We start from the raw sequence: 112,446 nt of genomic DNA, 5'->3' as shown, positions 1-112,446 counted from the left end.
GCGCAACCGCCAGAAAGCTATCGTAACGACCATTCGAAGATGGTGGTGCAGTTGGCCCAGCCCGCTTGCGTGCGCTACCGCCGGCGAACGGGAGTTTAACGATGGGCTATCGAGTCGAAGCCGACCGGGATCTGTGCCAAGGACACGCGATGTGCGAGCTGGAGGCACCCGAGTATTTCCGGGTGCCCAAGCGCGGCCAGGTCGAAATCCTCGACCCAGAGCCGCCCGAGGAAGCCCGCGGCGTGATCAAGCATGCCGTGTGGGCCTGTCCCACCCAGGCACTGTCCATCCGAGAAACGGGAGAGTAACCGTGGCCGGCTATCCTCGCGACGAACTCGAAGATGTGGTTCACCGCTGGTTACAGGCCAACCGTACGGCGGAGCGGCGCGGCGACTGGACGTTGCTGGCCGACTTCTACACCGACGACGCCACCTACGGCTGGAACGTCGGTCCCAACGAGGACGTGATGTGCGTCGGCATCGACGAGATCCGCGACATTGCGCTGGGCCAGGAAATGGACGGCCTGCAGGGCTGGCGCTACCCCTATCAACGGGTCGTCATCGACGAGAAACAGGGCGAGGTGGTTGGGTTCTGGAAACAGGTTGCCACCGACGCCAATGGCGCCGAGCAGGAGGTGTACGGCATTGGCGGCAGCTGGTTCCGGTATGCCGGCGGCGGGAAATGGAACTGGCAACGCGATTTCTTCGACTTCGGTCATGTTTCCGCGCTCTACCTGGAATTGATCAAGGCCGGCAAGCTATCGCCAGGCATGCAGAAGCGCATCGAACGCGCCGTGTCGGGCAACAAAGTGCCGGGCTATTACCCGCTCGGCAAGACGCCGGTGCCACTGTGGTAAACGCCCTAGCGCCGTTGACCTACACTCAGCCAGTCGGCGTTCCGGCCGAGGCTAGGGACCACTCGTAGCCGAAGTTCAACGATGAAAGCAGGTTTGCGGTGAAGACCAAGGGCGCACTGATCTGGGAGTTCAACCAGCCATGGTCCGTCGAAGAGATCGAAATCGGCGACCCGCGCAAGGACGAAGTCAAGATCCAGATGGAAGCGGCTGGGATGTGCCGCTCCGACCATCACCTGGTGACGGGCGACATCCCGATGGCGGGCTTTCCCGTTCTGGGCGGACACGAGGGCGCGGGCATCGTCACCGAGGTCGGCCCGGGAGTCGACGACTTCGCCCCGGGCGATCACGTGGTGTTGGCATTCATCCCGTCCTGCGGCAAGTGTCCGTCCTGCCAGGCTGGAATGCGGAATCTGTGCGACCTGGGGGCGGGGCTGCTCGCCGGGGAATCTGTGACGGACGGCTCCTTCCGGATTCAGGCTCGCGGCCAGAACGTCTACCCGATGACCCTGCTCGGAACGTTTTCACCGTACATGGTGGTGCACCGCAGCTCGGTGGTGAAGATCGACCCGTCGGTGCCCTTCGAAGTCGCCTGCCTGGTTGGTTGCGGCGTCACCACCGGCTATGGTTCGGCGGTCCGCACGGCCGACGTCCGGCCGGGCGACGACGTGGCCATCGTCGGCTTGGGTGGGGTCGGCATGGCGGCGTTGCAGGGCGCGGTCAGCGCGGGCGCCCGCTACGTCTTCGCGGTGGAGCCGGTGGAATGGAAACGTGATCAGGCTCTGAAATTCGGTGCCACCCACGTCTACCCGGACATCAACGCCGCGCTGATGGGCATTGCCGAGGTCACCTACGGCCTGATGGCGCAGAAGGTGATCATCACCGTCGGCAAGCTCGATGGCGCCGACGTCGACAGCTATCTGACCATCACGGCCAAGGGCGGCACCTGCGTGCTGACGGCCATCGGCAGCCTGGTCGACACCCAGGTGACGCTGAACCTCGCGATGTTGACCCTGCTGCAAAAGAACATCCAGGGCACCATCTTCGGCGGCGGCAACCCGCACTACGACATTCCGAAGCTGTTGTCGATGTATAAGGCCGGCAAACTCAACCTCGACGACATGGTGACCACTGCGTACAAGCTGGAGCAGATCAACGACGGATACCAGGACATGCTGAACGGCAAGAACATTCGCGGCGTGATCCGGTACACGGACGACGACCGCTAGCCGGAGATAGCCATGACCCAAACGACCCAATCCCCGGCCCTGATCGCGTCGCAGTCGTCGTGGCGGTGCGTCCAAGCCCACGACCGGGAGGGCTGGCTGGCGCTGATGGCCGACGACGTCGTCATCGAGGATCCGATCGGCAAGTCCGTCACCAATCCCGATGGCAGCGGCATCAAAGGTAAGGAGGCCGTCGGCGCCTTCTTCGACACACACATTGCGGCCAATCGGTTGACGGTCACCTGCGAGGAGACGTTCCCGTCCAGCTCACCGGACGAGATCGCCCACATTCTGGTGTTGCACAGCGAGTTTGACGGCGGCTTTACCAGTGAGGTCCGCGGCGTGTTCACCTACCGGGTGAATAAGGCCGGTTTGATCACCAACATGCGTGGGTACTGGAACCTCGACATGATGACCTTCGGTAACCAGGAATGAAACCTGGGGGGGCCGTTGCGACGTCATATGCTCAACGGGTGTCGATCTTCACCAAGATCATCAACCGTGAACTGCCCGGCCGTTTCGTCTACGAGGACGACGACGTCGTGGCGTTCTTGACGATTGAGCCGATGACGCAAGGCCACACCTTGGTGGTGCCACGCGCCGAAATCGACCACTGGCAAAACGTGGATCCCGCGTTATTTGGCCGCGTCATGTCGGTGAGCCAGCTGATCGGCAAGGCCGTGTGCCGGGCGTTTTCAACCCAACGCGCCGGGATGATCATTGCCGGGCTGGAAGTGCCCCACCTACACATCCACGTGTTTCCCACCCGCAGCCTCAGTGATTTCGGCTTTGCCAACGTCGACCGCAACCCCTCACCGGGATCGCTGGACGAAGCGCAGGCCAAGATCAGGGCGGCCCTGGCACAACTGGCGTGAGGCTCAGCTGGTCCACGTCACTGACGCGCGGCAGCGAGACACGAAAGCAGCAACCCTCCCCGAGCGCGGTCGTCACGGTGACCGCTCCGCCATGGGCCGCCACCAAAGAGTCGACGATCGACAACCCCAGTCCGGTCCCGCCGCTGGCGCGCGCCCGCGACGAGTCGGCGCGATAGAACCGCTCGAACACCCGCAGCGCATCCTCCTGACTCATGCCCGGACCGTCATCGGCGACCTCGAGGATGGCGTCGTCGCCCTCGGTGCCGACTCGCACGGTGACGTCGGCGCTTTCCGGGGTGTGCTGTATGGCATTTGCAACGAGATTGCGCAGCACCTGCCGAAGCCGCGATTCGTCGCCGAGGACCTCCGGGGTGCCGGGGCCGTCAAGGACCTCCAGGGTGATCCTGCGTTTGGGGTCCATCGCCCGCGCGTCGTGCGCGGCATCACTGGCCAGCGCCAGCAGGTCCACCCGGCACAGTTCCAACGGCCGGTGCGCATCTAGCCGGGCAAGCAGCAGCAAATCGTCCACCAGCAGCCCCATCCGGCTCGCTTCGCTCTCAATCCGCGACAGCAGCATGCCCACGTCGCGGGCGGCTCCTTGTCGGTACAGCTCCGCGAAGCCGCGGATAGTGGTCAACGGGGTACGCAGTTCATGGCTGGCGTCGGTGATGAACTGTCGCATCCGGTCCTCTGAATCCCGGGCCTTTTCGGCGGAAGATTCCGCGGACGCCACCGCCCGCTGAATTTGTGCCAGCATTCCGTTGAGCGCCAACGAAAGCCGGCCGACCTCAGTTCGCGGATGCCACTGCGGGACCCGGCGATCCAGCTGCCCCGCGCCGATCGCCGCGGCCGTCTGCTCGAATTCTGCCAGCGGCCGCAGGCTGCGGCGAACCACAGCGTAGCCCGCCACCCCGAGGACAACCAGCACCGCACTGCCTATGCCGACCTGCAACAGCACCAGTGACCGCACGGTGCTCCGGACGTCGGCCAGATCAATGGCGACGGTGGTCAAGTAGCCATCCGACGCGCGCACCGAGACCGCGCGCCATAAAGTCTTGGATCCGCCGATCGATGGCAGCGTCGTCGGGTGCCGGCCGACATCATTGTTGGCGGGCACCGCCGGTATGGCAGTGTTGTCGTTGAGTGCCGTATAGCTCTGGCCGTCGGGGCTGATCACCCGAACGTAGAACCTCGACGGCGGCCGATCGGGGTTATGACCAGGGTAGGGGTCCGGCGCCAAGGGCAGCGTGATCTGCGCCCAGATTTGGGCTTCCTCGAGCAACACCCGATCGATCCGGCTGGTCAGCCGGTGCTGCAACATCGAGGTGACCGCGATCCCCGAGGCCACAAGTCCAGTGGCCACCAGGATCAGCGTGGCTGCGACCAGGCGTACCCGTAGGGGCAGCCTTCCTCGAAGGTGTCTGGCCATTGCCGCGTTCTCCTCGGGCTGCCGATCCGATTAATTACCAAGACTCATCGAGGCTCCCGCAGTACGTAGCCCACCCCGCGCAGCGTGTGCAGCAGCCGCTTCTCCCCAGTGTCGATCTTGCGGCGCAGATACGACACGTAGGACTCGACGACGTTGACATCACCACCGAAGTCGTAGCGCCAAACGTGGTCGAGAATCTTAGGCTTGCTCAGCACGGTGCCCGCGTTGATCACGAAATAGCGCAGCAGGGTGAATTCGGTGGGCGACAGCGACACCGGTTGGCCCGCCTTCCACACTTCGTGGGTCTCCTCGTCGAGCTCGATATCGGCGAACGTCAGTCGAACATTACGTGGTTCCTTGTTGCCCTTGCCCGCGCGTCGCAGGATGACCCGCAGCCTGGCCACGACCTCCTCCAAACTGAAGGGCTTTGTCACATAGTCGTCACCACCCAGGGTCAGACCCGCGATCTTGTCCTGTAGCGAGTCACGGGCCGTCAGGAACAACGCCGGGGCATCGATGCCGTCGGCGCGCAGCCGGCGCAGCACCCCAAAGCCGTCCATCCCGGGCATCATCACATCGAGGATCACCGCGTCCGGCCGGGTTTCCCGGGCCCGATCCAGCGCCTGTGCCCCGTTGGTCGCGGTGTAGACTTCAAAGCCCTGGAACTTGAGGCTCACCGACAGCAGTTCAACGATGTTGGCCTCATCATCGACCACGAGGACACGAGCCTCCGGTGTGGTGTTTTCGCCTGGGGTTCCCGCCGTCACGAGATCAACCCCTTTCCGCATTGGTTGAACGTTACCTTCACAGTCATTGTGTAATTCCTGAAAGCTCGTTGCCAGTAGTCTGCTAACAGTCTGCCAGGAATCGCCAAATCAGCTTGGACCGTTGCCGCTCAATCCACGGCGCGCCGTGAATACACTCGCAGAATGAACCTCGGCCAAACCCTCGTGGGTATTGCGACCTGGCCCGCACGAGCGGGGCTCGCCGCCGCCGACACCGGTTTGAACATGGCCGGCGCGGCGGTTGACATGGCCAAACAAGCGTTGGGTGATGCCGGCGGCGCAAGCGGGTCGACCTCAATGGCCAACATGCTGGGAATCGATGACACGATTGCCCGCGCCAACCGGCTGGCCAGGCTATTGGACGACGATATGCCGCTGGGACGCGCCATCGCGCCCAACGGGCCGATGGACCGGATGCTGCGGCCCGGCGGGGTGGTCGACCTGCTGACCCAGCCCGGCGGCTTACTCGACCGCCTGACCGCTGAAGGCGGCGCCATGCAGCGCGCGCTGCAACCGGGCGGACTGGCCGACCAGCTGCTCGCCGAGGACGGACTTATCGAGCGGGTGCTCTCCGAAGACGGGCTGGCCGACCGGCTGCTGGCCGAAGGCGGACTGATCGACAAGACAACGGCCAAGGACGGACCGCTCGAACAGCTCGCCGACGTCGCCGACACGTTGGCGCGGCTGACACCCGGGATGGAGGCGCTCGAGCCGGCCATCGCGACGCTGCAAGACGCTGTGATCGCACTTACCATGGTGGTCAACCCGCTGAGCAGCATCGCCGAGCGCATTCCACTGCCCGGGCGCCGTCCCGCGCGCCGCTCGTCGTCGCGGTCGGTGCGTTCGCAACGCGTCGTCGACAGCGAGTGAGCGGCTAGACTCACAGCGATTTCATCGGCCTCCTTAGCTCAGTGGTAGAGCACTCGCCTTGTAAGCGAGCGGTCGTCAGTTCAATCCTGACAGGGGGCTCAAGCGTTCGTGTAGTACCTCGGCTGATGCTTGACGTTTTGGGTTCGGGTGATGCCTGACGATGTTTCGGCTGATGCTTGACAGTTGGTTCGGCTGATCCTTGACACTCCTTCGATGAAGGAGTTGAGTGTGGCAGAACAGCGGTATCAAGCCGTGTTGGCGGTGATCAGCGACGGGTTGTCGATCTCGCAGGTTGCCGAGAAAGTTGGGGTGTCGCGGCAGACGCTGCATACCTGGTTGGCCCGCTATAAGGCCGAGGGCCTCGATGGCTTAAGGATCGGTACCGGAACAGCCTTATAAGCGAGCGGTCGTCCGTTCAATCCTGACCGGGGGCTCCACGAAGGCGCAGCTCAGGGCGCAATCTCGCGCTTCCGATGCGATCAAGATCGCCCGTTTTAGTTTTGACAACTCCCGACGGGACTCTGCACAAATGCGAACTCGCAGGTGGCAGACCACGGCAAGCGGCATGAAACACCGAGGCTGGCGGGGAAAGGCCGGCGGCCAGTGCACGCGGCGCAATTCCGATAGAAGTCCCAATCCCTTCGCGTTGTGTAGTTAGGCTCGAGGCGTCCTGGTTTGTCAATGGTGTGAGGGGGCCGTGATGGTCGGTTTCGCGTGGTTGCCTCCGGAGACCAATTCGCTACGGATGTATCTGGGTGCGGGGTCACGGCCACTATTGGCGGCGGCGGGGGCCTGGGACGGGTTGGCCGAGGAGTTGCACGCGGCGGCGTCGTCGTTCGGGTCGGTGACGTCGGAGTTGGCCGGCGGCGCTTGGCAGGGACCGGCGTCGGCCGCGATGGCGAATGCCGCGGGGCCGTATGCGAGCTGGTTGACCGCGGCTGGAGCCCAGGCCGAGCTGGCAGCGCGGCAGGCTCGGGCGGCGGCGGGTGCATTTGAGGAGGCGCTGGCCGGCGTGGTGCATCCGGCGGTGGTGCAGGCCAATCGTGTTCGGACGTGGTTGTTGGCGGTGTCGAATGTGTTCGGGCAAAACGCGCCGGCCATAGCGGCCATGGAATCCACCTACGAGCAGATGTGGGCACAAGACGTGGCGGTGATGGCCGGCTACCATGCCGCATCCTCGGCGGCAGCGGCACAGCTGGCGTCGTGGCAGCCGGCGTTGCAAACATCAATTTGGGTGTCGGCAATATCGGCAACCTCAATGTCGGCAATGGTAATACCGGCGATTACAACCTGGGTAATGGAAACCTCGGTAACGCCAACTTTGGCGGCGGAAACGGAAGCGCCTTCCACGGCCAGATTTCCAGCTTCAACGTGGGTAGCGGCAACATCGGCAACTTCAACCTGGGTAGCGGAAACGGAAACGTTGGCATCGGACCGTCCAGCTTTAACGTGGGTAGCGGCAACATCGGTAATGCGAACGTCGGGGGTGGCAACTCTGGCGACAACAACTTCGGCTTCGGGAACTTTGGCAATGCCAACATTGGTATCGGAAATGCAGGTCCAAACATGAGTTCCCCCGCCGTGCCCACCCCCGGCAATGGGAATGTCGGGATTGGCAACGGTGGCAATGGAAACTTCGGCGGTGGTAACACGGGCAACGCAAATATCGGTCTGGGAAACGTAGGCGACGGCAACGTTGGCTTCGGGAACAGCGGCAGCTACAACTTCGGCTTCGGGAACACCGGCAACAATAATATCGGCATTGGGTTAACCGGCAGCAATCAGATCGGCTTTGGCGGACTGAATTCCGGTAGCGGTAATATAGGATTTGGTAACTCGGGCACCGGGAACATCGGCTTCTTCAACTCGGGCAGCGGCAACTTCGGCGTGGGCAACTCGGGCGTCACCAACACGGGCGTAGCCAACTCAGGCAACATCAACACCGGCTTCGGAAACTCCGGCTTTATCAACACCGGCTTCGGGAACGCGTTAAGCGTCAACACTGGCTTTGGCAACTCAGGTCAGGCCAATACCGGCATAGGGAACGCGGGCGATTTCAACACCGGCAACTTCAACGGCGGCATCATTAACACCGGTAGCTTCAACTCGGGTGCATTCAACTCAGGCAGCTTCAACGGAGGAGACGCTAATTCTGGTTTCTTGAACTCTGGCCTGACGAACACCGGCTTCGCAAATTCTGGCAATATCAACACGGGCGGCTTTAACGCGGGCAACCTGAACACCGGTTTCGGCAATACTACCGATGGGCTGGGCGAAAACTCGGGATTCGGAAACGCCGGCAGTGGAAATTCGGGTTTCAATAATTCTGGTAAGGGAAACTCCGGCGCCCAAAACGTTGGTAATTTACAAATCTCGGGCTTCGCCAACTCGGGCCAATCGGTAACGGGTTACAACAATTCGGTTAGTGTAACATCGGGTTTCGGGAACAAGGGAACCGGCCTGTTCAGTGGATTCATGTCGGGCTTTGGCAATACGGGTTTTCTACAGTCGGGCTTCGGTAATCTTGAAGCCAATCCCGACAACAACAGCGCCACATCGGGTTTCGGGAACTCTGGAAAGCAGGATTCTGGTGGCTTTAATTCGATCGATTTCGTGTCGGGCTTTTTCCACCGCTAGCTAACACTAGCCCGGTATCGTCCCGGCGACCGGGTCCGGCGTACGCCGTACCCGGAGGCAATCCGATCTGGATGTCCCATGCACGGCCGAGCAGGTTCCGCACGATCGGGGAAGCCTGCGGGCCGGCATCGTCGGGTCAATGCTGGCAGCGGCCTCCGGGCCATGTGGGGACCTATTGGTCGCTCGCGGTCATGGGATCAGGCTGGGCAGACCGATCGGCAGGCCGCTTAGATAGGGGTGGCCCGTAGCGTCGATCACGTCGTCAGCCACCGCATGTGGGAACTGGACCACAGCCGCGCCGACCTCATCGGCACCGTCTCGCACCGCGTTGATGACCGCCGCCGGATCGCCGGTGAACAGGGACTCCCAAATGTCGTAGGCCGCATATTGCGGCGCCGTGATCAGCTCGCGCACGTCGACGAATAACGCGGTCGGCAGCGACGCCGGCCCGACGGGTATCCCGTCCCAGCTGACCAGCGTCCAGCCGCCCTCGGGATTGCCCTGTACCACGACGGCGCCGGTGTTGGGCACCGGGTGGGTGAGCAGCAGTAGCGGATGGGGATTGTCGACGTTCATCATCGTCCCGACCCCGATGGTGAATGCGCTGGAGTAAGCGACCGACGTGATGTTGCCGTCTGCGGCCACGACCGGATTGGCCAAGGAAGCGTCGTAGATCGTTTGAACCGCACCGGTAAAGGCTCGGTTGAAGACGATCCCGTTGACGTCGGTGGAGCCCGGGGCCAGCATCGGCACGATGGGAAATCCGAGCGTCCAGGCGATCGGGCCGACGAGATACAGCAGGCCCGCGGGGCTGATCTGCGGCAGGTCCTCGAAGATGCCGGCATGGATCTCGTTGAGCCCGGGCAATACCTGCGGGGCCATCCCCAGCAAGTTCGCCAACGGCGCGGCGGTCTGCTGCGTTCTGATCAACTGCGAGTCGAAGATCCCGGCATAGGGGCCCTTGGCCGCGAGCGCGTTGGCGATGGCCTGCGCCTGTTGCTGGCCCAGCGCGGTGAGTCCGGGTCCGGGCACCGCCGTGTCGATCAACATTGCGGCGTTGCCCGGCGTCTGGCCGTGCCGCACGAAGTCGATGACGATCGACTGCCTGTTGCCGCCACCACCGATCGTGGCCATGCCGCCGGTACCGATGAACCACCCGCCACGACCGATAGCCCCATCGACCCCGCCAGCCCCGCCGGCTCCGCCCAGGCCGCCGTTGCCGAACAACAGCGCCTGGCCCCCGGCGCCGCCGTTACCGCCGACACCGCCCGCGCCACCCATGCCGCCGTTGCCCATCAACCAGCCGCCGGTGCCGCCCATGCCGCCCACTCCGCCGGCAAAGCCGGCGCCACCGGTACCCCCGTTGCCGATTAACCCGGCACTCCCACCGTTACCGCCGGTATAGCCGGCCCCACCGTCACCGAATAGCAAACCGCCGGGGCCACCGTTGGGAGCTGCCGCCGTCCCGGTGACGCCGTTGCCGATCAGATCGCGGCCGAGCAGCACGTTTGTCGGCGCATTGACAATCGGGGCGAGCGCCTCGCCGACCGGGCTGTTGATCCATTGCTGGCCGGTCGCGTGAATCGGACCATAGACGAACGCTTGGAACCCGTCGGAAACGGACGCGGGCGCCGAGCCCAGCGCCCCCCGGAGCGACGTCGCGATGGTCACCTCGGTAACCGCATACGATGTCGCTGCCGCGCTCAATCGGTGCACAAACTGCTCGTGATACGCCGCTGCCTGCGCCGCCGCCGCCTGATACTCCCGGGCATGCGCGCCGAACAGCGCCGCGAGTGCCGCCGATACCTCGTCGGCGGCCGCCGCCGCCACAGCGGTCGTCGGATTGGCTGCGGCCAGATTGCCCGCATTCACTGCCGAACCGATCTGCGCTAGATCCGCCGCGGCCGCCGCCAACGCGTCCCGCGCCACGATCACAAATGACATCGCTTACCCCCGGGTGTTGTCGCGTACTAGCCATGATGGAGCGCAGCGCCGGAACAGATGCGGGTATCGGCCAAAATGCAACGAGCATCCAAGCGTCTCCCGCTAGGACGCTGTCGGCTCGGTCGCCTTGCGAGCCATCCGCCACAGTTACTAGGATATCCAAGTATCGGGATTCCCCGCCGCCACCGGCTTGCACAGGACAACCATGACCACACAGATTTCACATTTCATCGACGGACAACGCACCGCCGGCCAGTCCACGCGCTCGGCCGACGTCTTCGACCCCAACACCGGCCAGATCCAGGCGAAGGTACCGATGGCCGGCAAGTCAGACATCGACGCGGCCGTGGCCTCCGCGGTCGAGGCCCAAAAGGGCTGGGCCGCATGGAATCCCCAGCGCCGTGCCCGGGTGTTGATGCGGTTTATCGAACTGGTCAACGACACCATCGACGAGTTGGCCGAGCTGTTGTCGCGTGAGCACGGCAAAACGCTGGCCGACGCCCGCGGCGACGTCCAGCGCGGCATCGAGGTAATCGAGTTCTGCCTGGGCATTCCCCACCTGCTCAAGGGCGAGTACACCGAGGGTGCCGGCCCCGGCATCGACGTCTATTCGCTGCGGCAGCCCCTGGGTGTGGTCGCGGGGATCACCCCGTTCAACTTCCCGGCGATGATTCCGCTGTGGAAGGCCGGCCCGGCCCTAGCGTGCGGCAACGCCTTCGTGCTCAAGCCAAGTGAGCGCGACCCGTCGGTTCCGGTGAGGCTGGCCGAGCTGTTCATCGAGGCGGGCCTGCCGGCGGGCGTGTTCCAGGTGGTGCACGGCGACAAGGAGGCCGTCGACGCCATCCTGCACCACCCCGACATCAAGGCCGTCGGCTTCGTCGGCAGCTCGGATATCGCTCAGTACATCTACGCTGGTGCCGCCGCCACCGGCAAGCGGGCGCAGTGTTTCGGCGGTGCCAAGAACCACATGATCGTGATGCCCGACGCGGACCTGGATCAGGCCGTGGACGCACTGATCGGCGCCGGATACGGCAGCGCCGGCGAACGCTGCATGGCGATCAGCGTCGCCGTGCCGGTGGGCGATCAGACCGCGGAGCGGTTGCGCGCCAGGCTGATCGAGCGGATCAATAACTTGCGGGTGGGACACAGCCTGGACCCCAAGGCGGACTACGGCCCGCTGGTCACCGGGGCGGCGCTGGCGCGGGTGCGCGACTACATCGGCCAGGGTGTGGCCGCCGGTGCCGAGCTGGTCGTTGACGGCCGCGACCGCGCCAGCGACGACCTGACCTTTGGGCTGCCTGAAGGCGATGCGAACCTGGAGGGCGGCTTCTTCATCGGGCCGACCCTGTTCGACCATGTCGCTGCCCACATGTCGATCTACACCGACGAAATCTTCGGGCCGGTGTTGTGCATGGTTCGCGCCCGCGACTACGAAGAGGCGTTGCGGCTGCCGTCGGAGCACGAATACGGCAACGGGGTGGCGATCTTCACCCGCGACGGCGACGCGGCCCGCGACTTCGTCTCCCGGGTGCAGGTGGGCATGGTCGGCGTCAACGTGCCGATCCCGGTGCCGGTGGCCTACCACACTTTCGGCGGCTGGAAGCGCTCCGGCTTCGGCGACCTCAACCAGCACGGCCCGGCGGCAATCCAGTTCTACACCAAGGTCAAGACCGTCACGTCGCGATGGCCGTCAGGCATCAAGGACGGTGCCGAATTCGTCATCCCCACAATGAGTTAGCGTGTCATGTTTGTCCTTAACGACGACGAACGGGTGATCGTCGAGACGGCGGCCGCCTTCGCCGGCAAACGCCTGGCTCCGCACGCCCTGGAATGGGATGCCGCCAAACACTTTCCGGTGGACGTGTTGCGGGAAGCGGCCGAACTCGGCATGGCCGCGATCTATTGCCGCGACGACGTCGGCGGCAGTGGGCTGCGCCGGCTCGACGGCGTGCGCATCTTCGAGCAGTTGGCGATCGCCGACCCGGTGACCGCCGCGTTTTTGTCCATCCACAACATGTGCGCGTGGATGATTGACAGCTTCGGCACCGACGAGCAACGCAAGGACTGGATTCCGCGACTGGCCACCATGGGCGTCATCGCCAGCTACTGCCTGACCGAACCGGGCGCCGGATCCGATGCCGGCGCACTGAGCACCCGCGCCGTCAGGCACGGCTCAGGAAAAGGCGGCGACTACGTGCTCGATGGCGTCAAACAATTCATTTCCGGGGCCGCAGCATCGGACGTGTATGTGGTGATGGCGCGCACGGGCGCCGAGGGTCCGCGCGGCGTGTCGGCGTTCATCGTCGAAAAGGGCACACCGGGGCTGAGTTTCGGCGCGCCCGAAGCGAAGATGGGTTGGCATGCCCAACCCACCGCGCAGGTGGTGCTGGACGGGGTGCGGGTACCCGCCGAGGCCATGCTGGGCGGCGCCGACGGCGAAGGCGCCGGCTTCGGTATCGCGATGAGCGGCCTCAACGGCGGCCGGCTCAATATCGCAGCATGCTCGCTGGGTGGCGCGCAGGCCGCCTTTGACAAAGCGGGCGCCTACGTTCGCGACCGACAGGCCTTCGGCGGATCGCTGCTCGACGAGCCCACCGTGCGGTTTACCCTGGCCGACATGGCTACCGGGCTGCAGACGTCGCGAATGTTGTTGTGGCGGGCCGCAAGTGCGCTCGATGACGACGACGCCGACAAGGTCGAGCTGTGTGCGATGGCCAAGCGCTACGTCACCGACACCTGCTTTGAGGTCGCCGACCAGGCCCTGCAGCTGCACGGCGGCTATGGCTATCTGCGCGAGTATGGTCTGGAGAAGATCGTCCGCGACCTGCGGGTGCATCGCATCCTGGAAGGGACCAACGAGATCATGCGGCTGGTCATCGGTCGGGCCGAGGCCGCGCGGTTCCGCGCCACCGTTTAGAGAGGCTCAGATGACGACCATCGCCTTCCTAGGTTTGGGCAACATGGGTGCGCCGATGTCGGCGAATCTGGTTGGTGCGGGCCACGTCGTGCGTGGATTCGACCCGGCACCCACGGCGGCGTCCGGCGCCGCCGCGCACGGTGTCGCGGTGTTTCGTAGCGCGCCCGAAGCGGTGGCCGAGGCCGACGTGGTCATCACCATGCTGCCCACCGGCGAGGTGGTCCGGCGCTGCTACACCGACGTGCTGGCCGCCGCGCGTCCGGCAACGCTGTTCATCGACAGCTCCACGATCTCGGTCACCGATGCCCGTGAGGTGCACGCGCTGGCCGAATCGCACGGCATGCTCCAACTGGATGCGCCGGTCTCCGGCGGGGTGAAGGGCGCCGCCGCCGCGACGCTGGCATTCATGGTCGGCGGCGACGAGTCCACGCTACGGCGGGCACGCCCGGTACTAGAGCCCATGGCGGGCAAGATCATTCACTGCGGCGCCGCCGGTGCCGGACAGGCCGCCAAGGTGTGCAACAACATGGTGCTGGCGGTGCAGCAGATCGCGATCGCCGAGGCGTTCGTGCTGGCCGAGAAGCTCGGGCTGTCCGCACAATCGTTGTTCGACGTCATCACCGGCGCGACCGGCAATTGCTGGGCGGTGCACACCAATTGCCCGGTGCCGGGCCCGGTGCCCACCTCACCGGCCAACAACGACTTCAAGCCCGGGTTTTCGACCGCGTTGATGAACAAGGACCTGGGCCTGGCGATGGATGCGGTGGCCGCCACCGGTGCGACGGCCCCGCTGGGCAGCCACGCCGCCGACATCTACGCCAAATTCGCCGCCGACCACGCCGACCTGGACTTCAGCGCGGTGATCCACACGTTGCGCGCGCGAGCAGACGCATAAGCGCCCATTTCGACACGAAATTGGGCGCTTATGCGTCTGCTCGCCCTCAGAGGTCGCCGGCACACCCATCAGCCCTCGGCGGCGTCTTTCGGGTCCGACAGCCCCGGCAGGTAGGGGGCAAGGCCTTGCGTGTACCAGCCCAGCGGCTGGTTGCGCCACTGCGTTGGAATGTCCGGCAGCGTGAAGTCGTTCTCGTAGGCCGAGCATCCGACACTGCGGCCGATATCCAATGCCAGATCGGCCAACTTGCTCAGCTCGACCCCGGTGCCCATCGGCATGATGTGGATGACGCAGTCGCCCACTATGGCCCGCACTTGCCCTAGATAGTTTAGTCCCACACCTTCGGCTGGTAGGGCGGAAACGGCACCGGATCCGGAGGCGGCTCCTGAGGTTTGGGGCCGAATCCGATAGCCCGGTAGCCTGGTGTACCAGACGAACGACCAGGCGCACGTGGAGTCGAAAGAACAACCGTGTGGTGCGCAAACACGCGTTCCACTGGCGCTACGACAGCACCGAGGAACTGGAGTTGCTCAACCAGCTGTGGCAGCTGGTGTCGCTGCGTCTGAACTTTTTCACCCCGACGAAGAAGGCCCTTGGCTTTCGGCCGTAGCTGCTCGAATTGACGCGAGGACGGTGAATCGTCTGGCGCAGCGGTTTGTCCGGTCGCCGACTGTACTTGAGGACCGCTCGCTAGAGCGGCGGGCGAATGTGGCGCACCGAGGCAAACCGGGCGAAATCCCTGTCCAGGCTCACCACGGCGCAGTGATGCCCCACTGCTATGGCCGCGAGTACCGCGTCAGGTATCAAGTCGCCCGATGCGTCGGCCTCGTCGCAGAGTTTTCGCAGCAGCACCAGGTGTCTGGGACCGGGGTTCGTCGGAAGGTGATGGGGCTGGGCGGTGACGGCTTCGACGAATGCGAATGCCTCTGCTCGCGGTGACGGAATCTCGAAGATGCGTCGATTCGTTGCCAGCCGGAGGAACGACGCCCATACCAGGTTCGGCACTGTGAAGGGGTCGTCAGCCGCGAGCAGTCGATCGAACCAGGGGCGGACGGTTCGGTGATTCGGGTGGTCACCGCGGTGTGCAGCCAGCAGCACGTTGGCGTCGAGAAGGAACATTGCCGTTCTGCGCCTATTGGGGGTTACTTCCGGGAGTTCAGTTCCAGGCCCTCGTCGAGCACTTCGGACAACGCTCTATTCGAGGTCAGGTCGATGCCTCGCCGCGGACCGGTGCCGCCGTCGAAAACCGGGACGGTCGGGCGGGCGCCGCCGACGTGGGCGGCGGCGAACTCCCGCCGAAGGGCGTCCTCGATCACAGCGCCCAGCGATTGACCACGCTCGCGGGCCCGGCGTTTGGCGGCAGCGAGTATTTCATCGGAGATTGACACCGTGGTGCGCATGATGCACACGGTAACGCATCAACAGCATCGTCTGCGGTCGAGCGGCCGAAGCGATGCTGTCAACGCCGCGCGCGGTCGCAGGCCCGCCGGCTACATCAAGCCGTTCAGCCCGTTCTCACCGAGCAGCAGCCCGCCGGCGCCGCCGGCGCCGCTGGGGCCGGGTGCACCCCCGGATTTCCCGGCGTTACCGCTGTTACCGCCGTTGCCGCCGTTGCCGCCGTTGCCGATCAGCACGGCGCTGCCGCCGACGCCGCCCTTGCCGCCGATGTGGAAAGCACCGGACAAACCGGTGGCGCCGCCGGCGCCGCCGTCACCTCCGAGACCGAACGCTCCGGACTTGCCGCCGGCCCCGCCGTCCCCGCCGGTGGCGGCGCCGGTGGCGGAGGCGCCGGCCCCGCCGGCCCCGCCGGAGCCGACGAGCAAACCCGCGTCGCCGCCGGCCCCGCCGGCCCCGCCGTTGCCAGAGTTGCTGAACCCGCCGCTCCCGCCGGCGCCGCCGGAGCCGAAGAGCAAGCCTCCGGCGCCGCCGATGCCGCCGACCACGCCGGCGGCGGTCAGGCTGGAACCGCCGCTGCCGCCGGCCCCGCCGGAGGCGCCGAGGGAGAGCAAGCCGGCGTCGCCGCCGGCCCCGCCGGCCCCTCCGGAAACTCCGGCGGCGGTGCTATGGCTGCCGGCGCCGCCGGTGCCGCCGGCGCCGAACAGCCCGCCGTTGCCGCCCGCCCCGCCGGCGCCGCCGGCGAGGGTGCTTCCCCCGCCGGCCCCGCCGGTCCCGCCGGCGCCGAACAGCCCGCCGTTCCCACCTGCCCCGCCGATCCCGCCAGCCCCAGCGGGGCTGCCAAACCCACCGGGCCCGCCGGCTCCCCCGTTGGCGAACAGCCCGCCGTTACCGCCGGCCCCGCCATTGCCACCGACCGCGCCGGCACCACCGGCCCCGCCGGCCCCGGCGGCGCCCAAGAGCGCACCGGCGTTGCCGCCGGCCCCGCCATTGCCACCGACCGCGCCGGCACCACCGCTTCCGCCGGCCCCGCCGGAGCCGAAGAGCAAGGCGGCTCCGCCGGCCCCGCCAATCCCGCCGAGGCCGGTGGCGCCGGGCCCGCCGCTGCCCCCGGTGCCGCCGGTGCCGAACAAGATCCCGCCGGCCCCGCCGGCCCCGCCGGCCCCGCCGTTGACGCCGCCGATCGTTCCCTGCCCGCCGTTTCCGCCGTTGCCGAACAACCAGCCGCCGGCTCCGCCGTCAGCCCCGGTCCCCGGAGTGCCGTTGGCGCCGTTGCCGATCAGCGGACGCCCGGTGAGCGTCTGGAAGGGGTCGTTCACCATATTGATCACGTCCTGCTGCAGGGTGTGCAGGGGCGAGGTGCTGGCGGGGGCCGTAAAGCCGTCCAGGCCCAACAGCACCCCCCCGGTACCGCCGATGCCGGCCTTGCCCAGGGTCGCGCCGGTCCCGCCGCTGCCGCCGTTGCCGCCGTTGCCGATCAACACGCCGGTGCCGCCGGCCCCGCCGGGCCCACCGTCCCCGCCGCCGGTGCTCGCGCCGCCGTTGCCGCCGTTGCCGCCGTTGCCGATCAGCCCGGGGGCCCCGCCGGCCCCGCCGGCGGCGCCGTCCCCGACGCTTCTACTAATGCCGCCGGCGCCGCCGGAGCCGCCGGAGCCGAAGAGCATGCCGGCGTCGCCGCCGGCCCCCCCTTTCCCCCCGCTGGGGAGGCCAAACCCGCCGGAGCCGCCGGCCCCGCCGGCGCCGCCGGAGCCACCGGAGCCGAAGAACATGCCGGCGTCGCCGCCGGCTCCGCCGGCCCCGCCGAATCCGCCGCTGCGACTAGCGCCGCCGGTCCCGCCGGCCCCGCCATCACCAGTGGCGAGCGTCCCGGCGTTGCCGCCGGCCCCGCCGGCCCCGCCAGTGAGGTTGCCCGACCCGCCGCTGCCGCCTTCCCCTCCGGCGCCAAACAGCCCGCCCGCCCCGCCGGGCCCGCCGGCCCCACCGGTGCCAGCCAGAACGGCGGTTCCGAATCCGCCGGCCCCGCCGGTGCCGCCGGCACCGAACAACCCTCCGGCCCCGCCGGCCCCGCCGTCCCCGCCGTCCCCGCCTGCCCCGCCGGCCCCGCCGACGCCGCCGGTGGTGAACAGCCCGCCGGCCCCGCCGGCCCCGCCTGCCCCGCCGGTGGCACCGCCGTTCGAGAATCCGCCGACGCCGCCGACCCCGGCGGCGCCGAACAGCATGCCGGCGTTTCCGCCGGCCCCGCCCGCCCCACCGGCCCCGCCGGCGACGTCGGTGGAGGCCCCGCCGGCCCCGCCGGCCCCGCCGGCGCCGAACAGCATGGCGTTCCCGCCGGCCCCGCCGGCCCCGCCGACCTCGCCAGCGCCGAAGGCGTTTCCGCCGGCCCCGCCGGCCCCGCCGCTGCCGAACAGCCCGCCGGCCCCGCCGTTACCGCCGGCCCCAGCGCCGGGGGCGCCAGACCCGCCGGCGCCGCCGTTGCCGATCAACCACCCGCCGGGCCCGCCGTTGGCTCCGGTCCCGGGGGCGCCGTTGGCGCCGTTGCCGATCAGCGGGCGCCCGGTGGCCGCCACGAATTGCGCGTTGATCGGGGCCAGCAGCGGCGACACGGCGGCGGCCTCGGCGGCCGCATACGCGCCTCCGCCGGCGCTCAGGGCCTGCACGAACTGGGCGTAAAACGCCGCCGCCTGTGCGCTCGCCGCCTGGTAGGCCTGGCCTTGGGCACCGAACAACGCCGCAATCGCTGTCGACACCTCATCGGCACCCGCGGTCAACAATCCCGTCGTGTTGACGGCCGCCGCCGCATTAGCCGAGCTAATCGCCGACCCGATCCCCGCCAAATCCGCTGCCGCCGCCACCACCAGCTCCGGCGAAACCATCACCCATGACATCGCATGCCTCCCAACCCCTCACGGCCTGGTGCCCGACTACCAGCGACACACCCGTACGGGTAGGAATTAATTGCAGAAATCAACGATATCGCGATCCGGCACCGCATGCAGCGCTTCCACACGTTTCGCAGGCGCCAGCTGCTGGACGGCTCACGGGTCGCGGCGGCGTTGCCGACAAACGGGCGGCGGTGCCGGGCACAGGGCGCGCCGCGAAACCCGCACCGCCCGGATAGCCGTCGTCACGACGACCCGCGACGGGCCTCTGACAAAGCGCTCGAGCGCCGGGGATCTTCGCCGAGATACCTGGCGCGGCGGCCCCCATTTTGGCGGCCCGCTCCGCAGCCGATCTGCATCACCGGCGAGTGGTTGACGCCCGGAAGCCATGCCGTGCCGCCCGGCTACGGCAACCCGTTGAGCCCGTTTTGGCCCAGCAGCAACCCGCCGGCGCCGCCGGTTCCGGGGCTGCCGGCGTTGGCGCCGGTGCCGCCGTTGCCGCCGTTGCCGCCGGTGCCGATCAGCCCGGCGCTGCCGCCGACGCCACCGGCCCCGCCGGTGTCGCCGACGCTTAAGGCTGCGCCGCCTTCGCCGCCGGCGCCGCCGCTACCCCATAACTGACCGCCGGTGCCGCCGTTCCCACCGGCGCCCCCGTTAGCGTTACCGCCGATTCCGCCGATGCCCCCGGCCCCGCCGAAGCCCAGCCAGCCGGCATTGCCGCCGGCCCCACCGACCCCACCGGCGGTGCCGAACCCGCCGAACCCGCCGGCCCCGCCGCTGGACAACAGCAGCCCGGCGTTGCCACCGGCCCCGCCGTCCCCACCGAGGAAACCAAATCCGCCGGCGCCGCCGGCGCCGCCGCTGCCGAACAGCAGCCCTGCGCTACCGCCGGCCCCGCCGTCCCCACCGGTGTCCAGGTTTTCGCCGTCACCGCCGGCTCCGCCGGCGCCGCCCGGCCCGGCGAGCATTCCGGCATTCCCGCCGGCCCCGCCAACCCCGCCGTCGCCATTAGTGCTGAGCCCGCCGGTCCCGCCGTGACCTCCGCCGGCACCGATCAGCCCGGCCAGCAGTCCGCCGGTCCCGCCGGCCCCACCGGCCCCGCCGTCGCCACCAACAAGGCCGGTTCCACCGGCCCCGCCGGCCCCACCGGCGCCCCACAGCCCACCGACCCCGCCTCCCCCGCCGGTGCCGCCGAGTACGGTGCTGGCTCCGCCGATCCCGCCGGCCCCGCCGGGCGCGCCCGAGCCCGCCGCGCCGGACCCGCCGGCCCCGCCGTCGCCGAGCAGCCACCCACCGGGGGCCCCGGTGGCCCCGCTGCCGACCGCCCCGGGGGTGCCGTTGCCGATCAGCGGTCGCCCGGTCAGTGTCTGGGTCGGCGCGTTGATCGCGGCCAGCGCCTGTTGTTTCAGGGTGTGCAGCGGAGAGGCGCTGGCCGGGGCGTTGAAGCCGTCGGCGCCCAGCAGCAGCCCACTGATCCCACCCGCGCCGGTATCACCCGCGGTCGGTCCGGTTCCGCCGATGCCGGCGTTGCCGCCGTTGCCGATCAGCACCCCGTCGCCGCCGGCCCCGCCGGTACCGCCGGTCACGGCGCCTTGCCCACCGGCGCCGCCGGCCCCGCCGTTACCGATCAGCAACCCGGCCTTGCCGCCGGCCCCGCCGACACCCCCGTCACCGGTTTCGCCGAACCCGCCGGCCCCGCCGACCCCACCGGAGCCCAACCAGCCGGCGTCACCGCCGGCACCGCCGGCTCCCCCGTCGGTATCGCCGAACCCGCCGGTCCCCCCGGATCCGGCGTTGCCGAACAGCACACCGGCGTTGCCGCCGGCCCCACCGGCCCCACCGTCACCACCTAGGCCGGCTCCGCCGGATCCACCGGTGCCGCCGGCACCGAACAGCAGCCCGGCGTTGCCGCCAGCCCCACCGACCCCACCGTCGTTGAGAAAGCCACGTCCGCCGGTCCCGCCGGCCCCGCCCGGCCCGGCCAGCAGCCCACCGGCTCCGCCAGCTCCCCCGACCCCACCGGTGACGGCGCCGAGCCCGCCGGCGCCGCCGTGCCCGCCAGCACCCAACAGCCCGCCGGCCCCACCAACCCCGCCGGCCCCACCGGCGCCGGCCCCGAGCCCGCCGACCCCGCCGACCCCACCGGTGCCCAACAACCAGCCACCTGACCCACCGGCACCCCCGGCCCCGCCATCACCTACCGTGGAACTCCCGCCGGCCCCACCAGCCCCGCCGGTGCCGAACAACCCGGCGGCCCCGCCGGCCCCGCCGGGCAGGCCCGAGCCAGCGGCGGCGGACCCGCCGGCCCCACCATTACCGAGCAACCACCCGCCCGGCGCACCATTGGCCCCCGTGCCCGGGGCCCCGTTGGCGCCGTTGCCGATCAACGGGCGCCCCGTGAGCGCGACACTTTGCGCATTGACGGCGGCCAGCAGGTCCTGCTGCACGCTCTGCGCCGGGTTGGCCAGCACCGCCGCGCCGGCGGCCTCCGCGCTGGCGTAGGCCCCCGCACCCGCGCTCAACGCCTCCACGAACTGGGCGTGAACCGCCGCCGCCTGCGCACTGGCCACCTGATAGGCCCGGCCGTGGGCGGAAAACAACGCCGCGATCGCCGCCGACACCTCATCCTGGGCCGCGGCCACGATGCCCGTCGTCGTAGCCGCCGCGGCCGCATCGGCCGCGCCCAGCACCGAGCCCAGAGCGGCCAGATCCGTTGCCGCCGACCCCAACACCTCCGGCATCGCCAGCACGAACGACATGTGCCACCTCCCACCCGAGTCAGCGGGCCAGCGCCCACGACACCCCCGATGACCATAGACACTGATTCTGATGACAAGTACACCGCATCGTCGAAGACGACGACCCCGTTTTTGCCGAACACCGGCGGGGTCTGTGCCGCCGCGCGCGGCGCCGCGGCACATCGGGTTGCAAGGCCTGGTGCGCGTAATCGCGCTGCGGTGAGCGTGACTGGTCACCCACCTGCGCCGCGGGGCCGGTGCAAACCGCGTTCGACGAAACCGGCTCCACCCGGATAGCCGTCATACACAAAGACACTTGGGCAGCCCGTCCGGCCCGAGCACCGCGGACAGGCCGCCGATGTCGGCGGTCGCAGCCGGCCACCAACGGCAGCAGCCCGATCGCCGCATGCGCGGCGACGTCCAACGATCCAGGAATCCGCGGCGCATCAATACCGATGCGGCCCAATGCTTCCGCCGTGACCGTGTGGATCACCGCCGTAGTCGGCAGCACCTGGCATGTTGGGCCTGGCGATGGAAGCGGTGGCCTCGACCGGTGCGGCGGCCCCACTGGGCAGCCACGCCGCCCAGATCTACGCCAAGTTCGCCGCCGATCACGCCGACTTGGACTTCAGCGCAGTGATCGAGACGCTGCGCGGCAGCTAGCTCACTGCCACCTGTCGGCCGCGGAACTGGGGCCCTCGCTCTAGCGTCAGCCGGTGCGATCACGCTCCGCAACGATGTTGTGTTTTTTGGGTTTACTAGCCAGCATTGGGACATGGAGACTCTGCTGAAGACGAGTGAGGCCGCGCAGATACTCGGGGTATCGCGGCAGCATGTCGTCAACATGTGTGACCGCGGCGAGATGGTGTGCGTGCACGTCGGCAGCCATCGGCGGGTGCCCAGTAGCGAAGTCGAGCGCGTCACGAGCCGCCGGTTGACCCGCGAGGAGGAAAGGTCGCTGTGGCTGCATCGCGCCCTGCTGAGCCCGCTGTTGACCGAACCGGATACGGTCGTCTCCGCCGCACGAGAGAACTTGCGTCGCTGGTCGGGTATGCATCGTCGGGACGGCATGGCGGGGTGGTATTTCACGAAGTGGCAGCGTGTCCTTAACGACGGCCTCGACGCGGTCATGCACGTATTGACCAGCCCTTCGGAGGACGCTCGGGAGATGCGGCAGAACTCCCCGTTCGCGGGCATACTGCCGGAGGCGACGAGGGTCGCGGTGCTGCGGTCGTTCAAGGATCACTGGGATCGCGAGCACGAGCGGGCCATGACGGAATGACGCGTCAGCAACTTGCACATCTCCTCCGCCGCGCCTGTGCTGTTGTGGGCGATGTGGACGTGCTGGTACTCGGGTCGCAGTCGATCCTGGGGTCATTTGATGAAAACGAACTACCGCCGCAGGCCACCGCCTCCCAGGAGGCCGACATCGCGTTTGTCAACGACCCGGCGCGGGACAAAGCGGATCATGTCGACGTGGCAATCGGCGAGATGTCCGATTTTCACCGCAGCAATGGCGTTTATGCCGAGGGCGTACATATCGACACCGCGATCCTGCCTAACGGGTGGCGGGACCGGCTGGTCAGTTGGACCGTCGAATCCTCGCGCCCGGCGAAACCACGCTTTCTGGAACCGCACGACCTCGCGGTGGCGAAACTTGCCGCCGGACGCGAGAAGGACAAAGCTTTCGTGGCCGCCCTCATCCGAAGCGGCCTGCTCGACGTGGGTGTGATCCAGGCTCGGGTTTTGCTGCTGCCGGAGGAAACCGACCCGCGTATCGGTCAACGCATTGCGGCCTGGCTGAACTACTACGGTGCGGGCAACCACTCCTCCTAGCACCTGTCGCGCCGCCAGCATTGCATGCCGCGGATGTCGCGGCTGCTCGACGTGTTGGTCGCCCGGAAGTGGATGCGATGTGCAGCAGGCTGCCACCGGTATTCGGCATGGGTCAACTGCCCGCCTTCCAGTCGTCCTGTCCCAGGTATCCGTTCGTTGATGTTGGGCCAGCAGGGCCCTGGAGGGCTCGGTGGCGCGTGGGCTCGTAGGGAGCGTTGGTCTGCCAGCAGCGCCAGATGACGTGGAGCCCGGCGGGCTGCGGGCCGCCGCCTACGTCAACCCATCCAGGCCGAGCAGCAGCCCCCCGGCGCCGCCGGTACCACCGACACCCGGCGGGACCCCAAGCCCGCCCTTACCGCCGTTACCGCCGTTGCCGATCAGCCCAGCGCGCCGCCGGACGCGCCGGGGCCGCCGGCGCCGCCGTTGCCGAACAACAATCCGCCGGCCCCGCCGGCGGCCCCGGTCCCCGGCGCCCCGTCGGCGCCGTTACCGATCAGCGGGCGCCCCAACGCCGCCAGGAAGGGCGCGTTGATCGCGTCGAGCAGCGGACTGGTTATGGACGCGGCGCTGGCGGCCTCGGCGGCCGCATACGAGCCCGCGCCCGCGGTCAAGGCCTGCACAAACTGGATATGAAACGTCGCCGCCTGCGCGCTGAGCGCCTGATAGGCCTGGCCGTGCGCCCCAAAAGCCGCCGCGATGGCCACCGACACCTGATCGGCGCCCGCGGCCAGCACCGCCGTCGTGTTGGCCGCGGCCGCGGCGTTGGCCGCCCCGATCGTCGAACCGATGCTTGCCAAATCCGTGGCCGCTGCCGCGATGGCCTCCGGCGCCGCGATCACAAACGATATGTGACACCTCCCAAGAGGTCATGGCCCAATAAGCCAGGACAACCCGGGCGAGATGCCCAGGTCTTCCAGCGACTCATGGACAGAAGCGCATTGCACCGTCCAACGGGCAGCGAAATCCCAGGTTTTCCGGCTCTACTGACTGATCCGTGGGTGTTTGGTTCTGCCCGGTAGGGCGGGGCGGCGGCCGCCGAGGGCGAGCATGGCCAAGGCGATGAGTGCTTCGGGGGAGCGGAATCCGAACGCGATCCGGGTTAGGAGTCGGATCTTGGTGTTGGTGGATTCGATCAGTCCTTGCCATAGGCCGTGGTCAAGGGCGGCGTCGATGGCTTGGCGGTGTCGCACGATGCCGCCGGCCAGCTCCACGAAGACGGGGATGCGGCAGCGCCGCGCCCAGGAGATCCACCGATCCAGTGCCTGCTTGCCTTCTTCGCCTTTGACCGAAAACACCTGGCGTAGGCCACCGTCCGCTTATCAACACCCAGCAGTTCACGCCACAACCTCGCATTGCGCACGTCGTTGCTCGCTCCCCTTGGTTTCGGACCTTTGACAAACCAGCAACCTTAAGCTACAACGACGTGCGCCTACTCAGACCAAGGTTCCACCCACGGAAGGGTCAGAAGAGCCCGAAATTGGGCGCTTATGCGTCTGCTCGCCCTCAGAGGTCGCCGGCACACCCATCAGCCCTCGGCGGCGTCTTTCGGGTCCGACAGCCCCGGCAGGTAGGGGGCAAGGCCCTGCGTGTACCAGCCCAGCGGCTGGTTGCGCCACTGCGTTGGAATATCCGGCAGCGTGAAGTCGTTCTCGTAGGCCGAGCATCCGACACTGCGGCCGATATCCAATGCCACATCGGCCAACTTGCTCAGCTCGACCCTGGTGCCCATCGGCATGATCTCGATGTAACAGTTGCCCACGATGGCCCGCACATGCCCCAGATAGCCGAGCACGAACACGAATTCTCCGGGCCGCTGACCGGTAATCTCGTATGCCTCCGGGTTGGGTGTCCGTAGATCCAGCCCAGCCGGACACTCCAGCCGCATCATGTCCCGAACCCCTTCGGCCTCACGTTCGCCGTCCGCCACCTGGCAGATCGAAACCGTGACGGTGCGGGTGTATCCCGTTTCTCGGTCGCCCCAGCTGCACCACAGCGAGTTGTCCCAGAACTCTTCGGCGGTTTCCGAGGTGGGTCTGGTGTTCTTCGGCAGCATGGCGCTGATCTGAAAGTACGGCTCCAGCTTCTCCGCGATGAGATCCCGGCGCCCTGTATAGCTTCGCGGTGGCCCGGTCACGCCATCACCTTCCCTTAGTTCCCAACCGACGCATCACGTCGTCTGCGGGAAGGCCGTAATGATCTTCCCGTCGCGTGCCGAAATAATGACGCGGGTTGTGAAAACGTATCTGCCGTCTGGCAACGACATTCTCCGGTATACGGCGAACGTGTCGTTGTCTTGGTTGTACTCCACTCGCTCCGGGTAGGCCAGTGTGGCACCGATTGCGTAATCGGCGAGATAGCGCCAATTGCCTGCACTCGGCCATCGTGCATCCGCAATATCGTGCCATTGGCGTCCATGCTTGGCCTGAATGTGCAGCAGCCCGTACTTGTCATTGCCGCAGTACAACACGGAGTCTCCGGCCGGTAGCGAGCGGAATCTCGCGCTCATCGGCGCGTGATGGAACGTCCTGACGACCTTGTCCGGGTCTTGGCCACGCGCCCGGCACGCCGCCCACACCTTCGGCTGGTAGGGCGGAAATGGCACTGGATCCGGAGGCGGCTCCTGGGGTTTGGGGCCAAATCCCACAGCCTGATAGGACGAAGCCAGGGATCGCAACCGCGCCGCGCCGGCCTGGGATTCCGCGGCGGTTGCTGCCAGCACTCGCGTGATGTCGTGTGCTTTGGTGGCGAGAAACCGGGAGAAGTTACGGGCACCGGCCGGGGTGTCAAGGCCCAGCGCGCGCTGATGGGCCACCGCGTTCTCGATCTCGGCTCCAATGGCGCCAAGCCGGCGGCGACCGCACACCAGGCTGTCATAGGCCTGGCGCAGCTTGGGGACGACGGCCCGATCGGTCTCCGCGGATACCCCAATGTGCTGTGTCAGCGCCACTTCACGCGCGCGCGCCGCGTCAGCACCAAGGCCTGTCTCGTCGGGCACGCCGAGACTGTAATCCGACATCACGGCCAACAGCACTTCACACCGGGCGTGGCCACCACGCCGATCAAGATGTGGGCCTGGCCATGGAAGCGGTGGCCTCGACCGGTGCGGCGGCGCCGCTAGGTGGCCACCCCGCCGAAATCTACGCCAGATTCGCCGCCGACCACGGCGCCCTGGACCGCAGCGCGGTGATCCACACGTTGCGCGGCAGCCGAATTCGCGGGTTCACCGCACCGTGCGGCCCAAAAATGCCGCCAGCTGATCGGCGGGCGGGCGCTCACGCGGGCAAGGCTTCTCGTCCGCGAAGGGCTTTCCCGGCCCGCGGAACTGCGGCCCCACCAAGGCACGCGCGGCGGCGAGCCGCTCGACGGCCAACTCGGGATCAAGATCGGTGGATTGGCCGGTGGCGGCGGCAAGATCCCACGCGTGGGTCAGCACATCGGTGGTGCGTAACCCGATGAACACCTGCCCGGGAACCTCGCCCAACGGCAGCTTGAATGTGGCGGACATCCCGCCCGGCGCCGCGAAGATCTCGTGGGCGACCGCGGCCGCGGCTTGGTGGGCGGCAACGAGGCCATCGGGCCGGGCGGGTGGCTCGATGGGGCTGGCCGCCCATCGCCCGACCTGCTCGTTGCCGCCGACGACGTGCTCGATCAGATCGTTGATCGTCCACTCCGAGCAGGGCGTGGGGCCGCCGAGCTGGTCAGCGCGGACGTTGGCCAGGAGCGCGGCGAACGCGTCCTGAGCGCGCTGGTGAGCCATCAGTGGGTCCACTGTCCTGCCTTTCGCGGTTGAATTGGTGTCCGCCGCATTTCACCATCATGCGTGCCCATGACGTTTTTGGATAGCGCAGCGCGGGCACGTCCTGCTAACAGCTTGTCCTGAAATCGTTGACCACGCAGTGGGTTTCGGGGCAGTCCGGTTAGCTGCCCGCCGCCGGATACCGCCGAGCCCCGCCATTGCCCAGCAGCAAGCCGGCCGGCCTCGGCGGTCGCATACGAGCCCGCGCCCGCGTCAAGGCCCGCACAAACTGGTCATGGAATGTCGCCGGCTGCGCGCCAAGCCGGGCGCGAGCAGACGCATAAGCGCCCATTTCGGCACGACATTGGGCGCTTATGCGTCTGCCCGCCCTCAAAAGTCGCCGGCGTTGCGCCGCAACGTTTCGACGGCCGACACCAGCGCCTGCGATTCCTCGGCGCCCATCCCAACGTTGGCGAACACCTGCTCGTTGAGGGTGACGGTGGCGTCCTCGACCGTGGAGCGACCCAGCTCGGTGATCTGCACCAGTGTGGTCCGCCCGTCGGTGGGGTGCGGAACCCGCCGCACCAATCCATCGGCCTCCAGCCGGCGGATCGCGTGGGTGACGCTGGTCACGTGAACCTGCAATCGGTCCGACGCTTTGGTGATCGGTAGCGCTCCGATACGGCTGAACGCCAGCAGCCGCAGCAGCTCGAAGCGGGAGAAACTCAGGTCATAGGGGCGCAGCGCCGTCTCGACGCGGGCCAGCAGAATCTGATGCGCACGCATCACCGACGTCACCGCCACCATGCCTAGCGACACATCACCCCACCCGGAACGCTCCCAGTTGGCCCGTGCTGCGGCGATGGGGTCGCGATTATCTGAGGCCACGCCCCTTCTTATCGCACATGCGTCGACGCGGGCCAACCTTACGGAATTCAGCTTGCCGTTGCTGCGGCGCATTTCTGACCGAGGAAAGTGCCGCCACCGGAGGCCGCCGCCGCGACCCCGAACCCGGCCCCGCTGCGGCTGTACCCGTCGGCCACCGTGGCAGCGGAGAACTCGTGTTTGGCCAGCACCACGGTGATCGACGACTGAAGATGCGCGGCATCATGCAGCCCACTCCGAGCAGGTGGTCGACGCCCGACCACCTGGTGCTTGTAGGGCGTGCCAATAGCAGGGCGCCAGGTGCCTAAAGCTCAGTCTTAGAGCGAACGCTGCAGCAGAACCTGGCCGGTATCGGCGGCAACCACTTGCACGGCGGCGATCTGGTCAACCGGTGTCGAAATGCTGCCGGCGGGTGTCGCGGTGTGACCGGGTTCGGCCAACCAAGTCGCCAGCCGTGTCTGGCTGCCGTCACGACCCACCACAACCATGGCCAGCGTGTCGTGGGAAGCATACGGCGGCGCCAGGCAGACGCACCGCAGGTTGATGAACGTCCCCCAAGGCTCGCCGCTGATCGACACCGTGGACGCCAACAGCTGCGTGCCGACCTGGGCCATCGGCAGCGCCGACACGGCCGCCCGCTGCGGTGCCGCGGAGTGGCCCTGCACACCGACTAGCACACCGATCGCCAGCACCGCGGCAGCGGCGGACGAGGCCACCCAGGTGATCAGCCGGGTACGGCGCCGACGCCTGTGCACCGCCGCCAGCAACGACGGCAACAACTCCGGCGACAGCCCCGAAGCCACCACAGTCGGGGCGGATTCGCTAATCGCGGCCACTTCGTCACGATCGAGCTGGGACAGCAGGGCGGGCACCCCGCAGAGTTCGGTGACGGCCCCCCGGCATTCGGGGCAACCGGCCAGGTGCGCTTCGAATTCGCGGCGGTCGGCCGCAGACAATGCTCCCAACACGTAAGCTGCATCCCACATCGCGTAGTGGTGATCATCACCCGTCGACACCTCGCGCACACCGGTGTCATCGGGCGGGCCAAGTCCTCGTAGCGGCATCGTCATGTCATCTCTCTCCTGTCACCCTCACGTATCCGGAGCCGGCAGCCATGCGAATGGGCTCTGCCGTCATCGAGTAACTCCCAGTTCCTGCAGAGTGAGCCGCAACGCGCGCACGGCGTAGTGCAATCGCGACTTCACCGTTCCTTCGGCAATTCCGAGGTCGGTGGCAATCTGTGCGGTCGACCATCCGCGGTAGTAGGACCGCTGGATCACGGCCCTATGCTCGGCGGACAGTTGGGCCAGCGCATCGGCGATCAGCAGCCGATCCAGTGCGGCGTTCACCTCGTCCGGCGTCGACTGCTCGGGTGTGCCCGATTGGTCGGTCGAACCGACCACATTGCGGAACCGGGCGCTGCGCCGCTCGTCGATGATCATGTTGCGCGCGACGGTGAACAACCACGCCCTTGCCGGCCGCGCGGTGTCGCCGATCACCTCCGGATGCTGCCACGCCCGCAACAGCGTCTCTTGGACGACGTCTTCGGCTTGGGCCGCATCCCCGGTCAAGCGCAGCGCGTAACGCCACAACACGGCGGCATGCTCGTCGTAGAGCGCCCTCATCAACGCGGCTTCAGCGGCCGCGGCGCCCGACACACGAGCCACGCGATCACCTCCCGCTTACTGACACGAGTCGAGTAAGAGTTTGGTTCACCACTGCCCGCGCCGGCAGCCGCGCTAACCGAGCGTCAGAATTCGGGGCCCGTCGTCGGTTACCGCCACGGTGTGTTCCCAGTGTGCCGCACGTGACCCATCGGCGGTCGTGACCGTCCATTTGTCGTCGAGCACCACCGTTTTGGTGGTACCGAGGGTCAGCATCGGTTCGATGGCCAGCACCGAGCCGGCAGCCAGCAGCGGACCGCGCCCCGGCGCACCCTCGTTCGGCAAGAACGGATCCATATGCATCTGGCGGCCGATGCCGTGGCCCCCGTAACCGGCGACGATCCCGAACGAGCGTCCATAACGGAGCTCGGCGGCACGGGTACCCGTTTCGATGGCATGCGCGACGTCGGTCAACCGATTGCCGACCACCATCGCGGCGATGCCGGCCTGAAGCGATTCCCTTGTCGCCTCCGACAGCGCTTCGTCGGCGTCGCTCAGGGCGCCAACCCCGAAAGTGATCGCCGCATCGCCATGCCAACCGTCCAGCACCGCACCGCAGTCGATGGATACCAGATCACCGGGCGCGAGCACCTCGGCGGTCGACGGGATGCCATGAACCACCCGGTCGTTGATCGACGCGCAGATCGAGGCCGGGTAGCCGTGATAGCCCAGAAACGACGGGGTGGCGCCGGATTCGCGGATCACCGACTCGGCGATCTCGTCGAGACTCAGGCTGGATGTGCCGGGAGCCGCTGCCGCACGGATCGCCCGCAGCGCGGCGGCAACGACGGCGCCCGCCGCGGCCATCGCGTCGAGTTCGCCGGCACTGCGCTGCGGCACGACCCTGCGACCCCGCAGCCGTGCCAGTGGGCGCATGACTACTTTCCCAGAGCCCGCAACGCACGGGCGAACACCTCGTCCATGGTGCCGACGGCGTCGACGGTCTTCAATTGGTCGCGGTAGTACTCCAGCAGCGGCGCGGTCTCGTCGCGGTAGACCTTCATCCGGTTGAGGATGACGTCGTCGGTGTCGTCGGCGCGGCCACGCCCCTTGAGTCGCTCCAACAACACCTCCTCGGACACACGAAACTCCAGCACCGCGTCGATGTCGGTCCCCCGGCGTTCGAGCATCTCGTGAAGCGCCTTGGCCTGCTCGACCGAGCGTGGATAGCCATCCAAGATGAATCCGTTGGCCGCGTCCGGATTGTTCAGCCGGTCGTCGACGAGTTCATTGGTCAAGTCGGACGGCACCAAGTCACCGGCATCCAAGTAGCGTTTGGCTTCCACGCCGAGCTTGGTGCCCTCTTCGATGTTGCGCCGGAAGAGTTCGCCGGTGGAGATCTGCGGGATCCCGAGCTTCTCGGCCAGCTTCACCGCCTGCGTCCCCTTGCCCGCCCCGGGCGGTCCCAGCAACAAAACTCTCACTTGAGGAACCCTTCGTAGTTGCGCTGCATGAGCTGACTCTCGATCTGCTTGACCGTATCCAAACCGACACCGATCATGATCAGCACCGCGGTACCCCCAAAGGGCAGGTTCTGCACGGTTCCACCGGCGCCGATCTGGAGGAACAGGTTGGGCAGCACGGCGATCACGCCGAGGTAAATCGAGCCCGGCAAGGTAATCCGGCTCAGCACATAGCGCAGATAGTCTGCGGTCGGACGGCCCGGCCGAATTCCCGGAATGAAGCCGCCGAACTTCTTCATCTCGTCGGCACGTTCGTCGGGGTTGAAGGTGATCGACACGTAGAAGTAGGTGAAGAAGATGATGAGGCCGAAGTAGATGCCGATGTAGACCAGGTTGCTCGGGTCGGACAGGTACGTGCCGACGAATTTGTCCCACCAGCTGTTTCCCACGACACCGCTGCCGCTGCGAATCAGCTGGGTGATCAGGTGCGGAATGTAGATCAGCGACGACGCGAAGATAACCGGGATAACGCCGGCCTGGTTGACCTTGAGCGGCAGATAAGTCGAAGTCCCGCCATACATCCGCCGGCCCACCATGCGCTTGGCGTATTGCACTGGAATCCGGCGCTGACCCTGTTCGACGAACACCACACCGACGATGATGATCAACGCGGCCGCGCAGACCGCGGTGAAGACGACTCCACCGCGGCTTTCCAGGATGCTTTGACCTTCGGCCGGGATGCGGGCAGCGATGCCAACGAAGATCAGCAGCGACATGCCGTTGCCGATGCCGCGTTCGGTGATCAACTCGCCCATCCACATCACCAACGCGGCGCCGCCCGTCATCACGAGCACGATGACGACCAGTGTGAAAATGCTCTGGTCGGCGATGATGTCCAGCGAGCAACCTTGTAGCAACCCGCCGTTGGCAGCCAACGCCACGATGCTGGTGGCTTGAAGGATAGCCAACGCGATCGCTAGGTAACGGGTGTACTGGGTCATCTTCGACTGACCCGCCTGGCCTTCCTTCCGGAGTTCCTCGAACCTCGGGATGACCACGGTGAGCAGCTGCACGATGATGCTGGCGGTGATGTAGGGCATCACCCCCACCGCGAACACCGTGAGCTTTAATAACGCACCGCCGGAGAACAGGTTGATCAGGGAATAGATCTGTCCGGCTTCGCCCGCGCTGGCTTCTTTGATGCACTGCTGCACGTTCGGAAAATTGACACCGGGGGACGGCAGCGCGGCACCGACACGGTAGAGAATGACGATGCCCAGCGTGAAGAGGATCTTTCGTCTCAAGTCGACTGTTCGCAGCGACGAGATGAAAGCCGAAAGCACTCTATCCTCCTGCGCAGCCCGGGGTCATCTTGCATCACGCGCCCAACACCCGCAGGCCAGGACGTACGGCGTCGCGCGCCAAATCGTGTAAGAGACTAACAGCTGGTATGGACTGGCCCGTTCCGGGCCGCCACGGTGCGAGCTATCGAAGGGGTTACAGATGACGCAAACGGGCAGTGCCCGCTTTGAGGGCGATTCGTGGGACTTGGCGTCCAGTGTGGGTTTGACGGCCACCATGGTGGCGGCGGCCCGAGCGGTAGCCGGCCGGGCTCCCGGCGCGCTGGTCAACGACCAGTTCGCGGAACCGCTGGTCCGCGCGGTCGGCGTCGACTTCTTCGTACGCATGGCCAGTGGCGAACTGGATCCCGACGAGCTAGCCGAAGACGAGGCCAACGGCCTGCGGCGGTTCGCCGACGCGATGGCCATTCGCACTCACTACTTCGACAACTTCTTTCTGGATGCCACCCGAGCCGGGATTCGGCAGGCCGTCATCTTGGCTTCCGGCCTGGATTCCCGCGCCTACCGGCTGCGCTGGCCAGCCGGCACCATCGTCTTCGAAGTCGATCAGCCGCAGGTGATCGACTTCAAGACCACGACGCTGGCCGGCCTGGGTGCGGCACCCACGACCGACCGGCGCACCGTGGCGGTCGATTTGCGCGACGACTGGCCCACCGCCCTGCAAAAAGCCGGCTTTGACAACGCGCAGCGGACCGCCTGGATCGCCGAGGGGCTGCTGGGCTATCTGTCCGCCGAGGCGCAGGACCGGCTGCTTGACCAGATCACCGCCCAGAGCGTACCGGGCAGCCAGTTCGCCACCGAAGTCCTGCGCGACATCAATCGGCTCAACGAAGAAGAACTGCGGGGACGCATGCGGCGCCTGGCGGAGCGGTTCAGGCGCCATGGCCTCGACCTCGACATGTCGGGCCTGGTGTATTTCGGCGACCGCACGGACGCGCGGACCTATCTGGCCGACCACGGCTGGCGAACCGCCAGCGCGAGCACCACCGACTTGCTGGCTGAACACGGACTGCCGCCGATCGACGGCGACGACGCCCCGTTCGGCGAGGTGATCTATGTCTCCGCCGAACTGAAGCAGAAACACCAAGACACACGCTGATTAAGCCAGTTGGGATCCGGCGGCAGCGTTGGCGCCGCGGATTCGCCGCCGATCGGCCTGGCGACCGCCTGCCAGACCGAACCGGATGCTACCGGCCGGCACTTCCCGGCTGGGCGGGTTGGGCCGCGGGCGCGCGGGCGACCATCGGCACGGCCGGGAACGCCCAGGCCATCTCCGAGCGCGACTTGCGCAATGCCGCGGTTCCGTAACCCTTTTTTCGATGATCGGGGTGAATCCAGATCCGGACGTCCACCTCGCCGTGGACAAGCTCGCCGAACACCATCCCGACCTTGACGCCGGAATCAACAGCCACGAACCAAGCCGCCTCCTCGTCGTCGACGCGCTTCTGTGCGGCTCGGATCTCGTCGTCGACGCTGCCGGCGGGTCCCCCGGATCCATCGCCGGCGGCGCCCATTTCTTCGGTTCGTCGAGCGAAGATGTCGCGGTCCTCATCTGGGGAGAACGGCCGCAGCTCCAGGCCCTCACCAGAGCTGGCTGGACGCTCCTTGACGGTGAAGCTCAGCTGTTTGTTCAGGTCGTCGAGCTCGGCGATGATCTTTGTGCGCGCATCCTGGGTGAGCTGATCGAAAGACATGCTCATCACCGCTTCGGCGGCCAAGTGCGAGGTGCCCAGCAAGTTCACGATCGCCTCGACGGCGGCGGCCTTGTTGGCGGCCTCCACGATGGCGTCTGCGACCTCATGCCGACGTTCCAGCGCGGCGAGCAGGGCATCGGCGATCTCTCGACGGGCCGCGGTCTGGTCGTGATCTGTCATTGCATAAGCGTAGAACGACACACCAGTTCTTGCGCCATGCATCTTGGTCCACCGTCAGGCCAACTTCGAGCCGCTGAGCGCCAGGAACCGGCGATAGCGTTCCTTGGTCGGCCCCGCCCAGTCGGCACTGGGTTCGACAATGCGGTCGGTTGAGGCCCACCGGGCAGCGTCGGCGATCGACGATTCCAATCCGGCCGCCAAGCGGCCGAGGAAAGCCGCTCCCAGTGCCGCCCCTTCGGCCACCCTGGACACCTCCACCGGCCGGCCGGTCGCGTCGGCGATAGCCTGCATCCAAGGCTGTATCCGGGTGCCGCCGCCTGCCGCCACGATGCGCGCCACCGGCGCCCCGCTTAGCTCGATGAGCTGGCGCACGACGAAGCCCGACGCCTCGTAGGCGGCCCGCCGCACCGATGCGGCGTCCTGGGAGAGATCCACACCGTCGAGCACGGCCCGGCGATCGGGCTCATGGAACGGGGTGCGCTCGCCGCGTATATAGGGCAGCCACACCGGCACCCGCCGCGGATCGGCTAGCGCTGGATCGCCCGGTCCAATAACACGATCCACCCAGTTGAGGAACAACCCACCAGCGTTGCTGGCCCCTCCGATCTGGCTCTTGCCCGGTGCCGTATGCGGGATGGTCCACAAACCCGGCACTTGACGAGCCGCGGAGATGGTGGTCCACACGATCAAGGTGGCGCCGCATAGCACCAACACGTCGCCGTCGCGGTCGGCGCCGGCCACGATCTGTTCGCACAGGGCATCGACGGCACCGACCGCCAGCACCGCGCCGGTGCCGCGCACCTGCCCCACTCCCACTCCGAACGTCTCCACCCGCGGCATCCGGTCAACGGTCACACCGCAGTCGGCGCAAGCGGTCGCGTTCCATCCCGTCCCGTCGAACAACGGGAGAGTCGTGACGGCCGTGGCATAGTCGATGACCGCTTCGCCCGACAAGGCGTAATTGGCCACCGCCGGCGCCGGCCAGTACCCGGACGCATCCGGCGCTTGGCCGGCCGTCCAGCGCAGAAACTCGGCGGTCTCACCCACCGACGGCACCGACTGCGCCCGTGCCACCGAGGCGTTCGGTACCCGACCCCTGGCGTCGCCGTACAGCAGCCCGGGTGTGATCGGCCGGCCAGCGGGATCGACAGCGGTCAGCGATGGCACCATCGCGGCAACGGCCAGTGCCCGGGTGTCGGGTCCGACCAGCCGGTCCAGTGCTGCCAATGGTCCCCGCCGCCACGCTTCGTCGGCGTCGTGCTCCAGCCGGTCGGGGGCCGGCACCGCCAGCTGGTGGCCAATCCGTACCCGCGCCGTCACCCGACCGTTGTCGTCGGCGGCCACCGCTTTGACGGCGGTGGTGCCGATATCGATGCCGATTGTGACGTCGTCGCGTGACACGGGCGCCACCGTACGCCAGCATTGGCAAACGTGACGCCTCGACCGCGTGCTCTGGTGACGGCTCCATTGCGTGGACCGGGGTTCGCCCAGCTCCGGCGGCTAGCCGACGTGGTATACGACCCGTGGATCGATCAGCGACCGCTGCGAATCTACAGCGCCGAGCAGCTAGCTGACCGGATCACCGCCGTCGCCGCCGATGTTCTTGTGGTGGAAAGTGACTCGGTCGGTGGCCCGGTGTTCGAGCGGGGGTTGCGGGTGGTCGCCGCCACCCGCGGGGATCCCAGCAACGTCGACATCCCCGGCGCCACCGCGGCCGGCATACCGGTGCTGCACACCCCGGCTCGCAACGCCGACGCTGTCGCCGAGATGACGGTGGCCCTGTTGCTGGCCGTCGCCCGGCACCTGATTCCCGCGGACGCAGATGTGCGGTCCGGCAACATCTTTCGCGACGGCACCATCCCCTATCAGCGGTTCCGCGGTGCCGAAATCGCCGGGCTGACTGCCGGGCTGGTGGGCCTGGGTGCCGTCGGTCGCGCGGTGCGCTGGAGGCTGTCCGGGCTGGGCCTGCGGGTCATCGCGCACGATCCTTACCGCGACGACGCCGGCCACAGCCTTGACGAGCTGCTGGCCGAGGCTGACATCGTCTCCATGCACGCGGCGGTCACCGACGACACGATCGGGATGATCGGTGCCCAGCAGTTCGCGGCCATGCGCGACGGTGCGGTGTTTCTCAACACCGCCCGGTCCCAGCTGCACGACACCGATGCGCTCGTCGACGCCCTGCGTGGCGGCAAGCTGGCCGCCGCCGGCCTGGACCACTTCACCGGTGAATGGCTGCCGACCGATCACCCTTTGGTGAGCATGCCCAATGTCGTCCTCACCCCCCACATCGGCGGGGCCACCTGGAACACCGAGGCCCGGCAGGCGCGGATGGTCGCCGACGACCTGGGCGCACTGCTGTCCGGCAACAGGCCCGCCCATGTCGTCAACCCGGAGGTATTGGGCTCATGAACTTCGTTGACGACCCGGAATCCGCGGTGCTGGCGGCCGCCAAGGACATGTTGCGTCGGGGCCTGGTCGAGGGGACCGCCGGAAATATCTCAGCCAGGCGCTCGGACGGCAACGTGGTCATCACGCCGTCCTCGGTCGACTACGCCGAGATGCTGCTCCACGATCTGGTGCTAGTCGACGCCGGCGGTGCGGTGCTGCACGCCAAGGACGGCCGGTCGCCGTCGACCGAACTAAACCTACACCTGGCGTGCTATCGCGCATTCGACGACATTGGCAGCGTGATCCACAGCCACCCGGTGTGGGCGACCATGTTCGCCGTCGCCCATGAGCCGATTCCCGCCTGCATCGACGAGTTCGCGATCTACTGCGGCGGGGACGTTCGCTGCACCGAGTACGCCGCGTCCGGTACACCCGAGGTCGGCCGCAACGCGGTGCGCGCGCTTGAGGGCCGCGCCGCCGCCCTGATCGCCAACCACGGCCTGGTGGCCGTGGGGCCCCGCCCCGACCAGGTGCTGCGCGTCACCGCCCTTGTTGAGCGCACCGCACAAATCGTTTGGGGTGCCCGCGCTCTCGGTGGACCGGTGCCAATTCCTGAGGACGTGTGCCGTAACTTCACGGGCGTCTACGGCTATCTGCGCGCGAATCCGCTCTAGCCGCACCGAGAGTGAATCGCACCACGCGACACGCCGAAAACCCATCGCGGTATTCACGCTCAACAGCCAGGACCCCCACGTGCGCCCCCTATGGCGGCACCCCGACGCCGCCGATCGCGCCAGCCTTTCCAAGTCGCGGAATTTGTCGCCTGTTGTTAACTTTACTAAGGAATTATCCCCGCTTTTTGAAGAGAGGCCGTGCATGACATACACCGGTTCCATCAGGTGCGAAGGGGACACCTGGGATCTGGCATCCAGCGTCGGGGCGACCGCCACGATGGTTGCGGCGGCTCGCGCGATGGCGACCCGCGCCGCCAACCCACTGATCAACGATCAGTTCGCTGAGCCGCTGGTCCGGGCGGTGGGGGTGGACGTTCTGACCCGGCTCGCGAGCGGGGAATTGACGGCCTCAGACATCGACGATCCGGAACGCCCGAATGCGTCCATGGTCCGTATGGCCGAACACCATGCCGTCCGCACCAAGTTCTTCGACGAGTTCTTCATGGATGCGACACGCGCGGGCATCAGGCAGGTCGTGATCCTGGCCTCAGGATTGGATTCCCGGGCATACCGGCTGGCCTGGCCCGCCCAGACCGTGGTGTATGAGATCGACCAACCGCAAGTCATGGGGTTCAAAACTCGCACACTCGCCGAACTGGGCGCCACGCCCACCGCCGACCGGCGCGTGGTCACCGCCGATTTGCGTGCGGATTGGCCCACCGCGTTGGGCGCGGCGGGATTCGACCCGACCCAGCCCACCGCGTGGAGCGCTGAAGGGTTGCTCCGCTACCTCCCGCCGGAAGCGCAGGACCGCTTGTTGGACAATGTCACCGCGCTCAGTGTGCCGGACAGCAGGTTTGCAACCGAGAGCATACGCAACTTCAAGCCGCATCATGAGGAACGGATGAGGGAGCGCATGACGATCCTCGCCAATCGTTGGCGCGCATACGGTTTCGATCTAGACATGAATGAGCTGGTGTACTTCGGCGACCGCAACGAGCCCGCCTCGTACCTATCCGACAATGGTTGGCTGCTGACCGAGATCAAATCCCAGGACCTGCTGACCGCCAACGGATTTCAACCGTTCGAGGACGAAGAAGTGCCGTTGCCTGATTTCTTCTATGTCAGCGCCAGGTTGCAACGGAAACACAGACAGTACCCAGCACACCGCAAGCCAGCACCTTCGTGGCGCCATACCGCTTGCCCCGTCAATGAACTGTCGAAATCGGCCGCCTACACGATGACTCGCAGTGATGCTCACCAGGCTTCGACGACTGCTCCACCGCCGCCAGGGCTTACCGGCTGAGTTGGCGGTCGCGTACACTGGCCGACCTCAGCGCTGCAGCGGCCGTCCCGGCACAATGAACTACGTCGCTGCGACCCGGACATAGGGCGCAGATGCCGCGCGCTCACGACGACAACTGGGATCTAGCCTCCAGCGTCGGGGCTACCGCGACCATGGTTGCTGCCGGACGCGCGTTGGCGACCAAGGATCCACGAGGTTTGATCAACGACCCGTTCGCCGAACCGCTGGTGCGCGCGGTCGGGCTGGATTTCTTCACCAAGTTGATCGACGGCGAGCTCGATATCGCGACGACCGGGAACCTTTCGCCGGGGCGGGCACAGGCGATGATCGACGGGATAGCGGTGCGCACCAAGTACTTCGACGACTACTTCCGCACTGCCACGGACGGCGGAGTGCGACAAGTGGTGATCCTGGCAGCCGGGTTGGACGCGCGCGCCTATCGGTTGCCGTGGCCGGCCGGCACCGTGGTCTACGAGATCGACCAACCACAGGTGATCGACTTCAAGACAACCACCTTGGCCGGCATCGGCGCCAAGCCCACCGCCATTCGGCGCACGGTGTACATCGACTTGCGCGCGGACTGGCCGGCGGCACTGCAAGCTGCCGGCCTGGACTCGACGGCACCGACAGCATGGTTGGCCGAAGGCATGCTGATCTACCTGCCGCCGGATCCCAGGACCGGTTGTTCGACAACAGCACCGAACTCAGTGTTGCGGGCAGCACGATCGCTACCGAACTTGTCCCGGGCATTGTGGATTTCGACGCAGGCCGGGTACGAGAAATGGCGGATTCGTTTCGCAAGCACGGCGTGGACATCGACATGGCGTCGCTGGTGTATTCTGGCGAACGCAGCCACGTCGTCGACTACCTGCGCGCCAAGGGCTGGGACGTTGAGGGCACAGTGCGGACCGACCTATTCAGGCGCAATGGTTTGCCCGTTCCCGCCCCACACGACGACGATCCGCTCGGCGAAATCATCTTCATCAGCGGTCGTTTGAACGGCTAGAGGCGCGACTCCCCCAGCCACAACACGCTGGCACCACTGAGAGTCTGTTCCACCTGCTCGACGATGCCGACGATCGAACGGGCAAGCAGCGCACCCATAGCATCCGGCAGCGATGCCGCTGCCGGTCGTGACGACGGACGCGGTCGCACCATGTCCCAGAGTGACGACCCCGGATAACTGACTATGCGAACCTCGGTGTCCTCATCTAGTCCGGCTAGCACCTTCGCGCGACGCACCGCGGTTCGAAGGCCGCCGAGTTCGTCGACCAGGCCGCGATCGAGAGCGTCGGCACCGGTCCAGACCCGGCCTCGCGCAACGACGTCCACGGCGTCGGTAGTCATCTTGCGGCCCTCGGCGACGCGTTCCACGAAGTCGCTGTAGAACAAGTCCGCCTCCGCCTCGCGATGGGCCTGCTGGTCCGGGGTGAAGGGTGCGTCGATCGACCAGGCATCGGCATTAGCGTTGGTGCGCACCGCATCCGACCCGACACCCAACCGGTCCTTGAGATCCCGAACCACCAGCTTTCCGGTGATCACACCGATCGACCCGGTGATGGTGCCCGGGTTGGCCACGATGGCGTCGGCACCCATCGACACGTAATAGCCACCGGAGGCGGCGACCGCACCCATCGACGCCACCACCGGTTTGCCACGGTCGCGGGCCCTGGCCACCTCACGCCAGATAGTCTCCGATGCGGTGACCGAGCCCCCCGGACTGTCGACCCGCAGCACTATCGCCGACACCGAATCGTCGGCGGCCACCTCCCGCAGCGCTGCCGCGATGGTGTCACCGCCGGCGCTCGACGGACCGAGCGGCAGAAACTGGGGCCCACCACGACCGTTGACGATCGGGCCTTCCAGGGTCACCACCGCGATCGTCGGCTTGGACCGGCGACCAGGAATCGATGGGACGGGGGGCGTCAGCCGTGGCCGGGCCGAACTGGCGTAGCGCGCCAGGTACATCCGCGGCGGCTTTTCGTCTGGGCTTGTTTGCGAGCCACTGGATTCCGGTGAACCTTTTTCCACACCAACCAATTCCGCCATACGGGCGTAGGCTTGGTCGCGAAATCCGATCCGGTCGATCAGACCGCAAGTCACGGCGTCGTCCCGCAATAGCGGAGCCCGGTCAGCCAGCTCATCAAGCGCATCGACGCCGATATTGCGCGACTTGGCGACCGCCTGCCACACCTGGTCCTGCAGACTGTCCAGCATCCGCGTGACCGCTTCGCGGTGGGCGTCTGTGAAGCCATCCTCGGTGAAAAGGTTTGCCGCCGACTTGTATTCGCCCCGGGCGACGAACTGGGCCTCGATGCCCGCCTTGTGCAGGGCGTCGCGCAGGAATGTGGCGTTGGTGGCGAAGCCGACCAGCCCCACACTCCCCGAGGGTTGCATCCAGACCTCACCGAACGCCGAAGCCAGATAGTAGGACAGGGTGCCCGGATAAGTTTCGGCCCAGGCCAGCGACGGCTTGACCGCACTGAAGGCCGCGATGGCCTCCCGCAGCTCCTGAACCGCCCCCGCCGGCGAGGGCGGAAGCTGCACGCGGGCTATCAGCCCGGCTACCCGGGGGTCCTCGGCGGCACGGTGGATCGCGGCGACCGCATCGCGCAGCGCCATCGGCCGCCCACCCCCGGTGAGCACCGTAAGAGGGTCGAAGCCCGTCGTCTCCGGCGGCACCGACCGCAGGTTGAATTCGAGCACGCAGCCGTTGGGTACACCGTGGTGGCGGGCGGTATCAACCCGGCCGACCAGGGCGCGTAGGTCCTCGACAACGGGAATGGAAGGCAGAAAGGCAACCATATTCACCCAGCGTACCCACCGGCCGCCAAGGGCCCGCGAGCAGACGCAAAAGCCCCCGAAAATGGGCATTTCGGGGGCATTTTGCGTCTGCTCGCCCGAAACTAGAGCTCGGTGGCTGAACCGCCCGCTGCGGTGATCTTCGCGCGCGCGCTGCCGCTGAACTTGTGCGCGGACACGTCGACCTTGGCGGTCAGCTTGCCGTCACCCAACACCTTGACCAGAGCGTTCTTGCGGACGGCCCCCTTGGCCACCAGGTCGTCCACGCCGACGGCACCACCCTGCGGAAACAGCCGGTTGATGTCGCCGACGTTGACAATTTCGTATTCGGTGCGAAACCGGTTACGGAAGCCCTTGAGCTTGGGCAGCCGCATGTGGATCGGCATCTGCCCGCCCTCGAAGGTCACCGGCACCTGCTTGCGGGCCCTGGTGCCCTTGGTGCCACGGCCGGCCGTCTTGCCCTTGGAGCCGTCACCTCGACCGACTCGGGTGCGGGCGGTCTTGGACCCCCGCGCGGGGCGCAGGTCATGCAGCTTGAGCGTCACTATGTCTTCCCTCCGGTCTGCGCGGGCTCAACCTCCACGAGGTGACGCACCACCGCGATCAGTCCGCGAGTCGCTGCGTTGTCTTCGCGGATCACCGAATGACGAATCCTTCGTAAGCCCAGAGTGCGCAGGCTCTCGCGCTGCTTCCAGCGTGCTCCGATGGTGCTGCGCACCTGGGTGATCTTCAGCTGTGACATGGCTATATCGTTCTATCCGGCAAAACGCTGGCGGCCAGCGCTTCACTTTTCCGACGCGCCTTCAGCATCCCGGCCGGGGCGACGTCCTCTATCGGCAAACCGCGGCGCGCCGCCACCTCCTCCGGACGCTGCAGCAGCTTGAGCGCGGCCACGGTGGCGTGCACCACATTGATCGCGTTGTCACTGCCCAGCGACTTGGCCAAGATGTCGTGCACCCCCGCACATTCCAGCACCGCGCGGGCCGCACCACCGGCGATCACACCGGTACCCGGGCTGGCCGGCCGTAGCAACACCACACCGGCGGCCGCCTCGCCCTGCACCGGGTGCGTGATGGTGCCGCCGATCAGCGGTACCCGGAAGAAGCTTTTGCGCGCCTCTTCGACGCCCTTGGCGATCGCGGCCGGTACTTCCTTGGCCTTGCCGTAGCCGACACCGACCATCCCGTTACCGTCGCCCACGATGACCAAAGCGGTGAAGCTGAAGCGCCGACCACCCTTGACCACCTTGGAGACGCGGTTGATGGCGACGACCCGCTCTAGATAGTTGCTCTTCTCGCCATCCCGTTCACGACTGCCGCGGCCGCTGTCGCGGCGCCGGCCCTCCCGATCACCCCGTGCGTCACGGTTGTCGGTAGTGCCTGCCTGTCCGGCCGGCTGCTCCGCCATTATGCGGTCCTCCCGTTCATCAGAAACTCAATCCGTTCTCGCGTGCGGCGTCGGCCAGCGCGGCGATTCGTCCGCCGTAGGTATACCCGCCGCGGTCGAATACCACGGTGTCGATGCCGGCGGCTTTGGCCCGCTCGGCGATCAACTGGCCGACCCGCACACTGCGGGCCTTTTTGTCACCCGGCACGCCGCGCACATCGGCCTCGATCGACGAAGCGGCGGCCACGGTGGTGCCGTTGAGGTCGTTCACCAGTTGCACGTGGATGTGCCGCGCGGACCGATGCACCACCAGCCGCGGGCGCTCCGCGGTGCCCGAGAGCTTCTTCCGCAGCCGCGTGTGCCGGCGCAGGCGGGAGATTCGTCGAGTCGCGGAAACTGATTGCGCCATGGCTACTTACCTGTCTTTCCGACCTTGCGGCGGATCTGCTCGCCCTCGTAGCGCACGCCCTTGCCCTTGTACGGATCGGGACGGCGAAGACGGCGGATATTGGCGGCGATCTGGCCGACTTTTTGTTTGTCGATCCCGGAAACGGTGAACTTCGTCGGTGCCTGGACGGCGAACGTGATTCCTTCGGGAGCCTCGATCACCACCGGGTGGCTGTACCCCAGCGCAAACTCCAGATTGGAGCCCTTGAGCTGCACCCGATAGCCAACCCCGAAGATCTCCATCTTGGTGGTGTACCCCTGCGTCACGCCAGTGACCAGGTTGGACACCAGGGTACGGGACAGCCCGTGTAAGGAGCGATTACGCCGCTCATCGTCGGGACGGGTGACCACGATAGCGCCGTCGTCATTGCGTGCCACTTTGATTGGCTCGGCGACCGTCAGTCCTAGGGTGCCCTTGGGCCCCTTAACCGAGATGCTCTGTCCCTCGATCGTGACGTCGACCCCGGCGGGCACCGGAATCGGCTGCTTACCAATACGCGACATGGTTGCTTCCTCTCACCACACTCTCACCAGACATATGCGAGGACTTCGCCGCCCACGCCCTGTCTAGCTGCCTGCCGGTCAGTCAGCAGGCCCGAGGAGGTCGAGATGATCGCCACGCCCAGGCCGCCGAGCACCCGCGGCAGATTGGTGGATTTCGCGTACACCCGCAGGCCGGGCTTGGACACCCGCCGCAACCCGGCGATGCTGCGCTCCCGGCTAGGGCCGTACTTGAGCTGGATAACCAGCGATTTACCGACCCGAGCGTCCTCGGTTCGGAAGTCGCTGATGTACCCCTCGTTCTTGAGAATCTGCGCGATGTTGGCCTTGAGCTTGGAGTGCGGCAAGCTGACCTCGTCGTGATACGCCGAGTTGGCGTTACGCAGACGGGTCAAAAAGTCTGCGATCGGGTCCGTCATCGTCATCGAGCGCTACTCCTCCTCATCGCTTGCGCTCTGCATCGTCGTCAGCGCGGTCATCGAGCGCTACTCCTCCTCATCGCTTGCGGCCCCCTCGCCGCTGCGCGTCTGGGGGTACCCCCACTGCATCGTCGTCAGCGCGGTCATATGTTCTAGTCCCCGTGTCCCGTTACCAGCTGCTCTTCTGCACGCCGGGCAACTCACCCGCGTGCGCCATCTCGCGCAGGCAAATCCTGCACAGCCCGAACTTGCGGTAGACCGCACGCGGGCGGCCGCACTTGCTGCAACGGGTGTAGGCGCGCACGGCAAACCTCGGTTTGCCTGCGGCCTTGTTGACCAGTGCCTTCTTCGCCATCTGCTCAGTTCTCCTTGAAGGGAAAGCCGAGGGCCCGCAACAGCGCTCGGCCTTCGTCGTCGGTCGCCGCGGAAGTGACGACGTTGATGTCCATGCCACGGACCCGGTCAATCTTGTCCACGTCAACCTCGTGGAATACCGCCTGCTCGGCCAGCCCGAAGGTGTAGTTGCCCACACCGTCGAACTGTTTGGGCGAAAGCCCACGGAAGTCACGGATGCGTGGCAGTGCGATCGACGTGAGCCGGTCAAGGAACTCCCACATCCGGTCACCGCGCAGCGTGACTCGGACGCCCACCGGCATGCCCTCACGCAATTTGAACTGCGCGATGGACTTGCGCGCCCGGCGGACTTCCGGCTTCTGCCCGGTGATCAGCGCCAAATCGTTGACCGCCCCGTTGATCAACTTGGCGTCCCGGGCGGCCTCGCCGACACCCATGTTGACGACGACTTTCGTCACCGTCGGGATCTGCATGACATTGCCGTAGCCGAACTGCTTGCGCAGCGCATCCCGAATCTCACTGCGGTAGCGCTCCTTGAGGCGCGGCTGAACCTTCTGTGCAGTGGTCATCAAATGTCCTTGCCGTTGCGCTTGGAGATACGGACGCGCTTGCCGGTCTCCTCGTCGACCCGATAGCCGATTCGGGTGGGCTTGCCGTCGGAGTCAACCACCATCACGTTGGAGACATGGATCGGCGCTTCCTGGGTGACGATCCCACCCGAACGCGCGCCCCGCTGGGTGGTCGAGATCGCGGTGTGCTTCTTGATCCGGTTGACACCCTCGACCAATACCCGGTTGCGGTCCGGATACGCCTGCAAGACTTTGCCCTTGGCCCCTTTATCTTTGCCCGAAATCACCAGCACGGTGTCGCCTTTGTGGACCTTCATCTACAACACCTCCGGGGCCAGCGAAATGATCTTCATAAACCGCTTCTCCCGCAGCTCGCGACCGACCGGTCCAAAAATGCGGGTGCCGCGCGGGTCGTTGTCGGGCTTGATGATCACCGCGGCGTTCTCGTCGAACTTGATGTAGCTGCCGTCGGGACGTCGGCGTTCCTTGACTGTGCGCACCACGACGGCCTTGACGACATCCCCCCGCTTAACGTTGCCGCCCGGAATGGCGTCCTTCACGGTGGCCACGATGACGTCACCGATGCCGGCGTAGCGTCGCGACGAACCGCCCAGCACCCGGATGCACAAGATCTCCTTGGCGCCGGTGTTGTCGGCGACCTTCAGCCGCGATTCCTGCTGAATCACTAGATCTCCTGACCTGGTTGACGTGTGCACGGTAGGAGGAGCCAGCCAGGACCATCCCTGACGTGCGCGGTCTTTGTCGCCGACGGGCACGCGGGGCCGACCAAGCAAAGCTTATGCGCGCCGGCCGAGGTCTGCTCACGGCAACCCCTGAAGTTTAGGGGACGACCTACTCAGCGCAAAATTTCGCTAATGTGAGTCCGCCCCACCAGGGCAGATCAACCCATGTCGATCATGATCTACCCGGATACCGGATTGGCGGTAGCGCCCACGATCGTCGAGATCTCCGCCTGAATCATCGGATAGCTGATCCGGCGTCAACGCGTTTTGAGTTCACCGCGCAACAGCCGCCAGGCCGGCCCGCAGCGAGCCGATCTCGTCGGGCCGCATGGGCCCCAATCGTATCGTTGGACACCGCGCTAGCGCCTGTTTATGAAATCCAGCGGAAACCCTCCGGACGCGTCGACAGAAGCCATCTGACGCCCGCCTTAGTCCGATTCTCGGTACCAGGCGACGATGTACACCACCATCGCCGCCGCCAGCGCTATGAGCACCCAGATCACAACGGCCCGGTCAATCCACGCACCCGCCGGCGGCGAGCCCGGGAGAATAGTGCGCAGCGGCACGACAGCGAACAACATCGCGGCGTACCAAGTGCCGAACGGTGGTTGGAATTTTCTGCGGCCGGTAATCATCTGGATGGCCACGAACAAGGCCAACGTCGGCAATGTGATCAGCACCAGGCAGATGCCCAGGTCGAAAACCAGCGGACCCTTGGCCCTCTTCAGGGTGATGATGACATTGTCCGGGCGATCAGAGGTTTGGCTGCTTTCCCCGACGCGGACGGCGCTGATGTCCCAGCCTTCCAGCGATCCGGTCACTTCGACCCGGGCGGGTACGTATTGACGGTTGTCGCCAGCGCCGACGAGCACATCGGCCTGGACCGTATCGGTGGTGTATGTATCGAATGGCCAGGCGCCCGGGTTGCCGTGCGCCTCGATCGTGGTCGCTACTTGCGCGGGCAGCTTTCCTACCGGGTACTGCAGATCTCCGAGTTCGTTCTCCGGATACAACCGCACCGAGGTGTCCGTAGTCAACACTTGGAGGCGATGGTCGATCATCGAATCGTCGGGCAGCACCAGCACTTTCACATCGAGGCGATTTGCCACAGTGTGCAGCTCCTCGAAGCGGATCAAAACCACGGTGTCGTCAGTCGTGCCCACGTCCGGCTGCGGAAGCGGACCCGGTGTGTGGGCCAACCAGTCGTAGCCGAGCAGCGAAAAGACGTAGGCAATGAGAACACCCAGGATGATGCAGACATCGAGCACGAGGTGCTTTCGCCGCGACATGTGTTTGTGTTCTGGCGAGGCTCCCGCGTCTGAACCCGCCTGCGACGCCGGCCCACCTGTTGGTGGGTCGCTACCGGCCATCGGTCATCACCGGATAACCCACTGCCCCAGTCCTGCCCCGGGAAGCGACACGGAGTCAGATGGTAGCAACCGGCGTCATTGCTGGCGAGCAACTGGTTTGGGGGGCTTGGCTTTTTGGGGCAACCGGACCAGCGAGGGCGTGTGTTTGTACAGCGACACGCCGTTGGGGCCGTACAACTGCGCGCGCCCACGCCCAGCCAGGCCCGCTCCGGTAGTCGAATTCATGCGTAGCCCCCGGGAGTGACTCGTCGCGCCGACTGACGCCCTGCTGGGTGTGCAGTTCCTCATGCGAAGTTGGCACTACCCGGACACCGGGTCGGCCACGCACCGGAACCCGATATGGGTGGTCGCGGTGTCCTGCGACTGCGGCGAGCGCGCCGCCGGGCGGTAGCGGTGGCAGTACTCCGGCGCGCACAGGTGCGAGCCGCCCTTGAGGGTCTGGCTGATCGTCGGGTCGGCGGCTGTAGCGAGCTTGACCGGTGCGCAGCAGGCCGTCGAGGGTGGATCGATGCGATGGTGTGGATAGAACTCGGTGGTGGTCCACTCCCAAACGTTTCCGATCATGTCGAGCAAGCCAAACCCGTTGGCCGGAAACCTGCCCACCGGGGAGGTTCCCACCCAGCCCAATGCACCGTCGTTGCGGTAAGGAAACCGGCCCTGCCAGGTGTTCGCCATGAGCATGCCCCCCGGCTTCTCCTGGTCGCCCCACGCATAGGTTGCCGTGGTTCCGCCACGGGCCGCGTACTCCCACTCGGCCTCGGTCGGTAGGCGTCGACCAGCCCATCGTGCGTAGGCCACGGCGTCCGGATAGGCCACCTGTACGACCGGGTGGCCGGCTCGGTCGGCGATATCGCTGTCCCGGCCAAACGGATGGCGCCAGCAGGCGCCAGGTACCCAGTCCCACCATTGCCGCCAGTCACGCAGGTCGACCGGCCCGGCCGTCGGACAAAACACCATCGCACCGGGACACAGGTCTGCTGCGTCCACTCCTGGGTAGAGCCCGGGGTCAAGGGGTTGTTCTGCAACCGTCACATAGCCTGTCGCGGAGACGAATTCGGCAAATTGCGCGTTGGTCACCGGGTGTCGCTCTACCGCAAAGGCGCGCACGGTCACGGTATGAATCGGCGCTTCTTCGGGGTAGAAGCGCGTCGAGCCCATGCGGAACGATCCGCCGGGCAGGTCAACCAACTCGGTCAGCACGACTTCAGCGTATGCCGACCACGCCGTCCCGCGTCACAGCAGACCGCTCAGTCACGCGAAAAAGCAAGCGCAAGATCGGATTCCACATCTTCGAACGGTCGGCCTGACACGTCGACGGTGACCTGGGTGATGGTACCGCCGGTGAACGCGAACGGCGCTTCGTAGTGGCTGGACACAGCCGAACCGCCGTTGCGGCCAACGCTGATAGCGGCGCCGGCCAACCCGAACGTTCCAGGGTGGGTCAGCACATTGGTCAGGGCGCCGACCAGGTTCTCGTCGAAGAACAGCTCAAGATCGCCCACCGGCGTGTGACTGTTGGGCACGGTTCCGGTCCGCAAATAACGAACCCCGAGTAGATGTCTTCCCGACGGGACCGGACCCGACGAGCTGACCAGCTGCTGGCGCTCACCGAGGAAGTTGTAGACGTAGTGCAAGCGTCCGTCCCGGACGAACAGCACGTGCCCGCCATGGGCGCCGCCGTGCTTGAACAGCACGCCCTCGGCGCCGGTGGTATCGATGGTCACATCGGCCAGCACGGCGAACGAGCGCCCGCGAATCTCTACGGCCGCGCCGATGCCGACGTCAGCGCAGTCGGGATAGTAGACGTAGCTGGCTCGTTCGCTGACCAGGTAAGGCCGCGACCGAGTCATCGTTTCCAGGAGGTTCAGATCGGCCAGCGGCAGCCCGTTGTACTTGGCGGCTTCGGAGAACCACAGCGCCTTGAGCTCCTCAAGTTTGTCGGGATGCTCGGCGGCCAGGTCGTGGCACTGGCTGCGGTCTGCTGCGATGTGGAACAGTTCCCAGCGGTCAGCGTTGAAATTCGACCAGCCGGCGGGCGTGGCCGCGTGAATGGTGTTGGCGAACCAACCTTCATGCCAGATCCCGCGGGTGCCCAGCATGGTGTAGAACTGGGTGGTCTTGCCGGTGTCGGCGGCCGGGTCGGCAAGGGCCGCTATGAAGCTCACGCCGTCCATCGGTTTCTGCGGAATCCCCTTGACGGTCCCCGGCGGTGTCATGCCCAACAGGTCGTAGACGGTGGGCGTGATGTCGCTGACATTGACGTAGTTGTCGCGGATTTCACCGTGTGCGGCAATGCCGTTGGGCCAGGAGATGATTGCCGGGTCGGCAATGCCGCCTTCATGCGAGGCGTAGCGCTTGAACAGCTTGTAGGGGGTGTTGAAGGCCATTGCCCACCCGATGGGGTAGTGGTTGTAGGTCTGCGGGCCACCGAGGTGGTCGAAGAGCTTCATGCTTTCAGCGACGGTGTCGATGTAGCCGTTGAAGAACTTGCCTTCGTTGACCGATCCGTTGGGTCCGCCCTCGCCGCTGGCGCCGTTGTCGGAGATCACCACGATGATGGTGTTGTCCAGCTGGCCGGATTCCTCGAGGTAGTCCAGGATCCGTCCGATCTGGGCGTCGGTGTAGCTCAGAAAGCCGGCGAACACCTCGGCCATCCGGCAAAACAGCTTCTTTTCTTCATCGCTCAGCGAGTCCCACGGCCGCACCGTGTCCTGCAGCGGCCAGGTCTCGCCGTTTGGCCCCGGCACATCCAGATAAGGGTTTATGGGCGACAGTTCGGTGTCGGGTGGCACGATCCCTAGCGCCTTTTGCCTTTCCAGCACGATCTCGCGATAGCGCTCATACCCCATGTCGAATCGGCCGGCGTATCTGTCCGCCCATTCCTTGAAGACGTGGTGCGGCGCATGCCCGGCGCCTGGGCACACGTAGCTGAACCACGGCTTGTCGGGCGCGATCACCTTGGCATCACGAATGAACTCGATCGTCTTGTCGGCGATGTCTTTTGACAGGTGGTAGCCACCCTCGGGTGTGCCGGGAGGACTCACTGGGTGGTTGTCGTATACCAGGTCGGGATACCACTGGTCGGTCTCCCCGCCTAGGAATCCGTAGAACCGCTCGAACCCACGCGAGGTCGGCCAGTGCCGCTTCGTCGACGCCATATTGGATTCTTCGAGTGGCGTCAGGTGCCACTTGCCCACACAGTAGGTGTTGTAGCCATGTTCGGCCAGCACCTCTGGGAGCAACGCGGTGTCAGCCGGGATCCGCCCGTTGCAGTTGGGGAACCCGTCGGTGAACTCTTCGATGGTAGCCATGCCTACGGTGGTGGCGTTGCGACCGGTCAGCAGCGACGCCCGGGTCGGCGAGCACAGTGCGGTGGTGTGAAATTGCGACAGTCGCACGCCACGCTCGGCGACGCGCGTCATCGCGGGCATCTCGACCAGGCCGCCAAAGCAGTCCCAGGTCGCGATGCCGACGTCGTCCCAGACCAGATACAGGATGTTTGGTGAGTGCTCCGGTGCCACCGGCGCTGCGTATGGGCCCCAATCCGGCTCCGAATCACGAATATCCAGCTCGATGGTGCCGTTGAACGCCTCGGTGGCCTCGGGTGCCATAAGCCAGCCTCACTTCCCCGTGGAGTTAATGAACGGTTGTGTACACTACACGCACAGGGTAGGAATCAGCTGAGGATTTCCGCACTGACGCCGCGCTGGTTGGGCGAGCAGTCGCAAAAGCCCCCGCACGCCGCGCGTGTCGGGGGCTTTTGCGACTGCTCGTCAGGCTTACTTAGCCTTCTCGAGGATCTCGACGAGCCACCAGCGCTTGGTCGCCGACAGCGGACGCGTCTCCATCAGCGAGACACGGTCGCCAATGCCGGCAACGCTGTCTTCGTCGTGTGCCTTGACCTTCTTAGTGGTCCGGATGATCTTGCCGTATAGCGGGTGCCGCATGCGGTCTTCCAGCTCCACCACAATGGTCTTCTGCATTTTGTCGCTCACCACATAGCCGATTCGTGTCTTGCGGCGGCCGCGTGGCTTCGGAGTACGCGGAGTGTGCTTGGGCCCCTTAACGTTTGCCGCGTTGGCCGCACCTATGGCCTCAGCGTCGTTGGGTGCGGCCTTCTTGGGGGCCGCCTTGGCGGCCTTAGCCACCCTAGGCGCCGCCTTCGCGCCGGTCTTAGCCTCTGCCATCACGATTCCTTACCATCGGGCCCAGTCGCCAGACCCAGTTCTCGTTCGCGCAGCACGGTGTAGATGCGCGCGATTTCCTGACGCACCGTACGGAGCCGGCGGTTATTGTTGAGCTGGCCGGTCGCCATCTGGAAACGCAAGTTGAACAACTCTTCCTTGGACTCGCGCAACCGCTCGGCCAGCTCCTCGTCGGTGAGCTCACGCAGTTCGCCCGGCGAGACACCCACTGCCATCAGAACTGCTCCTCTCGAGTAATAATGCGTGCCTTGATCGGCAGCTTGTGGATCGCTCGGGTGAGCGCGGCCCGGGCGACACCTTCATTGGGGTAACTGAGCTCGAACAGCACCCGGCCCGGCTTAACGTTGGCTACCCACCACTCCGGCGAGCCCTTGCCCGAACCCATGCGGGTTTCGGCGGGCTTCTTGGTCAGCGGGCGGTCAGGGAAGATGTTGATCCAAACCTTGCCGCCACGCTTGATGTGCCGGTTGATGGCGATACGCGCCGATTCGATCTGCCGGTTGGTGACATAGGCGTGCTCAAGGGCCTGAATGCCGTAGTCGCCGAAGTTCACCGTGGTGCCGCCGCTGGCGATGCCGCGCTGGCGAGGATGGTGCTGCTTGCGATGTTTAACCTTACGGGGAATCAACATGATTCAGCTCTCCGTGCTCTGCGCTTCAACGGGCGCTGCGGCGTCAGGCGCGGCCTCTTCGCCACCCGCGGCCCGACCCGCGTCGGTACCGGTCGCCGTGGTGCCCGAAGCACCGCTGCGACGGGGGCGCGTGCCCGACGGCCGCTCACGGCGCGGACGGTCGGCGCCCGCTGGCGCGGCGGCAGCCAATTCACGTTTGCCGCCCACGATGTCACCCTTGTAGATCCACACCTTCACACCGATCCGGCCGAAGGTGGTCTTGGCCTCGTATAGGCCGTAGTCGATATCTGCCCGCAAGGTGTGCAGCGGGACGCGGCCCTCGCGGTAGAACTCCGAGCGGCTCATTTCCGCGCCGCCGAGGCGGCCCGAGCACTGCACCCGGATTCCCTTGACGTTGGGCTGACGCATCGCCGACTGGATCGCCTTGCGCATTGCGCGGCGGAACGCCACCCGGTTGCTCAACTGCTCGGCTACCCCCTGGGCCACTAATTGCGCTTGCGACTCCGGGTTTTTGACCTCCAGGATGTTGAGCTGGACCTGCTTGCCGGTCAGCTTTTCCAGGTCGGCACGAATCCGGTCGGCCTCGGTCCCACGCCGACCAATGACGATGCCCGGACGCGCGGTGTGAATGTCCACCCGGACCCGGTCGCGGGTCCGCTCGATCTCTACATCGGCGATCCCAGCACGCTCTAGGCCACTGGACAGCAGCCGGCGGATCGCCACGTCCTCCTTGACGTACTCGGCATACTGCTTGTCGGCATACCAGCGCGACTTCCAGTCGGTGGTGATGCCCAGCCGGAAGCCATGCGGATTGATCTTTTGGCCCACTAGTCTGAGCCTCCCTTCGCTGCAGAAGTCTCAGAAGCCTTGGCGGGCGCCTTCTTGGCGGGCGCTTTCTTTGCGGGTGTCTTCTTAACGCCGGAACTGGCGGGTGCCTTCTTGGCGGGCGCTTTGGCGGCCGCTTTCTTGGCCGGCGCCGTAGCCCCGACCTTGCTGGCGGCCTTGCTGGCCTCGGTGCGGCGGGCCCGCGACGATTTCGCCGACCGTTGATCTTTGGCCGGCCGGCTTTCCACCACCACCGTGATGTGGCTAGTGCGCCGGCGGATGCGGAACGCGCGGCCCTGGGCGCGCGGACGGATGCGCTTGGCGGTCGGTCCCTGGTCGGCGTACACGGTGGCCACCACCAAGGTTGCCGGGTCCAGCCCGCCGTTGTTTTGCGCGTTGGCCGCCGCACTGGCGATCACTTTGGCCACCGGACCGCTGGCGGCCTGCGGCGCCCAGCGCAGGATGTCGAGCGCGTCTGACACCGACCTGCCACGCACCAGATCGATCACCCGGCGCGCCTTTCTTGGCGACACCCGCACAAATCGGGCCTTGGCGACCGCCGAGGGATACTCGGTAGCCTTAGTAGCCGCAGTCATCGCCGCTTGCTCTTTCGGTCGTCTTTAATGTGGCCCTTGAAGGTGCGTGTCGGCGCGAACTCACCAAGTTTGTGGCCCACCATCGATTCGGTGACGAACACGGGGACGTGCTTGCGGCCGTCGTGCACCGCAAAGGTATGGCCGATGAAGTCCGGAATGATGGTCGACCGACGCGACCAGGTCTTGATGACCTGCTTGGTGTTCTTCTCGTTCTGGACATCGACCTTCTTGAGCAGATGCTCGTCGACGAACGGGCCCTTCTTCAGGCTGCGTGGCATGGTTGGCTACTCCTGAAACTCCCTAGATCTGATTGCGCGGCTAACGCGAGTGCTTCTTGCCGGTGCGCCGGCGTCGGACGATGAACTTGTTGCTCGACTTGTTCGCATTGCGGGTACGCCCCTCAGGCTTGCCCCACGGGCTAACCGGGTGACGGCCGCCGGAGGTCTTACCCTCACCACCGCCGTGCGGGTGGTCGACCGGGTTCATCACCACGCCCCGGACCGACGGGCGCTTGCCCTTCCACCGCATCCGACCGGCCTTGCCCCAGTTGATGTTTGCCTGCTCGGCATTGCCCACTTCGCCGACGGTCGCGCGGCAGCGGACGTCGACCCGGCGGATCTCACCGCTGGGCATACGCAGCGACGCGTAGCTGGCCTCCTTGCCGAGCAGCTGGATGCTCGACCCGGCCGAGCGCGCAAGCTTAGCGCCACCTCCCGGGCGGAGCTCCACGGCGTGGATCAAGGTACCGGCCGGGATGTTGCGCAATGGCAGGTTGTTGCCCGGCTTGATGTCGGCGTTAGCGCCGGATTCCACCACATCCCCTTGCGAAAGTCCGTTGGGTGCAATGATGTAGCGCTTCTCCCCATCGAGATAGTGGAGCAACGCAATCCGTGCGGTACGGTTCGGGTCGTACTCGATGTGCGCGACCTTGGCGTTGACACCATCTTTGTCATTGCGGCGAAAGTCGATCATCCGGTAAGCGCGCTTATGACCGCCGCCTTTGTGCCGGGTGGTAATCCGGCCATGCGCGTTGCGTCCACCGCGACCGTGCAGCGGGCGCACCAGCGACTTCTCCGGGGTTGACCGGGTGATCTCGGCGAAATCAGATACGCTGGCGCCGCGACGACCAGGCGTCGTGGGCTTGTACTTGCGAATTGCCATGTCTAATCAGGTCTTTCTCTCACGCTCTCGTCGCCGGGCTAGGCCGCATTGCCCTGCTCCTCCTCATCGCTTCGCTCTGCATCGTCGCCGGGCTAGGCCGCATTGCCCTGCTCCTCCTCATCGCTTCGCTCTGCATCGTCGCCGGGCTAGGCCGCATTGCCCTGCTCCTCCTCATCGCTTCGCTCTGCATCGTCGCCGGGCTAGGCCGCATTGCCCTGCTCCTCCTCATCGCTTCGCTCTGCATCGTCGCCGGGCTAGGCCGGTGCCCCGAACAGGTCGATCGGCCTGCTGCCCGGCGCCAGGGTGACGATGGCGCGCTTGGTGCTCTTGCGCTTGCCGTATCCGGTCCGGGTGCGTTTACGCTTGCCCTGCCGGTTCGCGGTGTTCACCGATGCGACCTTGACGGCAAAAATCTTCTCGACGGCGATCTTGATCTGCGTCTTGTTGGAATCCGGGCGCACCAAAAACGTGTACACGTTGTCATCCAGCAACCCATAGGATTTCTCCGAGATCACCGGGGCCAGGATGATGTCGCGGGGGTCAGCGAGCGTCGCCATCAGGCCGAAACCTCCTCGGACGTCGTGGTGTTGGCCGCGATATAGGCATTCAGCGCCTCAACGCTGAACACCACGTCGTCGGCACGCAGCACGTCATAGGTGTTGAGCTGGTCCGGCGCCAGGATGTGCACGCCCGGCAGATTGCGCACGCTTTTCGCGCCGGCCTCGTCGCTGCGCCCGATGACCACCAGCACCTGTTTACGTTCTGTCAGGCTGGCCAGAAATGCCCTGGCGCTCTTGGTCGACGGGTTTTGACCTTCCACTAGCTCGGTGATCGCGTGGATACGCCCGTTGCGGGCCCGGTCGGACAGCGCCCCGCGCAGCGCCGCGGCGATCATCTTCTTGGGTGTGCGCTGGCTGTAGTCGCGCGGCTTGGGACCGTGTACCACGCCACCGCCGGTGAACTGCGGCGCCCGCGTCGAGCCCTGCCGGGCACGACCGGTCCCCTTCTGCCGGTAGGGCTTGCGGCCACCGCCACTGACCTCGCCGCGCGTCTTCGTCGAGTGGGTACCCTGGCGTGCCGCCGCCCGCTGGGCGGTGACCACCTGGTGCATCAGCGCGATGTTGGCCGGGACGTCGAACAGCTCGGCCGGCAGCTCGATAGCGCCGTCGACCTTGCCCGCCGGCGTCTTGACGTCGATTTTGAGTGTCTTCTGCTCTTGCGCAGCCATCACTTCTCACCTCGTTTGATCGCACTGCGGACCATGACCAGTCCACCGGTGCGGCCAGGAACCGCACCCTTGATCAGCAGCACGCCGTTCTCGGCATCGACCTTATGCACCAAAAGGTTAAGAACGGTCACCCGGTCATTGCCCATCCGCCCGGCCATCCGGGTGCCCTTGAACACCCGCGCCGGCGTGGCACATCCGCCGATGGAGCCCGGACGGCGGTGCACCGCCTGGGCACCGTGACTGGCGCCCTGACCGCGGAAGCCGTGCCGCTTCATGGTGCCGGCGAGACCTTTGCCCTTGGAGGTACCCGTCACATCGACGTAGCTGCCATCGGCGAAGATCTCCGCGGTCAACTCTTGCCCAACCTGGTACTCGGTCGCGGCATCCGAGTCGTCCAGCCGCAGCTCCGCCAGGTATCGGCGTGGGTTGACGCCGGCGGCGGTGTACTGACCTGTCAGCGGCTTGTTGACCTTGCGTGGGCTGATCTCGCCATAGGCCAGCTGCACGGCGCTATAACCGTCGCGTTCGGGCGTGCGGATGCGGGTTACCACGTTGGGCCCGGCCTTGACCACGGTCACCGGTACTACTCTGTTGCTTTCGTCGAATACCTGCGTCATACCCAGCTTGGTACCGAGAATGCCCTTTCGTGCCATTGCTCTGTCCAATCTCCTACTGGATGTTGACGTCGACGCTGGCCGGAAGGTCGATGCGCATGAGCGCGTCAACGGTCTTCGGCGTGGGATCGATGATGTCGATCAACCGCTTGTGTGTGCGCATCTCGAAGTGCTCCCGCGAGTCCTTGTACTTATGCGGTGAGCGGATGACGCAATACACGTTCTTCTCAGTCGGTAGCGGCACCGGCCCTACGACGCTGGCACCGGTGCGGACGACGGTTTCGACGATCTTGCGCGCCGAAGCGTCAATGGCCTCATGGTCGTAGGCCTTCAGCCTGATGCGGATCTTCTGTCCCGCCACGCTTCTCCTACCTCACTCCCACTCGAGCCCGTATCCGGGTCCGGTGCTCCCCGGCGCGCCGATCGACCCGGTCCTTCTGGACCGATCTAGCGTTGCGCCGAATACTGCGCCGCTGTTTACCTGTCGTAGTTCCACCGGCCCCGCGCTCGGGCGTGTCGCCCGCACACAGCCTTGTCGCGATCAATTTCAAGGCCGAAATCGTCGCGCTTCAAGGGTGGGACCGGACGCGCCCGTGTGGGCGCTGGTCGTATGCCCGGCCAGACGCAAACCTGGCGCAGGGCAACCTGAACAGTATGCCCCAGATCACCGCTTCGGCCAAATCGCCGCTGGCTCGGGTGCAGCGGCGGGCGGCCGGTTGCTATCGGCACCTGACCCGGCACTGACAACACACACCCTTGACTCGACAGTCGAGTACAGGGTTCGGAATGGCGGAATGCGGAGTAGCCAGGTTGCCGCGCGGGCTGGGATCAACGGCCAGACGCTGCGCTATTACGAGCGGAGGACCTGCTAGCCGCGCCGGCCCGGTCGTTCTCAGGGCTATCGCGGTATCGCGCCGATGCGGTATCGGTGGTCTCGTCCGTCAGACGCGCGTAGTCCCATGGATTCAGCCTCGACGAGATCGAGGAGCTGCTGCAGCTAGCTGACAGCGGACCCGCCGACTGCCAGACCGCCCCGCGAATTGGCCCTAGCCAAGTTGGCACAGTCGGCCGACAGAATCGCCGCCCGACAGCGGATGCAACGATCACTCGCCCAACTCGTCGCCACCTGCGAGCTTCCCGCGCCGACCGGTACTGCCCCCATCGAGCGCCGGATCTCCGAGTCCTTCGCCGCGAGCAGATCGACACGACGATCACCCATCGCACAATCAATGACCAGACCGTCGCCGCCGAGGCCGGGATCACCAACCCTGCCTGTCGACGGCGAAGACCCGTTTGCCGAAGCCGTTTTGACGGCGAGCGTGTCCTGCCGCCTCTACCCGACAGACACCGGCGGCACCCCAGCCGACCGCTGTACTCCCGCGACCGGAGGTGAATTCCCGACCTCAGCGCTGATCGCCTCGCGCGGCGCCGCCTACCCCGCAACCCAACCGAACGGGCCATCCATCCGCACCATATTGCGGGCGTTGGCAATTCACCGCCGCCCGTCGGCCAACAGTAAGCTCGGCGCGGTAACCACCGAGTTCGACACGTCCGCGCCGCGGATCCTGGACCAGCTGCACGCATCGGACGTCATCCGCCTGGACGCATCGGCGCGATGTATCCTTTCTCCGCAGCACCGAATCCGCATCGTATTCAGATCGCCTATGGTGCCCAGGTTTTCGGGCTAATCGCAGTTTGGGTGTAGGGGGGTCGGCGTGTCGTTGTTGCCGGGGTCAAGGTTTTCGATGATGAAGGTTGCTTGCACCAATCCAGCGGGGACGCCCTTGGTGGCCGGCACTGGGTTTGGGGTCCACCGCGATGGGTGAGTATGGGAAGTGTGGCACGTGTGAGCCGTCGTGGTGCACACGGCCAGTGGCAGCCCGTTGGCGCCGTCGCCCAACGTGTTCTGCGGGCGGAAAATCGGGGGGCTCTGATTCTCCGCCCTCAGTTCACGCTCGGTGCCGGTTAGCCTCACGCGGTCAACGTGCACCCTTCGGTTACCCCTGCGACCCAATGACTCGGGGTCCGGGCGGGCGCTCGCGCGTCGTTTCAGGCCCGGCGCCGTTCAGCCTCTAGAGCCTCGGTGGCCCAGGCCACCACGTGGAAAGGATCGACGCGGCGGACCGCGTTGGGGCACCGCTGGGCCACGACGTCGGCAATCCGGGCGGCAGCATCAGCTAAGACTACAGTGATCTGCGCTGGTCCTGTCCTTTGACAAGCCAGAAACCCTAAGCGACAACGACGTGCGCCTACTCAAACCAGAAGTCCACCCACGGAAGTGTCAGAAGAGCCACTTCTTCGCAGGCCGCCAAACCGCGAAGCCTGGGCCGCGGCCCACCTCCGATGTCAGCGCCATCATCGTCGACCTGACGACTGCAGTCCGATGCGGAGCTACGCTATTCGGTCCCCTGCTCAATGCCTGACCGAAATGCACATTCGGCAGCGACCGCTGTGGTCGCCCCACTCGACGAAAGTCACTGAACAAATTCGGCCGCGCGGTGGCCCAGCATTACGATCGTTGCGTGTGGACCGCGACTGGTGATCGACGGAAGGACAGATCCGTCTATCACCCATAGGTTTTCGATGCCGCGGACCCGACACCTCGGGTCGACGACGGCTCGTGGGTCATCGTCGGTGCCCATTGGGGCACTACCACACAGATGCTGCGATGTCGCCCATACGGCTGGACCGATGCGCGTTGCCGCACCGCATAATTCGTGGGCCAATGCGCTACCCTGGCGCAGGGCCGCGACATCGGCAGGTTCACTGTCGTATCGGTGCTCGATGCGGACTGGTATCTGGGGATCACTCGAGACCAACGTGATGCGTCCGCGTGCCCGCGGCTGCATGAGCGCCACCCCGATATGCGGCCAATCGCGATGCCCGGCTGTACCGTCGCCGGTCATCGCAACGAAGCCGCCTGTGTACGGCCTTATTTCGATGCCGTCATGAGTGCTCAGCAGCACCTCTAACACCGGCCGATCGACAGCCACCGCCCAGTTGGTCGGCATCACCCATTCCGGGTGGTCACTGCAGCCCATGCCAACCGGCAACGCCATAAGCACCTTCACACCGGCGGATCGCAACACCTCCTCCTCGCCGACGCCCGAGAGCATCAACAGATGAGCTGACTGAATCGCTCCGGCGCACAATACGATTCGGTCAGCGCTCAGGCTTACCGGGCCTCCTGGGCCGATCGCGTCGACACCCACCGCGGTGGTGGCGGAAAAGCGCAACCGCACCGCCCGCATCCGGGCCAGCAGTGTCAGATTCGGCCGTCCCAGCGCGGGCATCAGATAGCCGACCGCCGAGCTGGTGCGTACGCCGTTAACGATGTTGAGCGGGACCGCGCCTACACCCGAAGGCATTTCCGGCCCAACATCGTTGAGGTCAGCGATCCAAGCGAACCCTGCGTCCTCTGCGGCAGCCATGAAACTTTCAGTGATGCCAGTCATTTCGTGTGTGCGGCGAACTGGGATGGGGCCACTACGGCCATGCACAGGCGTCTCGAAATCCAGATCTGTCTCGATAGCCCGGAAGTGCTCCAGAACGTCAGACCATGCCCAGCCTGGTATCGAGGCACGGTCGAAATCGCTGGGCAGTCCGCGGCAGAAATAGCCGCCGTTGATTGCGCCGGAACCGCCGACCGTCGCACCCCGCACGATCGGCAAGTGGCGAACCGGTCGATCGGTGAGCCGCGTCCGATAACGCTCAACCAGAGGGCTGCCAGCTCCGATCGGCAGTTGCAACCCATTGGCCGTCTGAGCCAGCAACCCCGGATCGGCCAGCCCGGGGCCAGCCTCAAGCACGGTCACCACACAGCTCGAGTCCATGGAAAGACGCTCGGCAACAACCGATCCAGCACTTCCAGCACCGACGACCAGCACATCGCTATGCCGGACCGCCGCAGTCACACTAGGTACGAATCTGCGGCTTGAGCGCGCCGATGTTACGTTCGCGCACCACCCCGTACCACAGGCCAGCGCCATAAGCCAAGTCGTCCACGCGCTTCAGCACTAGGTAGGTCAGCGGCCCAATCGGTTCAGCATCATCGTCGGCGCCCTCCCTGCGGCGAAGCCAATCCACCACACCGTCCACTACCGCCGCAATCAACACCACCCGCCTACAGCGGCGCGACAGGATGGCCGCGAGCAATGCCAGTGGCCAATAGTGCCGGCAGATGGCCGACGCCAGCTGCAGCGCGGCCGCCCACAACCCGCGGGTGGCGACGGCAAGCACATCCAAGAACGACGTCTCGGCGCAGCGCATGGCCCTGGCGATCCGGCGACCAGTCAGCACCGCGATCACCAACGACGCCAGTCGACCAAGGCCTGTGCCGATCGACATGAGGATCCACGCCATCAGCGCCCCGCCCGAAATCACCAGCGGCGCGGTCTTGTCCGGGTGCCGCCCAGCTAGCGGAGCCGCCGAACCGCCGTAAAACGCCTTGCGCGCGATCCAGTCCCGCAATTGGGTCCGATGGTCATGGGCGACCAGCGCAATTGGCTCGTAGCGCAGCCGAGCACCAGCCTCGATGAGCCGCCAGCACAAGTCGACATCTTCCCCGGAGTGCATGGTCTCGTCGAAGCCGCCGACGTCGCGGATGGCTGAACTCCGGCAAACGATGGCGGCGCTCGGCACGTAAGAGACTGTGCTATGCGGTAACACCGGCGCTTCGCGCTGACCAAGGTCCAACGACGAGTGCAGGGCCTCATAGCGAGCTACCGGGTTCTCGCCTTCCACCAAGCTGACGATGCGAGGTGCGACGAGTGCGACGGTGGGATCGCAGAAGTGGCCGAGTAAGGATTCCAACCATCCCCGCCGCGGCGTCACGTCGGAATCCAGGAACGCCACGAAGTCGGTGGTGCAGGCCGCTAGCCCGGTGTTGCGAGCCGCGGCCGGCCCCTTGCTGTGGGGGTGGTGGAGTACTTCGATGTCGCAATGTGCGCCGACAAAGTCGTCCGACTCGACCGGGCACGCCGAACCGTCGTCGACCACGATGACGCGTAATCCGCGTAACGAGGTCACCAGACGCCGCAGACCAGATGCGTTGTTCCGTACTGGTATAACGACGGTGACGTCACGATGTGACGGCCCACTCGGCGGCCGTGGATGCGCCACCGTGGCGTCCAGCAGGATGCGGGCCAGCTCCGCGCTGACCTCGTCGCGGACCTTAAGGCGGCCGTCACAGAGCAGGCCTCGTGCGGCGGGAGCCAGCCGCAGCAACCGGGTCGGTGAGCCACCGAGCAGGGCCGAGCCGTCGCCAAGCACTCGCACGCGACGGTCAACCTGGACGGCGAACCCGTCAGGCAGTCGGGTCGCGGTCATCTGCGCCGCTTCTCCTCATCGCTTCGCTCTGCATCGTCGCCGGCGCGGTCATGTCAACATCCCGTCGGGCTGTGGCATCCACCGGGCGACTCGGCGCACACAGTCGTCGACCATCGCCGCGAAGATCCGCCGCCCCTCGGCCGCGGTCGCCGTGGTCGGATCCCCGAGCACTCCTGTCTCGCTCACGGCCGCGACCCCGCCTCGGCGCATCGACGGCAACAACACGGGCAGCGGTGCGCGATTACCCGCGCGCCACCGTTCGGTGCGCACGTCGGCCGGCGAAAGATGCAGCAGCACGGATGTTTCGGTGTGGCCGGCGTGGGGGTCACCGCCCGGGCAGGTGCACGGGCACCATCCGGCGTCGCGACCTTCAGCGCGCAGCAGGCCTACCGCTCGGGTCAAAGCGCCGACATTGCCGCCGTGCCCGTTGACGAAGACCAGGCGCCGGGCCCAGCAGGCGGCCGACCTGCCATACTCCACGAGCAACATCGTCAGGGCTTCAGTGCCGATAGAGATCGTTCCAGCGAAACGCTGGTGTTCGCCGCTGGCGCCGTAGGCAATGGCGGGCGCCATCAGCCATTCCTCCTGAGCAATGGGCAGGTCCTCGGCGTGCAGCCTCGCGGTGACGGTCCGGGCCACGGCGGTCGCGATCCGGGTATCGGTATCTAACGGCAGGTGGGGACCGTGCTGCTCGGTGGACCCCAGCGGGATCACTATCGACGGCGACGTGCTTGGTAGCTGGCTCGACGTCGCACTCCCGAGTTCCCCGACTACCGGCACTCGCCGATGGTAGGACGAATTCACCTGGCGTGCACCAATTGTTATGTCTTCTACCGAAATTTTTTTCGTCGTGATGACTTACCGGCCACACATCCTGCTCGCCCGCCACGGCTGCCACGCCCGTATCAGAATTTCTAAAAACGTCATTCCGTCGCGAGCATCTCTGTGGTAATGGGAGGGCCAACCCCAATTTGGGCCCAGCTCAACATCCGGCTAAACGTCCCGTCGGGAGGGCACACCCAGGTCGCGGATGAACGCGGTGGGAACGAGGATGTCGGCTGGGCTGAGGTCATGGACAGAGGCATGCCCGAGACCCATCAGAGCCGAGTCGATACCACCGCGCAGGATGTCGAGTACATTCTCGACCCCGGCTTGGCCGTTGGCGGCCAAGCCCCACAGGTAAGCGCGACCAATCATTACCGCGCGCGCGCCCAGCGCCACCGCCTTGACGACATCGCTGCCCCGCCGGATGCCGCCGTCGAGCAACACTTCGACCTGATCGCCGACCGCCGCCGAGACCGCGGGCAGGGCCCGGATCGATGCTGGCGTCCCATCCAAATTGTTGCCACCATGGTTGGATACCGAGATCGCCGAAACCCCGGCATCCACAGCTCTTTTGGCATCGTCGACCCGCATGACGCCCTTGAGCATGAACGGTCCGCCCCACAGTTCGCGCAGCCAGCCGATATCTTCCCAGGTCGGCGGAGGTGTTGCCATCCATTCGCCGTAGGCTGCGAAGAACGGTGGGCCGGGCTCGCCGCGCCGGCCCTGGTTGGGCACCCGTAGGTCCGGTGGCCGTAGCGTCTTGGCGAACTTCCACAACCACCTCGGCCGGGTGATCGCCTCCGGGGATAGCCGCAGGATGGTCTTCAAGTTCATCTCTTCGGGGATCTTGGGGCTGCCCCAGTCGCGCCCGTGCGAGAACGTCCAGTCGGTGGTGACGACCAGGCCGACCGCGCCGGCCTGCCGCGCCCGTTCGACGCGTTCAGCGAGCGCGTCGCGCCCGCCCTGCCAGTAGACCTGGAAGAAGGTCTTGGGGTTGGCGGCAATGACCTCCTCGATCGGCTTGCTGGCAAACGAGGACAATCCCATCACAGTACCCCGGGCGGCCGCGGCCCGCGCGACGGCGACTTCACCGCCGGGATCGACCGCCTGAACACCGGTCGGCGAAATAATCACTGGCAACGAAACTTCTTGCCCCATAACGGTCGTCGACAAGTCACGTTTATCTGTCGCCCCGATGACGTGCGGCGCGAACCCGAGCTCGCTGAATGCTGCGACATTGTCGGCGACCGTGATTCCCTTTTCACTGGCCGCAATCAGGGACGAGTAAACCGATTTCGGCAGCCTCCGCTTCGCGCGTTGCTGCGCGATGGCTACCGTTTCAAACCACGCTTCGGCCACGGCTACACCGGACTTTCATTGCACGGGCGCTTGGGTGGCCGCATCGACAGCGTCAGGGGCACCGGTTTGCTGACGCGCCGACCGCGGGAGTGGTCGGCGCGGGGCCGCGGTAGGTGGCGCTCGCGCGCCAGCGCCGGCTCGCTATGGCCTTGCACGCATTCGGGATCCGGCCCGTCCAGCGGCAGGCCGGTGAAGAATTTCGCCGCCATGCAGCCGCCCCGGCAGCTGTCGTAGTGTCCGCAGCTGCCACAGGCGCCTGCGGACTGGGGCTCCCGGAGCTCGCGAAACAGCGACGAGTTCTTCCAGACATTTTGAAATCCGCCGTCGGACAACACGTTTCCGGCTAAGAAGTGGTCATGAATGGCGAATGGGCACGCATACACGTCACCCACCGGGTCGATCAGGCACACTACCCGCCCGGCTCCGCACATGTTCAAGCCGGCCAGAGCCCCCGACTGGCCGAGCGGCGCCAGGTGGAAGAAGGAATCGCCGGTGAGCACCCGCTCTCCTTTGGAAACCAGCCAGTCGTAAAGCTGCACCTGCTGGTCGGCGGTGGGGTGCAGGTCGGCCCATACGTCAGTCCCGCGCCCGGACGGTCGCAACCTGGTTATCCGCAACGTCGCTCCGTAACGGCTTGCCAGCGTGGCGAATTCGTCGAGCTGGGCGACGTTGCGCCGGGTGATCACAACCGAGATCTTGACGCCGGCAAATCCCGCCGCTGCCAGGTTCTGCAGCGCGCGCACCGCCATGTCGAACGACCCGGTGCCGCGGATGGCGTCGTTGACCTCGGCCGTGGCGCCGTCGAGTGAGATCTGAACGTCGACGTAGTCGGTGGCTGCCAGCCGCGTGGCCACCTCGGGGGTGATCCGGACCCCGTTGGTGGAGAATTTCACCCCGACGTGGTGTGCGGTGGCGTAATCTACCAGCTCCCAAAAGTCCGGGCGCACGGTTGGTTCGCCGCCGCCGATGTTCACGTAGAACACCTGCATGCGTTCCAGTTCGTCGATGATGTCCTTGCATTGGCGGGTGGACAACTCGCCGGGATCGCGTTTGCCCGAGGACGACAGGCAGTGCACGCAAGCTAGGTTGCAGGCGTAGGTCAGCTCCCAGGTAAGGCAGATCGGCGCGTCGAGCCCCCGCTCGAACTGCTCGATGAGTCGGGGTACGGGGCTCGTCATGTTGTCTGCCGAGGAACCAGCATGTTCGAACCGGCGAGCACACTCAGGGCGTGCAGGTACGGATCCTGGTCACAGTCGTCGACGCCGGCGCCGCGGCAGGCCGACCGGATATCGGGATAATCCGCCAGCGTCTGCACCACCGCGAGGATGGTGCGATTTTTCAGAAATGACAACTTACGGGTGCCGAAGTGATAGAGCAGCGCGCCAAAAGGCTCCGGCCGGACCGCCACCTGTGGGTGTAGTCGCCAGCCGCGATCGGGATCGAATTCGCTGGAATCAGCCCGGCGAGCCTGCGCGGGCGCCGGCACGGTCAGTAAACCCCACACATTCCGTCGATGGACACCTCTTCAACCAGGGTCTCGGTGACAAGCTCGGTGTCGGTATCGGTTTCGTAGTCCATCTGGATTGCCTTTCGCCAGCAGGTCTCGACAGCGATCCGTCGATCTGGACACAATATGGCATCGAGTGCCGAAATGGAAGGGCGAATGTGATGCCGCACGAGTCGCGGGTGGGCCGACGGCGCTCAACCACACCGCACCACATCAGCGATGTTGCCATCGAACTGTTCGCTGCCCACGGTTTCACCGATGTCAGCGTGGACGACATCGCCCGGGCGGCCGGCATCGCCCGCAGAACGTTGTTTCGCTACTACGCCTCCAAGAACGCCATCCCCTGGGGTGACTTCAGCACCCACCTTGCACAGCTACAAGGTCTACTCGACAATATCGATTCACGGATTCAGCTGAGGGACGCGTTGCGCGCAGCGCTGTTGGCCTTCAACACCTTTGACGAATCCGAAACCATCCGACACCGCAAGCGCATGCGGGTCATCTTGCAAACTCCTGAACTGCAGGCCTATTCGATGACCATGTATGCTGGCTGGCGCGAGGTGATCGCCAAATTCGTTGCCCGCAGATCGGGTGGAAAGACGACAGACTTTATGCCCCAAACCGTCGCCTGGACAATGCTGGGGGTCGCTCTGAGCGCCTATGAACATTGGCTGCGCGACGAATCCGTCTCCTTGACCGAAGCGCTCGGGGCCGCGTTTGACGTCGTCGGCGCCGGTCTGGACCGACTCAACCAGTGACGGGCACCGAACACCTGGTCCACACCCTGCGGTCACAGGGGCGGGTGTGCACCTCCTCCGGCTCCCCGATGTACCGCGAGCTACTTGAGCTCGTGGCAGCTGACGTCGAAAGCGGCGGCGTCTTCGCGTCCATCTTGGCCGACCAGAAGGGTGCTCCGGAGGGCCAGGCGGTGCCGCTTCGGCTGCTCGGCGGATTGCACCGGATGGTGCTCGACGGCCGCGCACCGGTGTTGCGCCGCTGGTACCCCAGCACCGGCGGCACCTGGCAGGCGGAGGCAGCCTGGCCCGATATCGTCCGCACCGCGACCGACCAGCCGGAGTCGCTGCGTGCGGCTCTCGATCGGCCACCGCAGACCAACGAGGTAGGGCGCTCGGCGGCGTTGATCGGTGGACTTCTCATCGCCTGCCTCCAATTCGACTTGCCAATAAGGCTTTTCGAGATAGGGTCCAGTGCAGGGCTGAACCTGCGACCAGATCGGTACCGCTACCGTTATCTCGGCGGCGAATGGGGCCTGGCCGACTCACCGGTGCGAATCGACAATGCCTGGCTGGGCGAATTGCCGCCGACGGCCACGGTGCGGATCGTCGAACGACACGGATACGACATCGCGCCCATCGACGTCACCAGCCCCGACGGGGAGCTGAACGCGTTGAGCTACATCTGGCCGGACCAGACCGATCGGTTGGAGCGGTTGCGGGGCGCCATCGCCGTCGCCCGCAACATTCCCGCGGACCTCCATCGGCAGGCGGCGCACGCCGCAGTCGCCGGCATGACTCTGACCGACGATGCACTCACCGTGTTGTGGCATTCGATCACCTGGCAGTACCTGCCCGCCGACGAACGCGCAGCGATCCGCGCCGGAATCGACGCATTAGCCGCGCAAGCCGATGCCCACTGCCCGTTCGTGCACCTCACCTTGGAGCCTGCCCACCAGCGGCCCGGCGCCCAAATCAAGTACCTGGTACGTATGCGCAGTTGGCCGGGTGGTCACGCCCGGGTCTTGGGTGAATGCCATCCACACGGCCCACCGGTGACCTGGCAATGACGAGCGATCTGCGATCCCCGAGTTGGGTCGGCACAGTGTTGGCGCCGCCACGGTAGCAGCTCGCCGGATATTTTCCTGACCAACCCGTCGGAATTCACGCCAGCGCGGCGACGGTATGGGCGGCTCTGCGGCGCCCGTGGCACGGCCGAGGACCTGACGTCGGAGACATTTCGGGCTGCAACGGATGCCGCGCATGGAAGCGATCCGCCGCCAATCGCGATTTCATGGCTGCGTGGCGCGACACAAGCTGGCTGACCACGATCAGCCGCCGTCATGTCCCCATGCCGGTCACCGAGCTCCCACGAACAACCGAGCTCCCGACCGGCATATTCGCCGGCTCCGGTTGTCCCACCCTGGTTGCTGCTAGGCCGTCGCAGGCCTGGTCGCCACGCGCGAGGCGATCACCGCAGCCAGCGGCGCCGCGGGACAAACAGGTCAATCCGAGCACGGAGCCATCCTCGATGCTACCGACAACCGAAGCGCGGCATTCGCGGTCTTGAAGCCGAGCCCGTGCCGGAAACGCCCAGAGCTCAACAGATGCCGGCTCAGTGAAACGGCGAATGTCAGCTACGAGGTAGCCGATTCCGACGTCATCCGCGACTTCTACGCCACGTGCTGGGGTGGACCGTCAAACCGGGCCGCGTCGCGGATGGCTGGCAGGCGCCGGGCGTGCATCTGATGGCCCGGTGCAGCGGGCCGCAGCCCGCATCCGAGCGCCGTGCCGATATGGACGGTGGCGATATCGACGCGGCGGTCGCACGGGTGCGTGCGGCCGGCGCGCTGGCCGAGCCGTCCCGACAGCCAGACGATATGTCCGCCGAATGCGCCGACGACCAGGGCGCCCGCTGCCACCTAGGTCAGCTCTAGGCCTGAGTTTGGTCTAACACTTCGGCGATGGGCGCGCCCGCGGCGATCTTGCCGCGCACCTTCATGACCTTGCCGGCCATCCCGCCACCGACCACGCCAACCAGCACGCCATCGCGCTCGTAATAGGCAAGGAACTTGCGCCCGTCGTCCTCGACCAGATGCACAACGTCGGTGGCGTGCGGCTCCCCCAGGCACTGGATTTTGACGTCATACTGGTCACTCCAGAAATACGGGACGACCACGCCCGTGGGCACATCGGTCCCGAGCATCGCGGGCACCACGACTCGGGCCTGGTCGGCGACGTTGCTCCAATGTTCCACGCGTGCTTGGTGTCCCATCGGATCTCGCCAGGAGGCGACGTCACCGAGCGCCCACACATTCGGCGCGCTAGTCCGCCCGGCTTTGTCACAGATCACGCCGTTGTCGACCTCGACGCCGCTACCCTCTAGCCATTCGGTCGCCGGGGTCGACCCAATGCCCACAACCACCAGATCAGCCGGCAGTTCGGTACCGTCGGTCAGGACCACCGCGTCGACATGCCCCTTGCCACGTACCTCGGCCACTGTCACACCCGTGCGAACATCAACGCCCTCATCGCGATGGAGCCGCGTCACCAACTGGCCGATCTGCTCGCCCAGCACCGAGGCCAACGGCGCCGGCTGCGGCTCAACCAGCACCACATCCACACCGAGACCGCGCAGACTGGCAGCCACCTCGCAGCCGATGAAACCGGCCCCCACCACCACGGCGTGCCGTGCGGCGGATGCATGCTTGCGCAGTGCCATGCTCTCGTCGAACGACCGGAGCACCCGAATGCCATCAAGGTCGGGAAGCGATGGAATACGCCGGGGCACCAAACCAGTCGCGATGACGAGCTCGTCGTAGCCGAGCACCGTACCGTCGGCCAGCGTTACCGTCTGTTCTCCCGTGTCCAAGCTGACGGCAGCCGACCCCAGCCGAAGTGCGATGTCCTTTTCGTCGTAGAACTCGCGGGGTTTGAGGGCCACATCGTCGACCTCGCTGCGCAGCACCTCCTTGGATAGCGGCGGACGGTCGTACGGCAGATGCACCTCGTCGCTGACGATCGTGAGGCGACCCGAATAGCCCGCACGACGCAACTGCTCGGCGGTGCGCGCAGCTGCCAATCCGCCGCCGACGATCACAATTCCATCGTCAAACTCATTGACGCCTTCACGACTGGTCACGTGTGCGTTCATACACGATCGCGCGTCAATACTTCAAGGCACCCTTATCGACCGGGATCTGATTGCCCGACAGTGCGCCCGAGCCGTCGCCGGCCAACCAGACAACGACGTCGGATATCTCGTCTGGTGTCATAAAACCTTTGGGCTGCAACGGCATTGGTGGAAAGCTATGCACATATCCGGGATGCTTGGCGAACGTCTGAATCATTGCCTCCGGTTCGATCATCGGGGTGTCGACCGAGTAAGGATGAATGGAGTTGACCCGTATGCCGAATTCACCGAGCTCTATCGCCAACGTGTTGGTCAGCGCTACGAGTGCATGCTTGCTGGCCGCGTAGTGGCCGTTGCCCGGTGTCGCCTTCAACCCCGCCGACGAGCTGACAACCACAATCGAACCCCCATTGCCGGCATCGATCATCGCGGGCACGGTGGCCCGCAAGGTGCGCCACGTACCCGTCAAGTTGACCCCGATAACGGTCTCCCACTGCTCATCGGTGAGTTCCCAGAGCCTGCCCCAACCCAGCACCCCGGCGTTGGCCACCACGATGTCGAGCCGGCCGAACTGCTCGACACCATCGGCCACCAGCCGCCGCAACTCGGCGTCGTCGCGAATATCCACCTCGCGGGCGAGCACCTTGCGGCCTTCGGCTTCCACCGCGCGGACGGTCTCGCCGAGATCTTCGGACGTGGCCGGCGGGTAAGTCACGCTGCCGGATACTGGCGCGCAGATGTCCAGCGCGACGATATCGGCCCCCTCGCGCGCCAGCCGCACCGCGTGCGACCGTCCTTGGGCGCGGGCGGCGCCGGTGACAAATGCCACCCGGCCGTGCAGTGATCCTCCCCGCGCAGACACATACGCCCCTCTCGCCGACTGTCAGGCTAGCAGCGAAACTGTAACGTGTTCTAACGTGCCCCAGATTCCCGCCCACCAGACAAAATCCCCCGATGCCTCGGCGTGTCGCGGGCTTTCGCGTCTGCTCGCCGCGGATGGTGCCCCAGCTCGCCTCAGATTTCGGAGATGATCTGGGCGCGCTTGCTCTCGTATTCCGCCGCGTTGACCGCACCGCTGGCGCGCAGCGATTCCAGCTCCGCAAGCCGCTCGGCGATCGATCCTTGCGACGCTGGCTCGGCCGCCGGCGCCTGCCGCTCGGCTGCCCGCCGCACCACCGCTTGGACTTGCTGACGCAGTGCCGGATTCGAGCGGATGTCAACCATCCGGTTCAGCGGAACGTTGTTTGCCTTCAGAATCTGCAAGATCTCCATCAGCGGGCCGGTTTGCCCACTCAAGTCGTAGGTCTTGTTGTCTTCGGCGACGGTGAATTGGGCGGGCACCAGGCCGTTGACCAAAGCGCTTCGTTCCCAGTCGATCAGGTATTGCTGCGTGGCGGGATTCACCAATACCACCAGTTTTCGAGCCGTGAGATTGCCCAGCCGGGTCACACTGGCGATGACCCGGTCTTCCGTGTCGAACGGAGTGATGCCGGGTCCCGAGATGTGCAGGTGCACCTTTACCAGCGGTTGATCGTTGATCCGGGTCCCTGTCTCGCTGAGCCCGGTGATTTGGGCGAGCGCCAGCACTCCACTCCGTTCAAGTGCCGCGGTCTTGGCAGCGGTCTTTGCCCCGTAGTTGGTCAATGCGAGCGCGACCAGCACGTCAGCAACGGTAATGATCAGACCGACATAGAACATCCACGACATCAGGCTGCCCAGTCCGAGCGTGAAGTAGACGACCAAGAAGATCGGCCCGACCAGACCACCGCACAACAGCACCAATAACTGCATCTTGATGTAGCGCGCTAACACGTGCCTGCTCCGTGCCTCGTCGGAGGGTCCATGTCAGCGTAGCGCCGCACGCTGGGCATTTTCGCGAGCAGACGCAAAAGAACATGATGGGCGCTGGTGCGCCCATCATGTTCTTTTGCGTCTGGTGGCCGGTAGACCTACTTGATGATCTTGGTGACCCGGCCGGCGCCCACGGTGCGGCCACCCTCGCGGATCGCGAAACGCAGACCTTCGTCCATGGCGACGGGCTGGATCAACTTCACCGAGATGTTGGTGTTGTCACCGGGCATCACCATCTCGGTGCCCTCCGGCAGTGTCACCACACCGGTCACGTCGGTGGTGCGGAAGTAGAACTGCGGACGGTAGTTGTTGAAGAACGGCGTGTGCCGGCCGCCCTCGTCCTTGGACAGGATGTAGACCTGGCCTTCGAACTCGGTGTGCGGCGTGGTGGTGCCGGGCTTGGTGACAACCTGGCCACGCTCGACGTCCTCGCGCTTGACGCCCCGCAGCAGCAAACCAACGTTGTCGCCCGCCTGGCCCTGGTCGAGCAGCTTGCGGAACATCTCCACACCGGTGACGGTGGTCTTGGTGGTCGATGGGCGAATGCCGACGATCTCAACTTCCTCGTTCACGTTGATCACGCCGCGCTCCACACGTCCGGTGACCACGGTTCCGCGGCCGGTAATGGTGAAGACGTCCTCGACCGGCATCAGGAACGGCTTGTCGGTCTCGCGGACCGGGTCCGGAATCGACTCGTCGACCGCGTTCATCAGTTCCTCGACAGAGGCAACCCACTTCGCGTCACCCTCGAGCGCCTTGAGCGCCGAGACCCGCACAACCGGGGCGTCCTCGTCGAATTCCTGGGCAGCCAGCAGCTCGCGGACCTCCATCTCGACGAGTTCGAGCAGCTCCTCGTCGTCCACTGCGTCGGCCTTGTTCAGCGCTACCAGGATGTAGGGCACACCCACTTGACGCGCCAGCAGAACGTGCTCGCGGGTCTGGGGCATCGGGCCGTCGGTGGCGGCGACCACCAGGATCGCACCGTCCATCTGCGCGGCGCCGGTGATCATGTTCTTGATGTAGTCGGCGTGGCCAGGGGCGTCGACGTGTGCGTAGTGCCGCTTGTCGGTCTGGTACTCCACGTGCGCGATGTTGATGGTGATACCGCGCTGACGCTCCTCGGGGGCGTTGTCGATCTGGTCGAATGCCTTCGTCTCGTTCAGATCGGGGAATTTGTCGTGCAGGACCTTGGTGATAGCCGCGGTCAGGGTGGTCTTGCCGTGGTCAACGTGACCGATGGTCCCGATGTTGACGTGGGGCTTGGTCCGCTGGAACTTCGCCTTCGCCACTTTTGTGTCCTCCTGGACTTGTTAGTGCTTATAAAAGCAGTGTTGATGTTTTCAGTTATGCCGCGGTCGTAACCGGGCCAGCCTACTCGTATGGTTGTATCTACTCGCCAGTCGCCTTCGCGCTGCTCATTGCTCGTGAGCTTCGCTCACTAGCGGTCGTCTTCGCATCGCCTAGTCGCCCGTCGCCTTCGCTGTACCCATTGCTCGGCTCCTCACTCGTGAGCTTGCGCTCACTCGCCCGTCGCCTTCGCGATGATTTCCTTCGACACGTTCGCCGGCACTTCGGAGTACGAGTCGAACACCATGGAGTAGTTTGCCCGGCCTTGAGTCTTGGACCGAAGGTCACCGACGTAGCCGAACATCTCCGACAGCGGCACGTGCGCCCTAACAACGCGCGCACCAGCCCGCTCCTCCATGGCCTGGATCTGGCCACGGCGGGAGTTCAGGTCGCCGATCACGTCACCCATGTAGTCCTCGGGTGTGGTCACCTCGACCGCCATGATCGGTTCCAGGATCACCGGCTGCGCAAGTGCGGCAGCCTTTTTGAGCACCTGCGAGCCCGCGATCTTGAACGCCATTTCCGAGGAGTCAACCTCGTGGTAGGCGCCGTCGAGCAGCGTGACCTTCAGGTTCACCAGCGGATAGCCGGCCAGCACGCCGTACTGCATGGCGTCCTGTGCGCCGGCATCCACCGACGGGATGTACTCCCGCGGGATACGCCCGCCGGTGACTTTGCTCTCGAACTCGTAGGTCGCGCCCTCTTCACCGGTGAACGGCTCGAGGTTGATGATGACCTTGGCGAACTGGCCCGAGCCACCCGTCTGCTTCTTGTGGGTGTACTCGACGTTCTGCACGAGCCGCTTGATGGTCTCCTTGTAGGCAACCTGAGGCTTGCCGACGTTGGCCTCGACCTTGAATTCCCGGCGCATGCGGTCCACCAGGATGTCCAGATGCAGCTCTCCCATGCCGCCGATGACGGTCTGGCCGGTCTCGGAATCCAGGTGCACCTTGAAGGTCGGATCCTCTTCGGCGAGCTTCTGGATCGACAGACTCAGCTTCTCTTGGTCGCTCTTGGTCTTCGGCTCGATGGCCACCTCGATCACCGGGTCGGGGAAGGTCATCGACTCCAGCACGATCTGCTGGTTCGGGTCGCTCAAGGTGTCACCGGTGGTGGTGTCCTTGAGACCGATCACCGCGTAGATGTGACCGGCACTAGCCCTATCGACCGGGTTCTCCTTGTTGGAGTGCATCTGGAACAGCTTGCCCAGCCGTTCTTTCTTGCCCTTGGTGGCATTGATGACCTGGCTACCCGACTCGACGGTGCCCGAGTACACCCGGATGTAGGTGAGCTTGCCGAAGAACGGGTGAGTAGCGATCTTGAACGCCAGGGCCGCAAAGGGCTCGTCGGTGGTCGCCTTGCGCACCACCTCCTCGTCCTCCTTGGCGGGCGCGTGCCCGATCGCCGGCGGAACGTCCAGCGGCGACGGCAGGTAGTCGACGACGGCATCCAGCATCGGCTGCACGCCCTTGTTCTTGAACGCGCTGCCGCACAGCACCGGGTAGATCTCGCTGGCGATTGTCAGCTTGCGGATCGCGCCCTTGATCTCGTCGACGGTGAGCTCCTCACCGCCCAGGTACTTCTCCAACAGGTGCTCGTCGGACTCGGCGACCACCTCGAGCAGCTTGGTCCGGTACTCCTCAGCCTGCTCGGCCAGGTCGGCCGGTATTTCCACGGTGTCGTAGGTTTCGCCGAGTTTCGTCTCGCCGCGCCACACCTTGGCGTTCATCTCCACCAGGTCGACGACGCCTTCGAAGTCGGCCTCCGCACCGACGGGAAGCTGAATGGGCACGGCGTTGGCCCCAAGCCGCTCCCCCATCGTGCGAACCGAGAAGTAGAAGTCCGCACCGATCTTGTCCATCTTGTTGACGAAGCAGATTCGGGGGACATCGTATTTGTCGGCCTGCCGCCACACCTGTTCGGACTGCGGTTCGACACCCTCTTTGCCGTCGAAAACCGCGACCGCGCCGTCGAGCACGCGCAGATTGCGCTCCACCTCGACGGTGAAATCCACATGCCCTGGCGTGTCGATGATATTGAGCTGGTTGTCTTTCCAGAACGTGGTCGTGGCCGCAGAGGTGATGGTGATGCCGCGCTCCTGTTCCTGTTCCATCCAGTCCATGGTGGCTGCGCCGTCGTGCACCTCACCAATCTTGTAGTTGATACCGGTGTAGTACAGGATGCGCTCGGTGGTTGTGGTCTTGCCGGCATCGATGTGCGCCATGATGCCGAAGTTGCGGACCCTACTCAGGTCGGTCAGCACGTCCTTCTGTGCCACAGAAGTCTTCCCACTCTTTCGGTTGCTAGTTAGCTGTCTATCACTGTCGGTTTGCGCCCTGGCTGGCTAACCGGCGCTTCTCACCAGCGATAATGCGCAAAGGCTCGGTTCGCCTCGGCCATCTTGTGGGTGTCCTCACGCCGCTTGACGGAGGCCCCAAGGCCATTGCTGGCATCCAGGATCTCATTTGCCAGGCGCTCGATCATCGTCTTCTCACGGCGTTGCCGCGAGTAGCCGACGAGCCAGCGCAGCGCCAGCGTGGTCGACCGGTCGGGGCGCACCTCGACAGGCACCTGATAGGTCGCGCCGCCGACGCGACGGCTGCGCACCTCCAGGGCGGGTTTGACATTGTCGAGAGCCCGCTTGAGGGTGATCACCGGATCGGTGCCGGTCTTGTCGCGAGCTTGCTCAAGCGCACCATAAACAATGCGCTCGGCCAGCGATTTTTTCCCCTTCAACAGAACCTTGTTCACCAACTGGGTGACCAACTGCGATCCGTAGACCGGGTCGTTGACCAACGGACGCTTGGGCGCGGGCCCCTTGCGTGGCATCAGCCCTTCTCCTTCTTAGCGCCGTAACGGCTGCGTGCCTGTTTGCGGTTCTTGACACCCTGCGTATCCAGCGAACCGCGGATGATCTTGTAGCGCACACCAGGCAGGTCCTTCACCCGGCCGCCGCGCACCAGCACCATCGAGTGCTCCTGCAGGTTGTGGCCCTCGCCGGGAATGTACGCCGTGACCTCGACCTGACTCGTCAACTTCACGCGGGCAACCTTCCGAAGCGCCGAGTTCGGCTTCTTCGGAGTGGTGGTGTACACGCGGGTGCATACACCACGACGCTGCGGGCTGCCCTTCAGAGCCGCGGTCTTGACCTTACTGATCTTGTCCCGACGACCCTTGCGGACCAGCTGCTGGATGGTTGGCATCTACCGGCTTTCTATCTTGGGCGCTTTCACGTTCTGTTTGTCGGCCATGCCCCGCCACGGTTACCCGCGGCCGGGTGTGTCGCATAGCTTGCCTCAAACTCGATTCGTCTCATCCGAGGCATCGCGGACATGCGAATTGGCCCGGCATCCACGCCCCTACATCAGGCGTAAGCCGCCAGGCACGAGCAACCACAATACCCGCCGCCAGTCTGGCAGGTCAAAGCGGGCGTTGCGGCCGAAGCAGGGCGCTACGTTGACGCGGTACCACCGTGTGTGGTGCGCCTTTCCATGCCCGCCGCCAGCCGCAGCACCATGTCGGTGAACACCGCATCGGTATCGATGTCGTCCATGACGCCGGTCATTTCCAGCAACACAAACCCATGCAGTGCCGACCAAAACTCGAGCGCCGCGTAGAAAGCCTGCTCACCGTCGAGGCCGTACGAGGACAGCACGGCGATGACGGGCGCGGCTGCGCCCCTAGTCGCAGCGGTGTATTCGGGATCGTCACCGCCCAGCGGCATCCGGGTGAACGCCGAGTACCGACCCGGGTGGTGGTGGGCGTAGCTGCGGTAGGCACCGGCCATGACCAACACCGCGTCATCGCGTGCGCGACCCGCACCGACCCTATTCAGCATCGTGATGATGTCGTCGATCACCCGAATCCGCACCGCCCGGCGTAGATCCTCGAGGCTGTCCACGTGGTTGTACAGCGACGGCCCCTTGGTCCCGAGCTGGGTCGCCAGCGCATTGATGGTCAGCGAGTCCCACCCCTCCCGATCCAAAAAGGTCAGGGCGCCCTCGACGATGCTCTCACGGCTCAGTTTGGCCGGGCGAGCCACGGACTTCACCGCTTTCCCCGCGCGCGGGCGGCCGCCCGCTGACGGTGCTTGCGGCTGAGCTGCCATGGCGGTTCGCCCTTCGGTTGGGGTGATCGGCTTTGGGTCCGCACCGGTCTTCGGGGGACGTTAGGGCCAACTAATGACTCTAGCGACCGGGTTGTGGAGTAGCTGACATCAGACGCGGGGTGCCTGCCCGGCAAATGCACTCAGGTCTGTCGTCGCCCGGGCGAATGCACGTACGCTCAATCAAGGCCCGACCAAGGCTCAGTCAAGCATCACCCGCCCAGTCGAAGGGGGGCCCGCCGTGAAGTGGAACACCGTCGCCGCGTCGCTGGCTGCCGGTGTCATCACCATCGCTGTCGCCTTGGCCGCCCCACCGCCGGCCGCACACGCCAAGAACGGCGACACCCATGTCACCGGGCAGGGCATCGAGCGGACGCTGGACTGCAACGAATCCACCTTGTTGGTCAACGGCACTCAGAACATCGTGACCGCGCTGGGAACCTGCTGGGCGGTGACCGTGATGGGCTCGTCCAACACCGTTGTCGCCGACACGATCATCAACGACATCACCGTCTACGGCTGGGACGAAACGGTGTTCTTCCGCAATGGTGATCCGTTCATCTGGGACCGTGGCCGGGAACTAGGAATGGTAAACCGACTGCAGCGGGTCGGCTGAGGTGGTCGAGAAACCGTTGCGCGCCGATCGCGCTACCCACTCCCGGTTGGCGACCTTTGCTCTGGCGCTGGCTGCCGCAGCGTTGCCGCTGGCCGGCTGCAGTTCCACTGCCAACCCGCCGGCAGCTACCACGACGCCCGCGACCGCCACCACCACGACAGCGACGAGCGGCCCGACCGCGGCGCCGACCGTGACGACCGGAGAATCCACAACCGCTTCGATCCAGATCGGTGACATGCTGACCTACGGATCCATCGGGACTACCGCCACCCTTGACTGCGCTGACGGCAAGTCACTGAACGTGGCCGGCTCGGACAACACGCTGACCGTCAACGGCACCTGCGAAACGGTGACCGTCGGTGGTGCGAACAACAAGATCGCCTTCGACAGGATCGACGAGCGCCTCGTTGTTGTTGGGCTGGACAACACGGTCACCTACAAAAACGGTGACCCCACAATCGATAACCTCGGCGCGGGCAACCGCATCAACAAGGAGTGACCACAGGCCAATCGCCGTCTTGCTCGCCACCTCGGTCAGATTGCGAGGTTGCTCATCAGTCGTCCTCTCCGGTTCGCTGGCTGTATCGCCCCAGGGCGTCGGAGACGACGTTCTCCATATATGCCAACAGATCCCGCATCTCCCGCAGCCGTCGGCTTCGCTGCGGCGGGGCGTCGCCCAGCGCCCTCAGCCCCACGTCAGCCAGGTCCTGCAGTTCGGCCATTGCCCGGATGCGTTCACGCTCGCCAGCCGCGAAAGCGTTGGGCCGCAACCGGAAATAGGTGCGCCGATCCCCGGCGACCGCGAGCCGCTCAATGAACCCAAATTGGATCAGCATCCGGGCATTGGTGCTGATCCCCCCGCTGCTGGCCGCCAGCGCCGTCGCCAGTTCCTCCGAGGACTGCCGCTCGGGATCACACACCAGCAGCCAGCCCAACAATCGACCCGCCAACCGAGTCAAACTCCTGGACTCGAAATAGCCGCCCATCTGTTCGACGAATTCCATGATGTCGGGCTCGGCGCCCATCTGATCGACCCCGTCGTTGACGCTCACAAGTTTCACTGTACTCTGAAATCTGTGACGTTCGGTATGCGTCACCAGACCGGCGTGAACTTCATGCGGCAGAGGCGGAGGGCGATGATTGGAACTCTCAAGCGTGCCTGGATACCGCTGCTCATCCTGGTTGTGGTCGCCATCGCCGGCTTCACGGTGCAGCGGATCCGCACTTTCTTTGGTTCCGAAGGCATCTTGGTGACGCCGAAGGTCTTCGCCGATGACCCGGAGCCGTTCGACCCCAAGGTGGTGGAGTACGAAGTTTCCGGCTCCGGTAGTTACGTCAACATCAACTACCTGGACCTCGACGCCAAGCCACAGCGGATCGACGGCGCAGCCCTGCCGTGGTCGCTCACCTTGAAGACCACGGCGCCGTCCGCGGCCCCCAACATCCTCGCGCAAGGCGACGGCACTTCCATCACCTGCCGAATCACCGTCGATGGCGAAGTGAAGGACGAGCGGACCGCAACCGGCGTGGATGCCCTGACCTACTGCTTTGTGAAATCCGCATGATCGTGCAAAGGACAGCTGCGCCGACGGGCTCCGTCCCGCCCGACAGGCACGCGGCGCGACCGTTCATCCCCAGAATGATCCGTACCTTCGCGGTGCCGATCATCCTTGGGTGGTTGGTCACCATCGCCGTCCTCAACGTCACTGTGCCGCAACTGGAAACGGTCGGACAGATACAGGCGGTGTCGATGAGCCCCGACGCGGCACCGTCGATGATCTCGATGAAACACATCGGCAAGGTGTTCGAGGAGGGAGACTCCGACAGCGCGGCGATGATCGTGCTGGAGGGCCAGCGGCCGCTCGGTGACGCCGCCCATGCGTTTTACGACCAGATGATCGGCAGACTGCAAGCCGACACCACCCACGTCCAGTCCTTGCAGGACTTTTGGGGGGATCCACTGACCGCCACCGGCGCCCAGAGCAGCGACGGCAAGGCCGCCTACGTTCAGGTGAAACTCGCGGGCAATCAGGGCGAGTCACTGGCCAACGAGTCCGTGGAAGCGGTCAAGACCATCGTCGAGCGCCTTGCGCCGCCACCCGGTGTCAAGGTGTACGTCACCGGTTCGGCCGCGCTGGTCGCCGATCAGCAGCAGGCCGGCGACCGTAGTCTGCAGGTGATCGAGGCGGTCACGTTCACCGTGATCATCGTGATGTTGCTGCTGGTCTACCGGTCGATCATCACGTCGGCGATCATGCTGACGATGGTGGTGCTCGGGCTGCTCGCCACCCGCGGGGGCGTGGCTTTCCTCGGTTTCCACCGGATCATTGGGCTCTCGACCTTCGCGACCAACCTGCTCGTGGTGCTGGCGATCGCGGCCGCCACCGACTACGCCATCTTCCTGATCGGCCGCTACCAGGAAGCACGCGGGCTCGGCCAGGACCGGGAGTCGGCGTACTACACCATGTTCGGCGGCACCGCCCATGTCGTGCTGGGCTCGGGTCTGACCATCGCGGGTGCCACGTTCTGTCTGAGCTTCACCCGACTGCCGTACTTTCAGACCCTCGGTGTGCCGTTGGCGATCGGGATGGTCATCGTCGTCGCCGCCGCACTCACCCTGGGCCCGGCGATAATCGCCGTGACGAGCCGGTTCGGCAAGCTGCTCGAGCCCAAGCGGATGGCGCGGGTGCGGGGCTGGCGCAAGGTCGGGGCCGCCATCGTCCGCTGGCCCGGCCCCATCCTGGTCGGTGCGGTGGCCCTGGCGCTCGTCGGTCTGCTGACCCTGCCGGGCTACCGGACCAACTACAACGACCGCAACTACCTGCCCGCCGACCTACCGGCCAACGAAGGCTATGCGGCCGCGGAGCGCCATTTCTCCCAGGCCCGGATGAACCCCGAGGTGCTGATGGTCGAAAGCGACCACGACATGCGTAATTCGGCCGACTTTTTGGTGATCAACAAGATCGCCAAGGCCATTTTCGCCGTGGAGGGGATATCCCGGGTGCAGGCCATCACCCGGCCGGACGGCAAACCGATCGAGCACACCTCAATCCCGTTCCTGATCAGCATGCAGGGCACCAGCCAGAAACTGACCGAGAAATACAACCAGGACCTGACGGCCAGGATGCTGGAGCAGGTCAACGACATTCAGTCCAACATCGACCAGATGGAGCGGATGCACAGCCTCACCCAGCAGATGGCCGATGTCACCCACGAAATGGTCATTCAGATGACGGGGATGGTGGTCGATGTCGAGGAGTTGCGCAACCATATTGCGGATTTCGACGATTTCTTCCGCCCCATCCGCAGCTACTTCTACTGGGAAAAGCACTGCTACGACATCCCGGTCTGCTGGTCGCTGCGGTCGGTGTTCGACACCCTCGACGGAATCGACGTCATGACCGAAGACATCAACAACCTGCTGCCGCTCATGCAGCGCCTGGACACGCTCATGCCCCAGCTGACCGCGATGATGCCCGAGATGATCCAGACCATGAAGAGCATGAAGGCGCAGATGCTGAGCATGCATTCCACCCAGGAAGGGCTGCAGGATCAGATGGCCGCGATGCAGGAGGATTCGGCGGCGATGGGCGAAGCCTTTGATGCTTCGCGCAACGACGACTCGTTCTATCTGCCTCCCGAGGTTCTCGACAATCCCGACTTCCAACGCGGCCTGGAACAGTTCCTCTCGCCGGACGGGCACGCGGTGCGGTTCATCATCAGCCACGAAGGCGACCCGATGAGCCAGGCGGGCATCGCGCGCATCGCCAAGATCAAGACCGCCGCCAAGGAAGCCATCAAGGGCACACCGTTGGAGGGATCCGCGATCTACCTGGGCGGTACCGCGGCGATGTTCAAGGACTTGTCCGACGGCAACACCTATGACTTGATGATCGCCGGAATCTCCGCACTCTGCCTGATCTTCATCATCATGCTGATCATCACCCGCAGCGTCGTCGCGGCCGCCGTCATCGTCGGCACCGTGGTGTTGTCGCTGGGCGCCTCGTTCGGGCTGTCGGTGCTGATCTGGCAACACATCCTGGGTATCGAGCTGCACTGGTTGGTGTTGGCGATGGCGGTCATCATCCTGCTGGCCGTCGGCGCGGACTACAACCTGCTGCTGGTTGCCCGGCTCAAGGAGGAGATCCACGCCGGAATCAACACCGGCATCATCCGTGCGATGGGTGGCAGCGGGTCGGTGGTGACCGCCGCCGGGCTGGTGTTTGCCTTCACCATGATGTCGTTTGCCGTCAGCGAGCTGACCGTGATGGCCCAGGTTGGCACCACCATCGGTATGGGCCTGCTCTTCGACACCCTGATCGTCCGGTCGTTCATGACACCGTCGATCGCGGCCCTCCTCGGAAAGTGGTTCTGGTGGCCCCAGGTTGTCCGGCAACGACCCGTTCCGCAGCCGTGGCCCTCGCCGGCATCGGCACGGACCTTCGCCTTGGTCTGAGCCGTACCCGCCTAAAGCGTGTCGCCCTGTTCGGCCCGAGGTGCCGGGGCCCCATGCCGACCGGCACCCGCGGCGAACCGTCTCGCCCCCTCTAGCGCCTCGCCGGCCACCCGCGCGATGCTGGCGAACTCGAGGTCGAGCGCCGCGGACTCGGGCAGGCCCCACTGGTGCAGCGCCGACAGCCGATCCGATCGCAGACACTGCTGCGGCAGCGCGGCCAATTGCGCCGCCAACTCCTCAGCCGCCTGTCGGGCTTGACCCTTGGGCACCACCCGATTGGCCAACCCCATGGCCAGCGCTTCGTCGGCCGGCACCCCACGGCCAGTGAGGATCATGTCCATCGCGCGGCTGTGCCCGATCAGCCGTGGCAGTCGCACGGTGCCGCCGTCGATGAGCGGTACCCCCCAGCGACGGCAAAACACACCGAACACGGCGTCTTCCTCGGCCACCCGCAGGTCGCACCACAGTGCCAATTCCAGCCCCCCGGCGACGGCGTAGCCGCTGACGGCGGCGATCACAGGTTTGGACAGCATCATTCGTGACGGCCCCATCGGGCCGGGACCCGTCCGGTGCACAGAGTTGGCCTCCGGTGTGCCAAAGGCCTTCAAATCGGCTCCCGCACAAAAGGTTCCACCCGCACCCCAGAGTACGGCCACCGACGCGGCGTCGTCCCGGTCGAATTGCTCGAACGCCGCGCACAACGCCGCGGCGGTCGGGCCGTTGACCGCGTTGCGGGAGGCCGGCCGGTTCAGAATCACCGTGGTCACCCGACCTTTGCGCTCCACACGCACCAGATCACTCATGTCACCTCCAGGAGTTGAGTTGCATCGCGTCGTTTCGCCATTGCAGTGGCGAAGTCGTGGTACGCCGCCCGTAACCCGGCGCCCGGCCAGTCGGCGGGCAACAGTTCAGCGGGCAACATCGGATCGGTGAGCAGGTGGCGCACCATCGCCGCAGCCACCACAAATCGCCCGGGCATGTCGGTGGCCGCTGCCATGTCGCCGAGCAACCGGTGGCCGGCCTCGGTCCACCCCGACAGATCCCACAGCTGCCCGGCCAAGTCGGCGGGGGCCTCGTCGCGGGCCGTCAGCATCCTAACCCGGGCCGCAACGTCGGACTCCAAGTCGAGGTCGAGATTGTCCGGCCGCATCCACACCCCTTCCCGCAATTCACCGAAACGCTTGTGGTGCATGCAGGTTCGCAGTGCGGCCCGGGTACGAGCATCGGTGCCGATGCTGGTGACAATCAGCATGTGCCAGTTTCCGTGCCAAGCGCGGGTCCGTGGGCGCATGGCCTCATCTTGTCGGCGCTGGCGGGCCAGCAACCGATCCGAGAGCCGGTAGCCGTCCGCGGACCGGACCAGATCCCCGGCACCGACCATGCGGGTCAGCGCGACCCGCAACGTCGTCTCCTTGATACCGAAATCCGCTGTCAGCTGGATCAATTCGCTTGCGGTGGCCCACGCGGGATGAGCACCGAGCAGCACGCTGAGTACCACCGAACGGGCGGTCATGGCCGGCATGGTTACACCCGCGATGCTTGACGGCCGTAGTCGCCAAACGGCTCGTCACGGCGCCGCACCGCATCCCGGAAGCCGTGCTCGACCGCGTCGGCGACAAACGCGTGCCCCTCGGGTGTGTGCCGAGCGGCGCCGTCGAACACGGTGCTGACCATCCTGCTGGTGGCCACACCCTGTTGCAGCAGAGCGGAATTGAGCGCGAGCTTGACCATGATCAATTGATTGACCGGCAGTGCGGCGATCCGGGCCACCAGTCGCTCGGTCCGCTCGTCGAGGTCAGCCGGCTCCGGCGCCTCGACCGCCAGGCCCCACTCGGCGGCCTGCGCGCCGGTGATGCAATCGCCGGTGAACAGCAGCCGTTTGGCCCGCTGGTCGCCGAGCCGGTGCGCCCACAGGCCCGCCGCCGGCACCCCCCACACCCGGGTGGGCGGGTAGCCGATCTTGGCGTCGGCGGCGGCGATCACCTGATCGGCGTGCAGCGCGATGTCGGTGCCGCCGGCCACGCAGTAGCCGTGGATCTTGACCACCGTCGGCTTGTCGGCATGCATCAGACTGGCGAATCCGCGCACGAACCGGCTCATCATCTGGTAGTCGATCATCGGGTCCCACGGCTGGTTCGGTAGGTGGTTGACGGCCTGGGTCTTGCCATCTAGCACCGTGCCTTGGTATGCGCCGCCGCCCCCGGTCGACGACGACCCCTCGGCGTAGGCGGACAGGTCGAAGCCGGCACAGAATCCCTCGCCGCGACCGGACACCAGAATGACATGCACGCCTGGATCCAGATCGGCACGCTCCACCAGAGCAGACAACTCCAGCGGGGTGTCTGCGATGATCGCGTTGCCCTTCTCCGGCCGGTTGAAGGTGATCCGCGCAATCCGACCGGTGACCTCATAGGTCATCGTCTTCAGGTTGTCGAAATCGACCGGCCTGATCGCGTGTGTCATCAGCGGCCGCTCAGCCTTTTACCAGCGCACGCTCGAGGATGGGCGCGAGATCCAGACCGGCCGGCATGGTGCCGTACGCTCCGCCCCACTGGCCGCCGAGCCGAGTGGCCAGAAACGCCTCGGCGACGGCGGGATGTCCGTGGCGCACCAACAACGATCCCTGCAACGCCAGGCAGATGTCTTCGGCAATCTTGCGGGCTCGATAACCGATCGTGTCAAGATCGCCCAGCTGCGGACGCAGCCTTTCGACGTGGCCGTCCAGCCTGGGGTCCTGGCCTGCGCTGCGGGCCAGCTCGTCAAACAGCACCTCGACGCATGCGGGCCGGGTTGCCATGGCGCGCAAGGTATCTAGCGCGCTGACATTGCCCGAGCCCTCCCAGATGCCCATCAACGGCGCCTCCCGGTAGAGCCGGGGCATCCCGGAATCCTCGACATAACCGTTGCCGCCCAGGCACTCCAGCGCTTCGGCGGCGTGAGCGGTGGAGCGCTTGCACACCCAGTACTTGGCGGCCGCCAGGCCGATGCGACGCAGCAGCGCTTCGGTCTCGTTCCCGCGCACCGCGTTGTCGGTGGCACCGGCCATCCGCATTGCCACGATGGTGGCGGCCTCGGCCTCCACCGCCAGGTCGGCCAGCACGTTGCGCATCAACGGCTGGTCGATCAGGTAGGCGCCGAACGCCTTCCGATGCTGGGCATGGTGGACGGCGCGGGTTAGGCCGGTGCGCATGCTGGTGGCACTGCCCAGAGCGCAGTCCAGCCGGGTGAGGTTGACCATCTCGATGATGGTCGGCACGCCGCGGCCCTCCTCGCCCACCAGCCACGCGACGGCACCGTCGTATTCGACCTCGCTCGAGGCGTTTGCGTGGTTGCCGAGCTTGTCCTTGAGCCGCTGCAAGAACATTCGGTTGCGGGTGCCGTCGGGCAGCACCCGCGGCAGCAGGAAGCACGACAGCCCGTCCGGTGCCTGCGCGAGCACCAGGAAGATGTCGCACATCGGCGCCGAAGTGAACCACTTGTGGCCGGTCAAGCTGTAGCTGCCGTCCGCATTCGGGGTCGCCTGGGTGGTGCCAGCGCGCACGTCGGAGCCACCCTGCTTCTCGGTCATCGACATGCCGGCGGTGATGCCGGCCTTCGTGGTCGCCGGCTTCAGCTCCGGGTCGTACTCACGACTGGTCAGCAGCGGCTCGTAGACCGCAGCCAGCTCGGAGTTATACCGCAGCGCCGGAACGACGGCGTAGGTCATCGAGATGGGGCAGATATGGCCCGGCTCGACGGTCCACACCGATGTCTTGGCCGCTCGCACCACGTGCGCACCCGGGCGGTCGTCAGCCCACGGTGCGGCGTGCATGCCATGGGTGATCGCGGTACGCATCAGCTCGTGGTAGGCCGGGTCGTACTCCACCTCATCGACCCGGTACCCGTAAGCGTCGTGGGTATGCAGGATGGGCCGGTTGCGGTCTGCAAGCTCTCCCCAGCGTTGGGCTTGGCAGCTGGCAGAAATTGCCCCGACCTCGTTTACTTCATCCAGGCCCCACTGGCCACCCTCCTGGATCAGAGCCTCGATGAGCACCGGGGATGACGCGGGATTGTAGTTCTCCAAGGGCGGAACCTGGTTGGTGACGACATGCGTATCTGACATGCCACCATGTTACGTTTTTTCTACAACTGCACAAGAGAATGTAACGGATGGTTTTGTCCTCATCTGAAGTGCGCTGCAAAGAATCGCCACAGTGTCTGGGTGGCAAATGACGGCCATCGGTGGCCGGCGTCATCGACGGTGAGCAGCACGACACGGCGATTGTCGGCGCATGTGGCGCCCGATGTGGTGACCGGACCTTCGGTCGTGGTATCCAGCGCGCCGCACCGGTTGACCTCGCGCCAGAACGCATTGAGATCGGGCACCGGCGGACCGTCGATGCGCGCGAACCCGGCGCCGGGCCCGCCGTGGTAGCGGACCAGCGGATCGGCCGTGCCATGGATGTGGATGACCGACACCGGACGCGGGGACTGACAGGGGTCTAGTTGCGTGCCCGAAACGACGCCGATCGCCGCGAAGATGCTGGTGTTGCAGGCCAGCGTGTAGGACATGATGGCACCGTTGCTCATGCCCGTGACGTAGACCCGGGCGGGGTCGATGCTGACATTGTTGGCGATGTCGGCGACGACCGCGCGGACGAAGCCGATGTCGTCGACGCCTTCACGTGCGGGCCGGCCGCAGCAGCCTCCGCCATTGGCATTCCAAGCCCTGTGATAGCCATCGGGGTAGGCGACGAGGAACTTCTCGGAGTCGGCCAATTCGTCCCAGCCATAAGACCTTTCGGCTTGCTTGGCGCTGCCGAACCCGCCGTGCAACATGACGACCAGCGGCGCCGAGGACGGCAACCCGACGGGCTTATAAAGCCGGTAGCTGCGGCCGGCTCCATCGACATCGAGGGTGTGCACGCTATTGCCATTGCCGAAGCCCGCCGCCAACCTCGTTCCCCCCGAGCAGCCCGCGAACGCAAGCACAGCGGCGAGCAGTATGGCGACCCTGCGGAGCATAAGTCAACGGTAGGTGCCGCGGGGCTTGAAGTCAGCTGCCGGTTCTTTCCCGCAGAAACGCGATGTCGTCCTTGCGACCTTGGTCGGCGGTTTCGCAGATCACCGGCGCGCCGGCCGCCTTGACGGCAGCCACCAGCAGGTCAGGATCAATCTGGCCGCTGCCGAGGTTGGCGTGGCGGTCACGGCCCGATCCCGCTTCGTCCCTGGAGTCGTTGCAGTGCACCAGATCGATGCGGCCGGTAATTGCTTTGATCCGATCGACGGCATCGGTCAGCGCCTCGCCGGCCGCCCAGGTGTGGCAGGTGTCCAGGCAAAACCCGATTCCGGTGTCGCCGATGACGTCCCAGAGCCGGGCGATGGTGTCGAAGCGGCGCGCCATCGCGTGATCGCCGCCGGCGGTGTTTTCCAGGTAGACGGGAACCTCGGTTTCCAGCCGGTCCAGCGCCTTGCGCCAGCGCTGGAAGCCCTTGTCGATGTCGTTGTCGTCGGCGACGTGCCCACCGTGCACGATCACCGCCGCTGCGCCAATGTCGGCCGCCGCAGCACAGGTCTCTTGCAGGATCTTGCGCGACGGGATCCGCACGCGATTGTTCGCCGACGCAAGGTTGATCAGGTAGGGCGCATGCACGTAGATGGGCAGGGTCGCGGCTTTCAGCGCGGCGGCGTCGTCCCGCGGCTTGGGAGCCTTCCAGCTCTGCGGATTGCCAAGGAAAATCTGCACTACGTCAGCGCCTTCGGCCTCCGCTGCGGCCAGCGGATCGGTTGGGCTGACATGCGAACCAATGAGCACAACCCAAGTCTAGTGAGACCGATCTGGTGAGACCCACACCCTCGGATCACGTCCGGCCAGCCGCGGCACGGGATGCTGCCGTCCGTATTCGTGGGCCCCGGCGCATAAAGTGTTTCTCCTTGTGGGATACGTTTCCCCGGAGCAGCGCGTAGTCAGCGCTCGTGAAATTTGCTGCTGGTGCGGAGGATTAGGCAATGCTTAGTGTAGGGCGCGGCATCGCCGACATCACTGGTGAGGCGGCGGACTGCGGCATGCTCGGCTACGGCAAGTCCGACCAGCGCACCGCCGGCATTCACCAGCGACTTAGGTCACGGGCGTTTGTGTTCCGGGACGATTCCCAGGACGGGGACGCGCGGTTGCTGCTGATTGTCGCCGAACTGCCGCTGCCCATGCAAAACGTGAATGAGGAAGTGCTGCGCCGGTTGGCCGATTTGTATGGCGATACCTACTCGGAGCAGAACACACTGATCACGGCGACCCACACCCACGCCGGGCCTGGCGGGTACTGCGGATACCTGCTGTACAACCTGACCACGAGCGGCTTTCGGCCGGCAACCTTTGCGGCGATCGTCGACGGAATTGTCGAATCGGTGGAACATGCGCATGCCGATGTGGCGCCCGCCGAGGTTTCGCTCTCGCACGGCGAGCTGTACGGCGCAAGCATCAATCGATCCCCATCAGCGTTCGACCGCAACCCGCCGGCCGACAAGGCGTTCTTCCCGAAACGCGTCGACCCGCATACCACGCTCGTGCGTATCGACCGGGGCGAGGCCACCGTGGGCGTGATCCATTTCTTCGCTACCCACGGTACGAGCATGACGAATCGCAACCACCTCATCTCCGGAGACAACAAGGGTTTCGCGGCCTATCACTGGGAACGCACCGTGGGCGGCGCGGATTATCTCGCCGGCCAGCCCGACTTCATCGCCGCCTTCGCACAGACGAATCCGGGCGACATGAGCCCGAATGTCGACGGGCCCCTTTCTCCCGAGGCCCCACCAGACCGGGAATTCGACAACACCCGTCGTACCGGGTTGTGCCAGTTCGAGGATGCTTTCACGCAGTTGAGCGGAGCGACGCCCATCGGCGCTGGCATTGATGCCCGGTTCACCTATGTCGATCTCGGTTCTGTGCTCGTGCGCGGCGAGTACACACCAGACGGTGAAGAGCGCCGCACCGGGCGTCCGATGTTTGGCGCCGGGGCCATGGCAGGCACCGACGAGGGCCCGGGCTTCCATGGCTTTCGCCAAGGGCGAAACCCGTTCTGGGACAGACTATCCCGCGCCATGTACCGGCTGGCAAGGCCGACGGCAGCGGCACAGGCCCCCAAAGGCATTGTGATGCCCGCACGCCTGCCGAACCGGATACACCCCTTTGTCCAGGAAATTGTTCCCGTTCAGCTCGTGCGAATCGGTCGCCTCTATCTGATCGGTATTCCGGGCGAACCGACCATCGTCGCGGGGCTTAGGCTGCGCCGCATGGTGGCTTCGATTGTTGGCGCCGACCTGGCCGACGTGCTCTGCGTGGGCTACACCAACGCCTACATCCATTACGTGACAACGCCCGAAGAGTATCTCGAACAGCGCTACGAGGGCGGCAGCACGTTGTTCGGTCGATGGGAACTGTGCGCCCTCATGCAGACCGTGGCCGAACTCGCCGAGGCCATGCGCGACGGCCGTCCGGTGACGCTCGGTCGCCGGCCGCGGCCCACCCGGGAGCTGAGCTGGGTGCGCGGCGCGCCCGCCGATGCCGGGTCGTTCGGAGCGGTCATCGCCGAGCCCTCGGCGACGTACCGACCGGGTCAGGCGGTGGAAGCCGTTTTCGTCAGCGCGCTGCCCAATAACGATCTGCGCCGCGGCGGCACCTACCTCGAAGTGGTCCGCCGGGAAGGTGCCAGCTGGGTGCGGATTGCTGACGACGGCGACTGGGCCACGAGCTTTCGCTGGCAGCGCCAAGGGCGGGCCGGATCGCATGTCAGCATTCGCTGGGATGTTCCCGGCGATACCACGCCCGGGCAATACCGCATCGTCCACCACGGCACCGCACGCGATCGCAACGGCATGCTTACAGCGTTCAGCGCGACGACGCGCGAGTTCACGGTTGTTTGACTCGGCGGCCGCAATCACCAACCCAGGCCATGCCTGGGCGTCGGCGATGGAACGCAGTGGCCTGCTGGAATGCGCGGCCGGCTTGGACGAGCAACCGTTCGGCGAATTCACGGCCGATAAACTAAACCCCGACCGGGGTTCCTCACGACGTGTCCCCCGCAGGCAGGAAGATGGCGGGATTGCCACTCATGTTGAACGGGGCGGCGGGCAGCGCCAATCTGGCGGCCAGGCCGGCGTCGTGCCCCAACGCATGCATGGGTTTCCCGCATTGGCGATGCAAGACCGGCTCATCCACCACGGCGAGCAGACGCAGAATCGCATCGCGCAGGCATTTCGCGTGCGATTCTGCGTCTGCTCGCCCACCTAGCGGTAGTCGCTGTAGCCGTAGTCGTCCAGCGGGACGGCAGCACCGGTGGCCGCACCGAAGTCCGGGCTGTAGTACTGATCCTCATACGACGGGATGGTGTACGCCGCAGCGCGGGCCTCCTCGGTGGGCTGCACCGCGATGTTGCGGTAGCGGTTGATACCGGTACCGGCCGGGATCAGCTTGCCGATGATCACGTTTTCCTTCAGACCGTTGAGCTTATCGCTGCGGCAGTTGATCGCCGCATCGGTCAGCACGCGAGTGGTCTCCTGGAACGACGCCGCCGACAGCCACGAGTCGGTGGCCAGCGACGCCTTCGTGATGCCCATCAGCACCGGACGGCCGGCCGCGGGCTCACCGCCCTCGGCCACCACTCGGCGGTTCTCTGCCTCGAACTCCGCGCGGTCGATCAGCGAGCCAGGCAAAAACTCCGTCGAGCCCGAGTCGATGATGGTCACCCGGCGCAGCATCTGGCGAACGATCACCTCGATGTGCTTGTCGTGGATCGACACACCTTGGGCGCGGTAGACCTCCTGGACCTCGCGAACCAGGTGTATCTGCACCTCGCGGGGGCCCTGCACCCGCAGCACCTCATGCGGGTCGGCCGAGCCTTCCATCAGCTGCTGGCCCACCTCGACGTGGTCGCCATCGGAGAGCACCCGTTCGGAACCGTCTTCGTGCTTGAACACCCGCAGCCGCTGCCGCTTGGAGATCTTGTCGTAGACCACTTCCTCACCGCCGTCGTCAGGAACGATGGTGATCTTGTAGAACCGCTCGCCGTCCTCGAGCCGAACCCGGCCGGTGACGTCGGCGATCGGCGCCTTGCCACGCGGTACCCGGGCCTCGAACAGCTCCTGCACCCGGGGCAGACCACCGGTGATGTCCTCACCGACGCCACCCTGGTGGAAGGTGCGCATGGTCAGCTGGGTGCCGGGTTCGCCGATGGACTGGGCGGCCACGATGCCGACGGCTTCACCGATGTCGACCAGCTTGCCGGTGGCCATGGAACGCCCGTAGCAGGTCGCGCACACGCCGGTGCTGGTGGCACACGTCAGCACCGAACGCACCTTGACCTGGGTAATACCAGCAGCCAACAGAGCGTCAATCTCCGGATCGCCCAGGTCTTGACCACGCTCGACGATGACGTTGCCGGCCTCGTCGACCGCGTCGGTGCCCAGGGTCCGCGCGTAGGCCGAGGTTTCGATGTACGGGTCGCGGATCAGCGTGCCGTCGGGTGCACGCTCGGCCAGCTCGACGACGATGCCGCGCTCGGTCTGGCAGTCGTGCTCGCGCACGATCACGTCCTGGGACACGTCCACCAGACGTCGGGTCAGGTAGCCGGAGTCGGCGGTGCGCAACGCGGTGTCCGCCAAGCCCTTTCGAGCGCCGTGGGTGTTGATGAAGTACTCCAGCACGGTCAGGCCCTCACGGAAGGAGGACTTGACCGGACGCGGGATGAACTCACCCTTCGGGTTGGTCACCAGGCCCTTCATACCGGCCAGCGTTCGAGTCTGGGTGAAGTTGCCGGTGGCGCCGGAGTCGACGATGGTGATGATCGGGTTGTCGTCGGGGTAGTGCTCCCGCAACGCCTGACCGACCTCGTCGGTGGCTTCCTTCCAAATCTCCACCAGCGCCTCGTTGCGCTCGTCGTGGTTCAAAGCGCCACGCTGGAACTGCTTTTCGACCTTGTCCGCGCGCTCCTCGTAGTGGTCGAGGATCTCCTTCTTGCGCGGCGGCACCAGCACGTCGGCCATCGACACCGTCACGCCGCTGCGGGTGGCCCAGTAGAAGCCGGCGTCCTTGAGCTTGTCGACGGTCTGGGCGACCACGATCATCGGGTAACGCTCGGCCAGGTCGTTGATGATGGCGGCCTGCACCTTCTTGTGCATCTGCTTGTTGACGAACGGATAACCCAGCGGCAGCAGCTCGTTGAACATCACCCGGCCCAGCGTGGTCTCGGCCATCCACGCATCGCCCGGCTGCCAGCCGCTGTGGCCGAATAGCTCGGCCTCGATCTCGACCGGCGGCCGCAGCTGGGTCAGCCGCACCTTGATCTTGGCCCGCACGCTCAAGACACCGCGGTCGGCCGCCATGATCGCTTCGGCCGGCGAAGAGTAGACACCAGTCTCCGGGTGATCCCCGCTGGCCAGCTGGTATTCGCCGGTGTCCCCGGGGACCTCGGTGGTCAGGTAGTACAGCCCGGTCACCATGTCCAGCCGCGGCATGGCCAACGGACGCCCAGATGCCGGCGACAGGATGTTGTTGGAGGACAACATCAAAATGCGAGCCTCGGCCTGCGCTTCGGCGCTCAAAGGCAGGTGCACGGCCATCTGGTCACCGTCGAAGTCGGCATTGAACGCCTCACACACCAACGGGTGCAGCTGAATGGCCTTGCCTTCCACCAGCATTGGCTCGAAGGCCTGGATACCCAACCGGTGCAGGGTGGGTGCGCGGTTCAGCAACACCGGGTGCTCGGCGATGACCTCTTCGAGCACATCCCACACTTGGGGGCGCTGGCGCTCCACCATGCGCTTGGCGCTCTTGATGTTCTGCGCATGGTTGAGGTCCACCAGCCGCTTCATCACGAACGGCTTGAACAGCTCCAGCGCCATCAGCTTGGGCAGACCGCACTGGTGCAGCTTGAGCTGCGGGCCGACCACGATGACCGACCGGCCCGAGTAGTCGACACGCTTGCCGAGCAGGTTCTGCCGGAACCGGCCCTGCTTGCCCTTGAGCAGATCGGAAAGCGACTTGAGCGGACGGTTGCCCGGCCCGGTGACGGGCCGGCCGCGGCGGCCATTGTCGAACAGCGCGTCCACGGATTCCTGCAGCATCCGCTTCTCGTTGTTGACGATGATTTCCGGCGCACCCAGATCGATCAGCCTTTTCAGCCGGTTGTTGCGGTTGATCACCCTGCGGTACAGGTCGTTCAAGTCGGACGTGGCGAACCGGCCGCCGTCGAGCTGCACCATCGGGCGCAGCTCCGGCGGGATCACCGGGACGGCGTCGAGCACCATGCCCATCGGCGAGTTGCCCGACTGTTGGAACGCCGCAACCACCTTCAGCCGCTTGAGGGCGCGAAGCTTCTTCTGCCCCTTGCCGTTTCGGATGACATCCCGCAGCGACTCGGCTTCGGCGTCGATGTCGAAGTTCTCGATCAGCTTCTGGATCGACTCCGCGCCCATGGCACCGGTGAAGTACTCGCCGTAGCGGTCGACGAGTTCGCGGTAGAGGTTTTCGTCGACGATCAGCTGCTTGGGCGCCAGCTTGGTGAAAGTGCTCCAGATGTCCTCCAACCGGTCCAGCTCACGCTGCGCGCGGTCACGGATCTGGCGCATCTCGCGCTCGCCGCCGTCGCGAACCTTGCGCCGCGCATCGGCCTTGGCGCCCTCGGCCTCCAGCTCGGCCAGGTCGGCCTCCAGCTTTTGCGCCCTGACCTCTAGTTCGCCGTCGCGCTGGTCTTCGACGGCCTTGCGCTCCACCGCCATTTCGGCCTCGAGCGTGGAGAGCTCATTGTGGCGCATCTCCTCGTCGACCGAGGTGATCACGTAGGCAGCGAAGTAGATGATCTTCTCCAGGTCCTTCGGGGCCAGGTCCAGCAGATACCCCAGCCGCGAGGGCACACCCTTGAAGTACCAGATGTGGGTGACGGGCGCGGCAAGCTCGATGTGGCCCATCCGCTCACGACGCACCTTGGCGCGGGTCACCTCGACGCCGCAGCGCTCGCAGATGATGCCCTTGAAGCGCACCCGCTTGTACTTGCCGCAGTAGCATTCCCAGTCGCGAGTCGGCCCGAAGATCTTCTCGCAGAACAGGCCGTCCTTCTCCGGCTTAAGCGTGCGGTAGTTGATCGTCTCCGGCTTTTTGACCTCGCCATAGGACCATTGCCTGATGTCCTCCGCGGTAGCAAGACCGATGCGGAGTTCATCGAAGAAGTTGACGTCGAGCACGTAACTCCCTTTCCCCTAACGGGTTTAGTAATTTTGCGACAGCTTTACGCAAGATCCTCGACACTTGCGGATTCGTTGCGGGACAGATTGATTCCCAGGTTGGCCGCGGCCCGCTCCAGGTCCTCGTCCTCACCTTCGCGCAGTTCGATCGCCGCACCGTCACTCGATAGCACCTCGACGTTGAGGCACAGCGACTGCAGTTCTTTGAGCAGCACCTTGAACGACTCGGGGATGCCCGGCTCCGGGATGTTCTCACCCTTGACGATCGCCTCGTACACCTTGACGCGGCCGACGGTGTCATCGGACTTGATGGTCAACAGCTCCTGCAGGGTGTAGGCGGCACCGTAGGCCTGCATGGCCCAGCACTCCATCTCCCCGAACCGCTGGCCACCGAACTGCGCCTTACCGCCCAGCGGCTGCTGGGTGATCATCGAGTACGGCCCGGTGGAGCGGGCGTGGATCTTGTCGTCCACCAGGTGGTGCAGCTTCATGATGTACATGTAGCCAACCGTGACCGGGTACGGGAACGGCTCGCCGCTGCGCCCGTCGAAGAGCATGGCCTTGCCGTCGGCGTCGACCAGCACGTCACCGTCGCGGTTGGGCAGCGTGCACGACAACAGGCCCTGCAGCTCGGCCTCCTGGGCGCCGTCGAACACCGGCGTCGACACAATGGCGTTCGGCTGCGCCTCGAGCAGTTCGTCGGGCAGCCTGGCGGCCCAGTCCGGAACCCCCTTGGCGGCGTCGACCTTCCAGCCGCTGTGGGCACACCAACCCAGGTGGGTCTCCAAAATCTGGCCGATGTTCATCCGTCGCGGCACGCCGTGGGTGTTCAAAATAATGTCCACCGGGGTGCCGTCGGCAAGGAACGGCATGTCCTCAACCGGCAGGATCTTGCCGATCACGCCCTTGTTGCCGTGCCGGCCGGCCAGCTTGTCACCGTCGGAGATCTTGCGTTTCTGAGCCACATACACACGCACCAGCTCGTTGACACCGGCCGGCAACTCGTCCTCGTCCTCGCGGGAAAACACCCGAATGCCGATCACCTTGCCGGATTCGCCGTGCGGCACCTTCAGCGAAGTGTCGCGCACCTCGCGGGCCTTCTCACCGAAGATGGCACGCAGCAGCCGCTCCTCCGGCGTCAGCTCGGTCTCACCCTTCGGGGTGACCTTGCCGACCAGGATGTCCCCGTCGCGAACCTCGGCACCGATGCGCACGATGCCCCGCTCATCCAGGTCGGCGAGCACCTCGTCGGAGATGTTCGGGATGTCGCGGGTGATCTCCTCCGCACCCAGCTTGGTGTCGCGAGCATCGATCTCATGCTCCTCGATGTGGATCGAGGTGAGCACGTCCTCTTCGACCAGGCGGTTGGACAGGATGATCGCGTCCTCGTAGTTGTGGCCCTCCCACGGCATGATGGCCACCAGCAGGTTCTTGCCCAGCGCCATCTCGCCGTCGTCAGTACAGGGACCGTCGGCGATCACCTGACCGGCCTCGACTCGGTCGCCCGCGTCCACGATGGGGCACTGGTTGGCGCAAGTGCCGTGGTTGGACCGGGCAAACTTGCGCATCCGGTAGGTACGCCGGGTGCCGTTGTCGTGCATCACAGTGATGTAGTCGGCCGACACCTCCTCGATGACGCCGCTTTCTTCGGCGACGACGACGTCGCCGGCGTCGATCGCCGCGCGCAGCTCCATCCCGGTGCCCACCAGCGGGGCCTCGCTACGGACCAGCGGCACCGCCTGGCGCTGCATGTTTGCCCCCATGAGGGCACGGTTGGCGTCGTCGTGCTCCAGGAAGGGAATCATCGCGGTGGCCACCGACACCATCTGGCGGGGCGAGACGTCCATGTAGTCCACCTCAGACGAGGGCACGTACTCCACCTCGCCCGCCTTGCGGCGGACCAGCACGCGCGGCTCGACGAAGCGACCGTCCGCATCGATCGGCGAATTGGCCTGTGCCACCACGTGGCGGTCCTCCTCGTCGGCGGTCAGGTACACGATCTCGTCGCTAACCACGCCGTCGACCACCTTGCGGTACGGCGTTTCGATGAACCCGAACGGGTTGACCCGCGCGTACACCGACAGCGAGCCGATCAGACCGATGTTGGGCCCCTCAGGGGTTTCGATCGGGCACATCCGGCCGTAGTGCGACGGGTGCACGTCGCGGACCTCCAGCCCGGCACGCTCACGTGACAGACCGCCGGGCCCCAGCGCCGACAGTCGGCGCTTGTGGGTCAACCCCGACAGCGGGTTGTTCTGGTCCATGAATTGGCTCAGCTGGCTGGTGCCGAAGAACTCCTTGATCGCGGCGACCACCGGCCGGATGTTGATCAACGTCTGCGGTGTGATCGCCTCCACGTCCTGGGTGGTCATCCGCTCCCGGACCACCCGCTCCATCCGCGACATGCCGACCCGGATCTGGTTTTGGATCAGCTCGCCGACCGTACGCAGGCGGCGGTTGCCGAAGTGGTCGATGTCGTCGGTTTCCACCGGCACCTCGACGCCGCCCGGAACGGTCATCGTGGTCTGACCCTCGTGCAAGCGGACCAGATATTCGATGGTGGCCACGACGTCTTCTTCGGTCAGCGTCGACGACGTGATGGGCTCGCCGACATGCAGCCCGAGCTTCTTGTTGACCTTATAGCGACCGACGCGGGCCAGGTCGTAGCGCTTCTCCTTGAAGAACAAGTTTTCCAACAGCGTCTGCGCTGACTCTTTGGTCGGGGGCTCGCCCGGACGCAGCTTGCGGTAGATGTCCAACAGCGCCTCGTCGGTGCCGACGGTGTTGTCCTTCTCCAGCGTCGATCGCATGATCTCGGAGAACCCGAACCGCTCGACAATCTGCTCGCTGGTCCAGCCCAGCGCCTTGAGCAGCACGGTAACCGGTTGCCGGCGTTTGCGGTCGATGCGCACGCCGACGGTGTCGCGCTTGTCGACGTCAAACTCGAGCCACGCGCCGCGGCTCGGGATCACCTTGACGCTGTGCAGCGTCTTGTCGGTGGACTTGTCAATGGTCTCGTCGAAGTACACCCCGGGCGACCGCACCAGCTGGCTGACCACCACACGCTCGGTCCCGTTGATGATGAACGTGCCCTTCTCGGTCATCATCGGGAAGTCACCCATGAACACCGTCTGACTCTTGATCTCACCGGTGTTGTTGTTGATGAACTCGGCGGTGACGAACAGTGGAGCCGCGTACGTCATGTCCTTGTCTTTGCACTCGTCGACGGGTGCCTTGACATCGTCGAAACGAGGGTCAGAGAACGACAACGACATCGACCCGGAGAAGTCCTCGATCGGAGACAGCTCGTAGAGCACCTCTTCCAGGCCACCCACTGGGTTGACATCACCCCGCTCGGCGGCGGATTCGCGCCAGCGCGGCGAACCGATCAGCCACTCGAACGAATCGGTCTGGACGTCAAGGAGTCCCGGAACCTCAAGTGGTTCGCGCAGCTTAGCGAAGGAGACCCGGTTTGGCGCTCCGGGTACGGAGTTATTCGAGGAACTTTGCGGGCGACTCGGACTAGGACTAGCGGCTGTTTTGCTCTGGCGGGAATCTGCCAAGATGCATCCTTCCAGCACTTCATGCGACCAACGAGAGCCCTTAGAGGAGCGGTGCCCACGGGCCCGTTCGCCGCGATAATTTTGTCGGTTTCGGCCGGCGAACGATCTGTCCGGATCTCACGCACGCAACTAAACCGCTGAGCCGCAAACTGGGCTCAGACTAAGACCACGGTGTCAAGTGGCGGGTGAGGTGGGCAGGAAGTAGCCAGCGCAACGTCCAACAATAGCGCAGGACGGCGCATTCCTCAAATACCCGGCAACAACCATCCCCGGATATCGGCGCTAGCTGGCGATCTCGACTTCCTTTGGCCACATGCGGCGCATGCTGCCCAACAGATTGACCCGTTTAGCGTCTGCCGTCAAGTCCTCGCGTTGACTCACCCACAATGCGCGCATAGCGCCCTTCGTTGCCTCAGGTGAGAATGCCCGCGTAGCGGCTTGCCAAGGCTGCGAGTCCGGTCTGGGGCAGTAGCTCCAGATGGATGCGGTCGAATCGATCAATCCGCCGTGCAACGACAGCTCCTGGCCCTCACCAGCGAGCTGCTCACGCTCACCACGAACAAAGCTGGACCCACACCCAAAGCTCCCCGGGCATCACCACGCTTCACGGGCATCGTGACGTCAGGCATCAGGCAGGGTGCAGCGGCACCTTCATCAGTCCTTGGTGTCACACCTTGATCTCCGCGGTTGCCGCAATGAGAGCGTCGGTCAGCTTCACCGACCGCCGCACGCCCGCGGCTCGGCAGTCCGCGACGAGTCGAGCCAACGAAATCATCACCGCTTCACTGACAGGGATCTGATCGGCCGTGCGCGCTAGCGCGAGGGTGTCGGCGCGTCGTGATCGGGTCGCCGAATCGCCAGCATTGAGCAGACCGAGTTGCAGCTCACCGATCGTCATAACCGAAAGCGCCACGCGTTCAGGCAGGTCCGCGATTGCACCGCCGCTCTCGCGCGCAATGAAGACCGACGTATCTAGCAGGCCTACCCCGACCTCGCCCTCGGTCACAGGTCGTCGAGGGTATGACCGGCCAAGTCGTTGAGTTCATCGGTGAGGCGCGGGTCGGCCGAGCGCTTGGCGAGCTCATCGCGCAGATGCGCCCCGACAGCCAGCGGATGCGGCGCCGATGCGGCACGATATCGGCGACCGGCTCCCCGTGTACCGTGAGAGTCACCGGCACCCCGGCCTTGACCGCATCGACCACCTGACTTGTGCGATTTCGCAGATCCCGCACACCCACCTCCATGTGCGACAGCGTGGCACCGTGACTTTTCCATCGCCGTCCCCTCCCCGTTTGACTGTGCGGCCCTATTGGCGCGCCAGCGCGATGCGGATCGCGTGCTCCGGGTCGACCAGATGGCCCGCAGCAGCGGCGGCCTCGGCGATCGCGAGCTGCACGCCCTTGATCCGCCCGTTGAACGCGTTACTCCCCGGGGCATAGTCGGGTGAGACGGGCGAGCCCGAATCCATGCCGACATCGCAGCCGTCGTCGGCCGAGAAGACGATGGCAAGGGTGGCTTCGACATGTCCTTCGCCGACCTGTTGGCCGTCGACATAAAGAGTTACCTCGCCGCCCTTGCCCAAACCGCCACCGGCATAAGCGAATTCCATGCGCACCTGATGGGCGCCGGCCGGCAGCGGGTCGGCGGACTCGGCGTAGAAGTGCTTGATACCACCCAGGTTGTAGCAGTACTTGAGCTTGCCGTCGTTGGCATACAGGCTCCAGCCGCCGATGCTGGCGCCCTGCGCGACGATCACGCCCTCAGCACCGGTCTCGGGCACCTCGACCTCAGCGGTCACCGTGTGCGATTTGTTCTTGAGGTTGAGCACACAGTTCTCCGACAACCGGCCCATGTTCGAAAACAGCACCTGGGTGTTGCCCCTGATGAGCACCGGCCTGCCCGCCAGATCGGGGTTGATGCGGCTGGCGGTGTCGTCGTCCAGCGGAAGCACGTTGTAGCGCGTCGCCTCGATCAGCCACAGCCGCTGCAGCTCATGCAGCTTTTCCGGCATCTCCTTGGCCAAGTCTTTGGCCTGGCTCCAATCCTTGGTGGTGTCGTAGAGCTCCCACACGTCGTCGTCGAACGCGACGGTCTGCTCGCCAACCAAAATCCACGGCGTCTTGTGCTTGGTCACCGCGGTCCAACCCTTGTGGTAGATGCCCCGGTTTCCGAACATCTCGAAATACTGCGTCTCGTGCCGATCCGGCGCCTGCGCGTCGTCGAACGAATAGGCCATGCTGACCCCTTCGATGGGGTGTTGCTGCACGCCGTTGACGAATAACGGTTCCGGCAACCCCGCCGCCTCCAGGATGGTCGGCGCCACGTCGATGACGTGGTGAAACTGCCAGCGCATCTCCCCCTTGGCGGCAATTCCGTTGGGCCAGTGCACAATCGTGCCGTTACGCGTGCCACCCCAGTGCGAGGCCACTTGTTTGGTCCACTGATAGGGGGTATCCATCGCATGCGCCCAACCCACCGAATAGTGGTTGTAGGACTCCGGCCCGCCGAACTTGTCGAGCCGGTCGGTCATGAACCGCGGCGTCTCGATGTCGGCCAGGCCGTTGAAGTTCAACATCTCGTTGTAGGTGCCGTTGATCGTGCCCTCGGCCGAGGCGCCGTTGTCGCCGATGATGTAGAACACCAGCGTGTCGTCGAGCACACCGAGGCGCTGCAGGCCGTCGACGAGCCGGCCGACGTGGTGGTCGGTGTATTCCAGAAAGCCCGCGTAGACCTCCATCTGCCGGCATAGCACGGGTTTGAGGTCCTCCGGCATGTCGTCCCACGCCGGGATTTCGGCGTGCCGCGCGGTCAGCTGGCAGTCCGCCGGGATCACCCCGAGTTCCTTTTGCCGGGCGAAGGTTTCCTCTCGCAGTGCGTCCCAGCCCACATCGAAGCGGCCCCGGTACTTGTCGGCCCACTCCCGCGGAACGTGGTGGGGCGCGTGGGTGGCGCCCGGGGCGAAGTACACGAAGAACGGCCGGTCGGGGGCCAGTGCCTTCTGCTGTCCGATCCAGCCGAGGGCCTTGTCGGTCATGTCCGCCATGAAATGGTAACCCTCCTCGGGCGTGCGGTTCACCTCGACCGGCGTGGTGCCCTCGTACAGACTCGGATACCACTGGTTAGCCTCGCCACCGATAAACCCGTAGAAGTATTCGAAACCACCGCCGCCGCTGGGCCACGCGTCGAACGGCCCGACCGGGCTGGTCTGCCAGACCGGGACTTCGTGGCACTTGCCGAACTGGGCGGTGTTGTAGCCGTTGAGCTTTAGCGTCCGCGCGATCGGCGACATGGTGTTCGGTAGTACTGAGCTGTATCCCGGTGCACCGGTGGCGATTTCGGTGATACCGCCCATGCCGGCGGAGTGATGGTTGCGTCCAGTTAACAACGCCTGACGCGTCGGCGAGCACAGCGCGGTGGTGTGAAACCGGTTGTACCGCAACCCGTTACCGGCAAGCAGTTCCGCCGTCGACGTCCTGCATGGGCCTCCGAACGCGCTCGACGCACCGAACCCGACATCGTCAAGCAGGATCAGCAACACATTCGGGGCACCCGCCGGTGGGCGCAGCTGCTCGATCGGCGGATAGGTGCTGTCGGGATCCTTCGCGTCATACGTGATCAGCCCGGTGCGAGCAGCACTGGGAATCGGCAGATGCGTTCTTGGCTGCGGCATTGTTCCTCCCTAATACGCGTGCCTATCGACGCTACAACCGCAGCGTCTGGGCCGTCCGCGGGTCAACGCGACCGCAATGGCAGCCGCCGCCCAAATTTCAGCATGCTAAATGTATGAGCATGCGTCTGGCGCATCGGCTCCAGATCCTGCTCGACGACGAGTGCCACCGCCGCATCACCGCGGTGGCGCGCGAGCGAGGCGTCCCGGTCGCAACCGTCGTGCGTGAGGCCATTGATCGAGGCCTCGTCAGCCCCGCCGGTCGCCGCAAGTCCGCGGGCAGGCGCCTGCTCGACGCCGCCGACATGTCCGTTCCCGAGCCGCGGGAGCTGAAGCAGGAACTCGAGGCCCTCCGGGCGCGCCGCGGATGATAGTGCTCGACACCACCGTCCTCGTCTATGCCAAAGGCGCCGAGCATCCACTCCGCGATCCCTGCCGCGATCTCGTCGCGGCAATCGCCGACGAACGCATCGCTGCGACCACCACCGCCGAGGTGATCCAGGAGTTCGTCCACGTACGCGCCCGCCGGCGCGACCGCAGCGACGCCGCCGCGCTGGGCCGTGTGACTATGCCGAACTGCTCTCGCCGCTACTCACCATCAATCGAGGCCACCTCGAAGCGCGGCCTGACGCTGTTCGAGACAACGCCAGGGCTTGAAGCCTGCGACGCGGTGCTCGCGGCGGTTGCCGCAAGCGCCGGCGCGACCGCTCTTGTCTCGGCTGACCCGGCGTTCGCCGATCTGTCGGATGTCGTGCACGTCATTCCCGACGCGGCCGGGATGGTCAGCCTGCTCGGCGACCGCTGACGGCCCCGGGCGAGCAGTCGCATAAGCCCCCGACACGCCGAGCGTGCGGGGGCTTATGCGTCTGCTCGCCGGCCGACAATGTCATACGCTCTAAACTCGATGTATGACGATGCTCAGCTTCCGCGCCGACGACCACGACGTCGACCTGGCCGACGCGTGGGCGCGTCGCCTACACATCGGCCGCTCCGAGCTGCTGCGCGATGCGCTGCGACGTCACTTGGCCGCGCTGGCCGCGGACCAGGATGTCCAGGCCTACACCGAGCGACCGTTGACGGACGACGAGAACGCACTGGCTGAGATCGCCGACTGGGGGCCGGCGGAGGACTGGGCCGACTGGGCCGATGCGGCGCGGTGAATTGTGGTTTGCCGCCACACCTGGTGGTGACAGACCAGTACTTGTCCTTACCAGAGATCCGGTGGCAGACCGCATCGGCGCGGTCGTTGTGGTGGCCCTAACCCGCACCCGCCGAGGCCTGGTGTCGGAATTGGAGCTCACGGCCGTCGAAAACCGTGTTCCGAGCGACTGCGTCGTCAACTTCGACAACATTCATACGTTGCCACGCACCGCATTCCGACGCCGCATCACCCGGCTGTCCCCGGCCCGCCTGCACGAAGCCTGTCAAACACTCCGGGCGAGCACGGGGTGTTGAGCGGGGGCTGGTTGCACGTGGCCACCCGAACCGACTGATGAGCGCGTCAGCAAGCCCACGATATGGTCGGTTCGGCGACACATCCGTCGGTCCGGATCAACACGGCGGTGAGAGTTGAGACCGTGGCAAGCACCGGAAGTTGCCAGTCGCCAACATATTTCGCGTCGATCGACCGAACCCGATCCGCCCGACGAGGTACCGCGCGCGTAGCAGCCGGCCGTCCGCCGGCTCGACGTCAGCGCCGGTGGCGGTGACACTTCGATACCGTCGGAGCCGTGGAAGCGGGCCGTGCCGATATCGTAGCCCCCAGTCACCGCTGGGGACTTGGGGCCTTCTTGGTCGTCGAGCTGGTATTCCTGGTCGCCTCGACTTCGTTAGCGGTTGTCCTTACCGGTCACGGCCCGGTGTCTGCCGGGGTGCTGGCCCTTGCGCTAGCCGCCCCCACGGTGGTCGCCGCCGGGCTGGCCATCCTCATCACCAGGCTCCGCGGCAACGGCCCCCGCACCGACTTGCGGCTGCGCTGGTCGTGGCGCGGACTGCGGCTCGGGTTGATGTTCGGTTTCGGCGGAATGCTGGTCACGATTCCGGCGTCGCTGGTCTACACCGCTATCGTTGGGCCAGAAGCGAATTCCGCTGTAGTAAGGATTTTCGGTGGCGTTCGGGCGTCCTGGCCGTGGGCGCTGGTCGTCTTTCTGGTCGTGGTGTTCGTCGCGCCACTGTGCGAAGAGATCATCTACCGCGGGCTGCTCTGGGGTGCTGTGGATCGGCGCTGGGGTCGGTGGGCGGCGCTGGTGGTTACCACCGTGGTCTTCGCATTGGCCCATCTCGAGTTCGCCCGAGCTCCACTGCTGGTGGTGGTGGCCATCCCGATCGCGCTGGCACGGTTCTATTCCGGCGGTCTACTGGCCAGCATCGTCACGCACCAAGTGACCAACCTATTGCCCGGGATCGTATTGCTGCTTGGTCTGACTGGCGCCATATCGTTGCCCTGAGCAGGCGCGAGACGGTCTCCTCGCAATGTTGGTTACGTATGTTTATGTGATATGTCTTCAACATAGGAGGCCGTCGTGTCGGTGACCCAGATCGACCTCGACGACGAAGCGCTGGCCGATGTGATGCGCATCGCCGCCGTGCACACAAAGAAGGAAGCCGTGAACCTCGCGATGCGCGATTACGTCGAACGGTTTCGGCGCATCGAGGCCCTGGCCCGCTCGCGCGAGTAGGCGAAAGGCTGGGACTACAAGGGCTGGGTGGCCGCGCGGGACGACGAGAAGGCCCTCGGGATTTGATCTATTTCCTGGTGGATTCCTCAGCGGTTTGGCGGCTGCAACGACAACCGGAACCCACCGAGGCCTGGAACTCCGCGCTGCTCAGCGGGCCGTCGGGTCGTGCGAACCGCAACGAGCCGAGTTCTGCCGATCAGCGCGGAATGCGGACGAGTTCGACCAGATGAGCCGGATGTTTGGTGACGTCTACCCCGATGTGCCAGTGCCGAAATCCGTGTGGCGGTGGATCGATTCGGCACAGCACCGCCTCGCCCGGGCGGGAGCGGTGGGTGCCCTGTCGGTTGTCGATCTGCTGATCTGCGACACTGCGGCGGCCAGGGGCCTAGTAGTCCTCCACGACGATGCCGACTACGAACTCGCAGAGCGTCACCTTCCCGACATCAGAGTGCGGAGGGTCGTCAGCGCCGACGACTAGCGGTTTCCTCTGGAGAAGGCAGGACAAGGAGACACGCATGGCTGATGTGCCGCTCGATACACGAGAGCGCCTCGAAATGTGTGATCCACTCGACGAGCCCGGCTCTTCCCACGCTGCTCGAGGGCCGTCGCCTGTGCGTCGGTGACGGCCTGACATGTCTGGATTGTGCTCCGGGAGCGCCTTGATCAGCGGCCCAAGCACTTCGCGGACTGTGCCACCTACGCGAGCCGCCAACGGAAGGTCGGCAGCAGATACAAACGTTGCGTGATCAGCTCCCGAACAGGCGCCGCCTCCAGCGGCCGACCCGATTCGGTCTCCGGGTGATATGCGGCAAGTTACGCGAAATCATCCGATTGCGGCGGTCCGGCGGTCGCATCCCCGCGCGCCTTACTGGCCGATTTCGTGCACCGCGTACTTGTGCGTGCCCTCGAGATCGTCGAGGATCGCCGCCTGGGCCTTTTTGGGCAGCGTGTGCAACATCTCGCGAACCCGAGCCTGACGCCGGGCGACCGCTTTGCGCTCCGGCATGCCCGGTGTCGCGCTGATCTGCGGCGGCACGCCCTCGATTTCCTCGACACCGCCCGCGTGGTGGCCGGCATCGAGCAGGGCCTGCTCTTCGGCCATGGTGGCCTCGTCCTTCTCCTCGGACATGCCGATCGGGCCGATGCGCCGGCCGTTGAGGAACTGCCGCACCACCGGCTCGTCGCTGGTGAGTAGCACCTCCCGCGGCCCGAACATCACCAAATGCTTGCGGAACAACATGCCCATGTTGTCCGGCACGGTGCGGGCGATGTTGATGTTGTGCGTCACGATCAGGATGGTGGCGTCGATCTGGGCGTTGATGTCCATGATCAGCTGGCTCAGGTAGGCGGTACGAACCGGGTCCAGACCCGAGTCGGGCTCGTCGCAGAGAATGATCTGCGGGTCAAGGACCAGGACACGCGCTAGGCCGGCACGCTTACGCATCCCGCCGGAGATCTCGCCGGGGAACTTCTTCTCGTCCCCACCCAGGCCGACTAGGGCCAGCTTCTCCATGACGATGTCACGGATCTCGCTTTCCTTTTTCTTGGTGTGCTCACGCAGGGGGAACGCGGTGTTGTCGTAGAGGTTCATCGACCCGAACAGGGCACCGTCCTGAAACAGCACGCCGAACAATGTGCGGATCTCGTAAAGCTCCTTGGCCGAGCATTCGATGATGTCGGTGCCGTCGATGATGATCGAGCCGCGCTCCGGCCGCAGGAGGCCGATCAGAGATTTCAGAAACACCGATTTGCCGGTACCCGATGGGCCCAGCAGCACGCTGACCTCCCCGGCGGGGATCGTTAGCGTGACATCTTCCCAGATCCTCGAGGACCCGAAGGACTTCGTTAGTCCGTTGACCTCGATGCTGACGCCCATGGGAAACCCTTCTGTCGACGCTCGTGGCTGCCACCGGCCCGTTGTGTGGTATGAGTCACTGTATCGCACCCGAGGCGCCGTCAGGTGGTCGGCGCCCAGTTGCCGTGGAAGCCCATCGGCACACGCTGTGGCAGGTGCACGGTGGCGATCGACTCGAGAGTCTGGGCATCCAGCAAGAGCAGCTGGCCTTCGTCGCGGCCGCGGTGCCAGCCGTAGCCCATGAGAATCCCGTCATCTTCTGCACGCGCCGACGGGTTCGGCACGAACACCATCTCGCCGATCAGCAGGTCGGGATCGAGCGAGGCGACCGTGCTGGACCCGGTCACGCAGTCCTGTTTATACAGCGGAGTCGACAACGCAGCGCCGGCGCCGACGAGAAACCCACCCTCGATGCCGACGGTGTAGGCGAAGCGATGCGGCCCACCCACCAGAGTCTCGTTGATGCGGGGAAACTCCTGCGCCCGATCGTCGCGGCATTCGGCGGTCACCGCACCGGTCGCCAGGTTGATGGTCCAGCGATCCAGCGAGGGCCGGCTGTCACCGCCGGGACCCCGCCGGTCGCGATCAAACATCCGTGAGTAGCGCACCACGTCCAACACCAGCACCTCAGCGCCGTTCCGGCACTCCGAGTAGGCGTTAAGTGGGTGGTATACGTAGCAGGGTTCGATGTCGAACCACCGCACGTCCTCGTTGCCACCCTCGCGCGGCATGACACCGACGCGCGCCGGGTAGCTGGGGTTCCAGGCGTACGGGAGGCGATCGGAGTGACCCTGCATCCGGTTGCCCAACGCCGCTATCGGGTCGGGGATGCGGACACGGCCCAGGACCGACTGGATCACCAACCTGGCGGGCCGTTGCAGCCAGCGTGGCACGGACGCCGGCACCACCTGCATTGGGTCGAAGGTCACCGGCAGGTCGTAGATCACCACGTAGTTGTCGGTCAGGGAGAAGCTGTGCATCATCGGCGATCCCGCCACCTCGATATCAACCGTCCGACGAGCGTGTCCGTCGGTGCCGATCACCGAGTACTGCACTCTGTGTCCGCGGGCGAACGAGTAGGACACCGCGTGCAGTTCACCCGTGTGCGGATCACGCTGCGGATGGGCGGTGTAACCGCCGTGCAGGGTGCCGTCGAAGTCACAGGGTCCCACGGTGTCCAGCTCATCGGTGAGTTCGTAGTTGACCACGCCGGCCTCAACCAAGGCCAGGGTGCGTCCGGCGTGGGTCAGCACGTTGGTGTTGGGACCGCCCTCGATAATCCCGGTGCGCGGGTGAGGCCGGGCCGAAATGGGCTCGCCCAGGGCGGCGCACACCGCGGGTGTGCGGACCCAGCGATTGCGATACCAGCGGGCCTTCCCGTCGCGCAGCGCGACTCCGTGCACCATGGCGTCGCCGGTGAACCAGTGGTAGGTGGCCGGGTCGACCTCCGCGACCGGGTTGGGGCCGTTACGCAGATAACGCCCGTCGAGGTGTTCCGGAATGCGGCCGGTGACCGGCAGGTCGGTGGCAGTTACCTCGGTGCTCACCGGCGCCAGGAAGCCCTCGAGATATGGGTTTTGGGATTCGGCGGCTTGTGCGGTGGTCATGCCGATCTCCTATAACATTGTTATTTCACTGGTATTGGAACGGTACGCCCTTGGTGAGAACATGGCAAGGATGACCTCGCAGACCGGTGTTCGCGACGAGCTGCTGCACGCCGGCGTGCGACTGCTCGACGATCACGGGCCCGACGCGCTGCAGACCCGCAAGGTGGCCGCCGCAGCAGGCACCTCGACGATGGCGGTGTACACCCATTTCGGCGGGATGCGCGGACTGATCGCCGCCATAGCCGAAGAAGGGCTACGCCAGTTCGATGTCGCGCTGACGGTCCCGCAGACCGCCGATCCGGTCGCCGACCTGCTGGCCATCGGCACCGCCTACCGGCGCTACGCCATCGAGCGCCCGCACATGTACCGGCTAATGTTCGGCAGCACCAGCGCACACGGCATCAACGTGCCAGCGCGCGACGTGTTGACCCTCAAGGTTGCCGAGATCGAACACCAGCACCCCAGTTTCGCGCATGTGGTGCGAGCGGTGCACCGGTGCCTGCTGGCCGGCCGGTTCGCGACCGCGCTTGGAGCCGACGACGACACGGCAATAGTTGCCACCGCGGCGCAGTTTTGGTCACAGATCCACGGCTTCGTGATGCTCGAGCTGGCCGGCTTCTACGGCGATCGAGGCGCGGCCGTCGAACCGGTGCTCGCCGCGATGACGGTGAACCTGCTTGTCGCGCTGGGAGATTCACCCGAGCGGGCGCAGTGTTCGCTACGGGCCGAGCAGACGCAAAAGAACACGCTGGGCAGAGCTACTTGACGGTGACGGTGGCGCCGGCGGCCTCCAGCTTGGCCTTGGCCTCGTCGGCGGCCTCCTTGGCGACCTTCTCCAGCAGCGGCTTGGGCGCGCCGTCGACCAGGTCCTTGGCCTCCTTGAGGCCCAGGCCGGAAACGATCTCCCGGACCACCTTGATGACGCCGATCTTCTTGTCGCCGGCGGCCTCAAGGATCACGTCGAACTCGGACTGCTCCTCGGCAGCCTCGACGGCGGCACCGGCCGGGGCGGCACCGGCGGCGGCGACGGCGACTGGAGCGGCGGCGGTGACCTCGAAGGTCTCCTCGAACTTCTTGACGAAGTCGGAGAGCTCCAACAGGGTCATTTCCTTGAACGCGTCCAGCAGTTCGTCGGTGGAGAGCTTTGCCATGATGGGCGGTCCTTCCTGGTGTGGGGTACTGGGTGACTACTCGGCTGAGTCTGGGCCTGGGCAGGCCTTCTTTTCCTGCAGGGCGGCCGCGAGCCGGGCCAGCTGCGAGGCCGGCGCGTTGAACAACCCGGCCGCCTTGGCCAGGTTGCCCTTCATCGCACCGGCCAGCTTGGCCAGTAACACCTCGCGGGACTCCAGGTCGGCGATGCGCTCGACTTCGGCCACGGTCAATGGGTGGCCGTCCATGTAGCCGCCCTTGATGACCAGCGCCTTGTGCTCCTTGGCGAAGGTCTTGATGGCCTTGGCGGCGTCGACCGGCTCACCGGTGACGAACGCGATCGCGGTGGGGCCCACAAACAGTTCGTCGAGGCCCTCGATGCCGGCCTCGGAGGCCGCCCGCTTGATGAGTGTGTTTTTGGCCACCGCGTAGGTCGCCGACCCCGTCAGAGACCTGCGTAGCTCGGCCAGGTTGGCCACCGTCAAGCCGCGGTATTCGGTGATCAACGTCGCGGTCGACTCCTTGAACTGCGCTGCGATGTCTGCGACGGCGGTGGCCTTGTCAGCCCTGGCCATGCATACCTCCTGACGGTGCAAGTCTGGTGGCAGTCGGGGTACGACGTGCCGTCTGCGACCACCCGGGAACGACGAACGCCCCGACGCAGGAAGCGGTCGGGGCGTGGAACTAGGCCGGCGCGCGCCGGCGGTGCTGCCTCGTCCTCCTGCGTGGGTCGCCGGGATGCTCCCGGACCTTCAACCGATTGCTCGGTGACCGACGGTCTTCGGTGGATCGGCAACCACAATAGCCTGGCCCGGTCCGGTCAGCCAAAACGGCGACACGTATCGCCGAGTGTGAATCCCGCGACGCCGCACCGGCGTGTCGCGTCGCCAGATTCACAATCGGCATTATGCGATGGCCGCGAGCCTGGCCGCACCCACCAGGCCGGCGGCGCCGCCCAGCTCGGCAGGCACCACCCGCAGGCCGGCCAGAAAGTCCAGCCGGGCGTGGTCGGCTAGCGCCGCACGTAACGGCTCGAACAGCAGGCGACCCGACTTGGCCACGCCGCCGCCGATGACGGCGAGATCCAAGTCGCACACGGCGCCCACCGAGGCGATCATCGCGGCCAGCGCCGCGGCGCCGCGGCGGAAGGCCCGCAGCGCCACCGGGTCTCCGGCCCCAGCCGCCTCGGCCAGCTCTTTGGCGCCGGCCCCGGGCGGCGCGGACCAGCCGTTGGCCCGCGCCCAGCGCGCCAGCGACGGGCCGGACGCGATGGTCTCCACACAGCCACGCCCCCCGCACGGGCACGGCGAGCCATCCGGATCCACCACCACGTGGCCGACGTGACCGGCGTTGCCGGTGCGGCCGAGACAGGGGGCGCCGTCGAGCACCAACCCGCCGCCCACCCCGGTGGACACCACCAAACCCAACAGAAAGCGCGCACCCCGTCCGGCTCCCAGCCAGTGCTCGCCGAGCGCCATGCACACCCCGTCACCCCCCAGCCGCACCGGAACCCCCGGGACCGCGGCGGCGACCCGATCCCGCAGCGGAAAGCCGCCCCAGGATCCGATGTTGATCGGGCTGACGCGGCCGCTGTGTAGGTCGATAGGACCGGCCGAGGCGATCCCCACACCACCGACCGCGCCCCCCGCCACGCCGAGCGCGTCGGCGATCATCTCGGCGACCGCGGCCCAGACCTGTTCGGCTCCGCCATACGCCGGGGTGGGACGTTGGGCGGTGTGCACCAACGTGCCGGCCGGGTCGGCCAGGCCCGCGGCGATCTTGGTGCCGCCGATGTCGAGGCAAAGGGTGAGCATCAGTGCCGGCGGGTGTTGTCGGGTTGGCGCGGGTCGCCGGGGTGCTCATAGCCGGGGGCCAGCACCACCAGGGCGTTCCGGCGCGCGTCCAGCCACACCCGGAAGGCGCGGCGGCGCGCGGCCCCCAACAGATGCTCGGTGATCGCGCGGCGCACCTGATCCAGCGGTGGGGCGGCCGCCGCCGGGGCACGCCAGCCGTGCTGGCCGGGACATGGCGCGGCGAACCGCAGCGGGTTGCGGGCATGGTAGTCGGCCACGGCGTCGTCGGTGACCGCGACCCGCGCGGTGACGGCGGCGAACAACGCCCGCGCCAAAGGATCCGCCAGCACCGCGGCGGCGACGCTGCCGATCTCCAGCCGAGCCGTCGCGTCGGGCAGCAGGTCCGCCTCGGCGGGGGCGCCCGCCGCGGTCAGACCACGTGCGGCGGCCTCGGCGGCTACCACCCGCTCGGTCACGATCAGTTGGGTGAGCCAGCGCCGCAGTTGGCGTCCCTCGCTGGTGCCGCTCGCCGGCAGCGCGGCCGCGCGCGGTCCGTCGCGCAGCCGCGCTTCGGCCGCGTCGACCTCGTCGACCGCTACCGCGACACCGGCGACGGTCGCGACCACCCGCTCGGCGACGATGCGCGCCGCGTCGCGGCGTGAGGAGGAGCCGGGCAATCGGCTTCGCCCGCTCATGTCACGCTCACCTTCACCGCCGGCGAATAGACCAACTGACCCGCGCAACCGACCCGAACCAGGGCCCACCACTGCCCGGGCTCCAGCCAGGCCGGCGGGGTCACATCGAAAGCCAGCTTGGCCATGCCCCGGGCGGGTAGCACGGCGCCGAGCGCGGGCGGGCCGATCCACTCCCAGGTGCCCCAGGGGCTGATCGAGTGCGCATCCAGGGCCAGCTCGGCGTGAGCGCGGCTGCCGATCGTCACCGCCAGCCGGGCCCGGTCGCCGGCGGCCAGCTCGATGTCGGCCGGCCCATCGACGAGGTAGACCAGCTCCTCCAGATCGGAGTCGGCGCCGACGGTGACCACGCACACGTCCTCGACCACCTGGCGCCAGGCGGCCGGTACCGCCGTGTCGACGACGCGCAGCTGCGCGCGGACCGGATACGGTCCCGGCGGCGCGCCGGCGGGAATGCTCAACGCGATGTCGGCCTGCAGGTGCGCCCCGCCGCCCAGCGTGAACGGCAACCGAGCCGGTGTGGCCGGCCAGCCGAGCGGACACACGACGTCGACCACGCCGCCCAGCACCGAATCGGTGCAGTCGCTGGCCGCGGTCAGGCGCAGCACCACGTCGTCACCGGGCTGGCCGCGCACCCGCCGCGGGTGCAGGTGGGCGACCGCGGGCAGCCCGCCCAGCGGCGCCGGGCCGCGGTTGTGCAGCCAATAGCGCGCGTACTGCGGCTGAGCGGTCTCGGCGTGCGGCGCCAACGCCACGTCGTCGGCCGCCAGCACGTTAGCCATATCAGCGGCCACGTCGAGCCGGGCCAGCACGGTGGCGACCTGATAGCCGTGCAGGTCGATGGACGACTTGCGCGCCCTTGCCATTGCGAGCGGCGTTTCCAGCAGGTCGGCCGGCCGGAGGGCGCCTACCTTGCCCAGCTCGCAGCCGATGGTGACCGGGGTGTCGGCTCCTGTCGTTTGCACCAATCGCAGCGCCACCGCGGCGGGTTGGACCGGCCGCGCGCTGCCGGCTGCCAGCGGGTTGCCGGCCGCCTTGAGCGCGCCCAGCTGCACCGAGTCGGCCGGCTCGACGTGCAGCAGCGAGCCGACCGCCGGCAGCTCGCCCTGTGGCCGTCGCGGCGCCACCGCAAGCAGCGGGTGGGAGAACTGCGCGCTGCGCGCCGGGATGCCGGCGCGCCGCCAATCGCCGCCGCCGCAGACAAGCGCGTAGTCGAAGTGGTGGGTCCAGTGCTGGAGTTGGAAATTCGAGCCATCCGGGGCGGTGCGTCGCGGCTGGTCGATCCAGACCCCGGAGGGCCAGCCGGTGCACGACCGCATCAGCGCGGTGTGCAGGGTGCCCTCGGAGTCGACGGCGAAGCTGGGCACCCCACGGTTGAGCAGCGCGACCGTGCGATCCTCGAACGGCTCCATTTGCGGCGCGGCCCGCTGGTGCACGACGATCTCGGCGTCGGCCAGGTCGTCGGCCAGCGACGCCACCGCGGCGCGCAGGTGCTTCTCGTCTCGGCCGTCGATCACCAGCACCGGCAGCGCGCACGGTGC

General features: G+C 65.9%; 116 protein-coding genes, 1 tRNA gene and 11 pseudogenes (2 of these 128 cut by a window edge). 40 read left to right on the top strand and 88 right to left on the bottom strand.

Going from position 1 to position 112,446, the window contains the following annotated elements; translation table 11 throughout:
* The 6 genes from cyp51 to FF952_RS04045 form a co-directional block, all read left to right on the top strand.
* On the top strand, positions 1-99 hold the final stretch of the coding sequence (cyp51, locus tag FF952_RS04070; RefSeq protein ID WP_003898577.1) for a lanosterol 14-alpha demethylase. The gene continues 1,257 nt to the left of window position 1, outside the view; only the last 99 of its 1,356 coding nucleotides appear in the window; its start codon lies beyond the left edge, outside the window; it ends in the stop codon at positions 97-99.
* Positions 100-101: 2 nt separating this feature from the next.
* Positions 102-308, top strand: a complete 207-nt coding sequence (gene fdx, locus FF952_RS04065; RefSeq protein ID WP_003403890.1) for a ferredoxin Fdx — start codon at positions 102-104, stop codon at positions 306-308.
* A 2-nt stretch (positions 309-310) separates the two neighbouring features.
* Positions 311-856 carry a Cif family virulence factor gene (locus tag FF952_RS04060; RefSeq protein ID WP_003403887.1) on the top strand — a complete coding sequence of 182 codons (546 nt, stop codon included), beginning with the start codon at positions 311-313 and terminating at the stop codon, positions 854-856.
* Between the two features lie 98 nt (positions 857-954).
* Positions 955-2,082 carry an NDMA-dependent alcohol dehydrogenase gene (locus FF952_RS04055; protein ID WP_003403885.1) on the top strand — a complete coding sequence of 376 codons (1,128 nt, stop codon included), beginning with the start codon at positions 955-957 and terminating at the stop codon, positions 2,080-2,082.
* Positions 2,083-2,094: 12 nt separating this feature from the next.
* Entirely contained in the window at positions 2,095-2,514 is a 420-nt protein-coding gene (locus FF952_RS04050; protein WP_003403880.1) for a ketosteroid isomerase family protein, read from the top strand.
* A 38-nt stretch (positions 2,515-2,552) separates the two neighbouring features.
* Positions 2,553-2,954 (top strand): HIT family protein, encoded by a 402-nt coding sequence (locus tag FF952_RS04045; protein WP_003403876.1) that lies wholly within the window; start codon positions 2,553-2,555, stop codon positions 2,952-2,954.
* Here the strand turns inward: FF952_RS04045 and phoR are convergent.
* Positions 2,926-4,383 (bottom strand): sensory box histidine kinase PhoR, encoded by a 1,458-nt coding sequence (phoR, locus tag FF952_RS04040; RefSeq protein ID WP_003898576.1) that lies wholly within the window; start codon positions 4,381-4,383, stop codon positions 2,926-2,928. The two genes, FF952_RS04045 and phoR, sit on opposite strands and share 29 nt — an antisense overlap.
* Positions 4,384-4,427: 44 nt before the next feature.
* Positions 4,428-5,171, bottom strand: coding sequence for a two-component system response regulator PhoP (gene phoP, locus FF952_RS04035; RefSeq protein ID WP_003403867.1), 744 nt, complete (start codon positions 5,169-5,171; stop codon positions 4,428-4,430).
* Positions 5,172-5,312: 141 nt separating this feature from the next.
* On the opposite strand from phoP, the gene FF952_RS04030 reads away from it, so the two are divergent.
* From FF952_RS04030 to FF952_RS04015, 4 genes and pseudogenes are all read left to right on the top strand, one after another.
* On the top strand, positions 5,313-6,038 hold the full coding sequence (locus tag FF952_RS04030) for a hypothetical protein (protein ID WP_003903164.1): 726 nt from the start codon (positions 5,313-5,315) through the stop codon (positions 6,036-6,038).
* A 27-nt stretch (positions 6,039-6,065) separates the two neighbouring features.
* Positions 6,066-6,137 (top strand) — tRNA-Thr (locus FF952_RS04025).
* A gap of 114 nt (positions 6,138-6,251) precedes the next feature.
* A pseudogene (locus FF952_RS04020) lies at positions 6,252-6,410 on the top strand (helix-turn-helix domain-containing protein); the annotation flags it as partial.
* Positions 6,411-6,738: 328 nt separating this feature from the next.
* A pseudogene (locus tag FF952_RS04015) lies at positions 6,739-8,675 on the top strand (PPE family protein).
* A 189-nt stretch (positions 8,676-8,864) separates the two neighbouring features.
* On the opposite strand, the gene FF952_RS04010 reads toward FF952_RS04015, so the two are convergent.
* Positions 8,865-10,619, bottom strand: a complete 1,755-nt coding sequence (locus FF952_RS04010) for a phosphoglycerate mutase PE_PGRS11 (protein ID WP_003903162.1) — start codon at positions 10,617-10,619, stop codon at positions 8,865-8,867.
* A 205-nt stretch (positions 10,620-10,824) separates the two neighbouring features.
* On the opposite strand from FF952_RS04010, the gene FF952_RS04005 reads away from it, so the two are divergent.
* From FF952_RS04005 to mmsB, 3 genes are read left to right on the top strand one after another with little or no spacing between them, the layout of a single operon-like run.
* Entirely contained in the window at positions 10,825-12,357 is a 1,533-nt protein-coding gene (locus FF952_RS04005; RefSeq protein ID WP_003403847.1) for a CoA-acylating methylmalonate-semialdehyde dehydrogenase, read from the top strand.
* Positions 12,358-12,363: 6 nt separating this feature from the next.
* Entirely contained in the window at positions 12,364-13,536 is a 1,173-nt protein-coding gene (locus FF952_RS04000; protein ID WP_003403845.1) for an acyl-CoA dehydrogenase family protein, read from the top strand.
* 10 nt (positions 13,537-13,546) lie between these two features.
* A complete protein-coding gene (gene mmsB, locus FF952_RS03995; protein ID WP_003403844.1) occupies positions 13,547-14,431 on the top strand; it encodes a 3-hydroxyisobutyrate dehydrogenase in 885 nt (294 codons plus the stop codon).
* A 68-nt stretch (positions 14,432-14,499) separates the two neighbouring features.
* Here mmsB and FF952_RS03990 read toward each other — a convergent pair whose 3' ends face one another.
* Positions 14,500-14,745 (bottom strand): DUF7956 family protein, encoded by a 246-nt coding sequence (locus FF952_RS03990; protein ID WP_003403841.1) that lies wholly within the window; start codon positions 14,743-14,745, stop codon positions 14,500-14,502.
* Positions 14,746-14,903: 158 nt separating this feature from the next.
* Here FF952_RS03990 and FF952_RS03985 point away from each other — a divergent pair, with 158 nt between their 5' ends.
* Positions 14,904-15,041: a hypothetical protein gene (locus tag FF952_RS03985; RefSeq protein WP_003403839.1), complete on the top strand. Its 138-nt coding sequence runs from the start codon at positions 14,904-14,906 to the stop codon at positions 15,039-15,041.
* Between the two features lie 80 nt (positions 15,042-15,121).
* Here the strand turns inward: FF952_RS03985 and FF952_RS03980 are convergent, their stop codons facing one another.
* The 5 genes and pseudogenes from FF952_RS03980 to FF952_RS03960 form a co-directional block, all read right to left on the bottom strand.
* Positions 15,122-15,550 (bottom strand): type II toxin-antitoxin system VapC family toxin, encoded by a 429-nt coding sequence (locus FF952_RS03980; RefSeq protein WP_003903160.1) that lies wholly within the window; start codon positions 15,548-15,550, stop codon positions 15,122-15,124.
* Between the two features lie 23 nt (positions 15,551-15,573).
* A complete protein-coding gene (locus tag FF952_RS03975) occupies positions 15,574-15,831 on the bottom strand; it encodes a ribbon-helix-helix protein, CopG family (protein WP_003403834.1) in 258 nt (85 codons plus the stop codon).
* A gap of 90 nt (positions 15,832-15,921) precedes the next feature.
* Complete coding sequence (locus tag FF952_RS03970; protein ID WP_031653738.1) at positions 15,922-18,711, bottom strand: PE family protein; 2,790 nt, start codon at positions 18,709-18,711, stop codon at positions 15,922-15,924.
* Between the two features lie 398 nt (positions 18,712-19,109).
* Positions 19,110-21,464, bottom strand: coding sequence for a PE family protein (locus tag FF952_RS03965; RefSeq protein ID WP_031653735.1), 2,355 nt, complete (start codon positions 21,462-21,464; stop codon positions 19,110-19,112).
* 227 nt (positions 21,465-21,691) lie between these two features.
* Positions 21,692-21,951: pseudogene (locus FF952_RS03960) on the bottom strand (Zn-binding domain-containing protein); the annotation flags it as partial.
* Positions 21,952-21,962: 11 nt separating this feature from the next.
* Between FF952_RS03960 and FF952_RS03955 the strand changes: the two are divergent.
* The 3 genes and pseudogenes from FF952_RS03955 to FF952_RS03945 form a co-directional block, all read left to right on the top strand.
* Positions 21,963-22,106, top strand: a pseudogene (locus tag FF952_RS03955) (3-hydroxyisobutyryl-CoA hydrolase); the annotation flags it as partial.
* Positions 22,107-22,218: 112 nt separating this feature from the next.
* Positions 22,219-22,725, top strand: a complete 507-nt coding sequence (locus FF952_RS03950; RefSeq protein WP_003403827.1) for a helix-turn-helix domain-containing protein — start codon at positions 22,219-22,221, stop codon at positions 22,723-22,725.
* Positions 22,722-23,279, top strand: a complete 558-nt coding sequence (locus FF952_RS03945) for a DUF6036 family nucleotidyltransferase (protein WP_003403820.1) — start codon at positions 22,722-22,724, stop codon at positions 23,277-23,279. Before FF952_RS03950 ends, FF952_RS03945 begins: the two co-directional genes overlap by 4 nt.
* Positions 23,280-23,549: 270 nt before the next feature.
* Here FF952_RS03945 and FF952_RS03940 read toward each other — a convergent pair.
* From FF952_RS03940 to FF952_RS03925, 4 genes and pseudogenes are all read right to left on the bottom strand, one after another.
* Positions 23,550-24,127 (bottom strand): annotated as a pseudogene (locus tag FF952_RS03940) (PE family protein).
* Positions 24,128-24,259: 132 nt separating this feature from the next.
* Positions 24,260-24,583: pseudogene (locus tag FF952_RS03935) on the bottom strand (transposase); the annotation flags it as partial.
* 221 nt (positions 24,584-24,804) lie between these two features.
* Entirely contained in the window at positions 24,805-25,359 is a 555-nt protein-coding gene (locus tag FF952_RS03930) for a DUF7956 family protein (protein ID WP_465249759.1), read from the bottom strand.
* Between the two features lie 87 nt (positions 25,360-25,446).
* Positions 25,447-26,255, bottom strand: a pseudogene (locus FF952_RS03925) (DUF4226 domain-containing protein).
* Positions 26,256-26,336: 81 nt separating this feature from the next.
* Here FF952_RS03925 and FF952_RS03920 point away from each other — a divergent pair.
* Positions 26,337-26,480, top strand: a pseudogene (locus FF952_RS03920) (3-hydroxyisobutyrate dehydrogenase); the annotation flags it as partial.
* A gap of 19 nt (positions 26,481-26,499) precedes the next feature.
* On the opposite strand, the gene FF952_RS03915 reads toward FF952_RS03920, so the two are convergent.
* The 9 genes from FF952_RS03915 to secY all read right to left on the bottom strand — a co-directional run bounded on the left by FF952_RS03915 (position 26,500) and on the right by secY (position 32,310).
* A complete protein-coding gene (locus FF952_RS03915) occupies positions 26,500-27,048 on the bottom strand; it encodes a TIGR03086 family metal-binding protein (protein ID WP_003403741.1) in 549 nt (182 codons plus the stop codon).
* A gap of 148 nt (positions 27,049-27,196) precedes the next feature.
* Positions 27,197-27,409 carry a PE domain-containing protein gene (locus tag FF952_RS03910; RefSeq protein ID WP_003907471.1) on the bottom strand — a complete coding sequence of 71 codons (213 nt, stop codon included), beginning with the start codon at positions 27,407-27,409 and terminating at the stop codon, positions 27,197-27,199.
* The gene (locus tag FF952_RS03905) at positions 27,406-27,903 is read right to left on the bottom strand and encodes a MarR family transcriptional regulator (protein ID WP_003403738.1); all 498 of its coding nucleotides are present in this window, start codon (positions 27,901-27,903) and stop codon (positions 27,406-27,408) included. Before FF952_RS03905 ends, FF952_RS03910 begins: the two co-directional genes overlap by 4 nt.
* Positions 27,904-27,950: 47 nt before the next feature.
* On the bottom strand, positions 27,951-28,163 hold the full coding sequence (locus tag FF952_RS03900; RefSeq protein WP_003898567.1) for a thiamine pyrophosphate-binding protein: 213 nt from the start codon (positions 28,161-28,163) through the stop codon (positions 27,951-27,953).
* Positions 28,164-28,217: 54 nt separating this feature from the next.
* Complete coding sequence (gene rslA, locus FF952_RS03895; RefSeq protein ID WP_003403733.1) at positions 28,218-28,970, bottom strand: anti-sigma-L factor RslA; 753 nt, start codon at positions 28,968-28,970, stop codon at positions 28,218-28,220.
* 63 nt (positions 28,971-29,033) lie between these two features.
* Positions 29,034-29,567, bottom strand: a complete 534-nt coding sequence (gene sigL, locus FF952_RS03890; protein ID WP_003403731.1) for a sigma-70 family RNA polymerase sigma factor SigL — start codon at positions 29,565-29,567, stop codon at positions 29,034-29,036.
* Between the two features lie 72 nt (positions 29,568-29,639).
* A complete protein-coding gene (map, locus tag FF952_RS03885; protein ID WP_003403728.1) occupies positions 29,640-30,440 on the bottom strand; it encodes a type I methionyl aminopeptidase in 801 nt (266 codons plus the stop codon).
* A gap of 2 nt (positions 30,441-30,442) precedes the next feature.
* A complete protein-coding gene (locus tag FF952_RS03880; protein WP_003403726.1) occupies positions 30,443-30,988 on the bottom strand; it encodes an adenylate kinase in 546 nt (181 codons plus the stop codon).
* The gene (secY, locus tag FF952_RS03875; RefSeq protein WP_003403723.1) at positions 30,985-32,310 is read right to left on the bottom strand and encodes a preprotein translocase subunit SecY; all 1,326 of its coding nucleotides are present in this window, start codon (positions 32,308-32,310) and stop codon (positions 30,985-30,987) included. Before secY ends, FF952_RS03880 begins: the two co-directional genes overlap by 4 nt.
* Before the next feature lie 160 nt (positions 32,311-32,470).
* On the opposite strand from secY, the gene FF952_RS03870 reads away from it, so the two are divergent.
* On the top strand, positions 32,471-33,427 hold the full coding sequence (locus FF952_RS03870; RefSeq protein WP_003403717.1) for a class I SAM-dependent methyltransferase: 957 nt from the start codon (positions 32,471-32,473) through the stop codon (positions 33,425-33,427).
* An 88-nt stretch (positions 33,428-33,515) separates the two neighbouring features.
* Here the strand turns inward: FF952_RS03870 and FF952_RS03865 are convergent, their stop codons facing one another.
* On the bottom strand, positions 33,516-34,202 hold the full coding sequence (locus FF952_RS03865) for a GNAT family N-acetyltransferase (RefSeq protein WP_009935961.1): 687 nt from the start codon (positions 34,200-34,202) through the stop codon (positions 33,516-33,518).
* A 54-nt stretch (positions 34,203-34,256) separates the two neighbouring features.
* Positions 34,257-35,603, bottom strand: a complete 1,347-nt coding sequence (locus FF952_RS03860; protein WP_003403701.1) for a xylulokinase — start codon at positions 35,601-35,603, stop codon at positions 34,257-34,259.
* 30 nt (positions 35,604-35,633) lie between these two features.
* Between FF952_RS03860 and serA the strand changes: the two genes are divergently transcribed.
* The 4 genes and pseudogenes from serA to FF952_RS03840 all read left to right on the top strand — a co-directional run bounded on the left by serA (position 35,634) and on the right by FF952_RS03840 (position 39,579).
* Positions 35,634-36,614 carry a D-3-phosphoglycerate dehydrogenase SerA gene (gene serA / locus FF952_RS03855; RefSeq protein ID WP_003403698.1) on the top strand — a complete coding sequence of 327 codons (981 nt, stop codon included), beginning with the start codon at positions 35,634-35,636 and terminating at the stop codon, positions 36,612-36,614.
* Complete coding sequence (locus FF952_RS03850; protein ID WP_003403695.1) at positions 36,611-37,267, top strand: L-fuculose-phosphate aldolase; 657 nt, start codon at positions 36,611-36,613, stop codon at positions 37,265-37,267. Before serA ends, FF952_RS03850 begins: the two co-directional genes overlap by 4 nt.
* A 202-nt stretch (positions 37,268-37,469) precedes the next feature.
* Entirely contained in the window at positions 37,470-38,573 is a 1,104-nt protein-coding gene (locus tag FF952_RS03845) for a class I SAM-dependent methyltransferase (protein ID WP_003903146.1), read from the top strand.
* 92 nt (positions 38,574-38,665) lie between these two features.
* Positions 38,666-39,579: pseudogene (locus FF952_RS03840) on the top strand (class I SAM-dependent methyltransferase).
* On the opposite strand, the gene sppA reads toward FF952_RS03840, so the two are convergent.
* From sppA to rpsJ, 25 genes are all read right to left on the bottom strand, one after another.
* A complete protein-coding gene (gene sppA, locus FF952_RS03835; RefSeq protein WP_003403686.1) occupies positions 39,576-41,378 on the bottom strand; it encodes a signal peptide peptidase SppA in 1,803 nt (600 codons plus the stop codon). The pseudogene FF952_RS03840 and the gene sppA overlap by 4 nt on opposite strands.
* 101 nt (positions 41,379-41,479) lie before the next feature.
* Positions 41,480-41,920 carry a 50S ribosomal protein L15 gene (gene rplO / locus FF952_RS03830; RefSeq protein WP_003403685.1) on the bottom strand — a complete coding sequence of 147 codons (441 nt, stop codon included), beginning with the start codon at positions 41,918-41,920 and terminating at the stop codon, positions 41,480-41,482.
* Positions 41,920-42,117 carry a 50S ribosomal protein L30 gene (rpmD, locus tag FF952_RS03825; protein WP_003403683.1) on the bottom strand — a complete coding sequence of 66 codons (198 nt, stop codon included), beginning with the start codon at positions 42,115-42,117 and terminating at the stop codon, positions 41,920-41,922. The genes rplO and rpmD overlap by 1 nt, the downstream gene beginning before the upstream one ends.
* Before the next feature lie 2 nt (positions 42,118-42,119).
* Positions 42,120-42,782, bottom strand: a complete 663-nt coding sequence (gene rpsE / locus FF952_RS03820) for a 30S ribosomal protein S5 (RefSeq protein WP_003403680.1) — start codon at positions 42,780-42,782, stop codon at positions 42,120-42,122.
* Positions 42,783-42,801: 19 nt separating this feature from the next.
* On the bottom strand, positions 42,802-43,170 hold the full coding sequence (rplR, locus tag FF952_RS03815; RefSeq protein WP_003403677.1) for a 50S ribosomal protein L18: 369 nt from the start codon (positions 43,168-43,170) through the stop codon (positions 42,802-42,804).
* Positions 43,171-43,172: 2 nt separating this feature from the next.
* Positions 43,173-43,712 (bottom strand): 50S ribosomal protein L6, encoded by a 540-nt coding sequence (gene rplF, locus FF952_RS03810; protein ID WP_003403673.1) that lies wholly within the window; start codon positions 43,710-43,712, stop codon positions 43,173-43,175.
* 23 nt (positions 43,713-43,735) lie between these two features.
* Complete coding sequence (gene rpsH / locus FF952_RS03805) at positions 43,736-44,134, bottom strand: 30S ribosomal protein S8 (protein WP_003403669.1); 399 nt, start codon at positions 44,132-44,134, stop codon at positions 43,736-43,738.
* A gap of 163 nt (positions 44,135-44,297) precedes the next feature.
* Positions 44,298-44,483, bottom strand: a complete 186-nt coding sequence (locus FF952_RS03800) for a type Z 30S ribosomal protein S14 (protein WP_003403667.1) — start codon at positions 44,481-44,483, stop codon at positions 44,298-44,300.
* Between the two features lie 4 nt (positions 44,484-44,487).
* A complete protein-coding gene (gene rplE, locus FF952_RS03795) occupies positions 44,488-45,051 on the bottom strand; it encodes a 50S ribosomal protein L5 (RefSeq protein WP_003403660.1) in 564 nt (187 codons plus the stop codon).
* A complete protein-coding gene (gene rplX / locus FF952_RS03790) occupies positions 45,051-45,368 on the bottom strand; it encodes a 50S ribosomal protein L24 (protein WP_003403654.1) in 318 nt (105 codons plus the stop codon). Before rplX ends, rplE begins: the two co-directional genes overlap by 1 nt.
* On the bottom strand, positions 45,369-45,737 hold the full coding sequence (rplN, locus tag FF952_RS03785) for a 50S ribosomal protein L14 (RefSeq protein ID WP_003403649.1): 369 nt from the start codon (positions 45,735-45,737) through the stop codon (positions 45,369-45,371). It abuts the gene before it with no gap.
* Between the two features lie 485 nt (positions 45,738-46,222).
* Positions 46,223-47,164, bottom strand: a complete 942-nt coding sequence (locus tag FF952_RS03780) for a DUF4436 domain-containing protein (protein ID WP_003898562.1) — start codon at positions 47,162-47,164, stop codon at positions 46,223-46,225.
* Positions 47,165-47,464: 300 nt separating this feature from the next.
* Positions 47,465-48,364, bottom strand: a complete 900-nt coding sequence (locus FF952_RS03775; protein ID WP_003403610.1) for a formylglycine-generating enzyme family protein — start codon at positions 48,362-48,364, stop codon at positions 47,465-47,467.
* A 47-nt stretch (positions 48,365-48,411) separates the two neighbouring features.
* Positions 48,412-50,775 carry an arylsulfatase AtsA gene (gene atsA, locus FF952_RS03770; RefSeq protein WP_003898561.1) on the bottom strand — a complete coding sequence of 788 codons (2,364 nt, stop codon included), beginning with the start codon at positions 50,773-50,775 and terminating at the stop codon, positions 48,412-48,414.
* A 168-nt stretch (positions 50,776-50,943) separates the two neighbouring features.
* Positions 50,944-51,354 (bottom strand): 30S ribosomal protein S17, encoded by a 411-nt coding sequence (gene rpsQ / locus FF952_RS03765; protein ID WP_015631209.1) that lies wholly within the window; start codon positions 51,352-51,354, stop codon positions 50,944-50,946.
* Positions 51,351-51,584: a 50S ribosomal protein L29 gene (gene rpmC / locus FF952_RS03760; protein WP_003403594.1), complete on the bottom strand. Its 234-nt coding sequence runs from the start codon at positions 51,582-51,584 to the stop codon at positions 51,351-51,353. The genes rpsQ and rpmC overlap by 4 nt, the downstream gene beginning before the upstream one ends.
* Positions 51,584-52,000 carry a 50S ribosomal protein L16 gene (rplP, locus tag FF952_RS03755; protein ID WP_003403592.1) on the bottom strand — a complete coding sequence of 139 codons (417 nt, stop codon included), beginning with the start codon at positions 51,998-52,000 and terminating at the stop codon, positions 51,584-51,586. Before rplP ends, rpmC begins: the two co-directional genes overlap by 1 nt.
* A 3-nt stretch (positions 52,001-52,003) precedes the next feature.
* Positions 52,004-52,828, bottom strand: a complete 825-nt coding sequence (rpsC, locus tag FF952_RS03750) for a 30S ribosomal protein S3 (protein WP_003403590.1) — start codon at positions 52,826-52,828, stop codon at positions 52,004-52,006.
* Positions 52,828-53,421, bottom strand: coding sequence for a 50S ribosomal protein L22 (rplV, locus tag FF952_RS03745; RefSeq protein ID WP_003403587.1), 594 nt, complete (start codon positions 53,419-53,421; stop codon positions 52,828-52,830). The genes rpsC and rplV overlap by 1 nt, the downstream gene beginning before the upstream one ends.
* Positions 53,418-53,699: a 30S ribosomal protein S19 gene (gene rpsS / locus FF952_RS03740; RefSeq protein WP_003403584.1), complete on the bottom strand. Its 282-nt coding sequence runs from the start codon at positions 53,697-53,699 to the stop codon at positions 53,418-53,420. The genes rplV and rpsS overlap by 4 nt, the downstream gene beginning before the upstream one ends.
* Positions 53,700-53,739: 40 nt before the next feature.
* The gene (rplB, locus tag FF952_RS03735; protein ID WP_003403582.1) at positions 53,740-54,582 is read right to left on the bottom strand and encodes a 50S ribosomal protein L2; all 843 of its coding nucleotides are present in this window, start codon (positions 54,580-54,582) and stop codon (positions 53,740-53,742) included.
* A gap of 254 nt (positions 54,583-54,836) precedes the next feature.
* A complete protein-coding gene (gene rplW / locus FF952_RS03730; protein ID WP_003403581.1) occupies positions 54,837-55,139 on the bottom strand; it encodes a 50S ribosomal protein L23 in 303 nt (100 codons plus the stop codon).
* Positions 55,139-55,810 (bottom strand): 50S ribosomal protein L4, encoded by a 672-nt coding sequence (gene rplD / locus FF952_RS03725; RefSeq protein ID WP_003403580.1) that lies wholly within the window; start codon positions 55,808-55,810, stop codon positions 55,139-55,141. The genes rplW and rplD overlap by 1 nt, the downstream gene beginning before the upstream one ends.
* Positions 55,810-56,463, bottom strand: a complete 654-nt coding sequence (gene rplC, locus FF952_RS03720; RefSeq protein ID WP_244736136.1) for a 50S ribosomal protein L3 — start codon at positions 56,461-56,463, stop codon at positions 55,810-55,812. Before rplC ends, rplD begins: the two co-directional genes overlap by 1 nt.
* Before the next feature lie 16 nt (positions 56,464-56,479).
* Entirely contained in the window at positions 56,480-56,785 is a 306-nt protein-coding gene (gene rpsJ, locus FF952_RS03715) for a 30S ribosomal protein S10 (RefSeq protein ID WP_003403578.1), read from the bottom strand.
* A gap of 152 nt (positions 56,786-56,937) precedes the next feature.
* Between rpsJ and FF952_RS03710 the strand changes: the two genes are divergently transcribed.
* The gene (locus FF952_RS03710) at positions 56,938-57,168 is read left to right on the top strand and encodes a hypothetical protein (protein WP_003403573.1); all 231 of its coding nucleotides are present in this window, start codon (positions 56,938-56,940) and stop codon (positions 57,166-57,168) included.
* Positions 57,169-57,421: 253 nt separating this feature from the next.
* On the opposite strand, the gene FF952_RS03705 is transcribed toward FF952_RS03710, so the two are convergent.
* Complete coding sequence (locus FF952_RS03705) at positions 57,422-57,643, bottom strand: hypothetical protein (protein WP_003403569.1); 222 nt, start codon at positions 57,641-57,643, stop codon at positions 57,422-57,424.
* A gap of 10 nt (positions 57,644-57,653) precedes the next feature.
* Here FF952_RS03705 and FF952_RS03700 point away from each other — a divergent pair, with 10 nt between their 5' ends.
* Positions 57,654-58,112, top strand: coding sequence for a hypothetical protein (locus FF952_RS03700; protein ID WP_009937384.1), 459 nt, complete (start codon positions 57,654-57,656; stop codon positions 58,110-58,112).
* A 364-nt stretch (positions 58,113-58,476) separates the two neighbouring features.
* Here the strand turns inward: FF952_RS03700 and FF952_RS03695 are convergent.
* From FF952_RS03695 to mftA, 8 genes and pseudogenes are all read right to left on the bottom strand, one after another.
* Positions 58,477-58,623, bottom strand: a pseudogene (locus FF952_RS03695) (transposase); the annotation flags it as partial.
* 275 nt (positions 58,624-58,898) lie between these two features.
* Positions 58,899-60,338, bottom strand: coding sequence for a mycofactocin dehydrogenase MftG (mftG, locus tag FF952_RS03690; RefSeq protein WP_003904462.1), 1,440 nt, complete (start codon positions 60,336-60,338; stop codon positions 58,899-58,901).
* 1 nt (position 60,339) lies between these two features.
* On the bottom strand, positions 60,340-61,752 hold the full coding sequence (gene mftF, locus FF952_RS03685; RefSeq protein ID WP_286450995.1) for a mycofactocin biosynthesis glycosyltransferase MftF: 1,413 nt from the start codon (positions 61,750-61,752) through the stop codon (positions 60,340-60,342).
* 48 nt (positions 61,753-61,800) lie between these two features.
* Positions 61,801-62,556: a mycofactocin biosynthesis peptidyl-dipeptidase MftE gene (mftE, locus tag FF952_RS03680; RefSeq protein ID WP_003403497.1), complete on the bottom strand. Its 756-nt coding sequence runs from the start codon at positions 62,554-62,556 to the stop codon at positions 61,801-61,803.
* Positions 62,557-62,745: 189 nt separating this feature from the next.
* Entirely contained in the window at positions 62,746-63,936 is a 1,191-nt protein-coding gene (mftD, locus tag FF952_RS03675) for a pre-mycofactocin synthase MftD (protein ID WP_003904461.1), read from the bottom strand.
* A 2-nt stretch (positions 63,937-63,938) separates the two neighbouring features.
* Positions 63,939-65,114 (bottom strand): mycofactocin radical SAM maturase, encoded by a 1,176-nt coding sequence (gene mftC / locus FF952_RS03670; protein ID WP_003403490.1) that lies wholly within the window; start codon positions 65,112-65,114, stop codon positions 63,939-63,941.
* Complete coding sequence (gene mftB, locus FF952_RS03665) at positions 65,111-65,440, bottom strand: mycofactocin biosynthesis chaperone MftB (protein ID WP_003403486.1); 330 nt, start codon at positions 65,438-65,440, stop codon at positions 65,111-65,113. Before mftB ends, mftC begins: the two co-directional genes overlap by 4 nt.
* Complete coding sequence (mftA, locus tag FF952_RS03660) at positions 65,425-65,514, bottom strand: mycofactocin precursor MftA (RefSeq protein ID WP_003403483.1); 90 nt, start codon at positions 65,512-65,514, stop codon at positions 65,425-65,427. Before mftA ends, mftB begins: the two co-directional genes overlap by 16 nt.
* A 90-nt stretch (positions 65,515-65,604) precedes the next feature.
* On the opposite strand from mftA, the gene mftR reads away from it, so the two are divergent.
* A complete protein-coding gene (mftR, locus tag FF952_RS03655) occupies positions 65,605-66,201 on the top strand; it encodes a mycofactocin system transcriptional regulator MftR (RefSeq protein ID WP_003403482.1) in 597 nt (198 codons plus the stop codon).
* On the top strand, positions 66,198-67,247 hold the full coding sequence (locus tag FF952_RS03650) for a DUF2332 domain-containing protein (protein WP_003403477.1): 1,050 nt from the start codon (positions 66,198-66,200) through the stop codon (positions 67,245-67,247). The genes mftR and FF952_RS03650 overlap by 4 nt, the downstream gene beginning before the upstream one ends.
* A 603-nt stretch (positions 67,248-67,850) precedes the next feature.
* On the opposite strand, the gene FF952_RS03640 is transcribed toward FF952_RS03650, so the two are convergent.
* From FF952_RS03640 to FF952_RS03600, 9 genes are all read right to left on the bottom strand, one after another.
* Entirely contained in the window at positions 67,851-68,099 is a 249-nt protein-coding gene (locus tag FF952_RS03640) for a hypothetical protein (protein ID WP_178121162.1), read from the bottom strand.
* An 11-nt stretch (positions 68,100-68,110) separates the two neighbouring features.
* Positions 68,111-69,331 carry an NAD(P)/FAD-dependent oxidoreductase gene (locus tag FF952_RS03635; protein WP_003901000.1) on the bottom strand — a complete coding sequence of 407 codons (1,221 nt, stop codon included), beginning with the start codon at positions 69,329-69,331 and terminating at the stop codon, positions 68,111-68,113.
* Between the two features lie 13 nt (positions 69,332-69,344).
* Positions 69,345-70,172, bottom strand: a complete 828-nt coding sequence (locus tag FF952_RS03630) for an Rv0687 family mycofactocin-dependent SDR oxidoreductase (RefSeq protein WP_003403468.1) — start codon at positions 70,170-70,172, stop codon at positions 69,345-69,347.
* 152 nt (positions 70,173-70,324) lie between these two features.
* Entirely contained in the window at positions 70,325-71,122 is a 798-nt protein-coding gene (locus FF952_RS03625) for an SHOCT domain-containing protein (protein WP_003403465.1), read from the bottom strand.
* Between the two features lie 137 nt (positions 71,123-71,259).
* Positions 71,260-72,450, bottom strand: a complete 1,191-nt coding sequence (gene tuf, locus FF952_RS03620) for an elongation factor Tu (RefSeq protein WP_003403463.1) — start codon at positions 72,448-72,450, stop codon at positions 71,260-71,262.
* A 230-nt stretch (positions 72,451-72,680) separates the two neighbouring features.
* On the bottom strand, positions 72,681-74,786 hold the full coding sequence (fusA, locus tag FF952_RS03615; protein ID WP_003898554.1) for an elongation factor G: 2,106 nt from the start codon (positions 74,784-74,786) through the stop codon (positions 72,681-72,683).
* A gap of 80 nt (positions 74,787-74,866) precedes the next feature.
* A complete protein-coding gene (gene rpsG, locus FF952_RS03610; RefSeq protein ID WP_003403456.1) occupies positions 74,867-75,337 on the bottom strand; it encodes a 30S ribosomal protein S7 in 471 nt (156 codons plus the stop codon).
* The gene (gene rpsL, locus FF952_RS03605; RefSeq protein WP_003403453.1) at positions 75,337-75,711 is read right to left on the bottom strand and encodes a 30S ribosomal protein S12; all 375 of its coding nucleotides are present in this window, start codon (positions 75,709-75,711) and stop codon (positions 75,337-75,339) included. Before rpsL ends, rpsG begins: the two co-directional genes overlap by 1 nt.
* Before the next feature lie 248 nt (positions 75,712-75,959).
* Positions 75,960-76,550, bottom strand: coding sequence for a TetR/AcrR family transcriptional regulator (locus FF952_RS03600; protein ID WP_003403451.1), 591 nt, complete (start codon positions 76,548-76,550; stop codon positions 75,960-75,962).
* A gap of 304 nt (positions 76,551-76,854) precedes the next feature.
* Here FF952_RS03600 and FF952_RS03595 point away from each other — a divergent pair, with 304 nt between their 5' ends.
* Together FF952_RS03595 and FF952_RS03590 are read left to right on the top strand one after the other, a co-directional pair.
* Positions 76,855-77,229, top strand: coding sequence for a DUF3060 domain-containing protein (locus tag FF952_RS03595; protein WP_003403448.1), 375 nt, complete (start codon positions 76,855-76,857; stop codon positions 77,227-77,229).
* Between the two features lies 1 nt (position 77,230).
* On the top strand, positions 77,231-77,728 hold the full coding sequence (locus FF952_RS03590) for a DUF3060 domain-containing protein (RefSeq protein ID WP_003403446.1): 498 nt from the start codon (positions 77,231-77,233) through the stop codon (positions 77,726-77,728).
* Between the two features lie 55 nt (positions 77,729-77,783).
* Here the strand turns inward: FF952_RS03590 and mmpR5 are convergent, their stop codons facing one another.
* Positions 77,784-78,281 carry a siderophore transport transcriptional regulator MmpR5 gene (mmpR5, locus tag FF952_RS03585; RefSeq protein ID WP_003403442.1) on the bottom strand — a complete coding sequence of 166 codons (498 nt, stop codon included), beginning with the start codon at positions 78,279-78,281 and terminating at the stop codon, positions 77,784-77,786.
* A gap of 84 nt (positions 78,282-78,365) precedes the next feature.
* On the opposite strand from mmpR5, the gene mmpS5 reads away from it, so the two are divergent.
* Positions 78,366-78,794, top strand: coding sequence for a siderophore transporter accessory protein MmpS5 (gene mmpS5 / locus FF952_RS03580; protein WP_003403439.1), 429 nt, complete (start codon positions 78,366-78,368; stop codon positions 78,792-78,794).
* Positions 78,791-81,685, top strand: coding sequence for a siderophore RND transporter MmpL5 (gene mmpL5, locus FF952_RS03575; protein WP_003904459.1), 2,895 nt, complete (start codon positions 78,791-78,793; stop codon positions 81,683-81,685). The genes mmpS5 and mmpL5 overlap by 4 nt, the downstream gene beginning before the upstream one ends.
* Before the next feature lie 11 nt (positions 81,686-81,696).
* Here mmpL5 and FF952_RS03570 read toward each other — a convergent pair whose 3' ends face one another.
* Genes FF952_RS03570 through FF952_RS03545 form a run of 6 tightly spaced genes read right to left on the bottom strand, consistent with a single transcriptional unit; the run spans position 81,697 to position 87,479 of the window.
* Positions 81,697-82,488, bottom strand: a complete 792-nt coding sequence (locus FF952_RS03570; RefSeq protein ID WP_003403433.1) for a crotonase/enoyl-CoA hydratase family protein — start codon at positions 82,486-82,488, stop codon at positions 81,697-81,699.
* On the bottom strand, positions 82,485-83,207 hold the full coding sequence (locus tag FF952_RS03565; RefSeq protein WP_003403429.1) for a PaaX family transcriptional regulator C-terminal domain-containing protein: 723 nt from the start codon (positions 83,205-83,207) through the stop codon (positions 82,485-82,487). Before FF952_RS03565 ends, FF952_RS03570 begins: the two co-directional genes overlap by 4 nt.
* A 2-nt stretch (positions 83,208-83,209) precedes the next feature.
* The gene (locus FF952_RS03560; protein WP_003403426.1) at positions 83,210-84,148 is read right to left on the bottom strand and encodes a crotonase/enoyl-CoA hydratase family protein; all 939 of its coding nucleotides are present in this window, start codon (positions 84,146-84,148) and stop codon (positions 83,210-83,212) included.
* Between the two features lie 10 nt (positions 84,149-84,158).
* A complete protein-coding gene (locus tag FF952_RS03555) occupies positions 84,159-85,787 on the bottom strand; it encodes an acyl-CoA dehydrogenase family protein (RefSeq protein WP_003403423.1) in 1,629 nt (542 codons plus the stop codon).
* Positions 85,788-85,846: 59 nt separating this feature from the next.
* Positions 85,847-86,689 carry a CE1 family esterase gene (locus FF952_RS03550; protein ID WP_003403421.1) on the bottom strand — a complete coding sequence of 281 codons (843 nt, stop codon included), beginning with the start codon at positions 86,687-86,689 and terminating at the stop codon, positions 85,847-85,849.
* Positions 86,690-86,720: 31 nt separating this feature from the next.
* A complete protein-coding gene (locus tag FF952_RS03545; protein WP_003403419.1) occupies positions 86,721-87,479 on the bottom strand; it encodes a deoxyribonuclease IV in 759 nt (252 codons plus the stop codon).
* A 194-nt stretch (positions 87,480-87,673) separates the two neighbouring features.
* On the opposite strand from FF952_RS03545, the gene FF952_RS03540 reads away from it, so the two are divergent.
* Positions 87,674-89,587 (top strand): neutral ceramidase, encoded by a 1,914-nt coding sequence (locus FF952_RS03540; RefSeq protein ID WP_003900995.1) that lies wholly within the window; start codon positions 87,674-87,676, stop codon positions 89,585-89,587.
* On the opposite strand, the pseudogene FF952_RS20895 reads toward FF952_RS03540, so the two are convergent.
* From FF952_RS20895 to atsD, 7 genes and pseudogenes are all read right to left on the bottom strand, one after another.
* Positions 89,574-89,874, bottom strand: a pseudogene (locus FF952_RS20895) (amidase family protein); the annotation flags it as partial. The gene FF952_RS03540 and the pseudogene FF952_RS20895 overlap by 14 nt on opposite strands.
* A gap of 76 nt (positions 89,875-89,950) precedes the next feature.
* A complete protein-coding gene (locus FF952_RS03530; RefSeq protein WP_020824456.1) occupies positions 89,951-93,901 on the bottom strand; it encodes a DNA-directed RNA polymerase subunit beta' in 3,951 nt (1,316 codons plus the stop codon).
* A 44-nt stretch (positions 93,902-93,945) separates the two neighbouring features.
* Positions 93,946-97,464: a DNA-directed RNA polymerase subunit beta gene (rpoB, locus tag FF952_RS03525; RefSeq protein WP_003900992.1), complete on the bottom strand. Its 3,519-nt coding sequence runs from the start codon at positions 97,462-97,464 to the stop codon at positions 93,946-93,948.
* A gap of 497 nt (positions 97,465-97,961) precedes the next feature.
* Positions 97,962-98,135, bottom strand: a complete 174-nt coding sequence (locus FF952_RS03520) for a hypothetical protein (protein ID WP_003898549.1) — start codon at positions 98,133-98,135, stop codon at positions 97,962-97,964.
* The gene (locus FF952_RS03515) at positions 98,132-98,470 is read right to left on the bottom strand and encodes a PIN domain-containing protein (protein ID WP_003403405.1); all 339 of its coding nucleotides are present in this window, start codon (positions 98,468-98,470) and stop codon (positions 98,132-98,134) included. The genes FF952_RS03520 and FF952_RS03515 overlap by 4 nt, the downstream gene beginning before the upstream one ends.
* Positions 98,382-98,708, bottom strand: coding sequence for a type II toxin-antitoxin system Phd/YefM family antitoxin (locus FF952_RS03510; protein WP_003403401.1), 327 nt, complete (start codon positions 98,706-98,708; stop codon positions 98,382-98,384). Before FF952_RS03510 ends, FF952_RS03515 begins: the two co-directional genes overlap by 89 nt.
* 62 nt (positions 98,709-98,770) lie before the next feature.
* Positions 98,771-101,134 (bottom strand): arylsulfatase AtsD, encoded by a 2,364-nt coding sequence (gene atsD / locus FF952_RS03505; protein ID WP_003403397.1) that lies wholly within the window; start codon positions 101,132-101,134, stop codon positions 98,771-98,773.
* 113 nt (positions 101,135-101,247) lie between these two features.
* Here atsD and FF952_RS03500 point away from each other — a divergent pair, with 113 nt between their 5' ends.
* The 7 genes from FF952_RS03500 to FF952_RS03470 all read left to right on the top strand — a co-directional run bounded on the left by FF952_RS03500 (position 101,248) and on the right by FF952_RS03470 (position 104,287).
* Positions 101,248-101,502, top strand: a complete 255-nt coding sequence (locus tag FF952_RS03500; RefSeq protein WP_003911263.1) for an antitoxin VapB7 — start codon at positions 101,248-101,250, stop codon at positions 101,500-101,502.
* Positions 101,499-101,936 (top strand): type II toxin-antitoxin system VapC family toxin, encoded by a 438-nt coding sequence (locus FF952_RS03495; RefSeq protein WP_003403386.1) that lies wholly within the window; start codon positions 101,499-101,501, stop codon positions 101,934-101,936. The genes FF952_RS03500 and FF952_RS03495 overlap by 4 nt, the downstream gene beginning before the upstream one ends.
* Before the next feature lie 109 nt (positions 101,937-102,045).
* On the top strand, positions 102,046-102,291 hold the full coding sequence (locus FF952_RS03490; protein WP_003403381.1) for a ribbon-helix-helix protein, CopG family: 246 nt from the start codon (positions 102,046-102,048) through the stop codon (positions 102,289-102,291).
* On the top strand, positions 102,278-102,586 hold the full coding sequence (locus FF952_RS03485; protein ID WP_003403376.1) for a type II toxin-antitoxin system PemK/MazF family toxin: 309 nt from the start codon (positions 102,278-102,280) through the stop codon (positions 102,584-102,586). The genes FF952_RS03490 and FF952_RS03485 overlap by 14 nt, the downstream gene beginning before the upstream one ends.
* A gap of 275 nt (positions 102,587-102,861) precedes the next feature.
* Entirely contained in the window at positions 102,862-103,578 is a 717-nt protein-coding gene (locus FF952_RS03480) for a CPBP family intramembrane glutamic endopeptidase (protein ID WP_003903122.1), read from the top strand.
* 75 nt (positions 103,579-103,653) lie between these two features.
* Entirely contained in the window at positions 103,654-103,809 is a 156-nt protein-coding gene (locus FF952_RS03475; RefSeq protein ID WP_003403368.1) for a type II toxin-antitoxin system VapB family antitoxin, read from the top strand.
* A 94-nt stretch (positions 103,810-103,903) separates the two neighbouring features.
* The gene (locus tag FF952_RS03470; RefSeq protein ID WP_003403365.1) at positions 103,904-104,287 is read left to right on the top strand and encodes a ribonuclease VapC6; all 384 of its coding nucleotides are present in this window, start codon (positions 103,904-103,906) and stop codon (positions 104,285-104,287) included.
* 387 nt (positions 104,288-104,674) lie between these two features.
* On the opposite strand, the gene FF952_RS03465 is transcribed toward FF952_RS03470, so the two are convergent.
* Together FF952_RS03465 and FF952_RS03460 are read right to left on the bottom strand one after the other, a co-directional pair.
* Positions 104,675-105,685: an ABC transporter ATP-binding protein gene (locus FF952_RS03465; protein ID WP_031653722.1), complete on the bottom strand. Its 1,011-nt coding sequence runs from the start codon at positions 105,683-105,685 to the stop codon at positions 104,675-104,677.
* 80 nt (positions 105,686-105,765) lie between these two features.
* Positions 105,766-107,271 (bottom strand): carotenoid cleavage oxygenase, encoded by a 1,506-nt coding sequence (locus FF952_RS03460; protein ID WP_003403360.1) that lies wholly within the window; start codon positions 107,269-107,271, stop codon positions 105,766-105,768.
* 70 nt (positions 107,272-107,341) lie between these two features.
* On the opposite strand from FF952_RS03460, the gene FF952_RS03455 reads away from it, so the two are divergent.
* On the top strand, positions 107,342-108,037 hold the full coding sequence (locus FF952_RS03455; RefSeq protein ID WP_003403355.1) for a TetR/AcrR family transcriptional regulator: 696 nt from the start codon (positions 107,342-107,344) through the stop codon (positions 108,035-108,037).
* Here FF952_RS03455 and rplL read toward each other — a convergent pair.
* The 5 genes from rplL to FF952_RS03430 all read right to left on the bottom strand — a co-directional run.
* Positions 108,030-108,422, bottom strand: a complete 393-nt coding sequence (gene rplL / locus FF952_RS03450; RefSeq protein WP_003403353.1) for a 50S ribosomal protein L7/L12 — start codon at positions 108,420-108,422, stop codon at positions 108,030-108,032. The genes FF952_RS03455 and rplL overlap by 8 nt on opposite strands.
* 36 nt (positions 108,423-108,458) lie before the next feature.
* Positions 108,459-108,995 (bottom strand): 50S ribosomal protein L10, encoded by a 537-nt coding sequence (gene rplJ, locus FF952_RS03445; protein ID WP_003403341.1) that lies wholly within the window; start codon positions 108,993-108,995, stop codon positions 108,459-108,461.
* 330 nt (positions 108,996-109,325) lie between these two features.
* On the bottom strand, positions 109,326-110,234 hold the full coding sequence (locus FF952_RS03440) for an ROK family protein (protein WP_003403330.1): 909 nt from the start codon (positions 110,232-110,234) through the stop codon (positions 109,326-109,328).
* Positions 110,234-110,908, bottom strand: coding sequence for a DUF7158 domain-containing protein (locus tag FF952_RS03435; RefSeq protein ID WP_003403326.1), 675 nt, complete (start codon positions 110,906-110,908; stop codon positions 110,234-110,236). The genes FF952_RS03440 and FF952_RS03435 overlap by 1 nt, the downstream gene beginning before the upstream one ends.
* On the bottom strand, positions 110,905-112,446 hold the final stretch of the coding sequence (locus FF952_RS03430; protein WP_031653720.1) for a glycoside hydrolase family 38 N-terminal domain-containing protein. The gene runs 2,655 nt beyond the window's last position; only the last 1,542 of its 4,197 coding nucleotides appear in the window; its start codon lies beyond the right edge, outside the window; the stop codon is at positions 110,905-110,907. Before FF952_RS03430 ends, FF952_RS03435 begins: the two co-directional genes overlap by 4 nt.

The sequence above is a fragment of the Mycobacterium tuberculosis complex sp. N0072 genome (genome assembly GCF_030323725.1).
GTDB lineage: Bacteria > Actinomycetota > Actinomycetes > Mycobacteriales > Mycobacteriaceae > Mycobacterium > Mycobacterium tuberculosis.
Note: the sequence above shows the minus strand (reverse complement) of the source record. Positions and strands in the feature narration are given on the sequence as shown.

What these genes read in the sequence shown, in the direction of transcription:
- fdx (WP_003403890.1), top strand. Translation starts at nt 102, where the DNA reads ATGGGCTATCGAGTCGAAGCCGACCGGGATCTGTGCCAAGGACACGCG.
- FF952_RS04050 (WP_003403880.1), top strand. Translation starts at nt 2,095, where the DNA reads ATGACCCAAACGACCCAATCCCCGGCCCTGATCGCGTCGCAGTCGTCG.
- phoR (WP_003898576.1), bottom strand. Translation starts at nt 4,383, where the DNA reads ATGGCCAGACACCTTCGAGGAAGGCTGCCCCTACGGGTACGCCTGGTC.
- phoP (WP_003403867.1), bottom strand. Translation starts at nt 5,171, where the DNA reads ATGCGGAAAGGGGTTGATCTCGTGACGGCGGGAACCCCAGGCGAAAAC.
- FF952_RS04030 (WP_003903164.1), top strand. Translation starts at nt 5,313, where the DNA reads ATGAACCTCGGCCAAACCCTCGTGGGTATTGCGACCTGGCCCGCACGA.
- FF952_RS04010 (WP_003903162.1), bottom strand. Translation starts at nt 10,619, where the DNA reads ATGTCATTTGTGATCGTGGCGCGGGACGCGTTGGCGGCGGCCGCGGCG.
- FF952_RS04005 (WP_003403847.1), top strand. Translation starts at nt 10,825, where the DNA reads ATGACCACACAGATTTCACATTTCATCGACGGACAACGCACCGCCGGC.
- FF952_RS04000 (WP_003403845.1), top strand. Translation starts at nt 12,364, where the DNA reads ATGTTTGTCCTTAACGACGACGAACGGGTGATCGTCGAGACGGCGGCC.
- mmsB (WP_003403844.1), top strand. Translation starts at nt 13,547, where the DNA reads ATGACGACCATCGCCTTCCTAGGTTTGGGCAACATGGGTGCGCCGATG.
- FF952_RS03980 (WP_003903160.1), bottom strand. Translation starts at nt 15,550, where the DNA reads ATGTTCCTTCTCGACGCCAACGTGCTGCTGGCTGCACACCGCGGTGAC.
- FF952_RS03975 (WP_003403834.1), bottom strand. Translation starts at nt 15,831, where the DNA reads ATGCGCACCACGGTGTCAATCTCCGATGAAATACTCGCTGCCGCCAAA.
- FF952_RS03970 (WP_031653738.1), bottom strand. Translation starts at nt 18,711, where the DNA reads ATGTCATGGGTGATGGTTTCGCCGGAGCTGGTGGTGGCGGCGGCAGCG.
- FF952_RS03965 (WP_031653735.1), bottom strand. Translation starts at nt 21,464, where the DNA reads ATGTCGTTCGTGCTGGCGATGCCGGAGGTGTTGGGGTCGGCGGCAACG.
- FF952_RS03950 (WP_003403827.1), top strand. Translation starts at nt 22,219, where the DNA reads ATGGAGACTCTGCTGAAGACGAGTGAGGCCGCGCAGATACTCGGGGTA.
- FF952_RS03945 (WP_003403820.1), top strand. Translation starts at nt 22,722, where the DNA reads ATGACGCGTCAGCAACTTGCACATCTCCTCCGCCGCGCCTGTGCTGTT.
- rslA (WP_003403733.1), bottom strand. Translation starts at nt 28,970, where the DNA reads ATGACGATGCCGCTACGAGGACTTGGCCCGCCCGATGACACCGGTGTG.
- map (WP_003403728.1), bottom strand. Translation starts at nt 30,440, where the DNA reads ATGCGCCCACTGGCACGGCTGCGGGGTCGCAGGGTCGTGCCGCAGCGC.
- FF952_RS03870 (WP_003403717.1), top strand. Translation starts at nt 32,471, where the DNA reads ATGACGCAAACGGGCAGTGCCCGCTTTGAGGGCGATTCGTGGGACTTG.
- FF952_RS03865 (WP_009935961.1), bottom strand. Translation starts at nt 34,202, where the DNA reads ATGACAGATCACGACCAGACCGCGGCCCGTCGAGAGATCGCCGATGCC.
- FF952_RS03850 (WP_003403695.1), top strand. Translation starts at nt 36,611, where the DNA reads ATGAACTTCGTTGACGACCCGGAATCCGCGGTGCTGGCGGCCGCCAAG.
- FF952_RS03845 (WP_003903146.1), top strand. Translation starts at nt 37,470, where the DNA reads ATGACATACACCGGTTCCATCAGGTGCGAAGGGGACACCTGGGATCTG.
- sppA (WP_003403686.1), bottom strand. Translation starts at nt 41,378, where the DNA reads ATGGTTGCCTTTCTGCCTTCCATTCCCGTTGTCGAGGACCTACGCGCC.
- rpmD (WP_003403683.1), bottom strand. Translation starts at nt 42,117, where the DNA reads ATGTCACAGCTGAAGATCACCCAGGTGCGCAGCACCATCGGAGCACGC.
- rpsE (WP_003403680.1), bottom strand. Translation starts at nt 42,782, where the DNA reads ATGGCGGAGCAGCCGGCCGGACAGGCAGGCACTACCGACAACCGTGAC.
- rplR (WP_003403677.1), bottom strand. Translation starts at nt 43,170, where the DNA reads ATGGCGCAATCAGTTTCCGCGACTCGACGAATCTCCCGCCTGCGCCGG.
- rplF (WP_003403673.1), bottom strand. Translation starts at nt 43,712, where the DNA reads ATGTCGCGTATTGGTAAGCAGCCGATTCCGGTGCCCGCCGGGGTCGAC.
- rpsH (WP_003403669.1), bottom strand. Translation starts at nt 44,134, where the DNA reads ATGACGATGACGGACCCGATCGCAGACTTTTTGACCCGTCTGCGTAAC.
- FF952_RS03800 (WP_003403667.1), bottom strand. Translation starts at nt 44,483, where the DNA reads ATGGCGAAGAAGGCACTGGTCAACAAGGCCGCAGGCAAACCGAGGTTT.
- rplE (WP_003403660.1), bottom strand. Translation starts at nt 45,051, where the DNA reads ATGACCACTGCACAGAAGGTTCAGCCGCGCCTCAAGGAGCGCTACCGC.
- rplX (WP_003403654.1), bottom strand. Translation starts at nt 45,368, where the DNA reads ATGAAGGTCCACAAAGGCGACACCGTGCTGGTGATTTCGGGCAAAGAT.
- FF952_RS03780 (WP_003898562.1), bottom strand. Translation starts at nt 47,164, where the DNA reads ATGGCCGGTAGCGACCCACCAACAGGTGGGCCGGCGTCGCAGGCGGGT.
- atsA (WP_003898561.1), bottom strand. Translation starts at nt 50,775, where the DNA reads ATGGCACCCGAGGCCACCGAGGCGTTCAACGGCACCATCGAGCTGGAT.
- rpmC (WP_003403594.1), bottom strand. Translation starts at nt 51,584, where the DNA reads ATGGCAGTGGGTGTCTCGCCGGGCGAACTGCGTGAGCTCACCGACGAG.
- rplP (WP_003403592.1), bottom strand. Translation starts at nt 52,000, where the DNA reads ATGTTGATTCCCCGTAAGGTTAAACATCGCAAGCAGCACCATCCTCGC.
- rplV (WP_003403587.1), bottom strand. Translation starts at nt 53,421, where the DNA reads ATGACTGCGGCTACTAAGGCTACCGAGTATCCCTCGGCGGTCGCCAAG.
- rpsS (WP_003403584.1), bottom strand. Translation starts at nt 53,699, where the DNA reads ATGCCACGCAGCCTGAAGAAGGGCCCGTTCGTCGACGAGCATCTGCTC.
- rplB (WP_003403582.1), bottom strand. Translation starts at nt 54,582, where the DNA reads ATGGCAATTCGCAAGTACAAGCCCACGACGCCTGGTCGTCGCGGCGCC.
- rplW (WP_003403581.1), bottom strand. Translation starts at nt 55,139, where the DNA reads ATGGCGACGCTCGCTGACCCCCGCGACATCATCCTGGCCCCGGTGATC.
- rplD (WP_003403580.1), bottom strand. Translation starts at nt 55,810, where the DNA reads ATGGCTGCGCAAGAGCAGAAGACACTCAAAATCGACGTCAAGACGCCG.
- rplC (WP_244736136.1), bottom strand. Translation starts at nt 56,463, where the DNA reads ATGGCACGAAAGGGCATTCTCGGTACCAAGCTGGGTATGACGCAGGTA.
- FF952_RS03705 (WP_003403569.1), bottom strand. Translation starts at nt 57,643, where the DNA reads ATGGGTGATCGTCGTGTCGATCTGCTCGCGGCGAAGGACTCGGAGATC.
- FF952_RS03700 (WP_009937384.1), top strand. Translation starts at nt 57,654, where the DNA reads ATGACCAGACCGTCGCCGCCGAGGCCGGGATCACCAACCCTGCCTGTC.
- mftF (WP_286450995.1), bottom strand. Translation starts at nt 61,752, where the DNA reads ATGACCGCGACCCGACTGCCTGACGGGTTCGCCGTCCAGGTTGACCGT.
- mftC (WP_003403490.1), bottom strand. Translation starts at nt 65,114, where the DNA reads ATGACGAGCCCCGTACCCCGACTCATCGAGCAGTTCGAGCGGGGGCTC.
- mftA (WP_003403483.1), bottom strand. Translation starts at nt 65,514, where the DNA reads ATGGACTACGAAACCGATACCGACACCGAGCTTGTCACCGAGACCCTG.
- mftR (WP_003403482.1), top strand. Translation starts at nt 65,605, where the DNA reads ATGCCGCACGAGTCGCGGGTGGGCCGACGGCGCTCAACCACACCGCAC.
- FF952_RS03635 (WP_003901000.1), bottom strand. Translation starts at nt 69,331, where the DNA reads ATGAACGCACACGTGACCAGTCGTGAAGGCGTCAATGAGTTTGACGAT.
- rpsG (WP_003403456.1), bottom strand. Translation starts at nt 75,337, where the DNA reads ATGCCACGCAAGGGGCCCGCGCCCAAGCGTCCGTTGGTCAACGACCCG.
- rpsL (WP_003403453.1), bottom strand. Translation starts at nt 75,711, where the DNA reads ATGCCAACCATCCAGCAGCTGGTCCGCAAGGGTCGTCGGGACAAGATC.
- mmpS5 (WP_003403439.1), top strand. Translation starts at nt 78,366, where the DNA reads ATGATTGGAACTCTCAAGCGTGCCTGGATACCGCTGCTCATCCTGGTT.
- mmpL5 (WP_003904459.1), top strand. Translation starts at nt 78,791, where the DNA reads ATGATCGTGCAAAGGACAGCTGCGCCGACGGGCTCCGTCCCGCCCGAC.
- FF952_RS03570 (WP_003403433.1), bottom strand. Translation starts at nt 82,488, where the DNA reads ATGAGTGATCTGGTGCGTGTGGAGCGCAAAGGTCGGGTGACCACGGTG.
- FF952_RS03565 (WP_003403429.1), bottom strand. Translation starts at nt 83,207, where the DNA reads ATGCCGGCCATGACCGCCCGTTCGGTGGTACTCAGCGTGCTGCTCGGT.
- FF952_RS03560 (WP_003403426.1), bottom strand. Translation starts at nt 84,148, where the DNA reads ATGACACACGCGATCAGGCCGGTCGATTTCGACAACCTGAAGACGATG.
- FF952_RS03555 (WP_003403423.1), bottom strand. Translation starts at nt 85,787, where the DNA reads ATGTCAGATACGCATGTCGTCACCAACCAGGTTCCGCCCTTGGAGAAC.
- FF952_RS03550 (WP_003403421.1), bottom strand. Translation starts at nt 86,689, where the DNA reads ATGCTCCGCAGGGTCGCCATACTGCTCGCCGCTGTGCTTGCGTTCGCG.
- FF952_RS03540 (WP_003900995.1), top strand. Translation starts at nt 87,674, where the DNA reads ATGCTTAGTGTAGGGCGCGGCATCGCCGACATCACTGGTGAGGCGGCG.
- FF952_RS03510 (WP_003403401.1), bottom strand. Translation starts at nt 98,708, where the DNA reads ATGGAGGTGGGTGTGCGGGATCTGCGAAATCGCACAAGTCAGGTGGTC.
- atsD (WP_003403397.1), bottom strand. Translation starts at nt 101,134, where the DNA reads ATGCCGCAGCCAAGAACGCATCTGCCGATTCCCAGTGCTGCTCGCACC.
- FF952_RS03500 (WP_003911263.1), top strand. Translation starts at nt 101,248, where the DNA reads ATGAGCATGCGTCTGGCGCATCGGCTCCAGATCCTGCTCGACGACGAG.
- FF952_RS03495 (WP_003403386.1), top strand. Translation starts at nt 101,499, where the DNA reads ATGATAGTGCTCGACACCACCGTCCTCGTCTATGCCAAAGGCGCCGAG.
- FF952_RS03490 (WP_003403381.1), top strand. Translation starts at nt 102,046, where the DNA reads ATGCTCAGCTTCCGCGCCGACGACCACGACGTCGACCTGGCCGACGCG.
- FF952_RS03485 (WP_003403376.1), top strand. Translation starts at nt 102,278, where the DNA reads ATGCGGCGCGGTGAATTGTGGTTTGCCGCCACACCTGGTGGTGACAGA.
- FF952_RS03465 (WP_031653722.1), bottom strand. Translation starts at nt 105,685, where the DNA reads ATGGGCGTCAGCATCGAGGTCAACGGACTAACGAAGTCCTTCGGGTCC.
- FF952_RS03460 (WP_003403360.1), bottom strand. Translation starts at nt 107,271, where the DNA reads ATGACCACCGCACAAGCCGCCGAATCCCAAAACCCATATCTCGAGGGC.
- FF952_RS03455 (WP_003403355.1), top strand. Translation starts at nt 107,342, where the DNA reads ATGACCTCGCAGACCGGTGTTCGCGACGAGCTGCTGCACGCCGGCGTG.
- rplL (WP_003403353.1), bottom strand. Translation starts at nt 108,422, where the DNA reads ATGGCAAAGCTCTCCACCGACGAACTGCTGGACGCGTTCAAGGAAATG.
- rplJ (WP_003403341.1), bottom strand. Translation starts at nt 108,995, where the DNA reads ATGGCCAGGGCTGACAAGGCCACCGCCGTCGCAGACATCGCAGCGCAG.
- FF952_RS03440 (WP_003403330.1), bottom strand. Translation starts at nt 110,234, where the DNA reads ATGCTCACCCTTTGCCTCGACATCGGCGGCACCAAGATCGCCGCGGGC.
- FF952_RS03435 (WP_003403326.1), bottom strand. Translation starts at nt 110,908, where the DNA reads ATGAGCGGGCGAAGCCGATTGCCCGGCTCCTCCTCACGCCGCGACGCG.